Annotated in this window: 106 protein-coding genes and 1 rRNA gene (1 of these 107 only partly in view); 65 read left to right on the top strand and 42 right to left on the bottom strand. The window is 72.0% G+C overall.

Features of this window, described 5'->3' with window-relative positions; genetic code table 11:
* Both rrf and KIK05_RS32210 read left to right on the top strand, forming a co-directional pair.
* A 5S ribosomal RNA gene (gene rrf, locus KIK05_RS32215) occupies positions 1–98 on the top strand; the annotation flags it as partial.
* Between the two features lie 465 nt (positions 99–563).
* Positions 564–3,116 (top strand): hypothetical protein, encoded by a 2,553-nt coding sequence (locus KIK05_RS32210; RefSeq protein WP_214414599.1) that lies wholly within the window; start codon positions 564–566, stop codon positions 3,114–3,116.
* A 213-nt stretch (positions 3,117–3,329) separates the two neighbouring features.
* Here the strand turns inward: KIK05_RS32210 and KIK05_RS32205 are convergent, their stop codons facing one another.
* The gene (locus tag KIK05_RS32205; protein WP_308250197.1) at positions 3,330–4,274 is read right to left on the bottom strand and encodes an MBL fold metallo-hydrolase; all 945 of its coding nucleotides are present in this window, start codon (positions 4,272–4,274) and stop codon (positions 3,330–3,332) included.
* A gap of 298 nt (positions 4,275–4,572) precedes the next feature.
* Between KIK05_RS32205 and KIK05_RS32200 the strand changes: the two genes are divergently transcribed.
* A complete protein-coding gene (locus KIK05_RS32200; protein ID WP_214414598.1) occupies positions 4,573–5,043 on the top strand; it encodes a single-stranded DNA-binding protein in 471 nt (156 codons plus the stop codon).
* Positions 5,044–5,284: 241 nt separating this feature from the next.
* Here KIK05_RS32200 and KIK05_RS32195 read toward each other — a convergent pair whose 3' ends face one another.
* Entirely contained in the window at positions 5,285–6,556 is a 1,272-nt protein-coding gene (locus tag KIK05_RS32195; RefSeq protein ID WP_250563799.1) for a DUF1015 family protein, read from the bottom strand.
* 115 nt (positions 6,557–6,671) lie between these two features.
* Between KIK05_RS32195 and KIK05_RS32190 the strand changes: the two genes are divergently transcribed.
* Both KIK05_RS32190 and KIK05_RS32185 read left to right on the top strand, forming a co-directional pair.
* A complete protein-coding gene (locus tag KIK05_RS32190) occupies positions 6,672–7,103 on the top strand; it encodes a tetratricopeptide repeat protein (protein ID WP_214414596.1) in 432 nt (143 codons plus the stop codon).
* A 249-nt stretch (positions 7,104–7,352) separates the two neighbouring features.
* Complete coding sequence (locus tag KIK05_RS32185; protein ID WP_214414595.1) at positions 7,353–8,348, top strand: HAD-IIA family hydrolase; 996 nt, start codon at positions 7,353–7,355, stop codon at positions 8,346–8,348.
* Between the two features lie 631 nt (positions 8,349–8,979).
* Here KIK05_RS32185 and KIK05_RS32180 read toward each other — a convergent pair.
* Positions 8,980–9,327: an SCP2 sterol-binding domain-containing protein gene (locus KIK05_RS32180; protein WP_214414594.1), complete on the bottom strand. Its 348-nt coding sequence runs from the start codon at positions 9,325–9,327 to the stop codon at positions 8,980–8,982.
* A gap of 264 nt (positions 9,328–9,591) precedes the next feature.
* Here KIK05_RS32180 and KIK05_RS32175 point away from each other — a divergent pair, with 264 nt between their 5' ends.
* From KIK05_RS32175 to pssA, 12 genes are all read left to right on the top strand, one after another.
* The gene (locus tag KIK05_RS32175) at positions 9,592–9,765 is read left to right on the top strand and encodes a hypothetical protein (protein WP_214414593.1); all 174 of its coding nucleotides are present in this window, start codon (positions 9,592–9,594) and stop codon (positions 9,763–9,765) included.
* Between the two features lie 73 nt (positions 9,766–9,838).
* A complete protein-coding gene (locus KIK05_RS32170) occupies positions 9,839–10,657 on the top strand; it encodes a TlyA family RNA methyltransferase (RefSeq protein WP_250563798.1) in 819 nt (272 codons plus the stop codon).
* Positions 10,658–10,873: 216 nt separating this feature from the next.
* Positions 10,874–11,782: an NAD kinase gene (locus KIK05_RS32165; RefSeq protein ID WP_214414591.1), complete on the top strand. Its 909-nt coding sequence runs from the start codon at positions 10,874–10,876 to the stop codon at positions 11,780–11,782.
* A 211-nt stretch (positions 11,783–11,993) separates the two neighbouring features.
* Positions 11,994–13,712: a DNA repair protein RecN gene (gene recN, locus KIK05_RS32160; RefSeq protein ID WP_214414590.1), complete on the top strand. Its 1,719-nt coding sequence runs from the start codon at positions 11,994–11,996 to the stop codon at positions 13,710–13,712.
* A gap of 247 nt (positions 13,713–13,959) precedes the next feature.
* Positions 13,960–15,156 (top strand): putative cytokinetic ring protein SteA, encoded by a 1,197-nt coding sequence (gene steA, locus KIK05_RS32155; protein WP_214414589.1) that lies wholly within the window; start codon positions 13,960–13,962, stop codon positions 15,154–15,156.
* Complete coding sequence (locus tag KIK05_RS32150) at positions 15,153–16,133, top strand: copper transporter (RefSeq protein WP_214414588.1); 981 nt, start codon at positions 15,153–15,155, stop codon at positions 16,131–16,133. Before steA ends, KIK05_RS32150 begins: the two co-directional genes overlap by 4 nt.
* Positions 16,134–16,187: 54 nt before the next feature.
* On the top strand, positions 16,188–17,060 hold the full coding sequence (locus KIK05_RS32145) for a hypothetical protein (protein ID WP_214414587.1): 873 nt from the start codon (positions 16,188–16,190) through the stop codon (positions 17,058–17,060).
* The gene (gene murJ / locus KIK05_RS32140) at positions 17,057–18,847 is read left to right on the top strand and encodes a murein biosynthesis integral membrane protein MurJ (protein WP_214414586.1); all 1,791 of its coding nucleotides are present in this window, start codon (positions 17,057–17,059) and stop codon (positions 18,845–18,847) included. The genes KIK05_RS32145 and murJ overlap by 4 nt, the downstream gene beginning before the upstream one ends.
* A gap of 54 nt (positions 18,848–18,901) precedes the next feature.
* The gene (locus KIK05_RS32135) at positions 18,902–19,996 is read left to right on the top strand and encodes a glycosyltransferase family 4 protein (protein ID WP_214414585.1); all 1,095 of its coding nucleotides are present in this window, start codon (positions 18,902–18,904) and stop codon (positions 19,994–19,996) included.
* Positions 19,997–20,253: 257 nt separating this feature from the next.
* Entirely contained in the window at positions 20,254–21,237 is a 984-nt protein-coding gene (locus KIK05_RS32130; RefSeq protein WP_214414584.1) for a TerC family protein, read from the top strand.
* Positions 21,238–21,360: 123 nt separating this feature from the next.
* The gene (locus KIK05_RS32125; protein ID WP_214414583.1) at positions 21,361–22,008 is read left to right on the top strand and encodes a phosphatidylserine decarboxylase; all 648 of its coding nucleotides are present in this window, start codon (positions 21,361–21,363) and stop codon (positions 22,006–22,008) included.
* Positions 21,995–22,834, top strand: coding sequence for a CDP-diacylglycerol--serine O-phosphatidyltransferase (pssA, locus tag KIK05_RS32120; protein WP_250563797.1), 840 nt, complete (start codon positions 21,995–21,997; stop codon positions 22,832–22,834). The genes KIK05_RS32125 and pssA overlap by 14 nt, the downstream gene beginning before the upstream one ends.
* A 130-nt stretch (positions 22,835–22,964) precedes the next feature.
* Here pssA and KIK05_RS32115 read toward each other — a convergent pair whose 3' ends face one another.
* Both KIK05_RS32115 and KIK05_RS32110 read right to left on the bottom strand, forming a co-directional pair.
* The gene (locus tag KIK05_RS32115) at positions 22,965–23,609 is read right to left on the bottom strand and encodes an MBL fold metallo-hydrolase (protein WP_214414582.1); all 645 of its coding nucleotides are present in this window, start codon (positions 23,607–23,609) and stop codon (positions 22,965–22,967) included.
* Positions 23,610–23,756: 147 nt separating this feature from the next.
* Positions 23,757–24,197: a maleylpyruvate isomerase N-terminal domain-containing protein gene (locus tag KIK05_RS32110; RefSeq protein ID WP_214414581.1), complete on the bottom strand. Its 441-nt coding sequence runs from the start codon at positions 24,195–24,197 to the stop codon at positions 23,757–23,759.
* A 245-nt stretch (positions 24,198–24,442) separates the two neighbouring features.
* On the opposite strand from KIK05_RS32110, the gene uvrA reads away from it, so the two are divergent.
* The 6 genes from uvrA to whiA all read left to right on the top strand — a co-directional run bounded on the left by uvrA (position 24,443) and on the right by whiA (position 34,128).
* Positions 24,443–27,283, top strand: a complete 2,841-nt coding sequence (gene uvrA / locus KIK05_RS32105; protein ID WP_214414580.1) for an excinuclease ABC subunit UvrA — start codon at positions 24,443–24,445, stop codon at positions 27,281–27,283.
* A 513-nt stretch (positions 27,284–27,796) separates the two neighbouring features.
* Positions 27,797–28,246, top strand: coding sequence for a Rieske (2Fe-2S) protein (locus KIK05_RS32100; RefSeq protein WP_214414579.1), 450 nt, complete (start codon positions 27,797–27,799; stop codon positions 28,244–28,246).
* A gap of 211 nt (positions 28,247–28,457) precedes the next feature.
* Positions 28,458–30,350 (top strand): excinuclease ABC subunit UvrC, encoded by a 1,893-nt coding sequence (gene uvrC / locus KIK05_RS32095; RefSeq protein ID WP_214414609.1) that lies wholly within the window; start codon positions 28,458–28,460, stop codon positions 30,348–30,350.
* A gap of 86 nt (positions 30,351–30,436) precedes the next feature.
* A complete protein-coding gene (gene rapZ / locus KIK05_RS32090) occupies positions 30,437–31,459 on the top strand; it encodes an RNase adapter RapZ (RefSeq protein WP_284681486.1) in 1,023 nt (340 codons plus the stop codon).
* A 578-nt stretch (positions 31,460–32,037) separates the two neighbouring features.
* Positions 32,038–33,009, top strand: coding sequence for a gluconeogenesis factor YvcK family protein (locus KIK05_RS32085; RefSeq protein ID WP_214414607.1), 972 nt, complete (start codon positions 32,038–32,040; stop codon positions 33,007–33,009).
* Between the two features lie 138 nt (positions 33,010–33,147).
* Positions 33,148–34,128, top strand: coding sequence for a DNA-binding protein WhiA (whiA, locus tag KIK05_RS32080; protein ID WP_214414578.1), 981 nt, complete (start codon positions 33,148–33,150; stop codon positions 34,126–34,128).
* Between the two features lie 276 nt (positions 34,129–34,404).
* Here the strand turns inward: whiA and KIK05_RS32075 are convergent, their stop codons facing one another.
* Entirely contained in the window at positions 34,405–35,022 is a 618-nt protein-coding gene (locus KIK05_RS32075; RefSeq protein WP_214414577.1) for a TetR/AcrR family transcriptional regulator, read from the bottom strand.
* A gap of 75 nt (positions 35,023–35,097) precedes the next feature.
* On the opposite strand from KIK05_RS32075, the gene KIK05_RS32070 reads away from it, so the two are divergent.
* From KIK05_RS32070 to KIK05_RS32045, 6 genes are all read left to right on the top strand, one after another.
* Positions 35,098–35,592: an FBP domain-containing protein gene (locus KIK05_RS32070; protein WP_214414576.1), complete on the top strand. Its 495-nt coding sequence runs from the start codon at positions 35,098–35,100 to the stop codon at positions 35,590–35,592.
* A gap of 377 nt (positions 35,593–35,969) precedes the next feature.
* Positions 35,970–36,974, top strand: a complete 1,005-nt coding sequence (gene gap, locus KIK05_RS32065) for a type I glyceraldehyde-3-phosphate dehydrogenase (RefSeq protein WP_214414575.1) — start codon at positions 35,970–35,972, stop codon at positions 36,972–36,974.
* Positions 36,974–38,161, top strand: a complete 1,188-nt coding sequence (locus KIK05_RS32060; RefSeq protein ID WP_214414574.1) for a phosphoglycerate kinase — start codon at positions 36,974–36,976, stop codon at positions 38,159–38,161. Before gap ends, KIK05_RS32060 begins: the two co-directional genes overlap by 1 nt.
* Before the next feature lie 7 nt (positions 38,162–38,168).
* Entirely contained in the window at positions 38,169–38,960 is a 792-nt protein-coding gene (gene tpiA / locus KIK05_RS32055; protein WP_214414573.1) for a triose-phosphate isomerase, read from the top strand.
* Positions 38,961–39,090: 130 nt separating this feature from the next.
* Positions 39,091–39,324: a preprotein translocase subunit SecG gene (secG, locus tag KIK05_RS32050; protein WP_214414572.1), complete on the top strand. Its 234-nt coding sequence runs from the start codon at positions 39,091–39,093 to the stop codon at positions 39,322–39,324.
* Between the two features lie 77 nt (positions 39,325–39,401).
* Complete coding sequence (locus tag KIK05_RS32045) at positions 39,402–39,746, top strand: RNA polymerase-binding protein RbpA (RefSeq protein WP_214414571.1); 345 nt, start codon at positions 39,402–39,404, stop codon at positions 39,744–39,746.
* Between the two features lie 63 nt (positions 39,747–39,809).
* On the opposite strand, the gene KIK05_RS32040 is transcribed toward KIK05_RS32045, so the two are convergent.
* Positions 39,810–41,459, bottom strand: a complete 1,650-nt coding sequence (locus tag KIK05_RS32040) for an amidohydrolase (protein WP_214414570.1) — start codon at positions 41,457–41,459, stop codon at positions 39,810–39,812.
* 294 nt (positions 41,460–41,753) lie between these two features.
* On the opposite strand from KIK05_RS32040, the gene KIK05_RS32035 reads away from it, so the two are divergent.
* Positions 41,754–42,785 (top strand): GNAT family N-acetyltransferase, encoded by a 1,032-nt coding sequence (locus KIK05_RS32035; RefSeq protein ID WP_214414569.1) that lies wholly within the window; start codon positions 41,754–41,756, stop codon positions 42,783–42,785.
* Positions 42,786–42,967: 182 nt separating this feature from the next.
* Here KIK05_RS32035 and KIK05_RS32030 read toward each other — a convergent pair whose 3' ends face one another.
* The 3 genes from KIK05_RS32030 to KIK05_RS32020 all read right to left on the bottom strand — a co-directional run bounded on the left by KIK05_RS32030 (position 42,968) and on the right by KIK05_RS32020 (position 45,236).
* Positions 42,968–43,618 carry an HAD family hydrolase gene (locus KIK05_RS32030; protein ID WP_214414568.1) on the bottom strand — a complete coding sequence of 217 codons (651 nt, stop codon included), beginning with the start codon at positions 43,616–43,618 and terminating at the stop codon, positions 42,968–42,970.
* A gap of 183 nt (positions 43,619–43,801) precedes the next feature.
* The gene (locus KIK05_RS32025) at positions 43,802–44,614 is read right to left on the bottom strand and encodes a ribbon-helix-helix domain-containing protein (RefSeq protein ID WP_214414567.1); all 813 of its coding nucleotides are present in this window, start codon (positions 44,612–44,614) and stop codon (positions 43,802–43,804) included.
* A 115-nt stretch (positions 44,615–44,729) separates the two neighbouring features.
* Positions 44,730–45,236, bottom strand: coding sequence for a hypothetical protein (locus tag KIK05_RS32020; protein WP_214414566.1), 507 nt, complete (start codon positions 45,234–45,236; stop codon positions 44,730–44,732).
* Positions 45,237–45,391: 155 nt separating this feature from the next.
* On the opposite strand from KIK05_RS32020, the gene KIK05_RS32015 reads away from it, so the two are divergent.
* Entirely contained in the window at positions 45,392–48,199 is a 2,808-nt protein-coding gene (locus KIK05_RS32015) for a LuxR C-terminal-related transcriptional regulator (RefSeq protein ID WP_214414565.1), read from the top strand.
* Between the two features lie 139 nt (positions 48,200–48,338).
* The gene (locus tag KIK05_RS32010; protein WP_372455625.1) at positions 48,339–49,241 is read left to right on the top strand and encodes an alpha/beta hydrolase family protein; all 903 of its coding nucleotides are present in this window, start codon (positions 48,339–48,341) and stop codon (positions 49,239–49,241) included.
* Between the two features lie 231 nt (positions 49,242–49,472).
* Here KIK05_RS32010 and KIK05_RS32005 read toward each other — a convergent pair whose 3' ends face one another.
* Positions 49,473–49,889, bottom strand: a complete 417-nt coding sequence (locus KIK05_RS32005; protein WP_214414564.1) for an SgcJ/EcaC family oxidoreductase — start codon at positions 49,887–49,889, stop codon at positions 49,473–49,475.
* 214 nt (positions 49,890–50,103) lie between these two features.
* Here KIK05_RS32005 and KIK05_RS32000 point away from each other — a divergent pair, with 214 nt between their 5' ends.
* A complete protein-coding gene (locus KIK05_RS32000; RefSeq protein WP_214414563.1) occupies positions 50,104–51,126 on the top strand; it encodes a sigma-70 family RNA polymerase sigma factor in 1,023 nt (340 codons plus the stop codon).
* On the opposite strand, the gene KIK05_RS31995 is transcribed toward KIK05_RS32000, so the two are convergent.
* Positions 51,080–51,958 carry an NAD(P)-dependent oxidoreductase gene (locus KIK05_RS31995; protein WP_214414562.1) on the bottom strand — a complete coding sequence of 293 codons (879 nt, stop codon included), beginning with the start codon at positions 51,956–51,958 and terminating at the stop codon, positions 51,080–51,082. The two genes, KIK05_RS32000 and KIK05_RS31995, sit on opposite strands and share 47 nt — an antisense overlap.
* 86 nt (positions 51,959–52,044) lie before the next feature.
* Between KIK05_RS31995 and KIK05_RS31990 the strand changes: the two genes are divergently transcribed.
* Complete coding sequence (locus KIK05_RS31990) at positions 52,045–52,638, top strand: TetR/AcrR family transcriptional regulator (RefSeq protein ID WP_214414561.1); 594 nt, start codon at positions 52,045–52,047, stop codon at positions 52,636–52,638.
* A 70-nt stretch (positions 52,639–52,708) separates the two neighbouring features.
* Here the strand turns inward: KIK05_RS31990 and KIK05_RS31985 are convergent, their stop codons facing one another.
* Together KIK05_RS31985 and KIK05_RS31980 are read right to left on the bottom strand one after the other, a co-directional pair.
* Entirely contained in the window at positions 52,709–53,386 is a 678-nt protein-coding gene (locus KIK05_RS31985) for a hypothetical protein (protein ID WP_214414560.1), read from the bottom strand.
* Positions 53,387–53,454: 68 nt separating this feature from the next.
* Entirely contained in the window at positions 53,455–54,030 is a 576-nt protein-coding gene (locus KIK05_RS31980; RefSeq protein ID WP_214414559.1) for a CGNR zinc finger domain-containing protein, read from the bottom strand.
* A gap of 72 nt (positions 54,031–54,102) precedes the next feature.
* Between KIK05_RS31980 and KIK05_RS31975 the strand changes: the two genes are divergently transcribed.
* Both KIK05_RS31975 and add read left to right on the top strand, forming a co-directional pair.
* A complete protein-coding gene (locus KIK05_RS31975) occupies positions 54,103–54,882 on the top strand; it encodes a class I SAM-dependent methyltransferase (RefSeq protein WP_214414558.1) in 780 nt (259 codons plus the stop codon).
* 74 nt (positions 54,883–54,956) lie between these two features.
* Positions 54,957–55,985, top strand: a complete 1,029-nt coding sequence (add, locus tag KIK05_RS31970; RefSeq protein ID WP_214414557.1) for an adenosine deaminase — start codon at positions 54,957–54,959, stop codon at positions 55,983–55,985.
* Positions 55,986–56,024: 39 nt separating this feature from the next.
* On the opposite strand, the gene KIK05_RS49495 is transcribed toward add, so the two are convergent.
* The 8 genes from KIK05_RS49495 to tkt form a co-directional block, all read right to left on the bottom strand.
* Positions 56,025–56,417, bottom strand: a complete 393-nt coding sequence (locus KIK05_RS49495) for a molecular chaperone TorD family protein (protein ID WP_372455627.1) — start codon at positions 56,415–56,417, stop codon at positions 56,025–56,027.
* Positions 56,418–56,445: 28 nt separating this feature from the next.
* Positions 56,446–56,883, bottom strand: a complete 438-nt coding sequence (locus KIK05_RS31960) for a hypothetical protein (RefSeq protein ID WP_214414555.1) — start codon at positions 56,881–56,883, stop codon at positions 56,446–56,448.
* A 113-nt stretch (positions 56,884–56,996) separates the two neighbouring features.
* Entirely contained in the window at positions 56,997–57,770 is a 774-nt protein-coding gene (pgl, locus tag KIK05_RS31955; protein ID WP_214414554.1) for a 6-phosphogluconolactonase, read from the bottom strand.
* Between the two features lie 97 nt (positions 57,771–57,867).
* Entirely contained in the window at positions 57,868–58,779 is a 912-nt protein-coding gene (locus KIK05_RS31950) for a glucose-6-phosphate dehydrogenase assembly protein OpcA (protein ID WP_214414553.1), read from the bottom strand.
* A gap of 58 nt (positions 58,780–58,837) precedes the next feature.
* Positions 58,838–60,370 (bottom strand): glucose-6-phosphate dehydrogenase, encoded by a 1,533-nt coding sequence (gene zwf / locus KIK05_RS31945; RefSeq protein ID WP_214414605.1) that lies wholly within the window; start codon positions 60,368–60,370, stop codon positions 58,838–58,840.
* Between the two features lie 194 nt (positions 60,371–60,564).
* Positions 60,565–62,196 carry a phosphoglucose isomerase-related protein gene (locus KIK05_RS31940; protein WP_214414552.1) on the bottom strand — a complete coding sequence of 544 codons (1,632 nt, stop codon included), beginning with the start codon at positions 62,194–62,196 and terminating at the stop codon, positions 60,565–60,567.
* Positions 62,197–62,307: 111 nt separating this feature from the next.
* On the bottom strand, positions 62,308–63,414 hold the full coding sequence (tal, locus tag KIK05_RS31935) for a transaldolase (RefSeq protein ID WP_214414551.1): 1,107 nt from the start codon (positions 63,412–63,414) through the stop codon (positions 62,308–62,310).
* A 12-nt stretch (positions 63,415–63,426) separates the two neighbouring features.
* Complete coding sequence (gene tkt, locus KIK05_RS31930) at positions 63,427–65,538, bottom strand: transketolase (RefSeq protein WP_214414550.1); 2,112 nt, start codon at positions 65,536–65,538, stop codon at positions 63,427–63,429.
* 446 nt (positions 65,539–65,984) lie between these two features.
* Here tkt and KIK05_RS31925 point away from each other — a divergent pair, with 446 nt between their 5' ends.
* Both KIK05_RS31925 and KIK05_RS31920 read left to right on the top strand, forming a co-directional pair.
* Positions 65,985–66,911, top strand: coding sequence for a heme o synthase (locus tag KIK05_RS31925; protein WP_250563809.1), 927 nt, complete (start codon positions 65,985–65,987; stop codon positions 66,909–66,911).
* Positions 66,912–67,124: 213 nt separating this feature from the next.
* On the top strand, positions 67,125–67,586 hold the full coding sequence (locus tag KIK05_RS31920) for a hypothetical protein (RefSeq protein ID WP_214414548.1): 462 nt from the start codon (positions 67,125–67,127) through the stop codon (positions 67,584–67,586).
* Positions 67,587–67,670: 84 nt separating this feature from the next.
* On the opposite strand, the gene KIK05_RS31915 is transcribed toward KIK05_RS31920, so the two are convergent.
* The 9 genes from KIK05_RS31915 to KIK05_RS31875 form a co-directional block, all read right to left on the bottom strand.
* On the bottom strand, positions 67,671–68,036 hold the full coding sequence (locus KIK05_RS31915; protein WP_214414547.1) for a cupin domain-containing protein: 366 nt from the start codon (positions 68,034–68,036) through the stop codon (positions 67,671–67,673).
* A 28-nt stretch (positions 68,037–68,064) separates the two neighbouring features.
* Entirely contained in the window at positions 68,065–69,498 is a 1,434-nt protein-coding gene (locus tag KIK05_RS31910; RefSeq protein ID WP_308250195.1) for an NAD(P)/FAD-dependent oxidoreductase, read from the bottom strand.
* A 55-nt stretch (positions 69,499–69,553) separates the two neighbouring features.
* On the bottom strand, positions 69,554–70,714 hold the full coding sequence (locus KIK05_RS31905) for an ABC transporter ATP-binding protein (RefSeq protein ID WP_214414546.1): 1,161 nt from the start codon (positions 70,712–70,714) through the stop codon (positions 69,554–69,556).
* Positions 70,704–71,573 (bottom strand): ABC transporter permease, encoded by an 870-nt coding sequence (locus KIK05_RS31900; RefSeq protein ID WP_214414545.1) that lies wholly within the window; start codon positions 71,571–71,573, stop codon positions 70,704–70,706. The genes KIK05_RS31905 and KIK05_RS31900 overlap by 11 nt, the downstream gene beginning before the upstream one ends.
* Complete coding sequence (locus tag KIK05_RS31895) at positions 71,570–72,454, bottom strand: ABC transporter permease (RefSeq protein WP_214414544.1); 885 nt, start codon at positions 72,452–72,454, stop codon at positions 71,570–71,572. The genes KIK05_RS31900 and KIK05_RS31895 overlap by 4 nt, the downstream gene beginning before the upstream one ends.
* A gap of 10 nt (positions 72,455–72,464) precedes the next feature.
* Complete coding sequence (locus tag KIK05_RS31890) at positions 72,465–73,580, bottom strand: ABC transporter substrate-binding protein (RefSeq protein ID WP_214414543.1); 1,116 nt, start codon at positions 73,578–73,580, stop codon at positions 72,465–72,467.
* Between the two features lie 162 nt (positions 73,581–73,742).
* A complete protein-coding gene (locus tag KIK05_RS31885) occupies positions 73,743–74,357 on the bottom strand; it encodes a helix-turn-helix domain-containing protein (protein ID WP_214414542.1) in 615 nt (204 codons plus the stop codon).
* Between the two features lie 179 nt (positions 74,358–74,536).
* On the bottom strand, positions 74,537–75,739 hold the full coding sequence (locus tag KIK05_RS31880; RefSeq protein WP_214414541.1) for a cytochrome P450: 1,203 nt from the start codon (positions 75,737–75,739) through the stop codon (positions 74,537–74,539).
* A gap of 64 nt (positions 75,740–75,803) precedes the next feature.
* Positions 75,804–76,505, bottom strand: a complete 702-nt coding sequence (locus tag KIK05_RS31875; protein WP_308250194.1) for a TetR/AcrR family transcriptional regulator — start codon at positions 76,503–76,505, stop codon at positions 75,804–75,806.
* Between the two features lie 189 nt (positions 76,506–76,694).
* On the opposite strand from KIK05_RS31875, the gene KIK05_RS31870 reads away from it, so the two are divergent.
* Complete coding sequence (locus tag KIK05_RS31870) at positions 76,695–77,696, top strand: hypothetical protein (protein ID WP_214414540.1); 1,002 nt, start codon at positions 76,695–76,697, stop codon at positions 77,694–77,696.
* Positions 77,697–77,740: 44 nt separating this feature from the next.
* Here the strand turns inward: KIK05_RS31870 and KIK05_RS31865 are convergent, their stop codons facing one another.
* Together KIK05_RS31865 and KIK05_RS31860 are read right to left on the bottom strand one after the other, a co-directional pair.
* Positions 77,741–78,295 carry a GNAT family N-acetyltransferase gene (locus tag KIK05_RS31865; RefSeq protein WP_214414539.1) on the bottom strand — a complete coding sequence of 185 codons (555 nt, stop codon included), beginning with the start codon at positions 78,293–78,295 and terminating at the stop codon, positions 77,741–77,743.
* Positions 78,296–78,336: 41 nt separating this feature from the next.
* On the bottom strand, positions 78,337–78,474 hold the full coding sequence (locus KIK05_RS31860; RefSeq protein ID WP_214414538.1) for a hypothetical protein: 138 nt from the start codon (positions 78,472–78,474) through the stop codon (positions 78,337–78,339).
* Between the two features lie 201 nt (positions 78,475–78,675).
* On the opposite strand from KIK05_RS31860, the gene KIK05_RS31855 reads away from it, so the two are divergent.
* Complete coding sequence (locus KIK05_RS31855) at positions 78,676–79,947, top strand: PrsW family intramembrane metalloprotease (RefSeq protein WP_214414537.1); 1,272 nt, start codon at positions 78,676–78,678, stop codon at positions 79,945–79,947.
* Between the two features lie 7 nt (positions 79,948–79,954).
* On the top strand, positions 79,955–80,434 hold the full coding sequence (locus KIK05_RS49095) for a cellulose binding domain-containing protein (protein WP_214414536.1): 480 nt from the start codon (positions 79,955–79,957) through the stop codon (positions 80,432–80,434).
* Positions 80,435–80,444: 10 nt separating this feature from the next.
* Here KIK05_RS49095 and KIK05_RS31845 read toward each other — a convergent pair whose 3' ends face one another.
* The gene (locus KIK05_RS31845; protein WP_308250193.1) at positions 80,445–81,161 is read right to left on the bottom strand and encodes a SanA/YdcF family protein; all 717 of its coding nucleotides are present in this window, start codon (positions 81,159–81,161) and stop codon (positions 80,445–80,447) included.
* Between the two features lie 6 nt (positions 81,162–81,167).
* Complete coding sequence (locus tag KIK05_RS31840; RefSeq protein WP_308250192.1) at positions 81,168–82,214, bottom strand: COX15/CtaA family protein; 1,047 nt, start codon at positions 82,212–82,214, stop codon at positions 81,168–81,170.
* A 308-nt stretch (positions 82,215–82,522) separates the two neighbouring features.
* Here KIK05_RS31840 and KIK05_RS31835 point away from each other — a divergent pair, with 308 nt between their 5' ends.
* The 14 genes from KIK05_RS31835 (at position 82,523) to KIK05_RS31770 (ending at position 96,340) form a co-directional block, all read left to right on the top strand.
* On the top strand, positions 82,523–83,647 hold the full coding sequence (locus tag KIK05_RS31835; RefSeq protein ID WP_214414534.1) for an NAD(P)/FAD-dependent oxidoreductase: 1,125 nt from the start codon (positions 82,523–82,525) through the stop codon (positions 83,645–83,647).
* Positions 83,644–83,970: a (2Fe-2S)-binding protein gene (locus tag KIK05_RS47370; protein WP_214414533.1), complete on the top strand. Its 327-nt coding sequence runs from the start codon at positions 83,644–83,646 to the stop codon at positions 83,968–83,970. Before KIK05_RS31835 ends, KIK05_RS47370 begins: the two co-directional genes overlap by 4 nt.
* Entirely contained in the window at positions 83,967–85,427 is a 1,461-nt protein-coding gene (locus tag KIK05_RS31825) for an NAD(P)/FAD-dependent oxidoreductase (RefSeq protein WP_214414532.1), read from the top strand. Before KIK05_RS47370 ends, KIK05_RS31825 begins: the two co-directional genes overlap by 4 nt.
* Entirely contained in the window at positions 85,424–86,317 is an 894-nt protein-coding gene (locus KIK05_RS31820) for a dihydrodipicolinate synthase family protein (RefSeq protein ID WP_250563795.1), read from the top strand. The genes KIK05_RS31825 and KIK05_RS31820 overlap by 4 nt, the downstream gene beginning before the upstream one ends.
* A gap of 7 nt (positions 86,318–86,324) precedes the next feature.
* Entirely contained in the window at positions 86,325–87,326 is a 1,002-nt protein-coding gene (locus tag KIK05_RS31815) for a proline racemase family protein (protein WP_214414600.1), read from the top strand.
* Positions 87,327–87,415: 89 nt separating this feature from the next.
* Positions 87,416–88,771 (top strand): aldehyde dehydrogenase family protein, encoded by a 1,356-nt coding sequence (locus KIK05_RS31810; RefSeq protein WP_250563793.1) that lies wholly within the window; start codon positions 87,416–87,418, stop codon positions 88,769–88,771.
* 247 nt (positions 88,772–89,018) lie between these two features.
* Positions 89,019–90,191, top strand: a complete 1,173-nt coding sequence (locus KIK05_RS31805; RefSeq protein ID WP_214410775.1) for a branched-chain amino acid ABC transporter substrate-binding protein — start codon at positions 89,019–89,021, stop codon at positions 90,189–90,191.
* A 91-nt stretch (positions 90,192–90,282) separates the two neighbouring features.
* Positions 90,283–91,176 carry a branched-chain amino acid ABC transporter permease gene (locus tag KIK05_RS31800; RefSeq protein ID WP_214410776.1) on the top strand — a complete coding sequence of 298 codons (894 nt, stop codon included), beginning with the start codon at positions 90,283–90,285 and terminating at the stop codon, positions 91,174–91,176.
* Positions 91,173–92,150, top strand: a complete 978-nt coding sequence (locus KIK05_RS31795) for a branched-chain amino acid ABC transporter permease (RefSeq protein WP_214410777.1) — start codon at positions 91,173–91,175, stop codon at positions 92,148–92,150. The genes KIK05_RS31800 and KIK05_RS31795 overlap by 4 nt, the downstream gene beginning before the upstream one ends.
* Positions 92,147–92,962 (top strand): ABC transporter ATP-binding protein, encoded by an 816-nt coding sequence (locus KIK05_RS31790; RefSeq protein ID WP_214410778.1) that lies wholly within the window; start codon positions 92,147–92,149, stop codon positions 92,960–92,962. The genes KIK05_RS31795 and KIK05_RS31790 overlap by 4 nt, the downstream gene beginning before the upstream one ends.
* Positions 92,949–93,662 (top strand): ABC transporter ATP-binding protein, encoded by a 714-nt coding sequence (locus KIK05_RS31785; RefSeq protein ID WP_214410779.1) that lies wholly within the window; start codon positions 92,949–92,951, stop codon positions 93,660–93,662. Before KIK05_RS31790 ends, KIK05_RS31785 begins: the two co-directional genes overlap by 14 nt.
* Positions 93,662–94,654, top strand: a complete 993-nt coding sequence (locus KIK05_RS31780) for a proline racemase family protein (protein ID WP_214410780.1) — start codon at positions 93,662–93,664, stop codon at positions 94,652–94,654. The genes KIK05_RS31785 and KIK05_RS31780 overlap by 1 nt, the downstream gene beginning before the upstream one ends.
* Positions 94,651–95,601: an ornithine cyclodeaminase family protein gene (locus tag KIK05_RS31775; protein ID WP_214410781.1), complete on the top strand. Its 951-nt coding sequence runs from the start codon at positions 94,651–94,653 to the stop codon at positions 95,599–95,601. The genes KIK05_RS31780 and KIK05_RS31775 overlap by 4 nt, the downstream gene beginning before the upstream one ends.
* Positions 95,602–95,665: 64 nt before the next feature.
* The gene (locus KIK05_RS31770; protein ID WP_214410782.1) at positions 95,666–96,340 is read left to right on the top strand and encodes a GntR family transcriptional regulator; all 675 of its coding nucleotides are present in this window, start codon (positions 95,666–95,668) and stop codon (positions 96,338–96,340) included.
* 81 nt (positions 96,341–96,421) lie between these two features.
* On the opposite strand, the gene KIK05_RS31765 is transcribed toward KIK05_RS31770, so the two are convergent.
* Complete coding sequence (locus KIK05_RS31765; protein ID WP_214410783.1) at positions 96,422–97,846, bottom strand: sensor histidine kinase; 1,425 nt, start codon at positions 97,844–97,846, stop codon at positions 96,422–96,424.
* 2 nt (positions 97,847–97,848) lie between these two features.
* Positions 97,849–98,541 carry an ATP-binding protein gene (locus tag KIK05_RS31760; protein ID WP_214410784.1) on the bottom strand — a complete coding sequence of 231 codons (693 nt, stop codon included), beginning with the start codon at positions 98,539–98,541 and terminating at the stop codon, positions 97,849–97,851.
* A gap of 199 nt (positions 98,542–98,740) precedes the next feature.
* On the opposite strand from KIK05_RS31760, the gene KIK05_RS31755 reads away from it, so the two are divergent.
* On the top strand, positions 98,741–99,145 hold the full coding sequence (locus KIK05_RS31755; protein ID WP_214410785.1) for a response regulator: 405 nt from the start codon (positions 98,741–98,743) through the stop codon (positions 99,143–99,145).
* Between the two features lie 56 nt (positions 99,146–99,201).
* On the opposite strand, the gene KIK05_RS31750 is transcribed toward KIK05_RS31755, so the two are convergent.
* On the bottom strand, positions 99,202–100,236 hold the full coding sequence (locus KIK05_RS31750; protein WP_214410786.1) for a hypothetical protein: 1,035 nt from the start codon (positions 100,234–100,236) through the stop codon (positions 99,202–99,204).
* A gap of 189 nt (positions 100,237–100,425) precedes the next feature.
* Entirely contained in the window at positions 100,426–101,136 is a 711-nt protein-coding gene (locus tag KIK05_RS31745; protein WP_443729118.1) for a response regulator, read from the bottom strand.
* A gap of 206 nt (positions 101,137–101,342) precedes the next feature.
* On the opposite strand from KIK05_RS31745, the gene KIK05_RS31740 reads away from it, so the two are divergent.
* Positions 101,343–103,118 carry a sensor histidine kinase gene (locus KIK05_RS31740; RefSeq protein ID WP_214410788.1) on the top strand — a complete coding sequence of 592 codons (1,776 nt, stop codon included), beginning with the start codon at positions 101,343–101,345 and terminating at the stop codon, positions 103,116–103,118.
* A gap of 14 nt (positions 103,119–103,132) precedes the next feature.
* Here KIK05_RS31740 and KIK05_RS31735 read toward each other — a convergent pair whose 3' ends face one another.
* From KIK05_RS31735 to KIK05_RS31725, 3 genes are all read right to left on the bottom strand, one after another.
* Complete coding sequence (locus tag KIK05_RS31735) at positions 103,133–104,041, bottom strand: EamA family transporter (protein WP_214410789.1); 909 nt, start codon at positions 104,039–104,041, stop codon at positions 103,133–103,135.
* A 67-nt stretch (positions 104,042–104,108) separates the two neighbouring features.
* Entirely contained in the window at positions 104,109–104,882 is a 774-nt protein-coding gene (locus tag KIK05_RS31730) for an ABC transporter permease (RefSeq protein WP_372455583.1), read from the bottom strand.
* A complete protein-coding gene (locus KIK05_RS31725; RefSeq protein WP_214410790.1) occupies positions 104,879–105,793 on the bottom strand; it encodes an ABC transporter ATP-binding protein in 915 nt (304 codons plus the stop codon). The genes KIK05_RS31730 and KIK05_RS31725 overlap by 4 nt, the downstream gene beginning before the upstream one ends.
* Positions 105,794–106,027: 234 nt before the next feature.
* On the opposite strand from KIK05_RS31725, the gene KIK05_RS31720 reads away from it, so the two are divergent.
* From KIK05_RS31720 to KIK05_RS31685, 8 genes are all read left to right on the top strand, one after another.
* Entirely contained in the window at positions 106,028–106,882 is an 855-nt protein-coding gene (locus KIK05_RS31720) for a VOC family protein (protein WP_214410791.1), read from the top strand.
* Positions 106,883–107,013: 131 nt separating this feature from the next.
* Complete coding sequence (locus tag KIK05_RS31715; protein WP_250562687.1) at positions 107,014–108,264, top strand: multidrug effflux MFS transporter; 1,251 nt, start codon at positions 107,014–107,016, stop codon at positions 108,262–108,264.
* Positions 108,265–108,376: 112 nt separating this feature from the next.
* On the top strand, positions 108,377–109,174 hold the full coding sequence (locus KIK05_RS31710; RefSeq protein WP_372455584.1) for a helix-turn-helix transcriptional regulator: 798 nt from the start codon (positions 108,377–108,379) through the stop codon (positions 109,172–109,174).
* Entirely contained in the window at positions 109,171–110,583 is a 1,413-nt protein-coding gene (gene sufB, locus KIK05_RS31705; RefSeq protein WP_214410792.1) for a Fe-S cluster assembly protein SufB, read from the top strand. The genes KIK05_RS31710 and sufB overlap by 4 nt, the downstream gene beginning before the upstream one ends.
* A gap of 2 nt (positions 110,584–110,585) precedes the next feature.
* Complete coding sequence (sufD, locus tag KIK05_RS31700; RefSeq protein WP_214410793.1) at positions 110,586–111,707, top strand: Fe-S cluster assembly protein SufD; 1,122 nt, start codon at positions 110,586–110,588, stop codon at positions 111,705–111,707.
* Positions 111,704–112,042, top strand: a complete 339-nt coding sequence (locus KIK05_RS31695) for a non-heme iron oxygenase ferredoxin subunit (RefSeq protein ID WP_214410794.1) — start codon at positions 111,704–111,706, stop codon at positions 112,040–112,042. The genes sufD and KIK05_RS31695 overlap by 4 nt, the downstream gene beginning before the upstream one ends.
* A 1-nt stretch (position 112,043) precedes the next feature.
* Positions 112,044–112,790 (top strand): Fe-S cluster assembly ATPase SufC, encoded by a 747-nt coding sequence (gene sufC / locus KIK05_RS31690; protein WP_308249878.1) that lies wholly within the window; start codon positions 112,044–112,046, stop codon positions 112,788–112,790.
* Positions 112,787–113,459: the 5' portion of a cysteine desulfurase gene (locus KIK05_RS31685; RefSeq protein WP_214410796.1), read on the top strand. 590 nt of this gene lie beyond the right edge of the window; the window shows 673 of its 1,263 coding nt (coding positions 1–673); the start codon lies at positions 112,787–112,789; its stop codon lies beyond the right edge, outside the window. The genes sufC and KIK05_RS31685 overlap by 4 nt, the downstream gene beginning before the upstream one ends.

Here is a 113,459-nt window from a genome sequence, read left to right as displayed (position 1 = left end):
GGGAAACACCCGGTTACATTCCGAACCCGGAAGTTAAGCTTTCCAGCGCCGATGGTACTGCACCGGGGACGGTGTGGGAGAGTAGGACGCCGCCGGACAAATTTTTCATACGGTAAGGGCCACCCGCTTGGCGGGTGGCCCTTACCGCTGTGTGGGGGGAAGACATTCGCGGCTGCGGGTGTTGATGCGGGTTCATTGTGAGGGCCGTCCACGCCGTGGGCGGCCCTTTTCTGTTTCTGCGCGGCAAGTGCGCGATCTCGGCATGAATGTCATCGCGCTGAGTGATTCGCCGAGCCGGTGAGGGCAGGGCCGTGAAGACAGAGGGCGTGCCGGCAGTCCGTCCCGCGCAGGCTCTCGTCCTTGCTAGGCTGGGTCTGCCGGGCCACCCCACCACGGGTGGCCTTCGTCACGTAAGGGGCAAAGGCGCCGAGGGCGGTAGCGACACAGGAAAGGGATCTGTGTCCCGCGGCCCCGATAGATCGTCTCCTCCCGCCGCACAGGGTCGGCGCGGTGAGTGAACGCAGATCGCACTGGACGCGATCAGCGAGCAACTAAGGACAGAAGTGAACAGAGATAACGGACGTGAGGACTCGGGCCGCCAGGACGAAGGTGGCTACCGCCCGGGCAGAGGCTCCGGTGGATACAACCGCGGCGACCGCTCCGAGGGCGGCAGAGGCGGCAGGCCGGGCGGTGGATTCGACCGCTCGGGTGGCGGCCGTCGAGAGGGACGTCCTGGGGACGGGCCCCGCTATGGCGAGCGTCGTGAAGGCCGTCCCGCCGGCCCGTACGGGTCCCGCGACCGTGACTCCCGCGGCGGACGTCCGTACCAGCGCGACAACCGCGACGAGCGACCCTACGGCCGGGACGGCGGAGGGGATAGGGGCCGGGGGCGCGGTGACGACCGCGACCAGCGCGACCGCGGTGACCGCCCCGCCCGGCACTTCGACCGTGACGACCGCGGCGGCCGTCAGGGACGGTCGTTCGACCGCGGTGACAGGGGCGGTTTCGGCGGCGAGCGTTCCTACGGCCGAGGCGACCGCGACCGCACGGGCGGCGACCGGGGCTCGTACGGGTCTCGGGGTGAGGGTTCCCCTCGTGGCGGCGACCGCGGCGGCCGTCCCGGTCCTCGCTACGGCGATCGCCGTGAGGGCGGTTTCGCCGGGTCCTCGGGTTACCGCGATCGTGACGATCGCAGCGGGCGTTCCTTCGAGGGCGGTGACCGCGCCGGCCGTTCGTTCCAGCGGGACGACCGCCGGGCCCCGGGCCCGCGTCCGTACAACCGTGAGGGCCGCGACGACCGCGGCGGCGCTCGTCCGTACAACCGTGAGGGCCGCGACGACCGCGGCGGCGCTCGTCCGTACAACCGGGATGACCGGTACGGACGTGGCGGGGGCCGTTCATTCGACCGCGACGACCGCGGCCGTGGGTTCGACCGTGACGACCGTAGCCGTTCCTACGATCGAGATGACCGCGGCCGTTCCTCCTATCAGCGGGACGACCGCAGGGGAAGCGGTCCGCGTCCCTTCAGCCGGGAAGGTCGCGAAGGCCGTGAGGTACGCGACGACCGGGGGCCTCGCGGGGAGCGCGGTGGCTTCACCGAGCGTCCCTCCTACCGCGAGGGTCGCGAAGATCGCCCCTACCGCCGGGACGACCGCGGTGAGCGCGAGCGCCGTCCCTTCCAGCGCGACGACCGAGCGGGGGCCGGTCCGCGTCCCTTCAGCCGTGAGGGGCGTGACGACCGCGGCCCGCGCGAGGGGCGTGACGACCGTGGTCGCCGCGAGGGGCGTCCGTACGAGCACCGTGAGCGGGACGGATACGTACCGCGTGAGGGCCGCGGCGGCGGGGCGCCGCACTCCGACAGGGGTGGCACGCGTGCTCGGTACGGCCGCGAGCAGGACCGTCCGTTCGAGCGTGACTCCGAGCGTGCTCCCCGCGAGGAGCGTGCGCCGCTGCCGCCGCTGGCGGCCGACATCACCCCCGATGAGCTCGACAAGGAGGTCAGGGACGAGCTGCGTTCCCTCCCGAACGACCTCGCGGATCTGATCGCCTCCCACCTGGTCGCGGCCGAGCGGGCCCTCGGGGACGAGGACGCCGCCCTGGCCTACGAGCACGCGAAGGTCGCCCGGCGGTTCGCCGCGCGCATCGGCGTCGTACGGGAGGCCGTAGGCCTCGCGGCGTACCGGGCGGGGCACTACGCCGAGGCGCTCAGCGACCTGCGGGCCGCGCGCAGGATGACCGGATCGGACGAGTTCCTGCCCATCATGGCCGACTGTGAGCGCGGCCTCGGGCGTCCGGAGCGCGCGATCGACCTGGTCCGTTCCCCCGAGGCAGAGCGTCTCGACCGGGCCGGCCGCATCGAGCTCGCGATCGTGGAGTCCGGTGCCCGCCGCGACCTCGGCCAGCACGACGCCGCGGTGATCACCCTGCAGCGGGTCCCCGAGCTGCGCAGCCAGGAGCCTCGCCCCTGGTCGGCGCGCCTGGCCTTCGCTTACGCCGACGCCCTGGCCGAGGCCGGCCATGAGGAGGCGGCGACCGACTGGTTCGAGCGGGCCATGGCGTTCGACGAGGACGGCGAGACGGACGCGGCGGAGCGGTACGCCGAGCTGACGGGCGCCGTCATCGAGGACATCGAGGAGGAGGACGAAGAGGACGTCCTTCCCCTGGATGACAGCGGCGACGTCGTGCCCGCCGAGGCGGAGGAGAGCGAGGACGAGCCGTCGGACGACGCCGGCGAGACGGCCCCCTCGGACGTCGAGGAGACGGACGTGGTGGGCGTCGACGTGCTCGAGACGGAGCCGGAGACCGGTACGGCCGAGGCGGAGCCGCAGGAGGTCGAGCCGGGTGCAGGCGACCGTGACGGGGCCGGCGAGCACTCCGCGTCGTCCGTCGCTGAAGAGCCGAGCGGCGAGGCGGCCACGACCGAAGGTTCCGGGGACGCGGCCGACGGCTCCGGGGACATCGCTGATGACAAGCCGGGGACGGCCGTCAAGACCGTTCTGGAGCCCGGGATGGCCCCGGCGTTCATCGAGCCCGACTTCGGTGTTTCGGAGGGGGCACTTCCGGGGGATTTTGACGATGACAGCGATGCCGCCCCGGAGAAGCACGACCGGCGGTGAAGTCTGAGACGTCGTGAAAGACCGACGAAGGGTGGTGGGCGCCGTTGAGCGTGAAGTCGCGCGGCGCCCGCCAGCCTTCGTTCCCACGCCGGACGGATCCTATGCATGCCGAAACGGATTCGAATCGGCGTGGGTTTGCGCCTTCCATGAATTAGCTGGATAGCGGACTTTTCGGGGCATTTACCGCAACGGTCGCCGAAAACGGCGCAAACGCTACCGCTGGTCTGGCTGAACGCGGTTCAACCAGTGCAGGATGCCGGCCACGTTCGAGGGCGCGCCGCTGAGCATTTCGAACTGCTCCGCCATGTCCGCATCGTCGCCCTCGGACGCCAGCGCCGCGTACCGCTCCCGGGTCCTGTCGCGCACCATGGCCACGGCGTGGTCGAGATCCATCCCCTGCGCATGGGCCTGGCGCGTCAGGTCGACCCACACCCGTAGTTCCTCGGCCGACCGCTCAAGTGTTCCGGCCACGTCCGCGACGGGGCCGTAGTGGCTGAAGAGCAGCCGCTGGGGGCCGAGAGCGCCGAACAGGGCCACAGAGTCGAGGGCGGTCTGCAGGTCGAAGTCCGGGGGCGGCGTCGCCGGGCGAAGGTCACCGGTCTCCGGAAGGTACACCCCGGCGGCGTCGCCGACGTACAGGTCGCCGGTGAACGAGTCGAGCAGGCCGACATGGTGTTTGGCGTGGCCGGGGGAGTAGTGGCTGGAGAGCACGCGTCCGCCGCCGAGGTCGATCGCTCCGGTGTCCCCGAGCGCCCGGATACGGGCCGCCTCCGTCGCCGCCAGGGTGCCGAAGAGGGTGTCCAGCTTGTCACCCCAGACCATGCGGGCGCTGGCCATCAACCGTGAGGGGTCGACGAGGTGCCTCGCCCCCTTCTCGTGGACGACGATCTCGGCGGATGGGTAGTAGCCGGCGATGTCGCCCACGCCTCCGGCGTGGTCGAGATGGATGTGCGTGACGACGACGGTGGCGAGGTCGTCGGGGCCGACGCCGAGAGAGGTGAGGGCGTCGCGGACGATGGGGGCGGAGGTGGAGGTACCGGTCTCCACCAGGCAGGGCCGGTCGCCGAGGATCAGGTAGCCGGCGGTAATGCCGGAGTACCCGGCCATCCGCGTGTCGATCTCATAGACGTCGCCGCCGAGCGGCGTCACGTTGTCCACAGGCGCTCCCTTGGTCCCTGTCGCCGAACCGGTCCCCCACGTTCGAAGACGAGCGTAGGGCACATGGCGCATCGGGGCACGAGTGACTCGTTTCACCTCGTCGGCCTCCCTGAGAAGATCCACGGGCGCGGGACGGCAGATCGTGCTGTGGCCTGAACCGGGACGGTCGAGGTTCTCCGGGCGCCCCCGATCGCCTCGCGGCTCATGTGCCGGTTATCCACAGAACCGCGCTCGGGTCATTTCGGCCCCGCCCTCGCCTCGCAGAATGATCCCCGATCGATGGGATCCGAGGAGAGGCATGATGATGCACCGCAACGAGGTCAGGCTGGTCGGGCGCGTGTCCCGGCCGCCGAGAGACAGACGCCTGCCCAGCGGCGATCAGATGATGATGTGGGGCCTCGCGGTCCGGCGGCCGCCCGGCCATCCGAGCAGCAAGAAGTCCGACGGTATCGCCTGCGTGGCCTTCGACCCGGAGGTGGCCGCGCTGGTGGCCCGGTGGCGGGTCGACGACGTGGTCAGCGTCGAAGGAGCGCTCCACCACCGGTTCTGGAGCGGGCCCGGCGGGGGGGCGAGCACCTACGAGGTGGAGGTCCACCGGGTCAGCACCGTCGAGCCGGCCGGGCCGCCGCGCAACCGGCCGTCCGCCAGGACCGCGGCCGCTCCAGAGGGGCGATACGGCGGGCACCCCGAGTGCCCGCCCGATGCTTCCCCTGCGGGGGCCGGCGGGCCCGCCGCCTCCGCCGGGCTTCGCACCGCTGGCGAGGCGTGAAAGGGAGGCGCGTTTCGAGGACGGCTCCGCCAGAGGCATTCGCCCCTGGAAAAGCGGCAGGCGTGAAGGCGGTGGCAGGCATGAATGATGCGGCAGCTGTGAACACCGTGGCAGCTGTGAAGAGGGTGGCTGGCGCAAGGGGAAGAGCCGGTGCAAGGGGAGGAGTCGGCTCAAGGGGGAGAGCCGGTGCAAGCGGAGGAGCCGGTTCAGGGGCAGCCGCCGGGTGGTCAGGACCGGCGGTTCAGGAGGAGTCGGTGGCGAACGTGCGAAGGACGAGGCCGGTGCGGGGTTTCGGGCCGAACGACGTGGACTTGCGGGGCACTCGCTCACCCTCGGCGGCCACGGCGAGCACGTCCTCGACCCGCAGCGGCGGGACGATCACAGCGGTGCCGGAGCCCTCCCGGGCCATGCGGATGGCGATGTGCGGATCGTGGTGCACGATCCGCACCGCCTGCTCGTCGTCGCGCATGCCCCACACCTTCGGCAGGAGGAACTCCGAGAGGATCGAGGTGACGAGCGACTTCCAGCGAGCGGATCGCGACGCGGGCATGGCATGGTCCACCTGCACGGGGTCCGGATCGGTGAGCAGATGGCTGGGGCCGTTCCCGGCGAGGACGAAAGCCGGCCCCACGGCTCTGCCGAGCGCCGCGAGGGCTTCGTCGACGTGGGCGAACTCATGCACCTGCCAGGCGCCCTTGGCGCGCGCCGCCGCCTTCCCCAGGGGCAGCCCGGGGATCACCCTATGGATGGGTTTGAGATCGGGAGGGTAGGCCGTGGAGTCGACCAGGAGGGCCAGTCCGAAGTCCCAGGGCCCGGGGCCTCGGCCTTCGGCGTGGTATTCACGCTGGAGGGCCAGATAGGTGGCGTACCGGTGGTGGCCGTCGGCGATCAGCGCCTGGCGGTCGCGGAGGTCCGCGGCCACGGCCGCGTGCTCGCCGGGGTCGGTGAGCGCCCAGAGGCGGTGCGAGATGTCGTCGTCGGTGCGCACGTCGACCACGGGTGGGCGTGTCGCGGCCACTTCGTCGATCAGGCGCGCCGCGTCGCCGCCGTCGCCCGCGTAGAGCAGGAAGATGGGCTCCAGGTTGCTCTCGGTCGTCCTCATCAGGGCGAGGCGGTCGGCGACCGTCTTGGGCATGACGTCCTCGTGAGGCAACACGATGTGCTTCTCGGGCCCCGACAAACCCAGATCCCCGATCAGCCCGCGCAGCAGGAAGCCTGGTCCGCTCTGCTCGTACACGTAGAGGGCCGGCGTCTCGTCCACGGCGAGCACGCCCGATCGCAGCCATGACGACAGCGACTCTCGCGCCTCCCCATAGCAGTGCTGGTCGGCGCCGGGAAGGATCAGACGGACCACGTTGTTTGGGTGGGCGTCCAGAAGAGTCTGGATGTCTTCCCGAGAGACGAGATCGTACGGCGGGGAGGTGACTGCGGCCAGATCGTCGACTGCGAATCGCACGCCACGGAAGGGGCGCAGCACCAGCCCATCGGGCGACGGCAGTTCAGGATTCGCCATACCGGGCATGGTGCCATAAAGGCCCAAGTCGCTCAGAGACAGCCCCGACGTCGCAGCGCTGCCCGGCTCGTCAGGAAGCCGGGATGACATGTCGTCTGAAGGAGGCCTCGGAAAGATGACGCAGGGACGAAGCGGCCAGCCCGGCTCCCCCGACTACGAGCCCGCTGCCCCGGCGGGCGGTGTCTATGAGTGGTTCCAGAGAGGTGTGAAGCTGCTCAAGGACGGCAGTCCCGCGGCGGCGGCGGCGATCCTGGCCCGAGCGGCCGATGCCGAGCCTGATTCCCGGAGCATCAGGGAGGCACTCGCCCGAGCGCAGTTCAACTCCCGGCAATATGAGGACGCGGCCGACAGCTTCCGCTGGATCGTCTCGGCGAACCCCACCGAGGACTACGCCTATTTCGGCTTGGGCATGTCGCTGTGGCGCACGGGTGACATGGAAGCGGCCCAGGAACCCTTGGCCATCGCGGTGGCGATGCGCCCTGACCTCCGTGACTACGTGTCGGCACTGAAGCAGGTCCGAGCCACGTTGCGCGCCAGAGAGGTGTAGTTCCACCGCGCCACGATCGCCGCCCGGCCCACCTTGGGGGGCAGTGTCCCGTGGCGCCCCCGGCGGGGGAGTCCGACGTCGTCGAATGTCGGTTCGGGGCTGAGTGATGTCGGTTCGGGGCTGAGTGATGTCGGTTCGGCGCTAAGCGATGTCGGTTCGGGCTGAGCGATGGCTGTTCGAGGTGGGGGAGGGAATGGGGGAAGGAGGGGCGGGTCGGTGTTCGGGGGTGGCATCGGAAATAGTGGGGGCATGGAGCCCCCACTGATCGATCGTTACGACACCCTGCTGCTCGATCTCGACGGGGTCGTCTATCTCGGCCGTGAGGCGGTGAAGGGCGCCCCTGAGGCCCTCACACGCGCCCACGGGACGGGAGTACGGCTCGCGTACGTCACCAACAACGCTTCGCGGACACCGGCGGCGATCGCCGACCATCTGGTCGCCCTCGGCGTGCCGGCCACGGCCGAGGACGTCGTGACCTCCGCCCAGGCCGCAGCGAGATTGATCGCCGAGCGCGTTCCTGCCGGCTCGGCCGTGCTGGTCGTCGGCGGTATGGGCCTGCGACACGCCGTACGAGCCCAGGGGCTGCGCCCCGTGACGGCCGCGGCGGAGGCACCGGCGGCCGTTGTCCAGGGCATCTCGCCCGACCTGTCGTACGGCCTGCTCACCGAGGGTGCGCTCGCCGTGAGGCAGGGCGCCTGGTTCGTGGCCGCCAACGGAGACACCACGATGCCGACCAGCCGTGGTGTGGTCCCCGGGAACGGCGCCATGTCCCGGGTGATCGCCACGGCGACCGGAGTCGAGCCCGTGGTCGCGGGCAAGCCCGAACCTCCGCTCCACAGGGAGTCCATGCTTCGCACCGGAGCCGAGCGGCCCCTCATCGTCGGGGACCGGCTGGACACCGACGTGGAGGCCGCCACCCGGGCAGGCGTCGACAGCCTGCTGGTGCTGAGCGGGGTCACCAGAGCGCTCCACCTGCTCACCGCCGCGCCCGAACATCGGCCCACGCACATCGCCGAGGACGTGTCCGGCCTGCTCGAGCCGGCCGCGCCGGTAGCGCGGGAGGGGGACCGGTGGCGGCGGGGCGCGTGGGTGGCGCGGTGGGAATCGGGCTCTCTGCGTCTTTCCGGCGACGGCGACCCGATCGACGGACTGCGGGCCGCGTGCGCTGCCGCCTGGGCCCACGCCGGTGAGGGCCGAGCCGACGAAGACGACCTGAAGCAGGCCCTGGAGTCCCTCGACCTCTGAAGCACCCAGCAGACCCCACAGGAGGAACCGCCTGATGCGGGCGGCTATAGGGGGCGGGTTCCCAAGCGGAGCGTTGTCGACGGCCGGAGCGTCGGTGGGAGGAGTCTGCCTGAGGTGTGGTGGTTTGAGGGGGTGGGAGGAGTCTGCCTGGGGTGTAGTGGTTTGAGGGGGTGGGACGGTCTGCGGGGCGTCGTTGGGGCCCAGGGCGGGCGCGACTGGCGCGGGGGGTGACCAGGACGGCGGGAGTGCGGGTGAGCTTGGTGTGATGGGCGATCTTGCCGTGGTGGGCGGGAGTCTTGGCCTCGGTGGCCTCGGTGGCCTCGGTGGCCTCGATCGGGCCTGCCGTTCACGGATCGGGGTTCGACGGAGGCTGCCGGGATCTTGGCCGTCGTGTTGGGCGGGTCCCGGCGCGGCTTTCGCGACTCCGGGGGCACAGGCGCGGCTCGGCGTCATGGCGCCCGCTCGATTCAGCGAGCGCGGCTCAGCGGGCGCAGTTCGAGACGGCGCGGTTCAGTGAGCGCGGTTCACCGGGCGCAGTTCGAGACGGCGCGGTTCAGTGAGCGCGGCTCAGCGGGCGCGGCCGGGTGCGTTTCTGGGGACGCGGGGGTGGGGCGGCGGGCGAGACAGGTGGTCACAGCAGTTTGCGCAGGCGAAGGAGGTCCCCGAGGCTGGCGTCGATCTTCACGCGGCCTCCCAGCAGGGCCCTGGCCATGTCGAGCTCGCCGTTCACCATCGACAGCAGGTCGTCGCTGGAGATGCGGATCCGCACCTCCGCCGGGCGCCCGTCCACGGGGGGCGTCTGCGTGAACGGCTCCAGGCCCTCCTGGTGGATCCGCCCGTGGAAGGTGACGCCCAGGTCGCTGATCAGGCAGCTCAACGTCCTGTTCACCACGTGCTTCGTACGGGTCTCCTGATCAAGCTCGCCGAACTGCTCGGCTAGCTTGTCCAGCGCCGCCCGGCACTCGTCGACGGTCGCCATGCGTCGTACCTCTTCTCATCCGCCGAAGCTGTCTGACCTACGGAAGGTAGCGTTTCACTGGAGTACTACGCGAAATCCGGCGCGCGGGCGCGGCCGGCGGGAGAAGAGCATCGCAGTCGCCGCCGCTTCCGATACGGTCAGGTCTACGGCCATGGGGTGTGCGGAAGGTCACCCGGCGCGACACCGGCATCGTGGCCCGGGGGCGCGCCGTGACGGCGAGCGGCGCCTCGGCCCCGATGATGACGCAGGTGGGTGAGAAGGCGGATGACGGAGAGCGGCGAGGTTCGCGTGGGGGCGGCCCTGGCGCGGCTGGACGGCCTCGGCGAGGTCCCGGTGCGGGAGCACGTCGCGGTGTTCGAGGAGGTGCTGAGCGGCCTCGAGGCGACGCTCGCCTCGGTGGAGGACGTCTCGGCCGCAGGGGGGGACGAGCGCCCGTGAGCGTCCGTCCTGGAGCCCTGTGCGGCCTGTTCCCGCGGCGCCGCCCCCTGCCTCGTGCCGGGGGGTGGGCGCGTTGAGCCGGCGCATCCGTCTGGACAGCGAGCTGGTGCGGCGGGGCCTGGCACGTTCCCGTGAGCAGGCTGCGGACCTGATCGCCGGCGGCCGGGTCAGCGTGGGCGGCCGTACCGCGGCCAAACCGGCGACCCAGGTCGACACCGCGTCGGCGATCGTGGTGGCGGAGGCCCCGGAGGGGCCCGACTACGTGTCGCGGGGCGCCCACAAGCTGCTGGGCGCACTGGAGGCGTTCGGACCGCACGGCCTCACCGTCCGGGGGCGCCGCTGCCTCGACGCGGGCGCCTCCACGGGCGGGTTCACCGACGTGCTGCTGCGTCACGGCGCCGCTCACGTGCTCGCCGTGGACGTCGGGTACGGCCAGCTCGCCTGGTCGCTGCGCACCGACGAGCGGGTGACCGTCATGGAACGCGTCAACGTCCGCGACCTCACCCCTGAGATGGTGGGCGAGCCGCCGACGCTGGTGGTGGGCGACCTGTCGTTCATCTCGCTGCGCCTGGTGCTGCCCGCCCTGACGGCCTGCGCCGCCCCCGAGGCCGACTTCGTGATGCTGGTGAAGCCGCAGTTCGAGGTGGGCAAGGAGCGCGTCGGCGCCGGCGGCGTCGTACGCGATCCGGAGCTTCGGGCGGGGGCGGTACGCGACGTGGCGGAGGCGGCGTCGGCGCTGTCGCTGTCGGTGCGCGGCGTGACCGCGAGCCCGCTCCCCGGGCCGTCCGGGAACGTCGAGTACCTCATCTGGCTCGGCAAGGGTCCCGGCGGGGCCTCGCTGCCCGATCTCGACGCCGAGATCCTGCGGGCCGTCGCGGAAGGCCCCCAGTAGTGCGGGCCGGTCGCAGGCCTCCGGGAGGGGCCGCACCGGTACCCGGTGAACCATCGCCGTGCCGGTCCCCGTACTCGTGGGGGCCTGGGCGCGGGGACGCACAGATGACGCGACCGGGCGCGGGCGTCTCTCGCCGAGAGACGGGACGTGCGGTGACGGGCGTACGGGCCCGTCGGGCGACGTCCGCGAGTGCCCGCCGGACGAGCGGAGTGGACCATGACTGATGTCAAGCGCACGGTTCTGATCACCGCCCACACCGGGCGCGGTCCGGCGGTCGAGAGCGCGCGGCTGGTGGTCGAGCGGTTCCTCGACGCGGGCTTCACGGTCCGCGTCGTGGAGGCCGAGGCCGAGGAGATGGGCGTGCCGGGGGTGGACGTCGTCCCGGCCACGGCCTCCGCGGCCGAGGACGCCGAGCTGCTGATGGTGCTGGGCGGCGACGGCACCCTGCTGCGCGCGGCCGAGCTGGCCCGCCCCGCCCGCACGCCCCTGCTCGGGGTGAACCTCGGCCACGTCGGCTTCCTGGCGGAGGCGGAGATGGCCGACCTCGCCGAGGCCGTCGACCGGGTCGTGGCGGGCCGGTACAGCGTCGAGGAGCGCATGACCATCGACGTGAAGGTCCGCGCCAACGGTGAGGTGCTGGCGTCGACCTGGGCGTTGAACGAGGCGAGCGTCGAGAAGCGCGACCGCATGCTGGAGGTCGTCGCCGAGATCGACGGCCGCCCGCTGTCCCGGTGGGGCTGCGACGGCGTGATCTGCGCCACCCCCACCGGCTCGACGGCCTACGCGTTCTCGGCGGGCGGGCCGGTGGTGTGGCCGGAGGTGGAGGCGCTGCTGCTCGTGCCGAACAGCGCGCACGCGCTGTTCGCGCGCCCGCTGGTGGTCTCGCCGCGGTCGGCCATCGCCGTGGAGGTCCTTCCCGGGACGCCCGGCGGGGTGCTGTGGTGCGACGGCCGGCGCCGCTTCGATTTGCCTCCGGGGGTGCGTGTCGAGGTACGGCGCGCCGATCTCCCGGTACGGCTGGCGCGGCTGCACGACCTCGACAAGACCGGAGCGCCGTTCACCGACCGGCTGGTCGCCAAGTTCGACCTTCCCGTGCAGGGCTGGCGCGGCCGCGTCCGCCACTGAGCGGCCACGGGCCGTCGCGAACGCGCCCGTACGGACCGCCTGAGTCAGGCGCGTAGTGGCTGGTGAGAGGCGTGTACGGGTCTAGTCATCGAAAACCTTGGCGATTTCCGCGTAGGATCGACCCGCACGGAGAGGTGACCGAGCCAAGCCCCAGACGGTCCGGCGAGGTGCCCGATCGGAGGCAGCGCGGCGAAACGGCGGGAGGGACCCAGTGCGGCCACGGGTCGATGAGGTCCGGATCAAAGGGCTCGGGGTGATCGATGAGGCGGTCCTCAAGCTCTCATCGGGTCTGACCGTCGTCACCGGCGAGACGGGCGCGGGCAAGACCATGGTGGTGACCGGTCTCGGGCTGCTGTTCGGCGGACGGGCCGACCCTGCGCGTGTCCGGCCCGGAACCGACAAGGCCACGGTCGAGGGCACGCTGGTCGTGAAGCCCGAGGGCCGGGTCGCCCAGCAGGTGGAGGACATCGGCGGCGAGATCGAGGACGGCGAGCTCATCATCGCCCGCACCGTCTCTACCGAGGGGCGTTCGCGGGCGTGGCTCGGCGGGCGTTCGGTGCCGGTCGGCACGCTCACCTACCTCGCAGAGGACCTCGTCGCGGTCCACGGCCAGATGGACCAGCAGCGGCTCCTCCAGCCCGGCCGCCAGCGCGCCGCCCTCGACCGCTACGCCGGCGAGGAGCTGGTCAAGCCGCTGCGCGCCTACACCCAGGCCTACAAACGGCACAAGGACGTCGGCGAGACGCTGCAGGAGCTCACCACCAAGGCGCGGGAGCGGGCCCAGGAGGCCGACCATCTGCGCTTCGGCCTGGAAGAGATCGAGAAGGTCGATCCGCGGCCGGGTGAGGAGATCGAGCTCAAACAGGAGGAGGAGCGCCTCGCGCACGCCGACTCCCTGAAGAATGCCGCGGTCGACGCCCACACCGCCCTGCTCGGCGACCCCATGGCGAGCGCCCAGGGCCTGCAGGACGCCGTGTCGCTGCTCGGGCGGGCGCGGGGGGCGGTGGAGGCCGTCCGATCGTACGACCAGGCCCTGGCGGGCATCGGCGACCGGCTGGCCGAGGCGGGGTACCTCGTCTCCGACGTCGCCACCGAGCTCGCCGCCTACGCCGAGTCGGTCGACGCCGACCCGGCCCGGCTCGCCGCCGTCCAGGAGCGCCGCGCCCTGCTCAACGGCCTGCTGCGCAAGTACGGCGAGGACACCGAGGCCGTCCTCGCCTGGGCCAGGGCCGCGGCGGCCCGGGTCGCCGAGCTCGAGGGCGACGACGACCGCATCTCCGAGCTCACCCGTGAGCACGAGGAGCTCACCGCCCGGCTCACCGAGATGGCGGCCGAGCTGACGGCGATCCGCACCGCCGCCGCCGAGCGCTTCGGCGAGGCGGTGACCGCCGAGCTGGCCGCGCTGGCGATGCCCCACGCGCGGGTGGTGGTGGCCGTCACTCCGAGCGGCCAGTTCGGCCCGGAGGGCGCCGACGAGATCGAGCTGCGCATGATGTCGCATCCGGGGGCTCCTGCGCTGCCGCTCAACAAGGGCGCCTCCGGCGGTGAGCTCAGCCGGGTGATGCTCGCCATCGAGGTGGTGTTCGCCGGCGCCGACCCGGTGCCGACGTTCGTGTTCGACGAGGTCGACGCGGGGGTGGGTGGCAAGGCGGCGGTCGAGATCGGCAGGCGGCTGGCCCGGCTGGCCCGTACGGCGCAGGTGATCGTCGTGACCCACCTTCCGCAGGTCGCGGCGTTCGCCGACCAGCATCTCGTCGTGGAGAAGGCGAGCGACGGCAGCGTCGTGCGCAGCGGCGTCACCGCCCTCGACCGCGAGGCGCGCACGAGGGAGCTGTCGCGCATGCTGGCCGGCCTGGAGGACTCCGAGCTGGGCCGCGCCCACGCCGAGGAGCTGCTGTCGATCGCCGACGCCGACAAGGCGGCCGGCTGACCGTGGGGGTGACGACCCGTCGGCGGTCCTGCCGCGCGCGGACTCCCGGGTTCGGCGGCGCGGCACCGTCGCCTGAGGCCATGATGGGGGAGGATTTCCGTCCCCTTGGGGGGCGTGCGAAGGGCTAATCAGGGTAATCGGGATCCGCGGTGCGGGGGACAGCGTCCGCGGCCCACTGTCAGTGAGATGTCAAACACGCCGTGATGCGGGCCCATCTTGGTCGCACGCTCTGGCAGGATGGTTCGTGATGAAGGTGCCGACCTTTAGGGTTCAGGGCCTCCGCCGCAGGAAGGTTTCAGACCTTCCCGGGGTGACGGCAGTGGCGAGGATCGATCGGCGGACCAAGACGCTGACCAAGCGCCTCAGGCCCGGGGAAATCGCGATCATCGATCATGTGGACGTCGACCGGGTGAGCGCGGAGGCTCTTGTCGCGTGCGGAGCCTCCGTCGTGGTGAACGTCGCCTCCAGCATCAGCGGCCGCTACCCCAACCTCGGCCCGCAGATCCTCCTCAACGCCGGGGTCACGCTGATCGACAACGCCACGCCCGAGCTGTTCGACCGCATCCGCGACGGCGAGGTGGTGCGCGTCCACGAGGGGGCGGTCCACCTCGACGACGAGCTCGTCGGCAAGGGCGAGATCGCGACGTCCGAGAGCGTCGAGGCGGCGATGTCGGAGGCGCGGGCGGGGCTGTCGATCCAGATCGAGGACTTCGCCATGAACACCATGGAGTACATCCGGCGCGAGCGCGACCTGCTGATCGACGGTGTGGGCGTGCCCGACATCCGCACCTCCATGGAGGGCAGGCACGTCCTGGTCGTGGTGCGCGGCTACCACTACAAGGAAGACCTCGCCACCCTGCGCCCCTACATCCGCGAGTACCGCCCGGTGCTGATCGGCGTCGACGGCGGCGCCGACGCGCTGATGGAGGCCGGGTACCTGCCCGACATGATCGTGGGCGACTTCGACTCGGTGTCGGAGCGCGCGCTGTGCTGCGGCGCCGAGCTCATCGTGCACGCCTACCGCGACGGCCGGGCGCCGGGCCTGGAGCGCGTCCAGCAGCTCGGCCAGCAGGCCGTGGTGTTCCCCGCCACCGGCACCAGCGAGGACATCGCGATGCTGCTCGCCGACGACAAGGGCGCGAGCCTCATCGTGGCGGTCGGCACCCACGCGACGCTGGTGGAGTTCCTCGACAAGGGACGCTCCGGCATGGCCAGCACCTTCCTCACCAGGCTGCGGGTCGGAGGCAAGCTGGTCGACGCCAAGGGCGTCAACCGGCTCTACCGCAGCCGCATCTCGGTCGGCTCACTGCTGCTGCTGGTGGCCACCGCTCTGATCACCGTCGGGGTGGTCCTGTGGTTCTCTCCGATGGGCAAGGTCTGGCTGAACGGACTTCGTGACGCCTGGAACGGTTTCGTCTTCTGGTTGGTCGGACTCTTCTCGTGATCGATTTCCGCTATCACATCGTCTCCATCGTCGCGATCTTCCTCGCGCTGGCCATCGGCATCGTGCTCGGCAGCACGGTCCTGAACGCCCCGCTGGTCGCCTCCACCGAGAAGGTCGCCGCGGGGCTGCGCCAGAGCAACGCCAAGCTGCTCAACGAGCTCAGCGTCGCGCAGACCCGGGGGGACGCCGGCGACACCTTCATCGCCGACCGTCTCCCGCAGCTCGTGCAGGGGGCGCTGACGGGCGAGCGCGTGGTCGTGGTGGAGGCGCCGGGCGCCGACACCAAGCTGCGCGAGCCGCTCCAGCAGGTGCTCGCCGCCGCGGGGGCGGTGGTGTCCGGGCGCGTCACGCTCACCGAGAAGTTCATCGGCGCCGAGCAGGCCGCCACCCTCGACCAGCTGGCCACCACCGCCAAGCCGGCCTCGATGACCTTCCCGGCCGCCGCCACGGCGTACGACAAGGCCGCCGCGGTGCTGGCCGCCGCCGTCCTGACGCCCGACAAGGCGCAGGCGGGCAAGGCCGACCCGGCCGCGCCCGACGCGCTCGCGGCGTTCGAGAAGGACGGCCTGCTGAGCGTCGAGGGCGACCCCGGCAAACGCGCCACGCTCGCCCTCCTGATGGCCCCCGCCGCCGCGTACGAGGGCAAGGACGCCGACTCGCAGACCGCCGCCATCGTCTCGCTGGCCTCGGGGCTGGACGGCGGCGGCGAGGGCGCCGTCGTCGCCGGGGTCGTCCCCACCTCGGCCACCGCGGGCCTGATCGCGGCCGTGCGCGCCGACAGCGACGTCGCGCTGAAGGTCTCCAGCGTCGACAACGCCGATATGGCGTCCGGCAAGGCCGTGGTGGTCTACGCTCTGCGGGAGCAGGTCGCCGGGGACGCCGGGCAGTACGGCCTCGGCTCCGACGCCACGGCCCTCGAGCCGACCCCCACCGCCGTCACCCCCTCGCCCACTCCCGACGGGAGCTCGGGCGGCTGACCTGCCCCTGACGACCACGCCCCCTGATGGGTGCCTGACGAAGAGGGATCTGCTGTGGCCCACCGCTCCTGGCTCGGCGCCCTGGCCGGCGCGGCCCTCGGCGCCGTCGCCGCCCGCGCCGCCTACACCGCGTTCAACCGGCGTCCCCCGATCGGCGACGAGAAGACCTGGATCCGTCACAACCACCGTGGCGAGACGCTCACCCTCCTCGAGGGGCCGGCGTTCGCGGCCGGCGCCGGGGCGGCGGCCGCGCTCGCCCCGGGCCTTTCCCCGCGGGTCCGCGCCGCGGCGGTCCTGGCGGGTGTGGGCAGCGGCGCGCTCGGCGCGTACGACGACCTGCGGGGCGCCACCTCCTCCAAGGGCTTCAAGGGCCACCTGACGGCGCTCGCGCGCGGCGAGGTGACCAGCGGCGCGGTGAAGATCCTCGGCATCGGGGCGACCGGCCTGGCCGCCGCCGCCCTCGTGCCGGGCGGTCCCGCTCCCCGCTCGGGTGCCGCCCGCGCCGCCGGCACGCTGCTCGACGGCGCGCTGATCGCCGGCGGCGCCAACCTGGCCAACCTCTTCGACCTGCGTCCCGGGCGCGCGATCAAGGTCGGGCTGCTGACCGGCGGGCCGCTGCTCGCCGCCGCGCTCACCAAGGACGACCCGGCCGGCGCGGCCCTCGCCGCCGTGCCGCTCGGCGCCGCCGCCGCCCTGCTGCCCGACGACCTGGGCGAGCGGGCCATGCTCGGCGACGCCGGCGCCAACGCGCTCGGCGCGCTGCTCGGCGTGGCGGCGGTGGCCGGTCTGCGGCCGCGCGCCCGCCTGGCCGTCCTCGCCGGGGTGGTGGCGCTCACCGCCGCCTCCGAGAAGGTCAGCTTCACCAAGGTCATCGCGGGGAACCGCGTGCTGAACCGCCTCGACATGCTGGGCCGCCGTCCCGCATGACCAGACGGGTGGGCCAGGGCCTGGCGGCCGCGGCGGTCCTGATCGGGGTCGTCACGATCCTGGCGCGGGTCGTCGGGTTCGCCAAGCAGGTGGTCCTGGCCCGCACCGTCGGCACGAACTGCCTGGCCACGGCGTACGTCACGGCCAACCAGGTGCCGAATATCGTCTTCGAGGTCGTCGTCGGCGGCGCCCTCGCGGGCATGGTGGTCCCCGTCCTGGCGGGTGCCGCCTCCCGTGCCCAGGCCGGCGACGACGAGGAGGCCCGCCGGCGGGTCGGACGGATCACCTCCGCGCTGCTGACGTGGGTGCTCGCCCTGCTCGTCCCGCTCAGTGTCGTCACCGCGCTCGCCGCCGGGCCGGTGATCCGGCTGCTGGCCGGCGACGTCGGCGGGTGCGACGGCGCCGACCTGACGGCCGTCGCCACCCGCATGCTGATCGTCTTCGCGCCGCAGATCCCGCTGTACGGCCTGGCGGTCGTGCTGTACGGCGTCCTGCAGGCCCATCGCCGGTTCACCGGTCCCGCCGTGGCGCCGCTGGTGTCCAGTCTCGTGGTGATCGTCGGGTATCTGGCGTTCGTTCCGCTCGGCGGGCGGGCGGTGGACGGCCTGTCGGTGCCGCGTCCCGCGGAGCTCGCCCTGTCGGTCGGCACGTCCCTGGGCGTCCTGGCGCTCGTGGTGGCGGTGGCCGGCCCGTACTCCCGGCTCCGCCTGCCGCTGCGGCCGACGTTCCGCTTCCCCGACGGGGTCGCCGGTCAGGTGCGCCGCCTCGCCGTGGCCGGGCTGAGCGCCCTGATCGCCCAGCAGGCGGCGATGGCGCTGGTGGTGTGGCTCGCCAACCGGCGGGTCGGCGGGGGCGCGCTCGCGGGTTACAGCTTCGCCTGGGCGGTCTACCAGGTGCCGTACGCCGTGCTGGCGGTGCCCATCGCCACCAGCGCGTTCCCGGCGCTGTCGGCGCGGGCCGAGAGCGGCGACCGGCAGGGTTTCGCCGCCCTGTCCGCGCAGACGACGCGGGCCGTGGTGCTGGTCTCCGGCCTGGCCGCGGGCTGGCTCGCCGCCGTCGCGGCGCCCGTGGCGGGGGTCTTCGTCGACGGCATGCCGACCAGCGTGTCCGCGGCGGAGCTCGCCAGGTCCATCGCGCTGTTCGCGCCGGGCCTGGTCGGGTACGGCCTGGTCGCCCATCTCGGCCGCGTCCTGTACGCCTCGGCCAGGGGCCGCGCGGCCGCCTCGGGCACCGTGGCCGGGTGGGTGGTGGTCATGGTCGCGCAGACGGCGTTCGCCCTGACCTTCCCCGGCCCGTGGAAGCTCGGCGGTCTCGCCCTCGGCAGTGCGGCCGGGATGACGGCGGGAGCGGCGCTGCTGCTGGCCGCGGTGGCCCGGGCGCACGGCGCGGCGGCGCTGGCCGGGGTCGTACGCGCCCTGCTGACCGCCGTGGCGGCGGGCGGCGCCGCGTTCCTCGCCGGGCAGGCGATCACCTCGCGGGTGACCGTGCACGGGCCGGTCGCCCACGCGGGCATGGCCGCGCTGGCCGGCCTGGCGGCCGTGGCGGTGTCCCTGGCCGTCGCGGCGGCGGTCGACAGGCGCGACCTGGCGCCGCTGCTGGCCCGCGTCCGCGGCGCGGTCACGCGGAGGCGCCCGCAGGATCCGGGGAGGGTCACGCCGGGCCGTGCGGACGAGGCCGGGACGGGCACGCCCGGCCCCGCGGAGGAGACCGAGACGGGCGCGCCCGGCCGTACCGAGGGAGCGGAGGCTGGCGCCGCCGCCGAGCGTCCCGGGGCGCGAGGGGTGTGAAGGGGCCGGCCGCGCGAGGGCGGGCCGGTGGGAGATGTGAGGGGAGCGACGGCGATGGCCGAGACGGTGAGGCGGGTCGTCCTGGTGCTCGGCACCAGCACCGGCGGAGTGGGCCGGCACGTGCGGATGCTGGCCGGCGGCCTCACCCGCCTCGGCCACCAGGTGGTCGTCGCGGGGCCCGCGGTCACCGACGAGGCCTTCGGCTTCTCCGAGAAGGCCCGTTTCGCGGAAGTCGCCGTTTCCGACCGGCCGCGGCCCCTCGGCGACCTGCGCGCCGTGGCACGGCTCAGGACGCTCCTGCGCGGGGCCGACGTCGTCCACGCTCACGGGCTGCGCGCGGGGGCCCTGGCCGCCCTGGCCCTCACCGGGCGCCGTACGCCGCTGGTGGTCACCTTGCACAACGCGCTCACCGCCGGCGGCGCCGTCGGGGCGATCTACGGGCTGCTGGAGCGCATCGTCGCCAGGAGGGCCGACCAGGTGCTGGTGGTCGCCCCCGACCTGGGCGAGAGGATGGCCGTGCGGGGCGCGCGTCGCGTGGCCGCCGCCGTCGTCCCGGCGCCACCGCTGCGTCCGCCCGCGAGAACGGCCGCGCAGGTGCGCGAGGAGCTCGGGACGGGCGAGCGCCCGATCCTCCTCACGATCGCCCGCCTGGCCCAGCAGAAGGGCCTGGAGACGCTGCTGGAGGCCGCGCGGGGGCCGTACGAGGGCGCGGTCCCGCTGTTCGCGGTGGCGGGGGAGGGGCCGCTGCGCGAGGCCCTGCAGGCGCGTGTCGACGCCGAGGCGCTGCCCGTACGGCTGCTGGGGCAGCGCGCCGACATCGCCGACCTGCTCCAGGCGGCGCACGCCGTGGTGTCGCCGAGCCGGTGGGAGGGGCAGCCGCTGAACATCCACGAGGCGCTGCGGGCGGGCAAGCCGATCATCGCGACCGCCGTCGGAGGGGTTCCCGGCATGGTGGGGGACGCCGCGCTGCTCGTGCCGGCCGGCGACGCGGCCGCCCTGCGCGGCGAGATCGCCCGGCTGCTCGCCGACCCGGCTCTCGCTGGCCGCCTGTCCTCGGCCGCCCTGGCACGGCCCCTGCCTGACGAGCAGGCCGCCGTCGAGGCGGTGCGGAGCGCGTACGAGACGGTGACGGGCACGCCGGGCAGGTAGCCCCCCAGTGTCCCGGAGGCATCGGGTCCGGTACGCGAGGACAGGGCGTGGGGCGGGTGATCGCGCCCGGCGCGCAAAGGCTGATTAGGTAAGGCTTATGTGCTCGCCTATACTCCTCGATTAAGGGGGGGAGTATCCCTTCGCGACAGCCTCGTCATCACGGTGCGTCCCGCTGACGTGCCCGGGGCTGCCGGTCCGAGCCGACGCGCACGGGCGGGAGAGACCTCCGGCACTTTGTCGTGGGCCGGAGGTGTGTCTTGGATGTTTCCGTGTGGGCATGGGCAGCCGTCATCGCTGGGTTGCTACTGGTTTTGGCCGTAGACCTCTGGATCGTCGACAGAGGTGAGCCGCGCGAGTTCTCGATGCGGCAGGCGGGGTTCTGGGTCACCTTCTACGTGGGCCTGGCGGTGCTGTTCGGCGTCGGCGTGATGGCCGTGAGCGGCCTCGACAAGGCGGGTGAGTTCTTCGCCGGCTATCTGACCGAATACAGCTTGAGCGTTGACAATCTATTCGTCTTCTACATAATCATGGGCCGCTTCGCGGTTCCCAAGATCTATCAGCACAAAGTCCTGCTTGTGGGCGTGTTGCTGGCCCTGGTCATGCGGGGAGCCTTCATCCTCGTCGGCGCGGCCGCGCTCCAGCGTTTCAGCTGGCTGTTCTACGTCTTCGGCGCCTTCCTGATCTACACCGCGGTGAACCTCCTGCGCGGTCACGACGAGGAGGAGTTCAAGGAGAACCTCCTGCTGCGGTGGGTGCGGCGCGTCTTCCCCACCACCAAGGGTTTCGTCGGATCGAAGATCACCGCGCGGATCGACGGCCGCCGTATGGTCACCCCGATGCTGATCGTGATGGTGGCGATCGGCACCACCGACCTGCTGTTCGCGCTCGACTCGATTCCGGCGATCTTCGGCCTCACCACCGACGCGTTCATCGTCTTCACGGCCAACGCGTTCGCCCTGATGGGCCTGCGCCAGCTGTACTTCCTGCTCGGTGGCCTGCTGCAGCGGTTGGTCTACATCAGCTATGGTCTGTCGTTCATTTTGGGCTTCATCGGGGTTAAGCTCATCCTGGAGGCCTTGCACACCAGTGGTGTCTCCTGGGCGCCGGAAGTGCCGATATGGGTCTCCCTCTCGGTCATCGGCGCCACGATGGTGGTCACCACCGTGGCCAGCCTGATCAAGGCCAGGCGCGACAAGCGGGCCGGCGAAGCCACCGCTCCGGCAAAGGTGTCCCAGGGGTAGCGAATTGGTGCATGAGGCCGCCCGCTTGTGTCATATTGCTCTGCGAGGCCTGCGAGATAGGTAGCATTCGGCGATAAGTCACAAACCGGTCTCCTCTAGCCGCAAACATCACAAAGGTTCCCTGTGTCCAACGATTCGCCAAGCCACAGTCGCCGCCGCGTCCGGCTGGCACGTGGCGTCTCCCCCTGGCTGGCGCCAACCGTGGCCGCCGCCGCCGTCTCGGCGGCGCTGACCCGGAGGTCCCGGCTGTGGATGGTCGCGGCGGCTCCGCTGACCGCCCTGACGGGCGCCATGCTGTGGTTCTTCCGCGACCCCGACCGTGAGCTCGGCAGCGGGCTCGTGCTCAGCCCCGCCGACGGCGTGGTGCAGAGCATCGACCCGCAGCCCGACGGGCGCACCCGGGTAGCGATTTTCATGAGCCCGCTGAACGTCCACGTCAACCGTGCGCCGCTGGACGGCACCGTCACCTCGGTACGGCACGTGGCGGGCGGGTTCCGGCCCGCGTTCAACAAGGACAGCGACCAGAACGAGCGCGTGGTCTGGCACTTCGAGACGGCGCTGGGCGACATCGAGATGGTACAGATCGCCGGAGCGGTCGCTCGTCGCATCGTGCCGTACGTCGGCATGGGTGCCAAGGTCTCGCGAGGGGAACGAATCGGGCTGATTCGTTTCGGATCGCGGGTGGACATCTACCTTCCAGAAGGGATCGCCCCGGCGGTGAGCGTGGGGCAGCGGACGACGGCAGGAGTGACTCGCATTGACCACGGCTGACGCAGGCTGGTCCATGGAGGGCGTGGACGAGGAGGAAGAACCCCGAGGACCGGTCGGGAAGGCGTTCCGGCTCTCCGCCGCCGACTCGCTCTCCCTGGGCAACGCGATGTGCGGGTTCCTGGCCGTCTGCGTGCTGGCGTGGTCGGCGCTGACCCAGCTCCAGGCCGACCGGGCGTTCCACCCCGACCCGCGCTACTTCGCCACGGCCGTGGTGCTGCTCCTCATCGGCGCCACCTGTGACCTGTTCGACGGCCTGGTCGCGCGGAAGTTCCGGGCCTCGGCCATGGGCGCCGAGCTCGACAACCTCGCCGACGTCATCAGCTTCGGCTTCGCCCCCGCCTTCATGGTGGTGGCCTGGGCGGGATTCTCCCACAGGCTCCCGCTCTGGCTGGTGCTGTGCGCGGCGGTCTCGGTCCTGGTCGCCGGTGTCGTACGGCTGGCGCGTTTCGCCTGCGTGAAGACCAAGAGCGGCGACTTCATGGGGCTGCCCATCCCGATGGGGGCCATGACCGTGGTCTCGATCATCCTGCTCTTCCAGCCGTCGTACCTCGCCCTGCTCGGTATCTTCGCCGTCGCCTGGCTGATGGTCAGCCGCATCGAGTACCCCAAGCCCAAGGGCAACCTGGCGGCCGTGGTGCTGGCCTGGATCATGGTGAACGTGGCGTGCCTGACGATCTGGGCGGCCGACCTGTCCGGTGGCGACCTGCTCATCCAGATCGGCGCCTCCATGCAGATCGCCCTGGTCTCGGCGATCCCGTTGCGGGTGCTGATGTTCAAGCGCGAGCAGCGCAAGGAGCGCAAGGAGAGCGAGAAGGCCGTGCTGTAGTCCGAGCGGCGGCCCTGCGATCTCGCGAGCGGCCCGGCACCTCCTGCGAGGGAGGCGCCGGGCCGTTTCTCATGCGTGTCGTGCTTCCGTGCGGGCCTTCACCGGCGGCGTGCCCGCCGATCCGGGCCCGTCACCAGCCGCGGGCCCGCCACTCCGGGAGGGAGGGACGCTCGGCTCCGAGGGTGGTGTCCTTGCCGTGGCCGGGATACACCCAGGTCTCGTCGGGCAGCCGGTCGAAGATCCGCTCCACCACGTCGGTGTAGAGCCGCTCGAACCGGGCGGGGTCGCGCTGGGTGTTGCCCACCCCGCCCGGGAACAGCGAGTCGCCGGTGAACAGGTGGGAGTCCTGGTAGAGCAGGGCGATCGAGCCCGGGGTGTGCCCCCGCAGATGGATCACGTCGAGCGTCACCACTCCTACGGTCACCTTGTCGCCGTGCTCGACCACCTGGGTGACCGGCACCGGCAGCTCGGGGGCGTCGAGCGGGTGGGCCACGACGGCCGCGCCCGTGGCCTTGGCCACCTCCTCCAGCGCCATCCAGTGGTCCCGGTGGCGATGGGTCGTGACGATCTTGCTGATCGGCCGGTCGCCGATCAGGTCGAGCAGCCGCGGGGCGTCGGCGGCGGCGTCGACGAGCAGCCCGTCGCCGGTCTCGCGGCAGCGCAGCAGATAGGCGTTGTTACCGAAGTCGCCGACCTCGACCTTGCTGATCGTCAGGTCGGGCAGTTCGCGCACGTCGGCGGGGCCGCCGGCGGTCACGTCACCGGTGTAGCTCATGAGTACTCCTCGGGTGGTGTCGCCGGGAGGCGGGGCGGCGCCGGCATGGTCGGCCACGGCGGTGCCGCCGGAGGCTTCCGGGCCAGCCTAAGCCTCGCGGCCTCCCCGGGACCTCCGCGGCGGCCCGTCACGCGGAGATCCGGGTGCTCACCCTCGGGAAGGGATCTCCACCTCACGGATCCGCCGCGCCGGCAGGTACCAGGCGGGGTGCTCCGGCGGCCGCATGCCCTCCACGATGGCGCTCCACGCCGACGGAGGCACCGCGGCGAAGGCGGCGTCCAGGCGGGCGGCGCTGTCGGCGAGATCGGCCCGCTGTTCGGCGAGCGGCCTTCCGGCGCCTTCGGCCATCTCGGCCTCCCTGGCCCCCGGCGTTGGGTACTGTGGTGGGTACACACCCGTTTCGGCCCAGGTCACCAGGTTGATGTGGCTGTCCGCGTCGCGCGCGACGTGGGTGAGCACGTGGCCGCGGGTCCATCCCGGAAGCAGGGAGGGGGCCCTGACGTCCGAGGCGGACAGCGCGGCCGTGGTGGCGAGCAACCGTTTCGTGGCCGCGGTGAGTTCGGCCTGAAGGTCGTCGAGAACGGTCATGAACTTCATCTTTTCGCCTGCGAACACCGTCCGCGAGCGCGCTCCCCGCGCCCGCAGGCCGGACATCCCCGGCGTGGCCCGCCTCCCCTCGGAGGGCCCGGGCCGCACCCCCGGCCGGGAGCCCTCCGCCGTCCCTCCGGCGGCCGGCAGAAAACTGTCGGACCCCGTCGTTAGAGTGGCGGCGACTAGTCAATGGTGGCCTCTTTCGGCTGCCGTGGATCGCAACCGGACATGAGAGATCTGCTGTGGCCGACCGCTTGATCGTTCGTGGCGCCCGCGAACACAACCTCAAGGACGTCTCGCTTGACCTGCCGCGAGACGCTCTGATCGTCTTTACCGGGCTTTCGGGCTCGGGCAAGTCCAGCCTGGCCTTCGACACCATCTTCGCCGAGGGCCAGCGGCGCTACGTCGAGTCGCTCTCGGCGTACGCCAGGCAGTTCCTCGGGCAGATGGACAAGCCCGACGTCGACTTCATCGAGGGCCTGTCGCCGGCCGTCTCGATCGACCAGAAGTCCACCTCGCGCAACCCCCGTTCCACGGTCGGCACCATCACCGAGGTCTACGACTACCTCCGCCTGCTGTGGGCGCGCATCGGCAAGCCCCACTGCCCGGCCTGCGGCCGTCCGATCGCCCGCCAGACCCCGCAGCAGATCGTCGACCGCGTGCTCGAGCTGCCCGAGGGCACCCGCTTCCAGGTGATGGCGCCCGTCGTGCGCGGCCGCAAGGGGGAGTACGCCGAGCTGTTCCGCGAGCTGCAGACCAAGGGCTTCGCCCGCGCCCGCGTCGACGGCACGGTGATCAGGCTCGAGGAGCCTCCCACGCTGAAGAAGTACGAGAAGCACGACATCGAGGTCATCGTCGACCGGCTCTCGGTGAAGGACAGCGCCCGGCGCCGCCTGACCGACTCGGTCGAGACGGCGCTGCAGCTGTCGGGCGGCACGATCACCCTCGACTTCGTCGACCTTCCCGACGACGACCCGGGCCGCGAGCGGTTCTACTCCGAGCACCTCTACTGCCCTTACGACGACCTGTCGTTCGAGGAGCTCGAGCCGCGGTCGTTCTCGTTCAACTCCCCCTTCGGGGCCTGCCCCGACTGCACCGGGCTCGGCACCCGCATGGAGGTCGACCCCGAGCTGGTCGTCCCCGACCCCGAGAAGTCCCTCGGCGACGGCGCGATCGCCCCGTGGGCGGGCGGCCACACCAGCGACTACTTCATCCGGCTGGTCGAGGCGCTCGGCCACGCGCTGGGCTTCGACCTCGACACCCCGTGGGAGCGGCTGCCCAAGCAGGCGCAGAAGGCCCTGCTGCGCGGCCATGACGAGCAGGTCCACGTCCGTTACAGCAACCGCTACGGCCGCCAGCGGTCCTACTACACCACCTTCGAGGGCGTCGTCCCCTGGGTGCAGCGGCGGCACGCCGAGGCCGAGAGCGACTCCAGTCGCGAGCGGTTCGAAGGCTTCATGCGCGAGATCCCCTGCCCGACCTGCAAGGGCGCCCGCCTCAAGCCGGTCTCGCTCGCGGTGACGGTCAGCGACTCCTCGATCGCCGAGGTGTCGGCCATGTCGATCGGCGAGTGCTCCAAGTTCCTCAGCGCGCTCACCCTTTCCGAGCGTGACATGCACATCGCCGAACGGGTCGTCAAGGAGATCAACGCGCGGCTGGGCTTCCTGCTCGACGTGGGCCTCGACTACCTCACCCTCGACCGCGCGGCCGGCACGCTCGCCGGCGGCGAGGCCCAGCGCATCCGCCTGGCCACCCAGATCGGGTCCGGCCTCGTCGGCGTGCTCTACGTGCTCGACGAGCCGTCCATCGGCCTCCACCAGCGCGACAACCAGCGGCTGCTCGACACCCTCATCCGGCTGCGCGACATGGGCAACACCCTGATCGTCGTCGAGCACGACGAGGACACCATCGCCGCCGCCGACTGGGTGGTCGACATCGGCCCGGGTGCGGGCGAGCACGGCGGTCAGGTCGTCGTGTCGGGCACCGTCGAGGAGCTGCTGGCCAGCGACGACTCGCTCACCGGCGCCTACCTCGCCGGCCGCAGGCGCATCGAGGTGCCCGAGTCGCGGCGCAAGCGCGACCCCAAGCGCAAGCTCGTGGTCAAGGGCGCCCGCGAGCACAACCTCAAGGGCGTCGACGTCGAGTTCCCGCTCGGCGTGTTCACCGCCGTCACCGGCGTGTCGGGCTCCGGCAAGTCCACGCTGGTCAACGACATCCTCTACAGCGCGCTGGCCAAGGAGCTCAACGGCGCCAAGACCGTCCCCGGCCGGCACTCCCGGGTCACCGGCACCGACCTGGTCGACAAGGTCGTCCACGTCGACCAGAGCCCCATCGGCCGCACCCCGAGGTCCAACCCCGCCACCTACACCGGGGTCTTCGACCACGTGCGCAAGCTGTTCGCCCAGACCACCGAGGCCAAGATCCGCGGCTACCAGCCGGGGCGGTTCAGCTTCAACGTCAAGGGCGGCCGCTGCGAGGCGTGCTCCGGCGACGGCACGATCAAGATCGAGATGAACTTCCTGCCGGACGTCTACGTCCCCTGTGAGGTCTGCCACGGCGCCCGCTACAACCGGGAGACCCTGGAGGTCCACTACAAGGGCAAGACGATCTCCGAGGTCCTCGACATGCCCATCGAGGAGGCCCTGGAGTTCTTCGACGCCATTCCGGCGATCAAGCGGCACCTGAAGACCCTCAACGACGTCGGCCTGGGGTACGTCCGGCTGGGCCAGCCGGCCACCACCCTGTCCGGCGGCGAGGCGCAGCGCGTCAAGCTGGCCTCCGAGCTGCAGCGCCGTTCCACGGGCCGCACGGTCTACGTCCTCGACGAGCCGACCACGGGTCTGCACTTCGAGGACATCCGCAAGCTGCTCGGCGTGCTCGGCCGCCTCGTCGACGGCGGTAACACCGTCATCGTCATCGAGCACAACCTCGACGTCATCAAGACCGCCGACTGGATCATCGACATGGGTCCCGAGGGGGGTTCCAGGGGCGGCACCGTTCTGGCCGTCGGCACCCCGGAGCAGGTCGCCCGCGTCGAGGACAGCCACACCGGCCGTTTCCTCAGCAAGATCCTCGGCGGCTGAGCGGGGAGCGCCGTCCACGGGCGCCTCGCCCCACCGTCCGTACGGCCCGCGACGACCCGCCCGCCGTACGGACGGACGTACGGGTGCCGTACGGACGGACGTGTGGTGATGCGTGCTCGTGCCGGCCGTGCGGCGTGTGGTGATGCGTGCGCTCGCCGTCCGTAGGGCGTGCGGCAATGCGTAGGGGCGCCGTACGGATCGGATGGACGCGTGGCCTTGCGTGCGCGCGTCCTATACAGCGGTGCGGCGTCTGCATGCCGGATGCACTCCGCGGCTTCGTGGGGGCGGGGGCGGGGCGCCCAGTGTGGGCGGGGGCGGCGGGTGTGCGCGATGTTTCCGCAGCTTGTGCCGCTTCTCGGTACGGTGAAGAGCGTGCACCGGAGAGATGGTTCAATTTTTAACGACCGCGTTATGTGTCCTTCTTCATACTGCCCGGTGACGGGCGTCGCACATGATGAACCACCTCGCGGCGCGGGCCGTACCAGTGACTACGAATCCTCTAGGAAGGCGAAGATGACGGAGACGGATACGACACGCCGTGCGGCGATGCTCGGGGCCGGCGGTGCCGGTCTGGCCGTGGCGCTCACCGCATGCGGCGGGTACGGAAGCTCCACCTCTGCGAGCGTCGACTCTGGTAGCGGGAACTCGGGTTCCGGCGACACAGGATCCGGCGGCGGGGACGCGCTAGCCAAGACCAGCGACATCCCCAAGGGCGGCGGCAAGGTCTTCAAGGACCAGAAGATCGTCGTCACCCAGCCCAAGGACGGTGAGTTCAAGGCGTTCAGTGCCGTCTGCACCCACCAGGGCTGCCCGGTCGGCTCGGTCTCCGGCGGGACGATCAACTGTCCCTGTCACGGAAGCAAGTTCAACATCGCCGACGGCTCGGTGGCCAACGGGCCGGCCGCCAAGCCGCTGGAGGAGAAGCAGATCAAGGTCGAGAACGGCTCCATCACGCTCGCCTGAGATCGAACCCGCACGACCCCGCGCACGGGCGGGCTGGAAGGGCCGGTGCCTCCCAGCCCGCCCGTCCGGCGTATGAGGACAAGACACACCACCACGATGCTGTCCGGGGATCTTCAGCACCCCGGAGCGGCCCCTGTGGGATGCTGGATCGCCCTATTCTGTCGGCCGGTCCGGATAGGCTTTCAGTGTGGCCAGACCCGCTAACAGCCCCCTGAGTTTCAGGCCAGAGCCCGGCTCCATCCCCGAGTCCCCTGGCGTCTATCGCTTCAGGGATGACCATGGCCGGGTCATCTATGTCGGCAAGGCGAAGAGCCTGCGGCAGCGGCTCAACTCCTACTTCGCCGACTTCGCGAGTCTGCACCCGCGCACCCAGACGATGCTCACCACCGCGCAGAGCGTCGACTGGACCGTCGTCGGCACCGAGGTCGAGGCGCTCCAGCTCGAATATTCGTGGATCAAGGAGTTCGACCCCCGGTTCAACGTCAAGTACCGGGACGACAAGTCCTATCCGTTCCTCGCGGTGACCATGAGCGAGGAGTTCCCGCGGGTCCAGGTCCTGCGCGGCGCCAAGCGCAAGGGCACCCGCTATTTCGGGCCCTACTCCCACGCGTGGGCCATCCGTGAGACCGTCGACCTGCTGCTGCGCGTGTTCCCCGTGCGCACCTGCTCGGCGGGCGTGTTCAAGCGGGCCGGCCAGATCGGCAGGCCGTGCCTGCTCGGCTACATCGACAAGTGCTCCGCCCCCTGCGTCGGCAAGATCAGCGAGGAGGATCACCAGCGCCTCGCCGAGGACTTCTGCGACTTCATGGCCGGCAACACCGGCCGGTTCATCAAGCGGCTGGAGCGCGAGATGCGCGAGGCCGCCGCCGCCGAGGAGTTCGAGCGGGCCGCGCGCCTGCGCGACGACATCCAGGCCTTGCAACGCGCTCTCGAGAAGCAGGCCGTGGTGCTCGGCGAGGGCATCGACTGTGACGTGATCGCGCTCGCCGAAGACCCGCTGGAGGCGGCCGTCCAGGTGTTCTACGTCCGCGGCGGACGCATCCGCGGCCAGCGCGGATGGGTGGTCGACAAGGTCGAGGAGGCCTCACCGGGCGAGCTGGTGGAGCATTTCCTGCTCCAGATGTACGGCGATGTCGCGCCCGAGGCGGTGCCCCGGGAGGTCCTGGTGCCCGCCCTCCCGCCCGAGCTCGAGGCCGTCAACGAGCTGCTCAGCGAGCAACGCGGCGGCAGGGTCGAGGTGCGGGTGCCACAGCGCGGCGACAAGAAGACGCTGATGGAGACCGTCGAGCGCAACGCCAAGGAGTCGCTCGCCCAGCACAAGCTTCGCCGGGCGAGCGATCTGACCACGCGCAGCCGCGCCCTGCAGGAGATCGCCGACGCCCTCGACCTCGACCAGGCGCCGCTGCGCATCGAGTGCTACGACGTCTCCCACCTGCAGGGTGACGACGTGGTGGCCTCGATGGTGGTGTTCGAGGACGGCCTGGCACGCAAGAGCGAATACCGTCGCTTCGCGATCCGGGGCACGGCCGGTCAGGGCGACGTCGCCTCGATCTACGAGGTGATCCACCGGCGCTTCAAGCGGCACCTGGAGGAGCGCGCCAAGAGCGGCGAGCTCGATCCCGAGCCGATCGATCCCGAGACCGGCAAGCCGCGCAGGTTCGCCTACCCTCCCAACCTCGTCGTGGTCGACGGCGGCCCGGCCCAGGTGGCGGCGGCGCAGCGGGCGCTCGACGAGCTGGGTGTCGACGACGTCTCGGTGAGCGGGCTGGCCAAGCGTCTGGAGGAGGTCTGGCTGCCGGGCGACGACCAGCCGGTGATCCTGCCGCGAAGCAGCGAAGGGCTTTATCTTCTGCAAAGGGTGCGCGATGAGGCTCACCGATTCGCCATCACCTACCATCGATCAAAACGTGCGAAGTCTGTCACCGAGAGCGCGCTGGACGACATTCGGGGGCTCGGTTCGGCTCGTAAGCAGGCTTTGCTCAAGCGCTTCGGATCCGTCAAACGGCTGCGAGGGGCGACCGTCGACGAAATCCGTGAGGTTCCCGGCATCGGGCTTTCCACGGCCGAGGCGATCGTTGCGGCGCTGAAGGGGGAGAGCACGTGACCGATCACATCAGCGGAAACGGCAATGAACATATGGCTTCGGGACCGTTGCCCAGGCAGCCGGCAGGCCCGAGCGGCGGCGATCCCATGAGTGGTGACATCCCGGGGACGCCGCTCGGCGGAACCGAGGGTGCCGGTGGTGCGCGGCCCTTGCCTGAGGAGTCGCCGGGCCGCGACGCCGGTGGTGCTCACGATCAGGAGGCCGTCAGGCAGGTGCCCGGCGAGCCGGTGGGGCGCAAAGGCGAGGTGAGCGAGACCGCCTTCGTCATCGTCACGGGCATGTCCGGGGCCGGGCGCAGCACGGCGGCCAAGGCCCTGGAAGACCTCGGCTGGTTCGTCATCGACAACCTGCCGCCGGGCATGCTGTTCGCGATGGCGCAGGAGGCCGGGCGGGTCAACCTCGACACCGACAAGGTCGCCGCCGTGGTCGACGTGCGCAGTCTCGCCTTCACCACCGACCTCAACACCGCCATCGAGGGGCTCGACGCGCGCGGCGTCGGCGTGCGGGTGGTGTTCCTGGAGGCGAGTGACGAGGAGCTGGTCCGCCGTTTCGAGAACGTCCGGCGCCCGCATCCCTTGCAGGGCGAGGGGCGGCTGGTCGACGGCATCGCCAGGGAGCGCGGCATCCTGCGCGAGGTACGGGCCAACGCCGACCTGGTCATCGACACCTCCTCCCTCAACGTGCACGAGCTGCGCGGCAAGATCGTCTCGTTCTTCGGGGGAGAGGACCGCCCGGGGCTGCGGGTCAACGTCGTCTCCTTCGGGTTCAAGTACGGCCTGCCCGTCGACGCCGACCTGGTGGTCGACTGCAGGTTCCTGCCGAACCCGCACTGGGTGCCCGAGCTGCGCCCGATGAACGGCCTCGACGCGCCGGTGCGCGACTACGTCCTGAACCAGCCCGGTGCCAAGGAGTTCCTCGACGCCTACGAGGAGGTCCTGCGGGTGGTGGCGGGCGGTTACGTCCGCGAGGGCAAGGGTTACGCCACCCTGGCGGTCGGCTGCACCGGCGGCAAGCACCGCAGCGTGGCCATGGCCGAGCAGATCGGCGGCCGGCTGCGCGACCGGGGCATGGAGGTGCAGGTGAGCCATCGGGATGTGGGCCGCGAGTGAGCGAGGCGAACGGGACCCTCACCACCGCCGCCGCGCCTGGTGAGGGTCCGCTGTACAGTCGTTCCGGCGAACGGATCGAGGAGGACGACGCTCCGGGCGCATCCGGCGAAACCGATCGCTCGCCCGGCGACGAAACCGGCGGATCAGCGCGTACTGTAGGCACTACGCAGCGTGAGGTGAAGGCTCTGGACGGTGAGCGGAGCTCGCCCGCGCGAGAGGTGCGAGGCGACGTGCCCGTTGACGCGGTGAGGGCGCCGGCGGCGCCCACCACCGGTGAGCCGGCCGCCGTCGCCGGACAGTCCGCCGCGTCCCTGCGGCATTCAGCGCCTGGGCCGGAAGGCGCCCCTTCGGCACGCCCTGTCGCGGAGGCGGTCGCCGTTGTGGGGGATGGTGGGTCTTCGGTAGGGCCTGGCGTGGAGTTGTTCGGCGGTGTGCGGGAGGGGCGTCCTTTGACGGGGCCTGTCTTGGAGGCGGTCGCCGTCGTGGGGGATGGTGGGTCTTCGGCAGGGCCTGACAGGGAGTTGATGGCCGGGGCCGTGCAGGAGGGGGCGGCCGGCGGGAGGGCGGCGTCGCCGGCGATGTTGGAGGAGGCCTTGGGCGTGGGCGTGCCGGCGGAGGGTGATCCGCGGGTGGTGGCGCTCGGCGGCGGGCACGGCCTGTACGCCTCGCTGTCGGCTCTGCGGAGGGTGACCAGCCGGCTGACGGCCGTGGTCACCGTGGCCGACGACGGAGGCTCCAGCGGGCGGCTCAGGCGCGAGCTCGGAGTGCTGCCCCCCGGCGACCTGCGCATGGCGCTGGCGGCCCTGTGCGGCGACGACGACTGGGGGAAGACCTGGAGCAGGGTCGTGCAGCACCGCTTCCGCAGCGAGGGCGAGTTGCACGGGCACGCCGTCGGAAATCTCCTGATCGTGGCTCTGTGGGAACTCCTGGACGACCCCGTGGCGGGGCTCGACTGGGTGGGCCGCCTGCTCGGCGCGCACGGCCGGGTGCTTCCCATGGCGTCGGTCCCGCTCGACATCGAGGCGGAGGTCGAGCTCGACGGGCGGGTCACGGTCGTCCGGGGCCAGGTGGCGTGCGCCCTGACCCCCGGCAACGTGCAGGCGATCTCCCTGGTGCCCGCCGATCCGCCCGCCTGCCCGCAGGCCGTGTCCGCGGTGGGCGAGGCCGACTGGGTGGTCTTCGGCCCCGGGTCGTGGTTCACCAGCGTGCTGCCCCATCTGAAGGTGCCGAGGCTCGCCGAGGCCCTCCACACCACCGGCGCCCGCCGACTGGTGACGTTGAATCTCGCGGCGCAACCCGGGGAGACCGACGGCTTCTCGGCGGGCAAGCATCTGCAGGTGCTGCGCGAGCACGCCCCTGACCTGGCGATCGACGTGGTGCTCGCCGATCATCGCGTCGTGGTGGGGGAGCGCGACGAGCTCGAGAAGGCGGCCGACGCCCTCGGGGCCCGCCTCGTGCTCGCCGATGTCGCGGCCTCCGACGGCTCGCCGAGGCACGATGCACGACGCCTTGCCTCGGTCCTGGACGAGATTTTCCATGGGAAGCGTTGATCCTGGTCAGCGCGCCCACGGGGTGCGAGAGACTTGCCGGGGGCCGATGGAGCCGCGCCGGGTGCGACCCGCGCTCGCGCGGTGGGCCGAGACGGCTTCGACCATGAGACGGGTCTGTATGGGGGAGGACACAGCGACATGGCCATGACCGGTGTGGTGAAGGACGAGCTGAGCCGGCTCGCGGTGCTCAAGCCTTGCTGCCGCAAGGCGGAGGTGTCGACGTTGCTCCGGTTCGCGAGCGGGCTTCACCTCGTGGGCGGGCGCATCGTCATCGAGGCCGAGCTTGACACCAACGCCACCGCCCGGCGGCTGATCAAGGACATCGGCGAGGTGTTCGGGCACAAGGCCGAGGTGCTGGTCCTCGCGCCCGCCGGTCTGCGCAAGGGATCACGGTACGTGGTGCGCGTGTATCGCGACGGCGAGGCCCTCGCCCGCCAGACCGGCCTGATCGACAACCACGGCCGCCCGGTGCGAGGCCTGCCGCGCCAGGTCGTGTCGGGCGCGACGTGCGACGCCGAGGCCGCGTGGCGGGGGGCGTTCCTCGCCCACGGCTCGCTCACCGAGCCGGGCCGTTCGATGTCGCTCGAGGTGACCTGCCCCGGCCCTGAGGCGGCGCTCGCGCTGGTCGGCGCGGCCCGGCGGCTCAAGATCCACGCCAAGGCGCGCGAGGTGCGCGGGGTCGACCGCGTGGTGGTCCGCGACGGTGACGCGATCAGCGCGCTGCTCACCCGGCTCGGCGCCCACGACAGCGTGCTGGCCTGGGAGGAGCGGCGGATGCGCCGCGAGGTGCGGGCCACCGCCCACCGCCTGGCCAACTTCGACGACGCCAACCTGCGCAGGTCGGCCCGTGCCGCCGTGGCGGCGGGGGCGCGGGTGCAGCGCGCGCTGGAGATCCTCGGGGACGACGCCCCCGAGCACCTGGTGATCGCCGGACGGCTGCGCGTCGAGCACAAGCAGGCGTCGCTGGAGGAGCTCGGCCAGATCGCCGACCCGCCGCTCACCAAGGACGCCATCGCGGGCCGCATCCGGCGGCTGCTCGCCATGGCCGACAAGCGTGCCTCCGACCTCGGCATCGCCGCCACCGACGCCAATCTCACCGCCGACATGCTCGCCCCGTAGCCGCACCTCGCCGGCCCGGCCGTCGTACCGCGGCGGCCGGCTTCGCCGTACCCCCGCCGGTTCGGCGCCGATGATGAGACAAGCGCCACGGTGCGTGGGGGGCCGGGTGGTCGTGCTCCGGCCCGCCGGGTCGGGGCCGTTCAGGGAAGCGTCGTAGCGCGGTGGGGTGGAGGCGCCGGGCAGGTGTCGACCGCCCGGCGGGCCGTGGGGCCGCCCCGAACGTCGGGCGCCGGCGCCGCGGCGGGCGGTCAGGGACGCGCAGGGAGGCGCGGTCGCTCAGGCGCCGGTCGTCTTCTCGTCCGCGGAGGGTGACGTTGGTCCGCCCGACGCGGACGGCCAGTTCTGCAGGACCAGGTGGAGGGCGTCCAGGGAGCGTTCCCAGGACGCCTGCACGGGGCGGGGGGCGTTGAAGCCGGCGTTGGCCTCCAGGGTGACGTAGCCGTGGAACGTGCTGCGCAGCAGGCGGCCGGCGTCGGTGAGGTCGGGTTCCTTCAGGCCGTACGCGCGCAGCATCGCGTGCGTGACCTCGACGTTGCGCGCCAGGGCGTCCGAACCGGCGAAGACGGCCGGGTCCACCGGCATCTGGGTCGCCGCGTACCGGCCGGGGTGCTCCAGGGCGAACGACCGGTAGGCGTTGGCGAACGCCACCATGGCGTCCTTGCCGGCCCGGCCCGCCACTTCGGCCGAGATGCGGTCGGCCAGCTCGGTCGCGGCGAGCAGCGCGACCCGTATCCGCAGGTCGTGGAGGTTCTTGACGTGCGAGTACAGGCTGGCGTCCTTCACCCCGAAACTCCGTGCCAGGGCCGACACTGTGACGTTCTCGAATCCGACGGAGTCCGCCAGGTCCGCCGCCGCCCTCACCACCCGATCCGTCGTCAGACCGGCACGCGCCACGCGTCACCTCCACGCAGTAAACCTAGAGCCATTAATCAGTTGCCGAATAGGTCTAGGAATTGTAGCTTCCAGACCATGCAGTCTCTGTCCGAGAAAGATATCCGCGCGTCGTTCGTCAACTGCTCCAAAGGAGAGGCCAAGCGCCTGGCGGTGCCGCGCGACCTGGCGACGAGGCCGTGGGACGACCTGGACTTCCTGGGGTGGCGGGACCCCGCGGCGCTCGACCGCAGCTATCTCGTCGCCGAGCGCGGCGGCGAACTGATCGGCGTGGCGCTGCGGTTCCCCGCCCAGCAGCGCACCCAGCTCCACCGGGGCATGTGCTCGCTGTGCCTGACCACCCACCCGGGGAACGGCGTCTCCCTGATGACCGCCCGCAGGACGGGTGAGGCGGGGCGGCAGGGCAACTCGGTGGGGGTGTACATGTGCACCGACCTGGCGTGCTCCCTGTATGTGCGGGGCAAGAAGACCCCCGAGCCCGGCGGGCGCTTCGAGGAGTCCCTCACCGTGGAGGAGCAGATAGAGCGCACCCGCGCCAACCTCTTCGCGTTCCTGGACAAGGTCGCCGCCTGAGCCAGCCTGAGCCCGCCTGACTCCACGCCGGCCGGGCACGGGGCCGTCGCCGGAGCGGCGGAGAACGGCCCCGGGGGAGGCCGGCGCCGGCGCGGCGCGACCGGAAGGCCCAGCGGGCGGGACGGCGTCACCCGGGGGGCGGCGGCGGGGAGCCCGAGGGGGCGCCGGACGGGGCGTTGCGGGGCGCCGGACCAGGGACGCGCGGGCGGCCGGGAGACGGCGTGACCAGCGCCGATGCCATCCCCCTGTCCAGGGCGTGAGAAACGGCATGGCCACGTGGTCTACACCAATTGCCGCCCGGTAAGGTTGTCTGAGGTTTCAGCCCGCCACGGCGCCGGCACGAGCCGGCGCTCGACGTTCGAGGGAGATCCGTTTCCGTGAGCATCCGCGTAGGCATCAACGGCTTCGGTCGTATCGGCCGCAACTTCTGGCGAGCCGTGGCGGCCAGCGGTAAGGACATCGAGGTCGTCGCCGTCAACGATCTGACCGACAACGCGACCCTCGCCCACCTGCTGAAGTACGACAGCATCCTCGGCCGTCTGCCGTACGAGGTGAAGAGCACCGCCGAGGAGATCACCGTCGACGGCAAGGCGATCAAGGTCTTCGCCGAGCGCGACCCCGCCAAGCTCCCCTGGGGCGACCTCGGGGTCGACGTCGTGGTCGAGTCCACCGGCCTGTTCACCGACGCCTCCAAGGCGAAGGTCCACGCCGACAACGGCGCCAAGAAGGTCATCATCTCCGCCCCCGCCAAGGGTGAGGACATCACGATCGTCATGGGCGTCAACGACGACAAGTACGACCCGGCGGCGCACACGATCATCTCCAACGCCTCCTGCACCACCAACTGCCTGGCCCCCATGGCGAAGGTCATCAACGACACCTTCGGCATCGAGAAGGGCCTGATGACCACGATCCACGCCTACACCCAGGACCAGAACCTCCAGGACGGCCCGCACAAGGACCTCCGCCGCGCCCGTGCCGCCGCGCTGAACGTCGTCCCGACCTCCACCGGCGCCGCCAAGGCGATCGGCCTGGTGCTTCCGGAGCTGAAGGGCAAGCTCGACGGGTTCGCCATGCGCGTGCCGATCCCCACCGGCTCGGCCACCGACCTCACCGTCGAACTCAAGCGCGAGGCCTCCGTCGAGGAGGTCAACGCCGCCCTCAAGGCCGCCGCCGAGGGCCCGCTGCGCGGCATCCTCAGCTACACCGAGGACGAGATCGTGTCGGCCGACATCGTCACCGACCCCCACTCCTGCATCTTCGACGCCGGCCTGACCAAGGTCATCGGCAACCAGCTGAAGGTCGTCGGCTGGTACGACAACGAGTGGGGCTACTCCAACCGCCTCGGCGACCTCATCGAGCTGGTGGGCTCGCAGCTCTGATGCGGACCATCGACTCTCTCGACGTGAAGGGTCGGCGCGTCCTGGTGCGCGCCGACCTGAACGTCCCCCTCGACGGGGACACCATCACCGATGACGGCCGCATCCGCGCCTCCGTGCCGACGATCTCCGACCTCGCCGGCCGAGGCGCGCGTGTGATCGTCTGCGCCCATCTCGGCCGCCCGAAGGGCAAGGTCGCTCCGGAGTTCTCGCTGGCCCCCGTGGCGGCGAGGCTCGGCGAGCTGCTCGGCCGCCCGGTGGCGTTCGCCTCCGACGTCGTCGGCGACTCGGCCAGGGCCGTCGCCGAGGGCCTGGCCGACGGCGAGGTCGCGCTCCTGGAGAACCTCCGCTTCGAGCCGGGCGAGGAGTCCAAGGACGACGAGACGCGCGGCGCGTTCGCCGACAAGCTGGCCTCGCTCGCCGAGCTGTACGTCGGCGACGGGTTCGGCGCGGTGCACCGCAAGCACGCCAGCGTGTACGACGTGCCCAAGCGCCTCCCGCACGCGGCGGGCGGCCTGACCGTGGCCGAGGTCGAGGTCCTCAAGAAGCTCACCGAGGAGCCCGCCCGGCCGTACGTCGTCGTGCTCGGCGGCGCGAAGGTCTCCGACAAGCTCGGCGTCATCGCCAACCTCCTCGGCAAGGTCGACCGCCTGCTCATCGGCGGCGGCATGGCCTACACCTTCCTGAAGGCGCAGGGCAACGAGGTCGGCAGGTCGCTGCTGCAGGAGGACCAGCTCGACCAGGTGCGCGGCTTCATCGCCGAGGCCGACAAGCGCGGCGTCGAGCTGGTGCTGCCGGTCGACGTGCTGGCCGCCACCGAGTTCGCCGAGGACGCCGAGCACGAGGTGGTCGAGGCCACGGCCATCCCGGCCGACCGCGAGGGCCTCGACATCGGGCCGAGGACGCGCGAGTTGTTCGCCGGCAAGCTGGCCGACGCGGCCACCGTCTTCTGGAACGGCCCGATGGGCGTGTTCGAGTTCGACGCGTTCTCCGGCGGCACCCGCGCCGTCGCGCAGGCGCTCATCGACTCGGACGCCTTCACCGTCGTGGGTGGTGGCGATTCGGCCGCCGCGGTGCGTAAGCTCGGCCTCCCGGAGGACGGCTTCTCCCACATCTCCACCGGTGGAGGGGCCAGCCTCGAATACCTGGAGGGCAAGACCCTGCCCGGACTCGCCGCCCTGGAGGACTGAGCGACCCATGAGCACCGCCGCCGCCCGCAAGCCGCTCATGGCCGGCAACTGGAAGATGAACCTCAATCACCTCGAGGCCATCGCACACGTCCAGAAGCTGGCGTTCACGCTGACCGACAAGGACTTCGACCGCACCGAGGTAGCGGTGCTGCCGCCGTTCACCGATCTGCGCAGCGTGCAGACCCTGGTCGACGGCGACAAGCTGCGCATCGAGTACGGCGCGCAGGACCTGTCGATGCACGACAGCGGGCCCTACACCGGTGAGGTGTCGGGGTCGATGCTGGCGAAGCTGGGCTGCACCTTCGTGCTGGCGGGGCACTCCGAGCGCCGCCAGCACCACGGCGAGGACGACCAGGTCGTCAACGCCAAGGTGCAGGCGGCCTACCGGCACTCGCTCACGCCGATCCTGTGCGTGGGCGAGGGCCTTCCGGTGCGCCAGGCCGGTGGCCACGTCGCCTACACCGTCTCGCAGCTCGACGCGGCGCTGAACGACGTGAAGACCGACCAGGCGAAGTCGCTGGTCGTCGCCTACGAGCCGGTCTGGGCGATCGGCACCGGCGAGGTGGCCACACCCGAGGACGCCCAGGAGGTGTGCGAGGCCCTGCGGGCACGACTCGCCGAGCTGTACGACGCCGAGGTGGCCACCACCGTGCGTATCCTTTACGGTGGGTCGGTCAAGTCCGACAACGTCGCGGGTATCATGGCCCAGCCTGATGTCGACGGAGCCCTGGTCGGTGGCGCGAGCCTTGAGCCGGCCGAGTTCGTTAAGATCTGTCGTTTTAGCGAAATGTCGGGCTAGCTGTGTTGTTTGGGAGGTACGAGTTGACATCACGACGTACCCTCAAAGAGAAACTTTGAATCGTCACCCCGGCGATTGCCGGGCACGTCAGGTCGCGCTCCGGCGCGCGTAACCAGGGAACAGGTCCACGGTGATTATCGGCATCTCCATCGCCCTCATCCTGTCGAGCATGCTCATGGTGCTGCTCGTGCTGCTTCACAAGGGCAAGGGTGGCGGCCTCTCCGATCTCTTCGGTGGCGGCTTCACGTCGTCGTTCGGCGGGTCCTCGGTGGTGGAGCGCAACCTCGACCGGCTCACGATCATCACCGGCTCGGTCTGGTTCATCTGCATCATCGCGCTCGGCCTGCTGCTGAAGCCGGCGTAGCCGCCCTTTACGGGCAGGGCCTGACAGAGATTCTTTTCCCCGCCGCGCTGCGGGGCGATCAAGCGAGGAGTTCATCCGTGGGTAGTGGCAACGCGATCCGTGGTAGCCGTGTCGGTGCCGGTCCGATGGGAGAGGCCGAGCGTGGCGAGGCGGCCCCTCGGGTACGGGTCTCGTTCTGGTGCGCCAACATGCACGAGACGCGTCCGAGTTTCGCCAGTGACGCCGCCGTCCCGGAATACTGGGACTGCCCCCGTTGCGGTCTGCCCGCCGGTCAGGACGAGTCGGCCCCGCCCGCGCCTCCGCGCAACGAGCCGTACAAGACCCACCTCGCCTACGTCAAGGAACGGCGCAGCGACTCCGACGGCGCCGCGATCCTCGCCGAGGCGCTGGAGCGGCTGCGCAACAACCGCTCGCCCTGGTAGGTCTCCCGCACCAGGTTCCCGCTGAGAAGGCTCCCGCGGATCGCCGCGGGGGCCTTCGCCCGTTCAGGCGCGCCGGGCGTACACCACCTCGCCGCCGAGGAAGGTCATGTCCACCCGGGTGGTCCAGATCTCCCCGGGCGGCAGGGCGAAGGGGTCGCGGTCGAGGACGACCAGGTCGGCCCGGTTGCCCTCGGCGATGACGCCGGCCTCGTCGTCGTGGTTGATCCACGCCGATCCGGCGGTGTACGCGGCCATGATCGTGGCCAGGTCGATGCTCTGCCCGGGCAGGAACGGCGTCTGGGCCGTCGGGTAGCCCGCGTGCACCGACCCGCCGGGTTCGGTGCGGTTCACGGCCACGTGCATGGCCTGCAGCGGGTCGGCCGAGGACACCGGCCAGTCGCTGCCCGCGCACAGGTGGGCCCCGGTGCGCACCAGGTCGGCGAAGGGGTACTGCCAGGAGGACCGCTCCTCGCCCAGGTAGGGGATGCACAGCTCGTCCATCTGCAGGTGGTGGGTCGCCCACAGCGCCTGGAGGTTGGCGGTGACGCCCAGGCGGGCGAACCTCGGCACGTCCGAGGGCTCGACGATCTGCAGGTGCGCGATGTGGTGCCGGTTGGCCGGCCGGGTGCCCTCCAGCGCGTCCAGGGCCTCGCGTACGGCCCGCTCGCCGATGGCGTGGAAGTGCACCTGGAAGCCCAGCCGGTCGAGCTCGGCGACGTAGCCCTTCAGCAGGGCCGGGTCGACGTACGACAGGCCGCGCTGGTCGGGGCCGCAGTTGCAGTAGGGCTCGATGACGGCGGCGGTGAAGTTCTCGGCGATGCCGTCCTGCATGATCTTCACCGACCCGGCGGTGAACAGGCCCTGCGCCCTGGCGCGGCGCTCGACCATCTCCTCGATCTGGTCGGCGCCCCTGGTGCGGTCCCACCACAGGGCCCCGACGACGCGGGCGCGCAGCCGCCCGGAGGCCGCGGCCGACACGTACGCCGGGAAGTGGTCGTCGGAGCCCGCGTACGAGCCGACGATGGCGTCCTGCCAGCCGGTGACGCCGAGGCCGAACAGGTAGTCCTGGGCGTCCAGGAGCGCGGCTTCGACGTCGCCGGCGGTCGGCCGGGGCGGGAGCAGGCCCACCAGGTCCATGGCCCCCTCGTGCAGGACGCCGCTCGGCGTGCCGTCGGCGTCGCGCTCGATGCGGCCGTCGGCGGGGTCGGGGGTGTCCTTGCCGATCCCGGCCAGCTCCAGCGCGCGGGTGTTCACCCAGGCCGCGTGGTGGTCGCGCTGGATGAGGTACACCGGGCGGTCGACGAAGTCGATCTGCGTGCGGTGGGGGAGCCCGCCGGGGAAGGCGGCCATGTCCCAGCCGCCGCCCTCGATCCACTTCCGGTCGGGGTGGGCCTCGGCGTACCGCGCGATCGTGTCGACGTACGCCGCGAGCCCGAACACCTCCGAAAGCTCGCATTTCTGCCGTTCGAGCCCGGCCTGGACGGGGTGGATGTGGGCGTCGGTGAACCCGGGCGTCAGCAGCCTGCCGCCGAGGTCGATGGTCTCGTGTCCGGGACGTGCGAGCCGTACGACGTCGGCCTCGGCGCCGACGGCGGCGATCCGGCCGTCGCGGACCAGCACCGCCTCGGCGAAGACGGGTCCGGGGTGTGAAGCGGCGCCGGCGCGTGCCGAGGCGGTGAACACGCGCCCGCCGCGGAAGAGCAGATCGGTCATCGAGAACGCGGGCCCGCCGGGCGCTCGGCCGGTCCGGGCCCTCTCCTCCTGCCTGTGAATCGTTGCGGTGGTGGCGCCGTACGGTCGGTGTCGTCCGGCTGCCAGGTGCAACATCCTGCTATATCCGTCACGTTCCCGCAGCCCGGCGACGGAAAGCATCGCTGATCGATGACACCTCGCATGGAAAGCGGCGTTCAACCGCGAACGGTGTAAACGAAACCCCGGGCTCATGGCGGTGTAGCAGTGCCGTAACACTCCGGCTGCATCCTGATGTCCCGACACCAGGGGGTTTTGATGGCATTTTTGCGGATTCGTACCACTGTCGACGAGCGCCCGGGCCGGCTGGCCTCCCTCGCCGCCGCGCTCGCGGCCAAGGGCGGCAACATCCTCGGGCTGAGCGTCCAGCCCGACACCGACGGCACCGTGGACGAGTTCGTCGCGGACATCCCGGCGTCGGCCGAGACCGTGCGGGAGGCCCTGGAGGCCGCGGGCGGCCGGCGCGTCCAGGTCGTACCCGCCACCGCCCACGAGCTCACCGACGAGCCGACCCGCGCGCTGCTGCTCGCCGCCCGGCTGCGGGCCACCCCCTGGCGGCTGCCGGAGGTGCTCGCCGACCTGATGCGCGCCGACGACGCCCGCTGGGTGTACGGCGTCGACCTCTCCTCGGAACTGCCCGACCCCACGTTGCTGACCGTGCCCGTGGCCCCGCGCCGGGCGATCCGGCTGCGCAGGATCGGCCTGCCGTTCACGCTGACCGAGGCCGCGCGGGCCGCGGCCCTCGTGCGGCTCGCCCAGCCCCCGGCCGAGGCTGCCCCCACGGAACGGCCGGTGGTGCTGAACGACGGCGCCGAGGTGCAGGTGCGGCCCCTCACGCCTCTGTACCGGGAGGCCGTGCGGGACCTGCACGACCGCTGCTCCCCGGACTCGCGCAGGTTCCGCTACTTCACCTCCATGCCGGCGCTGCCGCCGCGCATGTTCGACCGGCTGTGCGACCGCGACCGGGGGCACTCGATCGTCGCGGGCCACGACGGCCAGGTGGTCGCGATGGCGAACCTCATCTTCACGCAGGACCCGGGCATCGCCGAGATGGCGTTCCTGGTCGAGGACCGCTGGCAGGGGCGCGGCCTCGGCGGCGCGCTGGCGCGCATGCTGCTGCGGCAGGCCTGCGACCTGGGCTTCGCCGAGGTGAGGGCGTCCCTGCTGTCGGACAACGTGCGCATGCGGCGCCTGCTGACCTCGCTCGGCGCCACGCTGTCGTACACCGACGACCCGGGTGTGCTCGAGGCGCGCATCGCCGCCGGCGCCGCGCTGCCCGCCCTCCACTGACCTCCGGCGACCGGCCCGCGGTGATCCGCGATCGCTCGGGGACCGCGGATCACCACGGCCGGTCAGCCGGGACTGATGATCGTTCGCCCTATGAATGCCTTGGAAAGACGCCGCGATTCCCGAGGAGGAGCGGCTTCGGAAATCAGGTGGGATCGATTCGGAGCGCACGTCGCATGGGCCCGTCACCGGGTGAGGAGGAACGCGACGGCCTCCGCGGCACCGGGAACCGTACGGTCGGGCTTCGGGGTCCTGCCGGGCCAGGAGCGGCCGCGGTCGATCCACACCGTGCTGAGGCCCGCCGCGCGGCCGCCGGCGATGTCGGCCGCCGGGTCGTCGCCGACCATCCACCCGCCGCTCGCCAGGCTCACCCCGCAGCGCTCGGCGGCGATCTCGAACAGCCGCCTGTCCGGCTTGCGGGCGCCCTCGGCTCCGGAGATCGCCCAGGCGTCGACGTACCCGGCCACACCGCTTCGGGTGATGGTGGTGAGCTGGACGTCGGCGAAGCCGTTGGTCACCACGCCGATCGTCCAGCCCGCCTGCCGTAACGCGGCCAGGCCCTCCAGGGCGCCCTGGCAGGCGGGGACGAGGGTGGGCTGGCGCCTGCGGTATCGCGCCCACAGCTCCTCCGCCGGCTCGCGCAGGCCGAAACGCTCCCGGAGGCGCGTGAAGAGCGCCTGCTTCGGCACGTGACCGTCGCCGTCGGCCTCGACGATCCAGTCGACGTGACCGGCGTCGATGCCGTGGTCCGCGCAGAACTCCTCGGCCCAGCGGCGAAGGCCCGCCGTACGGTCGACCAGGGTGTTGTCCAGGTCGAAAAGCGCCAGTCTCCGCACAGCCGCCCCCCGTCGACCGGGCCCCGGCCGCCCGCCGGGCCCACTCGGGGAGGAGCCGGCTGATCAGCGGGCCGGCGGCCCGGGCCTCCATGTCCGTGGGGTCCAGCCTGACCCCTGGGGCGGCCGGTTGTACACCTCCGGGAGCGGGTCGATGGGGTCGCGGACCCTCGTCCCGCCGGGCGTTCAGGCGCTGAGGGGGAAGTCCCTGCGCTTGATCTTGGCGCGGCGGCCGTCGGGGTGGTGGAAGACGATGCCCTCGGCCGGGCGTCCGGGGGAGAACCGGCTCTCCAGCTCCATCAGGAAGTCTCGCAGCCCGGCATAGGTGCGCGGCACGTCCTGGTAGGCCGGGACGTGCAGGTTGAAGGGCACGCACAGGTGCTCCTCGAGCCCGAGGGGGTTGCCCTGGATGCGGGGACCGAGGGCCTCGCAGGGGTGCTCGCCGTCGGGCCAGCCGGTCACGTCGGTGTTGCGGGCCGCGGCGAGGATCCACTTGTCCTCCGCCGAGGAGTCGTCGGTGTCGACGTACCACCCGTCGACGATGCCCTGCCCCTTCTGGGCCTTGGTGGGGTTGCGGCGCTTCTCCACCCGCACCAGCAGGCCGGAGCGGGTGGTGAGCCGGATGTTGGTGCCGTCGAGCTTCTCCGTCGGGGTCCCCTCGCCGTCGAACACCCACGCGCACTCGGCCCGGGGGCGGTCGACCACGTGGAAGCGGTCGTCCCGCTCGAACAGCGTGGGGATCTTCTCCATGATCTGCGTTCCCTTCCTGACGTGTCCGATCAGCTCCTCGGGCGCGATCACCCCGCCGGCGAGGCCTCCGGCCAGGGCGCGGACCAGGTCGGCGACGGAGACGCCGGCCTCCACGGCGACGCGTTTGAGCGCCTTCTTCTCCTCCTCGGAGATCCAGGCGACCAGCCGCGACCAGCCCTCGGGGGGAGTCCATCGGGCGAGGGCCTCGGGATTCTTGCGGGGACGCCCTCTTCCCGGTCTCTCAGGCATGCCAGGACCGTAGATCCGATTTTCTGTTGTGTCAATTGGCATAACAGAAAATGGCGCCGGCCGTCCTTGAAGCGGGGTGGCTTCGGGGCGGCCGGTCGCCGGTGTGGTCAGCCGGTCACGGCCAGGGGTTGGGGACGACGGCGACGGAGAAGCGGTACTCGTAGTCACCGGACTTGGCCCAGGTCAGGTCCCATCTCCTTCCCTCGAAGGCGGTGATGTCGACCGAGCCCAGCTTGTCGTCGCCGATGGTGTCCTCCTCCCACAGTTCCAGCCTGAGCTGCTGCCCCGCAGAGGCGGTGAGATTGGCCCAGTTGATGTTCTGGTCTCCCGCGGCACGGATGTTGCTGCCGGGCGGGCACTCGGCCCTGCTGGAGTCGAAGACGATGCAGTCGTTGCGCGCGGTACTGATGCCGGGGTACTGGCTCGGCCAGACGAGATTGTTCGACCGGAGCAGGTAGAGCTCGTCGTGGCCGGACTCCGAGATGTCGGCGGCGAACAGGCTGACGATGCGGACGAGCAGTTCACCGGAGCGACGGTGGGCGCTCGCCGGCGCGGCCTGGGCCAGCGGCAGTACGGCGAGGACAGCGGTGACAAGGGCGATGCGACGCCATAAGTTCCTCATGTCGCAGAGCGTGGCCTGCACGACTTGTGGATCACTTGGGACGCGGTTGTCGTTCTTCGACTGGTGTATCGGGGAAATCACCGGTTTTCCGTGATTTATCGGGAAGTATCGGTTGGGTGCGGTACGTCGGTTCGTCCGCGCGTAACACTGGCGTCATGGTCTCGACCCCCGGGGGCGGCCCCGCCCCGCTGCGCGGCCGGGACGAGGAGACGGCCGCCCTGCGCCGGTTGATCGACGGAGCCCGGCGCGGCGCAGGTGGTTCGGTTCTCGTCGTCGGCGGCCTGGGAACGGGCAAGACGGCGCTGCTCGACACCGCCGCCTCCCACGCCGCGCGGCCGGCCGCCCCCGAGCCGGAAGCGGCCCCCCGCGAGGCCATGACGGTCGCGACGGGTGTGCCGGAGCCCGCGCCCGTCGTGCTCGGGGTTCGCGGGGCCCGCAGCGAGACGCACCTGGACTGCGCCGGGCTCCACGCGCTGCTGCGGCCGCTGGCGGACCTGGCGCCGTCCCTGCCCGCCGCCCACGCCCGCGTGCTCGGCGAGGCACTGGAGGTGGGCACGTCCGGCGGCGGGCTGGCGCTGCCGGCGGCCGTGATGGGGCTTCTGCTGGCCGTCGGAGGCCCGGTCGTGGTCCGCGCGGACGACGTGCAATGGCTCGACACGCCGAGCAGGGAGGCGCTGTTCTTCGTGGCCCGCCGCGCGCAGGGCACACCGATCGCGCTCCTCCTCGCGGCGGACGCCGACGGCGTCGCGCCCCCCGACATCCCTCGCCTGCCGCTGCGTCCCCTCGGCGAGGCGGCGTCCCGCCAGGTCGTCGACGACCTCGCCCCCGCCGGGCTGCCCGAGGACGTCCGGGCCGCGCTGGCCCGGGTGTCGCGGGGGAATCCGCTCGCTCTGGCCGAGCTGACCGGCTCGCTCACCCCGGAGCAGGTGAACGGCCGGGACGAGCCGCCCGAGATCCCGCCGCGCGACGGACGGTTGTGGCGGGCCCACACCGACCGGCTCTCCCGGCTTCCCCGCGCGACCGCCGACCTGGTCCTGCTGATCGCCGCCGATCCGGCCCTGGACGTGACCACGCTGGTCAAGGCCGTCTCGGAAGGCGCGCTCACCGTGCTGGAACCGGCCGAGCGGGAGGGGATCGTCGTCCAGCGCGACGACGGCCGCTACGACTTCCCCGAGCCGATGATGCGGCAGGTGATCTACGCCGCCGCGTCCCCGGCCCGCAGGCGCTCGGCGCACCGCCTGCTCGCCGTCGTCCTGGACGAGGAGCACCGGCGCCTGCGCCGGGCCTGGCACCGGGCGGCGGCCCTCGACGGCCCTCCCGAGTCGCTGGCGGACGACCTGGTCCGTCTGCTGCCCCCGGCCGCCGGCGGCGGGGGCTTCCCCGAGCCCCACCGCGCGCTGGAACGGGCCGCCGAGCTGACCGCGTACCCGGACGCGAAGGCGGCGCGTCTGTCCGCGGCGGCCTGGCACGCCTGGCGGGCCGGGCTCGCGCCACGCGCCCGCCGGCTGCTCGCCCGGGTGGACGCCCCCGCGCTCGGCCTGGAGGCGCGGGGACGGGCGGAACTGGTCCGCGGCAGCCTGGAGCTGCGCAGCGGGCAGACCGGCAGCGCCTGCGACCGCCTGCTCGCGGCGGCCGAGTGGCTGCTCGACCGGGACCGCGAGCAGGCCGTGCGGGCGCTGGCCCGTGCGGGGGAGGCGAGCTACCTGGCCGGGGACAACCGGCGCTTCCTCGCCATCGCCCGGCGGGCGGCGTCGCTCGGGCGGGCGGACGACTCCGCCCCGACGCGGATCGCGCTGGAGTACCTCGCGGGCATGGCGGCGACGTTCCGCGGGCGGCACCGGGAGGCGGCCGGCTCGCTCAGGCGCGTGGTGGATCTGGCGTCCTCGGTGGACAGCGCGACGATGCTCGTCTGGGCCGGGGTGGCCAGCCTGCTGCTCGGGGACGGCGCCGGCGCGCTGCGGCTGTCGTCCCGGGGCGTGGAGTACGCGCGGGCCCGCGGCGCGGTGGCGAGCATGCCGCAGATGCTGGAGGTCCCGATCCAGGCCGAGCTGTGGATGGGGCGCTACGGCGCGGTCGCCGCCGGCGCCCTGGAAGGACTCAGACTGGCCCGGGAGACCGGCGCGATGACCGGCGTCGCCCAGCACCTCGGGTGGCTCGCCCTCACCTCGGCCGTGGAGGGCGACGAGGAGAGCTGCAGGATCAGGGCGGCGAGCGCCGTCGAACTCGCCGGAGCCCACGGCCTGGCCGTGGCGGAGGCGCTGGGCACCCTGGCCCTGGCCCACCTCGACGTCGCCGCCAACCGGCACGCCGACGCCGTGAACCGGCTGCGGGCGGTCGCCAGGACCGGCGACCCCCTCGTCGTCCGCGTCATGGCGACCCCGCTGCTCGTCGAGAGCGCCGCGCGCACCGGAGACGTCGAACGGGCGCGGGCCGCGCTGGTGATGCTGGACCGGTGGGCGGAGAGCACCGGCGACCCCGACCGCCTCGCTCTCGCTGCCCGCTGCCACGCGCTGCTCGCCGAGCCCCGGGACGCCGAGGAGCGCTTCCGGGAGGCGTTCGAGCTGCACCGGAAGGGAAGCTGCGCGTTCGAGGCGGCCCGCACCCAGCTGCTCCTCGGCGGCGTCCTGCGCCGCAGCCGGCGGCCGGGCGCCGCCCGCGAACACCTGCACGGGGCGCTGGAGACGTTCGAGCGGTACGGCGCGCGCCTGTGGGTGGAGCACGCCCGCCGCGAGCTGCGCGCGGCCGGCGAGGCGGTCCCGCCGTCCGTGACCCGCTCCGGGGCGGCCGGGCTGCTCACCGCGCAGCAGCTCCAGATCGCCCGGCTCGTCGCGGACGGCGCGACCAACCGGGAGGTGGCGGCCCGGCTGTTCCTCAGCCCCCGGACGGTCGAGCACCACCTCAGGAACATCTTCACCAGGCTCGGTGTCCGCTCACGCGTCGAGCTGGTGCGCGTGCTCTCGTGAGCGCGGCAGGTGATTCCACCGATGCGCCCAGGGTCCTGACGCCGGACAGTGACGGCTGTCAACCTCTCGCCGGGAACCCTCCGGCCGTGCCGGACCGCCGGCCCGTGTGGTTCCCGCTCACCCCCAGGGAGCGTGTCACTTGCCTTCACACCCCCCTTCCTCTCCCCGGCGCGTGCTCCTCGGCACGCTCGCGAAACTGTGGCTCGCGCTGGCGGTCGTCCTGGCGGGCGTCGCCGCCGCGCCCGCCGCGCATGCCGCCGCCAACCCCTACGAGCGCGGCCCCGACCCGACCGACGCGATCCTGGAGGCGGCCCGCGGCCCGTTCGAGACCTCCCGGACGGAGGTGCCCGCGCTCTCGGTGACCGGGTTCGGCGGCGGCACCATCTACTACCCGGCCACGACGAGCGCCGGCACCTTCGGCGGCGTCGCCGTCGCCCCCGGCTACACCGCCGACAGGACCAGCCTGGCGTGGCTCGCCGAGCGGCTGGCCTCCCACGGGTTCGTCGTCTTCAACATCGACACCCTCACCCGGCTCGACCAGCCGGACAGCCGGGGCCGCCAGTTGCTGGCCGCGCTCGACTACCTCACCCAGCGCAGCTCGGTCCGCGGGCGGCTCGACGCGGGCAGGCTCGGTGTGATGGGGCACTCGATGGGCGGCGGCGGCACCCTTGAGGCCGCCAGGGACCGCCCGTCGCTGCAGGCGGCCGTGCCGCTGACCCCGTGGGACCTCACCAAGATCTGGTCGGGCGTGCGGGTGCCCACCATGATCGTCGGCGCGGAGGCGGACACCATCGCCCCGGTCGCCTCACACGCCGAGCCGTTCTACCAGAGCCTGCCCTCCTCGCCGGGCAAGGCGTACCTGGAGCTCAACAACGCCACCCACTTCGCGCCGAACGTGCCGGACACCACCATCGGCAAGTACGTCGTGGCCTGGATGAAGCGGTTCGTCGACGACGACACCCGCTACACCAGGTTCCTGTGCCCCGGGCCGAGCGGCGGCCTGACCGTCGAGGAGTACCGGAGCACCTGCCCGTTCTCCTGACCGGCCTCGCCGCCAGATGACGACGGCGGCCGCCCGCGGGCGGCCGCCGTTCCGGGCTACTCGGAGGAGGGGTTCCACTGGACCGGCCGCGACCGGCTGGAGTTCGCGCGGCTGCTGCTGAAGTACGTGGACGCCGTCGAAGGGCTGCGCGACCGCGGCCGCTGACCCGGGCCTCCCGCCCGCGACCATGCCGGCCGGCGGGCAGGCGGATCCCAGGGTGACCCTGCCGGCTCAGGCGGTCTCCGCCGGGCAGTTGTGGTAGGCGGCGAGGAGCCAGCGTCCCTCCCGCCTGGTGAGAACCCAGGTCGCGATCACCCAGCGGGCGGCCGGGACCTCGGTCTCGCCGGCCATGAGCACGCCGCTCCTGCTGACCACCACGGCCGCGTCCTCGCCGGGGAACCTGACGCCGCGCACCTCGTCCAGGACCCTCGACCCTTTGAGCGGGCCGGCGAAGGCCGCCGCCATACGGGCCCTGATCTCCTCCTTGCCCGCCCGGTAGGAGCCGGGGAGGATCGAGGTCGCGTCGTCGGTGAAGTGCGCGACGAAGGCGTCGGCGTCGTTGTCCGCCCAGGCGGTGTACACGCCGTGCAGGACCTCTCGCACGGCCCTGTCGTCGGTGCCGGTCAGGGTGGTGGTGTCACCGTTCATGATGGTGCCTCTCGCTCTCGGGTACGGCCGGCGGCGCCGGCCGCTCGTCGTTCGCCGGTACATACCGGCCCGCCCGGCCGCACTCATCGCCCGGTCGTAGGTGAATCCTGAAGTCGCCGGCCGGAATTCCGCGCGGCCGATGACTTCCGGCGCCGCGTACGGTATGTACGACCGCGGCCGTTGCGGCCGCGCTCGGGGTGGACGAAGGGGAACGATGGCCGTCAGGAGCGACGAGGAGTTCACGCGGCGGACCGGCCCCTTCCGGGGCGAGCTGCTGGCCCACTGCTACCGGATGCTCGGCTCGGTGCACGACGCCGAAGACCTGCTCCAGGAGACTCTGCTGCGGGCGTGGCGCGCCTACGACCGGTTCGACGAGAGCCGTGCCTCCCTGCGCACGTGGCTGTACCGCATCGCCACCAACGCCTGCCTGAACGCCCTGGAGAGCCGCGGCCGCAGGCCCCTGCCGTCGGCGATCGTCCCCGCGGGCGACGACCCGAGGGAACCCCTGGTGCACGGAGGGGAGGTGGCGTGGCTGCAGCCGTTCCCCGACGCGATGCTCGGCTCCGCGGGGGATCCGGCGGCCGTGCTCGCCGCACGGGGCAGCATGCGGCTGGCGTTCATCGCCGCCGTACAGCTGCTGCCGCCCCGGCAGCGCGCCGTGCTGATCCTGCGGGACGTGCTCGAATGGCCGGCGGCCGACGTCGCCGCGGCTCTGGGGACGACGCCCGCCGCCGTGAACAGCGCCCTGCAGCGGGCGCGGGGGCGCCTGGGGGAGGCGGCCCCGGCCGAGGACCGCATCGGGGAGCCCTCCGATCGGCAGGCCCGTGAGCTGGTCGAGCGCTACGTGACGGCGTTCCAGAACGCCGACCTCGCCGCGCTCGAACGGCTGCTGACCGAGGACGCGGTCCTGGAGATGCCGCCGTTCCTGAACTGGTACGCCGGCCGGACGGCGTACCTGGGGTTCATCGCCCGCGTCTTCGCCCTGCGCGGCACCCGCTGGCGCATGCTGCCCGTCGCGGCGAACGGCCAGCCCGCCGTGGCCGCGTACGCGCTGGGGGAGGACGGGGCATACCACCTGCACACCCTCCAGGTGTTCACCGTCACCGGCCGGGGCGTCAGCCGCAACACCGTCTTCCAGGACACGCCGGTGTTCACGGCCTTCGCCCTCCCCGAGACCCTGTCCGCCGCCGTCAGGCCCGAGGCGACGGCTTCCGGAAGACCTCGATCAGGCTGGTGAAGCTGTCGGCGGCGTGCCCCTCGGCCATGCCCCGGCGGAAGACGTCCAGGACCGCCGCCGGCAGCGCGGGGTCGACCCCGGCGTCCTCGGTGGTGTGCAGGACGTGCTCCACGCTCGCCACCCCCATGGCCAGCCGGTCGACGTCGCCGTCGTGCCGTCCGGCGTCGATGCGCGGGGCGTAGAACCGCAGGAATCCCGGGATGGACTCCATGGCGGCGGCGGCGTAGGGCAAGTGCTCCTCGGCCGGGATCCCGTGGGCGTCGGCCAGCGCGAGGGCGTGCAGGTAGCTGAGCATGGTCGTCCAGAACATGTCCATCTGGATCTGGTAGTACAGCGGCGCGAGCCCCGGGTCGGCCCCCCGGTAGTCGGTGCCGGTCAGCACGCTCAGCGTGGCCTGATGGGCCTCGAACACCTCCTTCGGGCCGCTGTAGAAGGTGGACGACTCCGCCGTGCCGATTCCCGACGGCGGCACCTGCACCCCGCCGCTGAGGAACCGCGCGCCGCGCTCGGCCGCCCACGCCGCCGCCTCGCGCGCCTTCCGGGGGGTGTCGGAGCTGAGGTTCACCAGCACCCGCCCGCCGAGGGCCTGCTCGGCCGGTTCGAGGATCGCGTACATGGCGTCGTAGTCGGTCAGGCTCAGCACGACCAGCTCGTTGACGGCCAGCGCCTCGGCGACCGTGGCCGCCCGTACGGCCCCCCGGGCCACCAGCGCGTCCGCCCTGGCAGGGGTCCGGTTCCAGACCGTGACCGGGTGGCCGGCGTCGAGGAAGGCCTGTGTCATCGCCTGTCCCATGGGGCCGAGGCCGATGACGGTTACGGACTGCTTGCTCATCGAGATCTCCTCTAAAACGAACGTTCTACTCAGGACGAGGACAGTAGCACGACTAAAGCGAACGTTCTATTCGGTAGGCTGTCGCCATGAAGACCGACGCCGGGCCGGAAAGCGTCCTCGGCACCCGAGAGCGGATCGTCCGGGCGACGTCACGGCTGATCCAGCGGCAGGGCTACGAGGGGACGGGGCTCAAGCAGATCTCGCGGGAGGCCGGGGCCACGCTGGGCTCGGTCTACCACTTCTTCCCAGGGGGCAAGCAGGAGCTCGCCGTCGCCGCGATCCGGCACGGCGACGAGGAGTTCGCCGGCATCCTGCGGGCCGCGCTCGCCGGAGAGGACGACCCGGCGAAGGCCATGGTGGCCTGCGCCCGCGTCCTCGCCGAGGAGCTGCGGGCCTCGGAGTGGATGGACGGCTGCCCGGTCTCCGCCGCCGCCCTGGAGACCGCGGGGCGCATCCCCGAGATCCAGCAGGCCTGCGTGCGGGCGTTCGAGCACTGGCGGGGCCTGGTGTCGGAGAAGCTGATCCGGGCCGGCATCCCGGAGGGCGACGCCCGCGACCTCGCCTGCACCGTGGTCAACACCTTCGAGGGCGCCGAGATGACCGCCCAGGTGACGCGGAGCCAGGAGCCGCTCCTGGTGGCGGGCGGGCACCTGGCCCGCCTGGTCGCCTCCTACCGCTGAGCGGCGCGTCCCACCGGCGGCGGGTCTGGCCGCGCGCCCGGTGAGGGGGGCGGGACGGCCAGCGGGGTGATCAGCTCGCGCCGGGGATGGTGACGTTCTGCTCCTTGAAGTCGTAGCCGGTCTTGGTGGCGTCGTGCTGCAGGGCGTCCATGGAGTTCTTGCTCGAGTCGAGGTCGGCCTCGGTGGCGCTGCCGCCCTTGAGCCTGTCGGTGAGTCCGGTGAAGCTGCCGGTGACACCCTCGACGGCCTTGCAGAGCGTCGGGTTGGCGGCGGCGAAGCGCTTGGCGACCTTCAGCTCGTGCAGGGCGAACGCGCCCGCCACGGCGGCCTTGGCGAACGTGCGCTTGCGCTTCTCGGCCCCCTCCTTGAACCCGCCGCTGCGCAGGGGCTTGTAGATGTACCGATGGAACGCCCCGAGCGCGAGGCCCGCGTGCAGGGCGAAGCGGGTCTTGGCGAACTTCTTGGTGTTGCCTTCCGTCGGGCAGGCGGCGTTGTACTCACCCTCGTCGGTGGGCACCGCCGCCGCGCCGGTGGCGACCGCGCGCTCGGGGGTCACGGTGGCGGTATGGTTGCCGCCGCAGCCGCCGAGCAGCGCGACCGCCACCAAGGCGGCCGCCGGTACGGCGACGGATCGTGGACGACGTACAGCCACTTCTTCCCCCCGTGCAAGGTCGCGGCGCGACGGCTCCCGCATCCTGCCGGGTCCCGGGCCGCTCCAGGTGAACGGCTCCTCGCCGTTCACGGTCACCTTCCTTCCTCTTCCCGCGGTCGCGGCGCGAACACACTCCGTGATCGGAGCTTTACCGGTGGAGCGGATCAGGCCCGGCCGGCACGGGCGCGGAAGGCCGCGGTCTTGACGCGGTTCTGGCAGGCGGTGGAGCAGAAGCGGCGGGTGCCGTTGCGCGAGACGTCGACGTAGACGCGGTCGCAGTGCGGCGCGGTGCAGACGCCCAGCCGGTCGTGCAGCTCGCCGCCGAGCACGATCGCGAGACCGGTCGCGCACGGCGCCGCCCATCTGTCGGCCCACGACTCGCCCCTCCCGTGGAAGTGCAGGTGCCACGGTTCGCCGTCGTGCCGCTCCAGGTGGGGCCGGGCGTCGGTGCGTTCGAGCAGGTCGTTCACCCGGGCGGCCGCCCCGTCGACGTCGCCGCGGTCGACGGCCTGGAAGACCGCGCGCAGCTCGGCGGCGACCGCGGCCGCTTCCTCGGCCTCGTCGTCGGTCACCTCGCGGGCGAGGGGTCTCGACAGGCGCAGGGCCTCGGTGACGAGCGCGCGCCGCCGCGGCCCCTCCGGCACCGCGTACGGCCTGCCGTGCGCCTCGCCCGCCGTCAGCGCGTTCACCAGGGCCGCCGCGACCGCCACGACGGTATCGGAGTGACTGTTGAAGTTCACTTGACCGGTTACATCCTCACGTTCTAGGGTGTCACTACCGAAAGTCTAGACGACAGTTACCCGGAGGTCGTTGTGTCCGTTCTTCCTCGTCAGGTCGCCCTCGACTGGATCGAGCGGTGGGACCGCCAGCAGGAGGGGTACCTGCCCGACCGCGAGGAGCGTTTCGCCGCGCTGATCGACGCCGTCGAGGCGGGGGCCGGACGGCCCGATCCGCTGGTGCTCGACCTCGGCTGCGGGCCCGGATCGCTCGCCGCCCGCCTGCTCGACCGGCTCCCGGAGGCGACCGTCGTGGCGATCGACGCCGACCCGCTGCTGCTGGAGCTCGGCCGGGCGTCCAACGAGGGCAGGCGCGGGCTGCGCTTCGAGGACCTCGACCTCGGCGCCGCCGGGTGGGCCTCGGCGCTCCGCCTCGACCGTCCCGTCGACGCGGCGGTGAGCACCACGGCGCTCCACTGGCTGCCGGAGGCGGGCCTGCGCACGATGCTCTCCGAGCTCTGCAGGGTGCTGCGCCCCGGCGGGCTGTTCCTCAACGGCGACCACCTCGACGTGGCCGACGTCACCCCTGGCCTCGCCAAGCTCGAACACGCCATCCACGACCGCGCCACGCGGCGGCGCTTCGCCGGGGGCATGCCGGAGGACTGGCGCCAGTGGTGGGACGCGGTGGACGCCGACCCGGGGCTGGCGGTCCTGCGCGAGGAGCGCGAGCGGCGCAGGGAGACGGCCGCGCACCACGGTTCGGAGTCCGGTGACCTCTCCACTCACGTCCGGGTCCTGCGCGAGGCGGGTTTCGCCGAGATCGGGACGCTCTGGCAGAACGGCCACAACCGCCTTCTCTGTGCCATCCGCCCGTGAAACTGACATGATTGTGTGAGGTTTACGGGGAACGTCTTCTCCCGAGGTCATCGGGCTGTTTAGGGTCTGGCGCTATGACGGAGAGCACCTCTATCGAAGCGTTCATCGCCAACCTGCCCAAGGTCGAGCTTCACGTGCACCTGGTCGGGTCGGCCTCCGTGCCCACGGTCCTGGAGCTCAGGCGGCGGCACCCGGGCAGCCCGGTCCCCTCCACGGAGGAGGAACTGCGAGCCTTCTACGACTTCACCGATTTCAACCACTTCGCCACGGTCTACGAGGGGGTCAACGGGCTCGTCCGCCACCCGGAGGACATCGCGACGCTCGTGACCGGCGCCGCCCGCGACCTCGCCCTCCAGAACGTCCGCTACATCGAGCTGACCGTCACGCCGTACTCCCACCAGCGGATGGGCATGCCGATGCGCGCGATCACCGAGGCGCTCGACCTCGCGGCCCGGCAGGCGGCCGAGCACGGCGTGCGGGTGGCCTACATCTTCGACATCCCCGGGGAGTACGGGCACGAGGGGGCGCGGGCGACGCTCGACCACGCCCTCGCCGAGCCGCCCGAGACCCTGGTCGGCTTCGGCCTGGCCGGCATCGAGCAGCACCGCCCGCCGTACCGCGACGCCTTCAGGGACGCCTTCCGCGCCGCGACGGCGGCGGGCCTGCACAGCGTGCCCCACGGCGGCGAGATGACCGGGCCCGAGACGATCTGGGAGGTCATCGAAGGGCTCGGCGCCGAGCGGATCGGCCACGGCATCAGCTGCGTGCGCGACCCCCGGCTCGTCGCCCACCTGCGGGAGAGCCGGACCCCGATCGAGGTCTGCCCGACCTCCAACGTCTGCACCCGCCAGGTGCCCGACCTCGCCTCCCACCCGCTGCCCCGCATGCTGGAGGAGGGCCTCTACGTCACCATCAACAGCGACGACCCGCCCATGTTCGGCACCACGCTCCAGCGTGAGTACCTCACGGTGGCCCAGACCTTCGGCCTCGGCCACGCCGAACTCGCCGACCTCGCCCGCAACGCCGTTCGCGCGTCCTTCCTGGACGCCCAGGGCAAGGACGCGATCCTCGACGAGATCGACAAGGTGGCCGCGCAGCACTGACGGCGTCCATCGCCGGCGGCCGGGCACGTGCCCCGGCGGTCAGTGCCACGCTCCCGGCATCCCGTAGGACTCCAGGCCGGCCCCTCCCGCCGGTGGCGCGATACGGGCGCGCTCGCGTTCGGTGAGCGGGGGCAGCGTCGCCAGCACGGCGGCGACCACATGGGCGTACGGCGACGACTCGGCCTCCAGGGCGAGCAGCAGGGTCTCCAGGCCGGGGCGGTGCTCGCGCAGCAGCCGGACGGCCTGGTCGGTGGCGCCGCGCCCCGACAGCTCGCACACCACGGCGAGGTGATCGGGCGGCTGGGCCCCGCCGGCCTCGAAACCGGCGGCCCGGTAGGCCTCCTCGAAACGCCGGCGCGCCAGGGCCCGCCGCCGGGTGTCGCCGTAGGGACGGCCGTCCGGGACGACACCGGCCGGTCCGGTGTAGGGCAGGGCCGCGCGGCGGGAAGAGCCGGTCGGGTCAGGTGTAGGGCAGGGCCGTGGCGAGCAGGACGACGCCGACCGAGCCGACCAGGGACGCCAGCGCCATCGCGCGGGCGAACCCGGGACGTCCCGCGCCGGTGGCCCACCCGTGCACCCCCGCCGCCAGCATGACGGCGCAGAACAGCAGCAGCTTGACGGCGAGGATGCGGCCGTACCCCGGCTCGCCGAGGGAGGCCCAGGTGACGCCCTTGTGCCAGGCCATGGCGACCCCGCTGCCGATCTGGACGGGCAGGAACGCGGCGACGGTGAGCACCCCGAACCGGCGGCCCACCGCGTTCAGCAACCGGGCGCGATGGCCGGCCGAAAGCGCCCGCCGGGCCGGCGGGAGCAGCACCAGCGTCACCGTCAGCTGCCCGCCGACCCACAGCGCCGCCGACATCACGTGCAGGAAGCGGACGACCGACCACCAGGTCATGACGCTCCGATCTCACGCAGGGGATTCACGAGGGGAGTCCATGCTCCCGCGCCCTCTCCCCGCCCCCGGAACAGGCCCCTCGCCCGTCGCGGGCGAGGGGCCGGGGAGCGCGGTCAGGGGGAGGCGGGGCGGACCAGGCTCGGGGGGATCTTGGAGGCGGCGGCGCGGTCGAGCAGGAACAGCGTGCGCAGCCGTCCCCGCGCCCCGGCGGCGGGCACCTGGAGCGGGCCGGACTCCTGCAGCGCCAGGTGCACCGCCCCCGCCTTCTCCTCGCCGGCGGCGATGACCCACACCTCGCGGGCGGCCTGGAGGGCGGGGAACGTCAGGGAGATGCGCGTGGGCGGCGGCTTGGGGGAGCCGTGCACCGCGACGACGGGACGCTCCTCGTGCAGGGCCGGCATCCCGGGGAACAGCGAGGCCACGTGGCCGTCCGGCCCCATGCCGAGCATCAGGACGTCGAACGACGGCACAGGCCCGTGATCCTCGGGCCGGGCCGCCTCGCGCAGCTCGGCGGCGTAGCGCTCGGCCGACTCCTCGGGGGTGACCCCGGCGTCGGGGCCGCGCATCACGTGCACGCGGGCCGGGTCCACGTCGACCTGGTCGAGCAGAGCCCGGCGCGCGCCGGTCTCGTTCCGCTCGGGATCGCCGGTGGGCAGGAAGCGCTCGTCGCCCCACCAGATGTCGAGGTTGCGCCAGTCGACCGCGTCGCGGGCCGGGGTGGCGGCCACCGCGGCGAGCGAGGAGATCCCCATGCCGCCGCCGGTCAGCGCGACGTGCGCCGACCCCTTGGCGGCCTGGGCGTCGACCAGCCCGGTGATCAGCCGCGCGGCCACCGCCTGGGCCAGCACGTCGGCGTCCCGGTGCACGAGAACCGAGGGAACACTCACGAGTAGAACCGTCCTTCGATCATGGATGTGCCCGGCACCCCCCGATGTCCCGAAATGTCGGGCGCGAGTGGGGGTGCCGGGCGGATAGGACAGAGAATCAGGAGCCGTCGTACCGGGCGATGCCGTTGAGCGTCTCGGCGTACACCTCGTCGGGATCGAGGCGCCGCAGCTCCTCGGCCAGCAGGTCGGACGTCGGCCGCCGGGCCAGGGCGACCTGGCGGTTCGGCTGGCCGGGCCGCAGCAGGGTCGCCGTGCGGGAGTCCTGCCGCTCCACCGCCACCTCGCCGTCGTCGACCCGCAGCCGCACCGCCGTCAGGCCGGGCCCGCTGGACTCGGCGACCTTCACCGGGGCGTCGAGCTTCTGCGAGAGCCACTCGGCGAGCAGCGCCGCGCTGGGGTGGTTCGGCTCCCCCTCGACGACGCCGTCACGGACCTTCCCGATGGGCTGGTCGAACGCGGCGGCGAGCAGGCTGCGCCACGGCGTGATGCGCGTCCACGCGAGGTCGGTGTCGCCGGGCGTGTAACCGCGCAGGCGGTCCTTGATCGCGGCGACCGGGTCGCGGGACGAGCGGGCGTCGGTGATGCGGCGGTGGCCGAACGCCCCGACCGGGTCGTTGCCGGGCGAGGTGGGAGCGTCACCGGGCCACCAGACCACCACCGGGATGTCGGTCAGCAGCAGCGGCGACAGCACCGAGTCGGCGTGATCCCTCAGCTCGCCGTACAGGCGCAGCAGGACGACCTCGCCGGTCGTCAGCTCGCCCACGCGGATCTCCGCGTCGAGACGCGTCGGCTCCTCCCGCTCCCGCGGGATGACCGCGAGGATACGGGAGGGGTGCTCGCGGGACGCCTCGGAGGCCGCGCGCACCGCGTCGTACTGGTGACTCTCGTCGCACACCACCACCAGCGTGATCACCATGCCGACGGCGGGCGCGCCGACCTGGTGCCGCAGCCGGGTGAGCTGAGCGGCGATGTCGGAGGCCGTCGTGGACCCCATGAGGAAACTGGTCACAGTGCCTCCCGCGTTCGATCGAAAAGCCCGTCGGAAACCGTGGCGTCGCGCGCGTCGATCACAGCCGCCTCCAGGCGCGTCCGTCGCGGGCCATGAGCTCGTCGGCGGACTTCGGGCCACCGGTCCCCGCCGGGTAGCCCTCGGGCTGCTGCTCGCTCCTGGCCCAGAACTCCTCGATGGGGTCCATCACCTTCCAGGACAGCTCCACCTCCCGCTGGTGCGGGAACAGCGGCGGGTCGCCGATGAGCACGTCGAGCAGCAGTCGCTCGTAGGCCTCGGGGGAGGACTCCAGGAACGCCTCGCCGTAGGCGAAGTCCATGTTGACGTCCCTGACCTCCATGGCCGTGCCCGGCACCTTGGAGCCGAACCGGACGGTGATGCCCTCGTCCGGCTGGATCCGGATGACCAGGGCGTTCTGCCCGAGGATCTCGGTGTCGGTCTTGCTGAACGGCAGGTGCGGCGCCCGCTGGAACACCACCGCCACCTCGGTCATCCGCCGTCCGAGCCGCTTGCCGGTGCGCAGGTAGAACGGCACGCCCGCCCAGCGGCGGTTGGCGATCTCCAGCTTGATCGCGGCGTAGGTCTCGGTCCTGGAGTCCTGCGGGATGCCCTCCTCCTCCAGGAAGCCCTTGACCGGGACGCCGCCCTGCCAGCCGGCGGTGTACTGACCCCGCGCGGTGGCCAGGCTGAGGTCCTCCGGCAGCGTGATCGCCTCCAGGACCTTCTCCTTCTCCCTGCGCAGCGGGGCCGCGCCGAAGGCCGTCGGGTCCTCCATGGCGACCAGTGCCATCAGCTGGAGCAGGTGGTTCTGGATGACGTCGCGGGCCGCGCCGATGCCGTCGTAGTAGCCGGCCCGGCCGCCCACGCCGATGTCCTCGGCCATGGTGATCTGCACGTGGTCGACATAACCGCGGTTCCAGATCGGCTCGAACAGCGTGTTGGCGAACCGCAGCGCCAGGATGTTCTGGACGGTCTCCTTGCCCAGGTAATGGTCGATGCGGAAGACCGAGTCGGGGCTGAAGGCCGAGTGGACGATCGTGTTGAGCTCGCGGGCGGTCTCGAGGTTGTGCCCGAACGGCTTCTCGATCACGACGCGCCGCCAGGAGCCCTCCGGCGGCTTGTGCAGGCCGGTGCGCTTCAGCTGCTCGATGATCGTGGTGAAGGCCTTGGGCGGCGTCGAAAGATAGAAGGCGTAGTTGCCGCCGGTGCCGCGGGTCTCGTCGATCTCCTTGAGCGCCATGACGAGCGCGTCGAAGGCGCCGTCGTCGTCGAACGACCCCGGGACGAAGTGCAGGCCCTCACTGATCTGCTTCCAGACCTCCTCCCGGAAGGGAGTGCGGGCGTGCTCCTTGACGGCGTCGTGGGTGATCTGGGCGAAGTCCTGGTTGGCCCAGTCGCGCCGGGCGAAGCCGACCAGGGAGAAACCGGGGGGCAGCAGCCCGCGGTTGCCCAGGTCGTAGATCGCCGGCAGCAGCTTGCGCCGGGCCAGGTCGCCCGTCACGCCGAAGATCACAAGGACGCACGGCCCCGCCACCCTCGGCAGGCGCTTGTCCCGCGGATCCCGCAGGGGGTTCGCCTCCACCACCTCCATCGTCGTCGCGGTGCTCGCGACCGCCTGCGCGGCTGCCACGGCTTCGTCGTGAGAAACCGTCGAAAGCTCCCCACTGTGCCGCATGGCGAGCTCGATCTCGTGTACGGAGGGCGCGGGCGCGCCCTGGTCTACCGGATCAGCGGAACGCGCCGCACCGTTCTGCGGTGCCGTGTCCGGCTGTTCGCTGTCGTTCATCAAACCTCCCGTGCGGCGGCGAGCAGGTGCCTGACACCGGCCTCGCGATCGGTCAGGTGCAGGCGTACCGCCGGACGCCCGCGCCTGCGGAGGGCGTCGAGGTCGCCGAGGGCCTGGGCGAGCTCGAGCCTGCCCAGGGTGTACGGCCTGCCCGGCACCTCGAGGTCCTGGTCGACGGCTCCCGTGATCTGCAGGAAGACGCCGTTCTGCGGGCCGCCCTTGTGGTACTGCCCGGTGGAGTGCAGGTAGCGGGGCCCCCACCCGAAGGTGACGGGCCGGTCGGTGCGGATCGCGAGCAGCCCCTGCAGGCTCGCCGGATCGTGCGCCGCCCAGATGTCGGTCATCTCCTCGAACGACGCGTCCGGCGGCACCGGCGCGTCGAACGCGGCCTCGCGGTCGAGGAAGGCCAGGATCGCGAGGTAGCCCCGCTCGGGGATGTCCTTGAGCAGGGCGGTCAGGACTCCCGGAAGGTCCTTGACGTGTTCGGGCAGGTCGCCGTACACCTCGACCGGGCCGTCGACCAGCGCCGGCGTGCCCGTGGGCAGCGGCCCGTCGCCGGCCTCGTCCAGGATGCGGGTGGTGTTCTCCTTCGACTCGGCGACGTTCGGCTGGTCGAAGGGGTCGATGCCGAGCGCGCGCCCGGCGACCGCGGTGGCGTACTCCCACATCATGAACTGCTCGCCGAGCCGTCCGTCGACCTGGACGTCCGCCTCGGTGTCGATGCCGGCGACGATCTCGTCGGGGGCCTCGGTGGGGTCGGCGCCGACGACGGGCAGGATGCCCTTGCCCTCCTTGCCGGTGGACTCGGCGATGAGCTGCTCGATCCAATCGGGCAGCTGGTTGATGGGGGAGAGGCCGTCCTCCAGCACGAGCTTGTCGCGCCCGGCCAGGGCGGCGGCGCCGAGCGCGGCGCCGAGTGCCAGGCCGGGATTGTCCTCGGTCTCGCCCAGCCGCCGCCGCGCGTCGGCCGCGTCGTCGAGCAGGGGCCCGACCTCGGCGCCCGCGAGCGCGCTCGGCACCAGGCCGAACGCGGTGAGGGCGCTGTAGCGGCCCCCGACGTTCGGTTCGGCCAGGATGAGGCTGTACCCGGACTCGATCGCCAGTTGCTCCAGAGGCGTGCCGGGGTCGGTCACCACGATGATGCGGTCGGCGGGGTCGATGCCGGCCTCGCGGAAGGCCTTCTCGTAGACGCGGCGGATGCCGTCGGTCTCGGCGGTGGTGCCGCTCTTGCTGGACACCACCAGCACCGTCCGCTCCAGCCGGTCGGCCAGCGCGCGCCGTACCTGTCCGGGGTCGGTGGTGTCGAGGACGGTCAGCGGCACGTCGTAGGTCGCGCAGATGACCTCGGGGGCCAGCGACGAGCCGCCCATGCCGGCGAGGACGACGTGCTCCAGGCCCTCGGCGCGGACCCGTTCGACGAGCTTGGTGATCTCCGGCAGCAGCTCGCGGGAGGTCGTGGGAAGGTTGAGCCAGCCGAGCCGGATCTTGGCCTCCTCCTCGGCCCCGGGCCCCCAGAGCGTCGGATCGCCCTCGGCCAGGGCCTGGGGCACGCCCTCGCCGACGAGCTCCCGCACGGTCTCGGCGGCCGTCTCGGCTACCGCGTCGTCACCGAACGTTACGGACATATTCATCCTTAAAGGTCTCTCGTCACAGGGACAGACCCCGGCGGACGCCGGGCCGGGCCGCGTCGAGCGCCCCGGCCGGCCTGCCCCTGGCGGTCAGGAAGCGATGTCCGTCGGCCGTCAGCGGGCCTTCTCGAGCTCGGACGTCACCGTGCCGAGGAGCTCGTCCCAGGAGGTGACGAACTTCTCGACGCCTTCGTCCTCGAGGACCTTCACCACGTCGTCGTAGTCGATGCCGGCCTGCTTGAGGGCGGCCATCGTGTTCCACGCCTCCTCGTAGGAGGGGCGGACGGTGTCGCCGGTGATGCCGGCGTGGTCGGCCACGGCGTCCAGGGTCTTCTCGGGCATGGTGTTGACCGTGCCCGCCGTGACGAGCTGGTCGACGTACATGGTGTCGGCGTAGTCGGGGTTCTTCACGCCCGTGGAGGCCCACAGCGGACGCTGGGGACGCGCACCGGCGTCCTGCAGCGCCTGCCAGCGCGGGGTGTTGATGAAGTCCTCGTAGGCGGCGAACGCCAGGCGGGCGTTGGCGATGGCGGCCTTGCCCCGCAGCTCCAGGGCCTCCGGCGTGCCGATCTTCTCCAGCCGCTTGTCGATCTCGGTGTCGAACCGGCTGACGAAGAACGACGCCACCGACTCGATCTTGCTGAGGTCGAGACCGTTGGCCTTCGCGCGCTCCAGGCCTTCCAGCCAGGCCTCCATGACCGCGCGGTAGCGCTCCAGCGAGAAGATCAGCGTGACGTTGACGCTGATGCCCTCCGACAGCGCCTGCGTGATCGCCGGGAGTCCCTCGACGGTCGCCGGGATCTTGATCATCGTGTTGGGCCGGTCGACGAGCCACCACAGCGCCCGCGCCTCGGCGATCGTCTTGTCGGTGTCCAGCGCGAGACGCGGGTCCACCTCGATCGACACGCGGCCGTCCTGACCGCCGGTGCGCTCGAACACCGGACGCAGCACGTCGGCGGCCCAGCGGATGTCGTAGGTCGTGATCGCGCGCACCGCCTCCCCGACGTCCACACCACGCGTCGCAAGGTCGTGCAGCTGGGTGTCGTAGGCGTCGCCCTTGCTCAGCGCAGAGGCGAAGATCGTCGGGTTGGAGGTGACGCCGGTCACCTGCTTGTCGCGGATCAGCGCCTCGAGGTTCCCGGTGCGCAGGCGCTCACGGCTGATGTCGTCGAGCCAGATGGACACGCCCTGCTCGGTGAGGCGCTTCAGGTTTTCGCTCATGTCTAAAGTCCCCTAGTTTCCGGTGGTCTGGCCCTTGTCGGCCCCGGTCTTCGCGAGGCTGCCCTTGGCCGCGGCCGCCACACGTTCGGCGGTCAGGCCGAACTGCTCGTACAGCGTCTTGTACGGCGCCGAGGCACCGAAGTGTTCAAGGCTCACGACCTCACCCTCCTCACCTACGAACTGCAGCCAGCCGAGGGCGATTCCCGCCTCGACGGCCACCCGGGCGCGGACCGCGGGGGGCAGCACCGTCTGCTTGTAGGCGTCGTCCTGGGCGTTGAACCACTCCACGCACGGCATCGACACCACGCGGGTGGGGATGCCCTCGTCCTCCAGCAGCTTGCGCGCCCCGACGGCGAGCTCGACCTCGCTGCCGGTGCCGATGAGGATCACCCGGGGCTGCCCGTCGGAGGCCTCCTCCAGGACGTAGCCGCCCTTGGCGACCTTGTCGAAGTCGGCCGTGCCCTCGTACACCGGGAGGTTCTGCCTGGTCAGGGCCAGCGCCGCCGGGCGGTCGGTGTGCTCCAGGACGGCCTTCCACGCGCCCGCGGTCTCGTTGGCGTCGGCGGGACGCACGACGTCGAGGCCCGGGATCGCGCGCAGCGCCCACAGGTGCTCCACCGGCTGGTGGGTCGGGCCGTCCTCGCCGAGCCCGATGGAGTCGTGCGTCCAGACGTAGGTCACCGGCAGCCCCATGAGGGCGGCCAGGCGCACCGACGGGCGCATGTAGTCGGAGAAGACCAGGAACGTGCCGCCGTACGGGCGGGTGCCGTCGTGCAGTGCGATGCCGTTGAGGATCGAGCCCATGCCGTGCTCGCGGATGCCGAAGTGCAGCGTGCGGCCGTACCGGTTCCCCGGGAACGCCTTGGTCTGGTACTCCTCCGGGATGAAGGACGGCTCGCCCTCCATGGTGGTGTTGTTGGACTCGGCGAGGTCGGCCGAGCCGCCCCACAGCTCGGGCAGCACCGGGGCCAGGGCGTTCAGCACCTCGCCCGAGGCCTTGCGGGTGGCCATCGACTTGCCCGCCTCGAAGGCCGGCAGGGCCTCGTCCCAGCCCGCGGGGAGCTTGCGGGCGCTGATGCGGTCGAACAGCGCCGCCCGGTCGGGCTCGGCCGCGCGCCAGCTCTCGTACCGCTCGTTCCACTCGGCGCGCAGCGCACGGCCGCGGCCGACGACCTCACGCGCGTGCTCCAGCACGTCGGCGGGCACGTCGAAGTCCTTGGCCGGGTCGAGGCCGAGGATCTCCTTGGTGGCGGCCACCTCGGCGGCGCCCAGCGCGGAGCCGTGGATCTTGCCGGTGTTCTTCTTGTTCGGGGCGGGCCAGCCGATGATCGTGCGGAGCTTGATAAGGGTCGGGCGCTCGGTCTCCTCGACCGCGGCGCGGTAGGCGTCGTACAGCTTCTGGACGTTCTCGACGTACTCGCCGGTCTCGGTCCAGTCGACGCTGATCACGTGCCAGCCGTACGCCTCGTAGCGCTTGGCGACGTCCTCCGACAGGGCGATCGAGGTGTCGTCCTCGATCGAGATGTGGTTGTCGTCGTAGATGACGTTGAGGTTGCCCAGCTTCTGGTGGCCCGCGATCGCGCTGACCTCGTGGCTGATGCCCTCTTCGATGTCGCCGTCGGACACGATGCACCAGATGCGGTGGTCGAACGGGCTCGCCCCCTGCTCGGCGTCGGGGTCGAACAGGCCCCGCTCCCGCCGCTGCGCCATCGCCATGCCGACCGCGTTGCCGATGCCCTGGCCGAGCGGGCCGGTGGTGGTCTCCACACCGAGGGTGTGGCCGTGCTCCGGGTGGCCCGGCGTGAGGCTGCCCCACTGGCGCAGCCCGGCGATGTCCTCGATCGTCAGGCCGTAGCCCGACAGGAAGAGCTGGATGTAAAGGGTGAGACTGGAGTGCCCGGCGGACAGGACGAAGCGGTCGCGTCCCGTCCAGGCCGGGTCGGAGGGGTCGTGGCGCAGGACGCGCTGGAACAGCAGGTACGCGGCGGGCGCCAGGCTCATGGCGGTGCCCGGGTGCCCCGAACCCGCCTTCTCCACCGCGTCCATCGCGAGGGCGCGTATGACGTCGACCGTGCGCCGATCGAGGTCGCTCCACTCAAGGTCTGGCACGAGTTCGCTGCTCAACTGCTCGATCTCCTATTTTCTTCGGCGCCGGTTCGGCTGGCGGCCCGTCCGGCCAGGTCTTTCTCTCCCCACACCGGACCTTAACGGGTCGATCCCCTCACCGTAGTTGCCTGGTGCGTCCAATATGTGACCGGGGAATGCGGTGTTGCCGTCGGGTAGGGACCTGCCCCTCCACGGCGAGTCGGAACGCGATCCTCGTCACCCGCCGCGACCCATGGCGCGGCGTACGGAGGGAGCCGGCCGCCGGACCTGCGGGCCTGCTCACCAGCGCGGATAATGTCCTGGTCAGAGGCACCCGCTCAGGCGGCATTCGCCCCCGATGCCGGGACCGACGACTCCTCGCACTACAGTGAGTCTTCAGCGTTGGCTCATGCCCGCAATCACGGATCCGCTCTAATCAGAGGTTACGCGTTGACCCCGCAACACTTGGAAGCGCCTTGACGGTGCTGACGACCAAGCCGCCGACGGCCGCCCTCGAAGGCACGCGCCGCACGACGCTCGCCACCGTGCGGGCGTACGTCGCGCTGACCAAGCCGCGGATCATCGAGCTGCTGCTGATCACGACGCTCCCCGTCATGTTCCTGGCCGCGCACGGCTTCCCGCCGTTGTGGACGGCCGTCGCCACCCTCGTCTTCGGCACCCTGTCGGCGGGCAGCGCGAACGCGCTGAACTGCTACATCGACCGTGACATCGACGCCACGATGCGGCGCACCCGCCGCCGCCCGCTGGCCCGGCACGAGGTCTCGCCGAGGAACGCGCTGATCTTCGGCGTCGTGCTGGGCGCCCTGTCGACCCTCGGGCTCGGCCTGAGCGTGAACTGGGTCGCCGCGGGGCTCGCGCTGGCCGCGATCCTCTTCTACGTCTTCGTCTACTCGATGATGCTCAAGCGCCGCACCGCGCAGAACGTCGTGTGGGGCGGCATCGCGGGCTGCATGCCGGTGCTCATCGGGTGGGCCGGCATCACCGGGCGGCTCGACTGGGCTCCGGTGGTGCTGTTCGGGGTGGTCTTCTTCTGGACGCCCCCGCACACCTGGACCCTCGCGATGCGCTACCGCGAGGACTACGCCGCCGCCAAGGTGCCGATGCTGCCGGTGGTCGCCACCGAGCGTCGGGTCGTGCTGGAGTGCATCGCCTACACCTGGGCCACCGTGATCTGCTCGCTGCTGCTGTGGCCGATCGCCGGCACCACGCCGCTGTACGGCGTCACGGCCGCCGTCCTCGGGGCCGTCTGCCTGTGGGAGGTCTACCGCCTCAACGCCCGCGTCAAGGCCGGCAAGACCGGCGTGGCGCTGCGGCCGATGCGCTTCTTCCACTGGTCCAACGCCTACCTGGCCCTGCTGTTCCTGGCCGTGGCGGTCGACTCGCTGCTCTGACCTTCGCGGTCCCTTTCGGCTCACGACGCCGGGGACCTCGGGAGCCCTCATCGACGGAGGGTTTCCCCGAGGTGCCCGGCGTTTTGCCATCCGTCGTGATCGTCCGCACGTATTTGACCGTTTCGGTCATCCGTTGTCGAGGGGTGCGGCACAATGATCAATCGATCGCCGCCCGGCAGGCGGGCGGCGACGTGACGAACAAGGGGGCAATGAATGCACCGGTCTCTCAAGACCGTGTTCCTCGCCGCGGCGCTGTCGCTCGGAGGCGTGGTCGCCAACCCGGCCCACGCGATCGCCGCCTCCTACTCGCCCGAGGGCGTGTGCGGATCCGGCTTCTCGGTGGTGAAGCACGACGGCAAGCGTGCGGTGAAGACCCCTTCGGGCACGGTCTTCGGTTACATCTACCTGCTGTACAACGCCCGTACGGGCCAGAACTGCGTGACCACGATCAAGACGCAGTACGTCGGCACCAAGACCATCACCAGCGCCCAGCTGGAGGTCCAGGGCGGCGGCAAGAAGAGCGACATCCGGTCCTACAAGTACTACGCCGGCCCGGTGAAGCTCTACGGCAAGGGCAAGTGCGTCAAGTACTACGGCACCGTGGCCGACACCCGGGCGCAGGGCGAGATCGCCCAGGGCGGCCGTAGCTCGTGGGGCAACTGCGGCAAGGGCTGATCCCGGGCCCTTCCCGTACGACGCCGCCTCCCGTCCCAGCCGGGAGGCGGCACCAGGCCCTGACACCGCCAGGCGAGGGACGGGTCAGCGCGTGACGACCGTGACGTAGGTCTTGCGCATCGTCTCGTGGACCTCCCAGGTGCCCCGCCAGCCGTCCGGCAGGACCACCGTGGAGCCGGGCGCGAGCTCCACCACCTGCCCGTCCTCGCCGCGCAGCGTCGCGCGCCCCGCGAGGATCTGGCAGATCTCGTGGAAGCCGTCCCGCACGGCCGTGAACGTGCCCGGCCCGCACTCCCAGATCCCCGCCTCGGCGCCGTCGCGGGCGGCGCCCCACAGCACCAGGGTGCTCTCCTTCTGGCCGGTCAGGCTGGTCGGCTTCGGCCCGGCGGCGGGCAGCGCGGCGCCGCCCGCGTCCGCCAGGTGCGTCAGCGCGCTGGACGTCTCGCTCACTGTCGTCCCTTCTCGGATGAACCGGTCCTCAGCGGCCGGATATGAGATTGGCCACACGGGCGTAGGCGGACGTGCGGCCCATCTGGGCGTTCTCGTGCCGGTCGGCGGCACGGAACAGCGCGTAGATCATCTGCACGCCGATCCACCGCAGCGGCTCCGGCTCCCACTGGCGGACCTGGCGCCCGACCCACGGCAGGCCGGTCAGCTCGGTCTCCCGCCGCAGCACGAGGTCGCGCAGCGTGCGGCCGGCCAGGTTCGTCGTGGTCACGCCGCTTCCCACGTACCCGCCGGCCCAGCCGAGCCCGGTCCGGTGGTCCACGTGGACCGTCGAGCACCAGTCGCGGGGCACTCCCAGCACCCCGCACCAGGAATGCTGGATCTTCGCCCCCGCGGTGGCGGGGAAGAGCGTCGTGAGGATCTTGTGCAGCGCCGCCACGGTCTGCGGCTGGGTCGCGCCCCGCACGTCGGTGCGGGAACCGAAGCGGTACGGCACGCCGCGCCCGCCGATGGCGATGCGGCCGTCCGCGGTGCGCTGGGCGTAGCAGTAGGCGTGCGCCTCGTCGCCGAGCAGCTCGAACCCGCCCCAGCCGATGCGCTCCCACACCTCCTCGCCCAGCGGCTCGGTGACGATCATCGAGCTGTTCATGGGCAGCCACTGGCGGTGCTGGCCGCGGATGCCGGCGGTGAAGCCCTCGGTCGCCCTGATGACGTACTCGGCGGTGACCGTCCCGCGGTCGGTCACCGCGGTGGCCCTGCCGTCCGCGCCGCGGGGGCGGATCTCGCTGACCGTGGTGCCCTCGAAGATGTCGACGCCCAGGCCCTCCACGACACGGGCCAGGCCGACGGCGAGCTTGGCGGGCTGGATGCGCGCGCAGTGCGGGCTGTAGGTGGCCGACAGCGCTCCCGCCACGCTGATGCGCGACTCCTGCTCCTCCTTGGTGAGCAGCCGCATGTCCTCCTCGGCGAAGCCCCACGTCCGCAGCTCGGCGAGCTCCTGGTGCAGGCGGCGGTTCTGGGCGGCGTTGGTCGCCACGTGGATCAGGCCGCCCTTGTGGATGTCGGCGTCGATGCCCTCCGCCTTCGTGACCTCGATCACCTCGTCCACCGACGTGAACATCGCGTGCTGCAGGTCGATCATGGCCTGCCGCCCGCGGGCCCTGGCGTGCCGCTCCCGCGAGCCGGCGAACTCGGCCGACAGCCACCCTCCGTTGCGCCCGGAGGCGCCGAACCCGGCGAACTCCTTCTCCAGGATCGCGATCCGCAGGTCCGGCTGCGACTTCTTCAGGTAGTACGCCGTCCACATGCCGGTGTAGCCGCCGCCCACGATGGCCACGTCGTAGTCACGTGCCCCCGGCAGCGCGTCCCGGCGCGCGGGCAGCCCGATCTGGCGGTACCAGAACGAGACGCCGCCGTTGGCGAAGTCACGCGTCAGGGGGGTGCCGTTCAGTCCTTTGCCGCTCACGCGACCTCCTCGATGCTCTTGATGCCGTGCCCGCCGGCGGCCTGACCCGGGACGCTCATGTGAAGACCGCCTCCACCTCGGGGTCGTCCGCGAGGATCACCGAATCCCGCACGCGCCAGGTCAGGGTGACCTCGTCGCCCCGCCGGGCGTCGCTCAGCGCACCCGCCTGCTCGCGCACCAGCGCCGGGGAGCCGTCGGGGAGCGTGAGCTCCAGCTTGCGGCTGGATCCCAGGTAGATCTCCCCGGCGACGGTGGCCGGAAGCGCGTTCCAGCCGGCGCCGGGCTCGTGGCCCGCCGGGCGCACCTCGAGGCGCTCGGGCCGTACGACGATCGCGGCGCGGGTGCCGTCCAGGCGGCCCGGGGCGCGCAGGTGGCGGGCGCAGACGCCGACCACCGAACCGTCGCCCTCCGGCGTCGCCTCGCCGCGCAGCACGGTCGACTCGCCGAGGAACTTGGCCACGAACAGGGTGCCGGGCCGCTCGTACAGCTCGCTCGCCGGGCCGACCTGCTCGATGCGGCCGTGGTTGAAGACGGCGATCCGGTCGGACAGGACCAGCGCCTCCTCCTGGTCGTGGGTGACGTAGACGAACGTCGTGCCGAGCTCGGCGTGGATGCGCTTGATCTCCAGTTGCAGCCAGTCGCGCAGCTTCTTGTCCAGCGCGCCGAGCGGCTCGTCCATCAGCAGCACGCGGGGGCTGTAGACGATGGCGCGGGCCACGGCCACGCGCTGCTGCTGGCCTCCCGACAGCTCCCGGGGGTAGCGGTGCCCGTAGTCGCCCAGGTGGACGGTCGCGAGCGCGGCGTCGATGAGCTCGGCGCGCCGCGCCTTCGGCACCCCGCGCCGCTTCAGCGGGTAGGCGATGTTCTCCGCCACCGTGAGGTGCGGGAACAGCGCGTAGTGCTGGAAGACCACGCCCATGTCGCGCTTGTGCGCCGGCGTCGACTCGATCGCCGTGCCGTCGACCTTCAACGATCCCGAGGACGGGCCGGCGAACCCGGCGATGATGTTGAGGGTGGTGGTCTTGCCGGAGCCGCTCGGCCCCAGCAAAGTCATGAACTCCCCGGGCTCGATGACCAGCGAGACGTCGTCCACGGCGGTGAAGTCGCCGTAGTGCTTCGACAGGCCGGTCAGCTCGATCCGGGCGCCGCGGCCGGCGAGGTCGTTGCCGGGCCGCGTCGCGCCGGAGACCGGCGCCGGGGTGGTGCTAGATGGCACGAGTGCTCACCTTGCCTTTCGAACCGGGCTTCGTGCGGGTCCTCGCCGGGGCGCTTCTTCGGGCGACGAAGAACGTGGCCGCGAGGACGAGCGTCGTCGTCAGCACGATGATCATCGTCGCGGCCGCCGCGATGGTCGGGTCGGTCTCGCGGGTCACGCTGGCGTACATCTTCACCGGCAGGGTCTGCAGGTACGGACTCTGGATGAACAGGGAGACGACGACCTCGTCGAAGCTGGTGACGAACGCGAACAGCGCTCCGGAGGCCACGCCGGGCGCCACCAGCGGCAGCGTGACCGTCCGGAAGGCCGTCCACATCCCCGCGCCGAGGCTCGCGGCGGCGTTCTCCAGGCGCCGGTCGAAGCCGCGCAGGCTCGCGGTGACCGGGATGATCACGAACGGCAGCGCGAGCACGGTGTGCGCCATGACGAACCCGGCGAGCGTCCCGACCAGCTGGAACTTCAGGAACACCGCGTAGGTGCCGATCGCCAGCACCACCCCGGGCACGATCATCGGCGCGAGCATCATCCCCTGCGCGGCGCCGAGGCCGGGCACGCGCGCCCGGGTGAGGCCGAGCGCCGCGGCCGTGCCGAGCGCCGTGGCCACCACGGTCACCAGCAGCGCCACCTGCAGCGAGGTCCACAGGGCCGAGGTCCAGGCGGTGTCGCCGAAGAAGTTGGCGTACCACCGGGTGGACCAGCCGTCCGGCGGGAACTTCAGCGACGGCTTGGAGGTGAAGCTGAGCGGGATGACCACGAGCACCGGCACCACCAGCCACAGCCCGACGACCGCGCACAGCGTCCACAGCAGCCCCCGCCCGAGGCGGGGCCCGGCGGAGGTACGGGAACCGGCGGCGCTCATCCGCTCACCCTCTTTCCGGCGCGGCGCAGCGAGACCGCGAGCAGGGCGATCATCGCCAGCGTCAGGCCGAGCAGCACGACGCCCATCGCGCCGCCGCGCCCCCACTTCAACAGGCCGCTGACCTGGGTGAAGATCTGCTGGGAGATCAGCGCGTCCGTCGGCGAGCCGAGCAGCGCCGGGGTGATGTAGAACCCGAGCGCGCTGATGAACACCGTCAGGCAGCCCGCCGAGACGCCGGGCAGCGACAGCGGCATGTACACCGTGACGAACGCCGTCGCCGGCCGGGCGCCGAGGCTGCGGGCGGCCGGGAGCAGCCGCCGGTCGATGCCCGACATCACGGCGTACAGCGGAAGCACCATGAACGGCATGAGCAGCTGCACCATGCCGATGATCACGCCGGTCTGCGTGCGGATCAGCCCGAACGGGCCGAGGCCGAACACCCCGAGGATCTGGTTGATCACGCCGGTGTCCTGCAGGAGGATCACCCAGGCGAAGGTGCGCACCATCAGGCTGGTCCAGAACGGCAGCAGCACCAGCATCGTCAGCACGCCCCGCAGGCGGGGGCCGGCCACCGTCATCGCGTACGCGTAGGGGTAGGACAGCAGCAGCGACACCAGGGTCACCCACAGGGCGGTGGTGAACGTCCGGGTCAGCGTGTCGAGGTTGGCCCGCTCGCCGAAGAACCACGTGAAGTTGCCGAGCCCGGGGGCGGGGTCGGTGAAGGCGTCCCACGCGACCACGGCCAGCGGGTACAGGAAGAAGACGGCGAGGGCGACCAGGGCGGGAAGCAGCAGCAGAGCCGGGCGTCGCGCGCCGGGCTCGCGGGCCGCCGCCCGCCCCTTGGCGGTGGGACGGGCGGCGGTGGTCAGTTCCAGGACCATGTCGTCAGCCTCAGCCGCCCAGCCAGGCGGACCACTTCTCGATCAGCGCCTGCTGGTTGTCGGCCCACCACTTGGCGTCGACCGGCAGAGCCTTGGCGGCGACGTCCGGCCGTGTGGTCAGGAACGAGGTGCCGAGCGCGTCCAGGTTCGGCTTGGCGTCGGTGTTGATCGGGGAGTAGGAGGTCAGCTCGGTGAGCTTCGCCTGCTGCCGTGCGCCCAGGTAGTAGTTGATCAGCGCCATGGCCGCCTTGGGGTTCTTGGCCCCCTTGGGCACGCCGATCGTGTCCATGATCGGCATCCACTGGTCCCACTGGATCTGGAACGGGGCGCCGTTCTTGACCGCCGCGTAGGCCCGGCCGCTCCAGAGCATGGCCATGTCGACCTCGCCGGACTCCAGCAACTGCTGCGACTCGGCCCCGGTCTTCCAGAAGACCAGGTCGGAGCGGACGGCGCTCAGCTTCTTGCCGGCCCGGTCGACGTCGAGGGGGTACAGCTTGTCCGGCGCGACGCCGTCGGCGACCAGTGCCGCCTCCCACGGTCCGGGCGCCGCGTCGCCGGGCACACCCGGGATGCCGCGCTTGCCGGGGTACTTCGCGGTGTCGAAGAAGTCCTTCCAGTCCTTGGGCGGGTTGGCCCCGAACTTCTTGGCGTTGTAGGCGAACACCATGCCGTACTGCATCGCCGGGACGCCGCACTCGGTGGCCAGGCCCTGCGGCACCTTCGACTTGTCGATGATGGAGTAGTCGAGCGGCTGGAGCAGCTTGCCGCACTGCGCCTGCGCCCAGATCGCGTCGCTGTCGACGACGTCCCAGGTCACGTTGTTGGAGTCGACCTGAGCCTTGATCTTGGCGTAGTCGGTGGGGCCGTCCTGAAGGACCTGGGCGCCCGACTCCTTGGCGAAGTCGTCCACGGCCGCCTGCTGCTGGCCCTTCTGGTAGACGCCGCCGTAGGAGACGAAGGTCAGGTTGACGCCTTTCAGCGCGTCCTTCTTCACGGTGCCGGCCTGGGGGGGGCCGGAGCCGAGGTCGACGGTGGCGGGACCGGCGGCGCCGCCACCACAGGCGGCGGCCAGCAGCAGGGACGCGGAGGCGGCGGCGAGTGAGAGGGAGCGGGTGACTTTGGACATGGTTCCCCTTTGGTAGCGGGTGTACGCGGGGCGTGTGGGGCGTCCCGGAAGGCGCACCGGTGGGGGCGCGGTCGGTGCGTGGGGTCGTGGAGGCCGTTCCCCGGCGTGGGCCGCGATGCGGGCCGTTCGGGAGGCGGTGAGTACGGAGAAGGGGACGGGTGGTCAGGAGGGGGTGGGCGGGCTGATCACCCACAGCACCTCGAGCGGCTCGGCGCCCTCGTTGACGACGCGGTGCGGGGTCGAGGTCCGGTACTCGATGCTGTCCCCGGCCTCCAGCTCGTAGCGCGTCGCCGACTCCGGCGGGCCGATCCATAACGTGGCCCGGCCGCGCAGTACCAGGAGGATCTCCTGGGACTCGCCGTGGCTGTAGGGCTCGTCCCCGGTGGAGGCCCCGGGATCGAACTCGCCGCCGTACATCTCCAGGTTCTGGAGGGGACGCTGCGAGATGAGGTACTTGCGGGTGCCCGGCCTGGTGGGTAACTCGGGCCGGTCGGACCGCCGGACGATCCGGTGTTCGACCACGTCGCCCTCGCTGAACAGGTCGGCCACGGTGAGCCCGAGCACTCCGGCGATCCGCCGGAGCATCCCGATGCTCGCGCTGGTGCGCCCGCGTTCGAGCTGGCTGATGAACCCGGGGCTGGCTCCCGCCTTGCCGGCCAGGTCGCGCAACGTCATCTGGCGCATGGCCCGGTACGCCCTGATACGCGCACCGAGCCGGACGGTGTCCGCCTCGGCCGCCGTCTCGGCGGGGTCCTGAGCTCCGGGTCCAAGCGCCATCAAACAATCCGATCTTTTTTACTAAACATTTTGTTTGCTAGCGATGAAGGGACTGTATAGACGTGTGAAGTGCATCTCAAGGCCCCCGTGCGTAACGAACCGGTCACATCCCCCTAAAACGCCTGATGGCGCCCGCCGCGGGAGTCATCCCGCCGCGAGCGCCACCTCGGGTGTCCTCGTTACGCCCGGTCCCACGTCACCGGCAGCCGGTGAACGCCGTAGATCAGCATGTCGGTGCGCAGCGGCACGTCCTCGGGGGCGACGGCCAGGCGGAGGGTGGGGAAGCGGCCGAACAGCGCCGGGTACCCGACCCGCATCTCGACCCGCGCCAGCTGCTGGCCCAGGCACTGGTGGATGCCGTGCCCGAAGGCCACGTGGCCGCCGGTCGGACGCAGCAGATCGAGGGTGTCGGGGTCGGCGAAGTGCCGCGGGTCGCGGTTGGCCGCCGGGATCGAGACCGTCACGGTCTCACCCGCCCTGATCACGTGTCCGTCCAGCTCGACGTCCTCCAGAGCCGTGCGGTTGCTGGCGGGGATGACGCTGAGGTAGCGCAGCAGCTCCTCCACCGCCTGGTCGGCCCTGCCCGGATCCTCGCGCAGGACGGCGAGCGCGCCCGGGTGGGTGAGCAGGGCGAAGGTGCCGAGCGCGAGCATGTTCCCGGTGGTCTCGAAGCCGGCGCCCAGCAGCACGAAGCCGATGTTCGTGAGCTCCTCGTCGGTCAGGTCGGCGGAGGTCAGGCCGCTGAGCATGTCGTCGCCCGGCCTGGCCCGCTTGGCCGCCACGAGCCCGCGCATGAACTCGTGCATCGCCGTGTAGGCGGCGACCATCTCCTCGGGGGAGACGTCCAGGCGCATCATCGCCGCCGACTGACGCTGGAAGCTCTCCCGGTCGCCGGCCGGCACGCCGAGCAGCTCGCAGATCACCAGCGCGGGGATCGGCATCGCGAACGCCTCCACCAGGTCGACCGGCGGCCCCTGCCGCTCCATGGCGTCCAGGTGCTCGGCGGTGATCTCCTCGATGCGCGAGGTGAGCGCTCGCATGCGCCGCACGGTGAACTGCCCGGTGAGCAGGTGGCGGTAGCGGGTGTGGTCGGGCGGGTCCATGCGGGTGAAGATCCCGGGAGGCGCCGGGCGGAGCTGCGCGGCGAGGCCCGACTGCAGGACGGGGGAGTGGTTGAGGTCGGCCCGCGCGCTGAAGCGCGGGTCGGCGAGGACGGCGCGGACGAGGGCGTGGCTGGTCACCAGCCACCCGATGTGGCCGTCGGGGTACGCCAGCCGGCTGACGGGGGAGTTCTCACGCAGCTCCGCGAGATCTTCCGGCGGATCGAACGGATTGGGGCGGACGGCCGGTAACGGTGCCGCCTCGGGGTCGGTGCTGGTCATCTCTGATCTCCTTCGACTGTTCCGGCCGGTCACGGACCGCCGGCCGTGCCGCGCGGGCGCGCGGTCACGTGGACGTCCGCTGGTGGCCGTAGACCCATTCGCGGTAGGGCGGGAGCAGCTCCTCCATGACCTCCACGGCCTCGGCGGCCGCGGCGGCCAGGACCCGCTGATCAGGCGGGGCGGCCGGCTCGAAGGCGTTCCGCACGACGTGGGCGAGCGCGTCGGCCCGCGCCCGTACGTCCATCTCGGCCGCCGCCGGGTCCAGGCTGTCCAGCAGCAGGAACCCGCCCTGCGTCGCGGTCAGCGCGTACACCAGGTCCGGCACGTCCTCCCGGAACAGGCCGTGCCGCGTCAGCAGGCCGACGAGCCTGGTGGTGGTGAGCAGCTCCTGGCCGCGGGCCGGGCTCTGGTTCATCCGCGCCTGCAACGGCTCGATCTCCCCGGTCATCATCGCCCGGAGCACGGCCCGGTCGTGGACGATCAGGAACGACGCCGCCAGCAGGCGGTGCGGCCGCACGGTGGCGGGGTCGCGGCGCAGTTCGTCCACGAGCTTCTCGACGTAGGTGATGGCCTCGCGCAGCAGCAGGGCCTCGAAAAGCTGCTGCTTGGTGCGCCAGTGCAGGTAGACCGTGCCCTTGCCGATGCCGGCCTGCCGGGCGATGTCCTCGATCGTCACCTTGCGGAAGCCGAGCCGCATGAGCAGCTCGGCCCCCGCGTCCAGGATCCGATCGGCCCGATCCGCGTCCTGCCTCGGTCGCCCCACCACGCCGCGCCCTCCTTTTTGACTTGTTGACTGATTTAGCTGATCTGGTCAACAAGTCACACCGTACTCCTGTCCGGGATGCCGTACAACGGGCGGTCCCCCGTGAGAGGGAGGGGTTTCCCCCGCCGAGGGGAGTCGGGGGCGGCCCTCCTTCGCGACGATCCTCACGACGACGAGAGGTCAGGGGGCGGCGTGACGCGAGGATCGGCGAGTGGGAGTGCCATCGGCGCGCGGTGGGTCGCCGTACGCAAGACGGCGGGGTACGGCGCGGCGCTGACGATGTCCTTCTACCTGGTCGTCAAGCTGATCTGGATCGCCGCCCTGCTCCGCGGGGGCGGGCAGGCCGGGATGGTGGTGCTCAACGCGGTCACCGTGGGGATGTCCGCCACCGGCGTCACCCTGGGGCTGGCGCTGGCGCGGCCGTGGGGACGCCGCCTCCCGGCCCCACCGGTGATCCTCATCGCCTGGGTGGCAGCGGGCTTCCTGGTCCCCATGCTCCCGTACATGCTGATCGGCGCCGGCATGCAGACGGCCGGGGCCGGCGCGGAGGAAGCGTCGGCCGCCGCGCCCGACTGGGACATGATCCTCATCACCGTCGGGTTCATCGGGATGGGCGTGGGGCTCGCCGTCGCCCTCCCGATCTACATGCGCGAGAGATGGCCGCACGCCTTCCTCGGCCGCGTCGGTGACGTCCTCTCCCGGAGCCAGGACGCTCCACGGTCCCCCGTCCGCACCGGGGAGTCCCGGCGCCGCCCGCCGCGGTTCGCCGCGCCGGCCACGGCGGCGGCCGTCGTCCTGGGGCTGCTGTGGCTCTACTGGGCCGCCGGCGGGACGCTCGGCCTCGACCCCGCCCACCGCGACCACTGGGACCTCAACGGCCGGCTGCTGAACGCCAGCGCGGGGATCTGGGCGCTGATCAGCGCCTGGAGCCTCCGGACGCTCACCCGCCACCGTCCGGCCCGGCTGCCGCTGTGGCTGCCGACGACCCTGGCCTTCGCGGGCTCGGGATCATTGTTCGCCTGGAGTTGCTGGAAGCTCCCCATGGCGATCCTCCGGCCCACCGGCTACGCGATGGCCGAGTACCTCCCCGTGGCCGTCCTCCAGCACCTCACGGGCATCGCCACGGGCGCGGCCGCCCTGGCCACCGTCCTACGGCTGACACGGCCCGGGAAAGGCGACGTCGCGGGGATGTGAAGATCTGCCGGTCCGCGGCGCGGCCGTGCAGGGCGGTCGCTGGGTCATCCGTCGTGATGAGGCCCCTGGTGAGAGGCCGGGTGCCGTACGAGGGGGCGGTGGTAGCGGAGTTCGGGGACGGGGGTGCCTTCGACCTCCCACGGCTTTCCGGTGCCGTCGGGGGTGAAGCCGGCGGAGGCGTAGAAGCGGCGGGCTCGATGGTTGGCCTCCAGGACCCACAGGACGAGCCGATGGAAGCGCCGTTCCGACGCCGCCTCCAGGGCCGCCTCCACCAGGGCCCGGCCGATTCCGGTGCCGATGAGCTCGGGCCGGACGTACAGGGCGTAGATCTCGCCGGTGCCCGGTTCGGCGTCGTCGTCGCGGTTCGGGCCCATGGCCAGCCAGCCCCGCACGGTGCCGTCCACCTCGGCGACGAGGTTCAGGACGGTGCCGTCGTTCCGCCTGAACCACTCCCGCCGGGCCCGGGCGTCGTCCTCGACGGACAGACCGTCGAGGTAGGTCTGGGGGACCATGCCGCGGTAGGCGGTCTTCCAGCCGGCTATTCGTACGGCCGACACCGGCTCGATGTCCGGTTCCTGCATCTCGCGGATGAGCAGCATGGGGCGAAGGGCCTCTTTCCGGTGAGGACGGGGCATTCACGCTAGTGCCTCCGCCCCGGGCGGGACGAGGAGGTTTCCACCTTGTTCTCGAGCTCCCGGATCTCGGTGGCGCCGGCCGAGTCGTCGACGCCGTGGTCGGCGGGCAGGCCGGGATCGACGTCGTCGTCGAGGATGAACATCCCGGCCCGGCCGCGGCCGCCAGGTCATACGCCGCCCGTATAGGGGCCCGGGAGGTGTGGAGGCGGCCGTGCGGGGGAAATCCTCACGGGGCCGGGAGACGGTCGTCAGGTGGGGTGATGCGGTGTGACGGGTCACGGGCCGGGCCGATGCGGTGGGGGGCGGGGCGGACACCTCGTGCCCGGTCGATTACGCTCGCGAACATGACGAACCTTGATCCCCGCTGGGTGCTTAAGGAACGCCCCTCCGTCGGACTGATCATCGGGCTCGTCGTGGCCGGGATCTGCGCGCTGGTGTCGTTCTCGTTCGACGTCTTCAACGGCGACCCGGTCCAGTTCTTCATCGCGCTCATCCTCGCGCTCGCGCCCGTGCCGCTGCTGCTGGCCGGGGTGCTCGCGCTCGACCGCATGGAGCCCGAGCCCCGCAAGGACCTGGCCTTCGCGTTCATGTGGGGCGCGGGCATCGCCGTGCTGGTCGCCGGCGTGCTCAACAGCCTCAACCTGAGGTACGTCACCATCGCCACCCAGGACCCGACCGGAGCCCGCAACCTGGTGGCGACCTTCGTGGCGCCCGTGGTCGAGGAGACCATGAAGGGCCTGGTGCTGCTCGGCCTGCTGCGCTGGCGCCGCCACGAGCTCGACGGGCCGACCGACGGCATCATCTACGCCAGCATGGTCGGGCTCGGCTTCGCCATGAGCGAGAACGTCAGCTACTACATCATGGCCCAGGACATGAACGGCGTGCAGGGGCTGGCGGTGACGGTGGTGCTCCGCGGCGTGCTGTCCCCGTTCGCCCATCCGCTGTTCACCTCGCTGATCGGCATCTCGGTGGTGTACGCCGCGCAGAGCCGCAGCCCGATGCGCGGCGGGGTCATCTTCCTCGGCTGGCTCGGCGCGATCACCCTGCACGGCACCTGGAACGGCTTCACCTCCTACGCGGGCATCCTCGGCCTGGCGCTGGCGTACCTGCTGCTGATGATCCTCTTCTTCGTCGAGCTCGGGGTGATCGTCAGGGACCGCAAGCGCATCGTCGGCCTCATCCAGCGCTACCTGCCGCCGTACGGAGGGCTCGGCCTGGTCACCGACGTCGACGTGTTCATGCTTTCGTCGCTGCAGGGACGCAGGCAGGCGCGGCAGTGGGCCAAGGCGTACGGCGGCCGTGCGGGGCTGCGGGCCATGCGCGACTACCAGCTCGCCTCCACCGAGCTCGGCCTGCTCCACGAGAGGGGAGTGCGCGGCGTCATCGACAGGGACTCCTTCGAGGCGCAGCGCGAGGCCCTGCTGGCCTGCATGAGCGCCGCCAAGGCGGCCTTCCCCGTGCCCGAACGTCACCGCGACGGGATCTCCAGGGGCGTGGCCCCGCCCGGCTACGCGCCGGGCCACGACCCCCGCCATCCGGCCTCGCCCTACCCGCCACCGGACGTCTTCCCTCAGGAGCCGTACCCGCCGGCCGGAGAGCCGGGCGGCAGGTGGTGAGGGTGTCGTGAGGACCACCGCGAAGGTCGCCTCAGCCGCGGCCGTGATCGCCGTCGCCGGGCTGACCACGTTCGCCCTGACGCGGCCCGGCACCACCTCGGCGGCGGGCCCGCCGTCCCGCCCGTCCCCGGCGCCCGCCGCGTCGTCGCAGGCGGTGAGCGCGTCCCCGACCCTGCCGCCGCCGATCTCCTGCACCGCGGCGGTGAAGCTGGTGAAGTCGTGGCGGGGCGGGTTCCAGGCCTCGGCGTCGATCAGGAACACCGGCGTCGGGCCGATCAACGAGTGGTACGTCCGGTGGATGATGCCGATGGGGATCACCGTCACCAAGGCGTGGAACGGCAGGCCGATGGCGAACGGACCGGTCGGCATGATCCACGCGCCCGAGTCGAACCCTCGCCTGGATCCCGGCGAATCGGCGACCGCCGGGTTCCTCGCGGTCATGAAGGGCGCCACACCCCCGAGGTTCTCCGATGTCGGCTGCGGGTGAGCGCGCCGCGTCAGGGGCGGGAGGCGAGGATCCGGTCGAGAGAGGTCTCCCGGGGCCCCGGGAAGACCGGGGAGGACCTCAGCACCACCGAGTCGAGGAAGCCCTTGGCCGTCGCGGCGAACTCCCGCACCGCGTAGACCGTGGTCTGGGCGGGCCAGGTGGCCGAGGAGTCGTCGCCGACGCCGAAGGCGTCCATGCCGGCGGTCCGGCACAGGGCGACGGCGCGCGGCAGGTGGAAGTTCTGCGTCACCACCGTGACCCGCCGCACCCCGAACACGTCGCGGGCGCGGACGCAGGAGTCCCACGTGTCGAACCCCGCGTAGTCGAGCACCAGCACCTTCCGCGGCACGCCGTGGGCGATCAGGTAGTCGCGCATGACGGACGGCTCGTCGTACCCCACGCGGCTGTTGTCACCGGACAGCAGCAGGGCGCGCACCCTGCCTGAGCGGTACAGTTCGGCGGCGATGTCGAGCCGCGTGGCGAGCATCGGACTCGGCCCGCCGTGGAACAGCCCGGCGCCGAGCACGAGGGCGACCGGGGCCGCCGGGACGTCGCGCGTCCACGCGGCGCCGGCGCCGGCCGTGGTCCGGTGGGGCATGGAGGACAGCCACGCCCAGGTCATCGGGGCCAGGGCCAGCACGCTGAGCGCGACGGTCCCCTGGTACAGGCGGCGGCCCGCCCGGCGCGAGAGGCGGATCCGGGCCGCCCAGGACGGTAAGGAGATCACGAACCCTTAGACGCGGGCCGTGTCCGTTCGGTTGGGGGTGAGGGCGGCGAGAGGGCCGCGCGAGCGCATGAGGTAGACCACCCGCAGCGCCGCGATCCACACCAGGGTGGAGCCGAGCACGTGCAGGGCGACCAGGAAGGCGGGCACGGCCAGGAAGTACTGGACGTATCCGATGAAGCCCTGGGCGAGCTCGACGCCGAGCAGCACCAGCGCCCCGCGCCGCGCCCGGCCGGGGGAGTCGCTGACGTGCAGGGCGAACAGCAGCGCGAACGTCAGCCCGATCACGATCCACACCACGTCGGCGTGCAACTGGGCCATCATCTGGATGTCGAAGTCGAACCGTGAGGCCGCCTCGTCGCCGGAGTGCGGGCCGGTGCCGCTGACCATGACGCCGACGACCAGCAGTACGAAGACGGCGAAGGCCAGCACGAAGCCGAGGGTGCGGATGTCGCGGTGCACCAGCCGCCGCGGCGGGGCGTCGCCCTCGCCGGAGCGGGCGTAGAGCGCGAACGCCGCCAGGATCATGCCGGTGGACAGCAGGTAGTGGACCCCGACGGTGACGGGGTTGAGCAGCGACCGCACCACCAGGCCGCCCCACAGGCCCTGGACCGCTACGCCCACCGGCTGGATCATGGCCAGCTTGACCAGCGCGGGACGGCGGGGGGTCGCGCGCCACACCGCGACCACGCAGGCCACGCCGACGGCGAGGACGAGGAACGACAGCAGCCGGTTGCCGAACTCGATCGCCATGTTCATGGGCGCGTGGGCGTCGTGCGGCGCGGGCACGAAGCTGTCGGGGGTGCAGCGGGGCCAGGTGGGGCAGCCGAGCCCCGAGCCGCTGACCCGGACGGCCGCTCCGGTGACCGCGATTCCGGCGTTCACGACCACGCTCGCCAGCGCCCACCGCCTGATGGTGACGGTCGTGGGCGTCCAGGCGGTGTGGAAGAAGGCCAGGGCGAGGCCGCGCACCCGGTCGAGGAGAGCGCGCTGCGGCGGGGTGCCGGTACGGCCCTGCGTCTCGGGAGCTGTCACGGGATGGTCTGCTGCGGTCACGCCACACATGGTAGGTGCCCATACCGCCGCCCTCTAAAGCGGCGCCTCCCGCCCACCGCGTCCGCGAGAACGGCCGTCCACTCCCGGCGGCCGCCGTGGCCGCGTCCGGGGTGCCGTACCGGAGAGACCGGGGAGTTCACCCTCTTCGCCTCGGCCGCCTCTCCCGGAGCCGGTTGGGGCAACGGTAGGGATGGGCAGCGATTTCGTACCAGAGAGGTGTGGAACGGGTGGCCTTGCGAGGGGGTATTGATGGGACCTTTCGCTATGTGACATATTACTGAGTCGTCAAGCATTGCGTTGGAGGTGGGATGGCCGACGTCGTCGTGATCGGCGCGGGTGTCGTCGGGGCGGCATGCGCGTATTTCGCCGCCCGGGCGGGCCTGTCGGTCACCGTGGTCGACCGGGGCCCGGTGGCATCCGGTACGACCGGGGCGGGCGAGGGCAACATCCTCGTCTCGGACAAGGAACCCGGCCCGGAGCTGGAGCTGGCGCTGCTGTCGAACCGGCTGTGGCGTGAGCTCGCCGGCCTGGGCGGCTTCGAGTTCGAGCCCAAGGGCGGCCTCGTCGTGGCCGAGACCGACGAGGTGCTGCGGACGCTCACCACGCTCGCCGAGGCCCAGAGCGCCCGTGGCGTCGAGTACGCCCCGGTCGACCACGGGCGGCTGCCCGACTACGAGCCGCACCTGACGCGGGACCTCGCGGGCGGGGTGTTCTATCCGCAGGACTCCCAGGTGCAGCCCATGCTCGCCGCCGCCCGGCTCCTGGAGCAGGCCCCCGGCGTGCGCCTGCGCACCGGGGTGACGGTCACCGGCTTCCTCCGCGAGGGCGACCGGGTCACCGGCGTGCGCACCGACCGGGGGGACATCCCGGCGGGCGCCGTGGTGAACGCCTCGGGCACCTGGGGCGGCGAGGTCGCCGCGCTGGCGGGCCTGGACCTGCCGATCCTGCCGCGCCGCGGCTTCATCCTGGTCACCGAACCCCTCGCCGCGCCGCTGGTCAGGCACAAGGTCTACACGGCCGCCTACGTCACCGACGTGGCGAGCGACAACGAGGGCCTGGAGACCAGCGCGGTCGTCGAGGGCACGCCCTCCGGCACGGTGCTCATCGGCGCCAGCCGCGAGCGGGTCGGCTTCGACCGCACCGTCTCGATCCCCGTGCTGGAGGCGCTGGCCCGCCAGGCGGTCACGCTGTTCCCCGTGCTGGCCGACCGCCGCGTGATCAGGACGTACTGCGGCTTCCGCCCCTACTGTCCCGACCACCTTCCGGTGATCGGCGGCGACCCCCGCGCGCCCGGCCTGTACCACGCGTGCGGCCACGAGGGCGCCGGCATCGGCCTCGCCCCCGCCACCGGCCACCTCATCGCGGGCCTGCTGACCGGCAAGGCCCCCGAGCTCGACCTGAGTCCGTTCCGCCCGGAAAGGTTCGCGGCGTGACCACTTCGCACCACCAGGACCGCCCCGCCGGGGAGACGGGGCCGCGTCACGCCGGCCACGTCGTCGGCGCGCGGCCCGAGCCCGGCTTCGAGATCACCGTGGACGGCCGCCCCCTCACCGCGGTGCCCGGCCAGACGATCGGCGCCGTCCTGTACGCCGCCGGGGTCCGGTCGTGGCGCACCACCCGCTTCGACAAGCGTCCGCGCGGGCTGTTCTGCGGCATCGGGGTGTGCTTCGACTGCCTGATCACCGTCAACGGCGAGCCGTCATTGCGCGCCTGCCAGACCGAGGCGCGCCCGGGAGACGAGGTGACCACCGGATGAACGGCCACGACCAGGAGCGGCCGGGCGGGCTCACGCGGCCCGCGGGCGAAACGGCGGAGGACGGCCGGGAGGGCGGGACGTTCGACGTCGCGGTCGTCGGGGCCGGGCCGGCCGGGATGGCGGCCGCCGTCGCGGCGTCCGGCGCGGGACTGCGCGTCGTGCTGGTCGACTCGGCGGCGCGGCTCGGCGGGCAGTACTTCAGGCACGCGCCCCCCGGCTTCCACGCCGGCAGGCCCGGCGCCCTGCACCACGGCTTCGGGCGGTTCACGCGGCTCGCGGACGCCCTCGCCGCGCGTGACCTCGTCGAGGTCCGCCTCGGGCACCGCGTCTGGCACGTCCAGAAGGACCCCATCGGGGACGACGCCGTGGTCGTGCACTGCCTGGCGGGCGGCCGGGACGAGCGGCGGACGAGCGTCCGCGCCCGGCGGCTGGTGATCGCCACCGGCGCCCACGACCGCCCGCTGCCGTTCCCCGGCTGGGACCTGCCCGGCGTGTTCACGGCCGGGGGCGCGCAGGCGCTGCTCAAGGGCGACCTGGTGGTGGCGGGCAGCCGGGTCGTGGTCGCCGGCACCGGGCCGTTCCTGCTGCCCGTCGCCACCGGCCTCGCCGCCGCGGGCGCCCGCGTGGCGGGGGTGTTCGAGGCGAACGGCCTGTTCGGGCTGGGGCCGACGATCGCCGCCCATCCGCGCAAGCTCGCCGAGGGCGCCGAGTACGGCTACCACCTGGCGCGGCACCGCATCCCGTACCTCGGCGGCCACGCCGTGATCGCGGCCCACGGCGACACCGAGCTCACCCATGTCACCGTCGCCAAGCTCGACCGCGACTGGAACCCCGGGCAGACGCGCACGATCGAGTGCGACGCGCTGGCGGTCGGCTACGGCTTCGTCCCGCAGCTCGAACTGGCGACCCAGCTCGGCTGCGCCACCCGGGCCGACCGCGACGGCACCCCGGTCGTCGCCGTGGACTCGGGGATGCGCACCAGCGTGCCCGGCGTCTACGCCGCGGGCGAGCCGACGGGCGTCGGCGGCGCCGAGCTGGCCGAGGTGGAGGGCTGGATCGCCGGACGCGCCGTCGCCGCCGACCTCGGCCGCCCGGTGCGCGCGGTGCCCGCCCTGGCGAGAAGGCAGGCCCGGCTGGCGGCCTTCGCCGGGGCGCTGCTGGACGCCTATCCCGTCCGCGACGGCTGGAAGAGCTGGCTGCGCGACGACACGCTGATCTGCCGCTGCGAGGAAGTGCCCTACGCGCGGATCGAACAGGCCCGGGCCCTCGGGGCCACGGACGCCCGATCGATGAAGCTGCTGGCCCGCCCCGGGATGGGCTGGTGCCAGGGCCGCGTCTGCGGCCACGCCGTGGCGTGCCTGACGGGCGAGGACCCGCAGGCGCCGCGCCGGCCGGTCGCCCAGCCCGTACGGCTGGGGGACCTTGCAGGAGACCGAACAGGAGAGGACCCCCGTTGACCACTCGAGAGAAGCCCTGGCGCGGAGTGATGGTCGCGACGGCGCTGCCGCTGCGCGACGACCTGACCGTGGACGAGGAGCGCTACGCCGAGCACTGCCGCTGGCTGGTGGAGCAGGGCTGCGACGGCGTCGTGCCGAACGGCTCCCTCGGGGAGTACCAGACGCTGACGCCCGAGGACCGCGCCCGCGTCGTCGAGACGGCCGTCGCGGCCATCGGGGGCGACCGCGTGATGCCCGGCGTCGCGGCGTACGGCGCGGCCGAGGCGCGGCGCTGGGCCGAGCAGGCCCGTGACGCCGGCTGCGGGGCCGTCATGCTGCTGCCCCCGAACGCCTACCGGGCCGACAAGCGGGCCGTCCTCGCCCACTACCGCGAGGTCGCCAAGGCCGGCGTGCCGGTCGTCGCCTACAACAACCCGATCGACACCAAGGTCGACCTGGTGCCGTCGCTGCTGGCCGAGCTGTACGCCGAGGGCCTGATCGTCGCGGTGAAGGAGTTCACCGGCGACGTGCGGCGGGCGTACGAGATCGCCGAGCTCGCCCCCGGGCTCGACGTGCTGGTCGGTTCCGACGACGTGGTGGTGGAGCTGGCCCTCGCCGGCGCCGTCGGCTGGGTCGCCGGCTACCCCAACGCGCTGCCGGCCTCCTGCGTGGCCCTCTACCGGGCCGCCGTCGAGGGGGACATGGCCACGGCGCTGCCGCTGTACCGTACGCTGCACCCGCTGCTGCGCTGGGACGCCAAGGTCGAGTTCGTGCAGGCCATCAAGCTGTCGATGGACCTCGCCGGCCGATACGGCGGCCCGTGCCGCCAGCCGCGCGTGCCGCTGACCCCCGAGCACGAGGCCGTCGTGCGCGCGGCGACCGAGAAGGCGCTGGCCGAAGGGCTCAGGTGAGGTGATGGTGCGAACCAGGAAGATCTACCACGTCGTCGACTCCCACACCGAGGGGATGCCGACGCGGGTGGTGACCGGAGGCGTCGGGGTCATCCCCGGCGCCACCATGGCCGAGCGCAGGGAGTACTTCCTCGCCAACCTCGACCACATCCGTAAGCTGCTGATGTTCGAGCCGCACGGCCACTCGGCGATGAGCGGCGCGATCCTGCAGCCCCCGACCCGCCCGGACGCCGACTACGGCGTGCTGTACATCGAGGTGTCCGGCTGCCTGCCGATGTGCGGCCACGGCACCATCGGGGTGGCGACGGTTCTGGTGGAGACCGGGATGGTCGAGGTCGTCGAGCCCGTCACCACCGTGCGGCTCGACACCCCGGCGGGTCTGGTCGTGGCGTCGGTCCAGGTGGAGGACGGCGCGGCCAGGGCGGTCACGATCCAGAACGTCCCGGCGTTCAGCGTGGGGCTCGACCGGACCGTGAAGGTGCCGGGCATCGGCGAGGTGACCTACGACCTGGCGTACGGCGGGAACTTCTACGCGATCCTGCCGATCGAGTCGGTCGGCCTGCCCTTCGACCGCTCGCAGGGGCAGCGCATCCTGGAGGCCGGGCTCGCCATCTCGGCGGCGATCAACGAGGCCGACGAGCCGGTCCACCCGCTCGACCCGGGGATCCGCGGCTGTCACCACGTGCAGTTCGTCGCGCCCGGCTCCGACGCCCGGCTGTCGCGCCACGCGATGGCGATCTATCCGGGCTGGTTCGACCGCTCTCCCTGCGGCACGGGGACCAGCGCCCGCATGGCGCAGCTCCACGCCAGGGGCGAGCTGGCGCTCGGCGAGGACTTCGTCAACGAGTCGTTCATCGGCACCCGGTTCACCGGCCGGCTGATCGAGACGGCCGAGGTGGCGGGCCGTACGGCCGTCGTCCCGACGATCACCGGACGGGCCTGGGTCACCGGCACGGCCCAGCACTTCCTGGACCCGACGGACCCCTTCCCCGAGGGCTTCCTGCTGTAGTCCGTGCCGTCTGTCTTCCGCTGCACGGGACGGTGTTCCATGTCATGGACTACCGTTCCGTGCAGCGCCGATTTGGAGAGGGTTTGACGATGAGTGTTGTCGAAAGCCGGTCGCCGCAGAACCCGGCCGACGTCGTCGCGAGCGCGCCCGCGGCGGGCGCCGGGGGTGTCGCCGAGGCGGTGCGCCGGGCACGGGCCGCGCAGGCCGGCTGGGCCGGGGCCAACGCCGCCGAACGCGCCGCCGCGCTCACCGCGGCGGCCGCGGCCGTCGCCGGAGCGGCGGACGAGCTCGCCGCGCTGGTCGTCCGCGAGGTCGGCAAGCCGGTGACCGAGGCCAAGGGCGAGGTCGCCCGGTCCGTCGCGATCCTGCGCTACTACTCCCAGCAGGTCTTCGACCCGGTCGGCGCCGTGCACGAGCCGTCCGGCACCGGGCTCGCCTACACGCGCAGGCGCCCGCGGGGGGTCGCCGGGCTGATCACCCCGTGGAACTTCCCGCTGGCCATCCCGCTGTGGAAGGCCGCTCCCGCCCTGGCGTTCGGGAATGCGGTCGTGCTGAAGCCGGCCCCGCAGGCGCTCGGCAGCGCGCTGCGCCTGGCCGAGCTGCTCGGCCTGCCCGAGGACCTGTTCCAGGTCGTGCCGGGCGACGCCGAGGAGGGCTCGGCGCTGGTGGAGGCCGCCGACGTCGTCTCCTTCACCGGATCGGCCGCCGTCGGCCGCAAGGTGAGCGTCGCCGCCGTCGGCCGCGGCACCCCCGTGCAGGCCGAGATGGGCGGGCAGAACGCCAGCATCGTGCTCGACGACGCCAACGTCGAGGCCGCCGCCGCGCAGATCGCCGCCGCCGCGTTCGGGTACGCCGGGCAGAAGTGCACCGCCACCAAGCGCGTCATCGCCGTGGGCAACGGCGAGCAGGTCCGCGAGGCGCTGGTCGCCGCGGTCGCCAAGCTCGGTGTGGGCGACCCGTCCGACCCGGGCACCGCCGTGGGTCCGGTGATCGAGGAGACGGCCCGCGACCGGGTGGTGGCGGCGACCGTCGGGGGACGTGTGCTCACCGGCGGCGACGCCCTCGACCGGGCCGGCTGGTTCGCCGCCCCCACGCTCGTCGACGGCGTCCCGGACGGGCACGTCCTGGCCTGCGACGAGGTGTTCGGGCCGATCTGCCTGGTGCAGGACGCCGGCTCGGTGGACGAGGCGGTCGCCCTGGCCAACGGGGTGCGGTACGGCCTGGCCTCCGCGGTGTACACCCGCGACCTCGACCGCGCGCTGTCGGTGTCGGCGCGTCTGGAGTCGGGCCTGGTCAAGGTCAACACCCCGACCACGGGCGTCGACTTCTACATGCCGTTCGGCGGCGAGAAGGACTCCAGCTACGGCCCCCGCGAGCAGGGCAAGGCCGCCCAGGAGTTCTACACCTCCACCCACACCGTCGCCCTCGGCCTGTCCGGCAACTGACCCGTCCACGCGGCCACATCGACCCGGCGCCGTCATCGGCGCCGGGTCCCGCCGTGGGCGGGTTTTCCGTTTCGCCGTTCTGCGCGGCTTTCCGGTCGTGACGGCAGGGACGGCTGAGGAGCGTGGTGCATTACGGGTTCTACCAGCGGGTTAACGGTCTGGTCTCGAAGCTTGACGCCCGCTTTTCGCGCGGTGTGCAATGTCACACACCATGCGGAGCCGGTGTTTTCGGTAGGAGAGATACAAGATGGGCAAATCGCGCATAGCGGCGATCTGGTCAGCGGCCGCGGCCGTGACCATGCTGACGGCCGGCTGCGGCCAAGGCCTCCTCGGCGGTGGCGGCGGCTCGGACGCCTCGCAGGACAAGGGGCCCATCAGCCTCGGCATGCTCGTCCCCCAGTCGGGCAGCGAGGCGGCCATCGGACCTTACATGAAGAACGCCGCCCAGCTGGCGGTGGACGAGATCAACGCCAAGGGGGGCGTGCTGGGCCGCAAGCTCGAGCTCAAGGTCGCCGACGACGCGTGTGACGCGCAGACGGCCGTCGCCGGCGCCAACAAGCTCGTCACCGAGGGCGTCAAGATCTCGGTGGGCGGCTACTGCTCGGGCGCGACGCTGCCCACCCTGCCGGTCTTCGGCAAGGCGAACATCCCCATGATCATCCCTGCGGCCAACTCGCAGGAACTCGTCGACCAGCACCTCAAGCACGTCTTCCTGATCAACGGCACCGGCACGCAGCAGGCGTCGGCCGCCATGGCCTGGATGACCAAGCAGGGCGCCAAGAGCGTCGCGCTGGTGCACGACAACACCAGTTACTCCAAGGACATCGCCGTCCGCACCCAGCAGCTCCTCGACCAGGCCGGCGGCCCGGACACCGCGATCCTCGAGGCGGTCACGCCCAAGGAGAGCGACTACAGCGCGAACATCCACAACATCTTGGCCAAGAAGCCCGACTTCGTCTACTGGACGGGTTACTTCCAGGAGGGCGGCCTCATCATCCGCCAGCTCCGCCAGGCCGGGTACAAGGGCGCGATCATGGTGGGCGACGGCGCGGTCTCGGAGAAGCTCGCCCAGATCGCCGGCGGCGACACCGCCGAAGGCGTGTACGCCACGATGACCCAGACCCCCGACACCCTCGAGGGCGCCCAGGGCTGGATCGACAGCTACAAGAAGAAGTTCAACGCCGACCCCGGCCCGTACTCCAACCAGGCCTACGACGCCGTCCGGCTCGCCGCCGAGGCCGTCAAGAACGCCGGGTCGACCGACGGCGCGAAGGTCATCTCCGCGCTGGAGGGCATCAACGGCTTCCAGATGTTCTCCGGCCCGCTGAAGTTCACCCCCGACCACACGCTCTCCAGCGGTGGCTTCCAGATCCTGGTCGTCAAGGGCGGGAAGTTCGTCCTGCAGGACTCGCTCAAGTGACCTTGGGCACCGATCTTCCCCGGGCGGCCGGCGCCCGCGTCCCCCTCCGGCGGGTGGGCGCCGGCCCCTCCGGTTCCAAAGGAAACGTGAAATGTCACAGCTGATCTGGAACGGCCTGTTCGTCGGCTCGTTCTACGCGCTGGTGGCGCTGGGCTACAGCATGGTCTACGGGATCATGAAGCTGCTCAACTTCGCCCACGGCGACATATACATGCTCGGCGCCTTCACCGGGTTCGCGGTCCTCGGTGCCGTCGGCGGCATCTCCCCGGGCATGGCGCTGCCCGTGCTCCTCGGGGTCCTCGTCGTGACGATGGCCGTCACCGGCATGTCCGGCGTCGTGCTCGAGCGCATCGCCTACCGCCCGCTGCGCCGGGCGCCGAGGCTCTCCCTGCTGATCACCGCGGTCGGCGCGTCCTTCGCACTGGAGTACGGCATGCGGGCGGTCGCCGGGCCGGACCCGCAGGTCTACCCGGTGCGGCTCGGCGGCACCTCGGTCCAGGTGCTGGGCGCCACGATCACGCTCCAGCAGGTCGCGCTCATCATCATCGCCGTCGCGCTCATGGTGGGCCTCAACCTGCTGGTCACCCGCACCCGCGAGGGCCGCGCGATGCGCGCCATCGCCCTCGACCCGCGCACCAGCGCGCTGATGGGCATCGACGTCAACGCCGTGATCTCCCGGACGTTCTTCCTCGGCTCGGCCCTCGCCGGCGCCGCCGGCGTCATGGCGGGCGCCTACTACGGGAAGATCGACTTCCTGATGGGCTTCCTCATCGGCCTCAAGGCGTTCACCTCGGCGGTCATCGGCGGCATCGGCAACATCCCCGGCACCATGCTCGGCGGTCTGCTGCTCGGCCTGCTGGAGTCGTTCGGCACCTACTTCCTCGGCGGCGAGTGGCGTGACGTCTTCGCCTTCGGCGTGCTGATCCTGTTCCTGTCCGTGCGGCCGACCGGCCTGCTCGGCGAGCGCGTGACGGAGCGCGTATGACGACGGCCAAGACCCGCGGGCGGGTCACGCCGCTCGGCCGCGCCACATCCCGGCTCCTCGAGAGCAAGTGGGCCCTCATCGGCCTGACCGTCGCGCTGCTCGCGCCGTTCGTGATCGCCACGCCGTACGCGCTGTCGGTCATGACCATCGCCGCGATCTTCGTGATGCAGGCGTCCGGGCTGAACATGGTGGTCGGCTTCTGCGGCCTGCTCGACCTCGGGTACGTCGCCTTCGTGGCCATCGGCGCCTACACCAGCGGCGTGCTGTCCACCCGGCTCGGGCTCCCGCTGATCGCCACCGTCCCCGCGGTCATCGTGGTCACCGTCATCGCGGGCATCGTGATCGGCGCCCCCACCCTGCGGCTGCGCAGCGACTACCTGGCCATCGTCACCCTGGGCTTCGGCGAGATCATCCGCATCACCGCCAACAACCTGGACGTCACCGGCGGCCCGTCGGGCATCTACGGCATCCCGAGCCTGATCAACGCGCAGAACTCCCAGCAGGGCGCCGTCCTGTTCTACTACGCGACCGTGATCATCGTCGCGCTGGCCGTGATCGGGTCCTCCCGGCTCGGGCGCTCCCGCCTCGGCCGGGCCTGGCGGTTCATCCGCGAGGACGAGGACGCCGCCGAGGCCATGGGCGTGCACACCTACAAGGTCAAGCTCGCCGCCTACATCGCCGGCGCGGTCTGGGGCGGGCTCGCCGGGGTGCTGTTCGCCTCGCAGCTGACCGCCATATCGCCGGGCAGCTTCTCGTTCCTGCAGTCGGCGCTGGTGCTGATGGCCGTCGTGCTCGGCGGCATGGGCTCCACCCCCGGCGTCGTCATCGGCGCCATCGTGATCAGCCTCCTGCCGGAGGTGCTGCGCGACTTCGCCGACTACCGCTTCTTCGCCTTCGGCGTGCTGCTGATCATCGTCATGCTGGTCCGCCCGCAGGGCCTGTGGCCGCACCGATCCAGGGAGGCGAGCTCATGACGCTGCTGTCCGTCGAGGGCCTGCGGCTCTCCTTCGGCGGCCTGCTCGCCATCGACGGCCTGTCGTTCTCGGTCGGCGAGGCCGAGATCGTCTCGGTCATCGGGCCGAACGGCGCCGGGAAGACCTCCGCGTTCAACTGCGTGACCGGGTTCTACAAGCCCACCGCCGGGCGGATCTCGTTCAAGGGGCAGCCGATCAGCGGCATGCGCCCCTCGCGCATCGCCGGCCTCGGCGTCGCCCGGACCTTCCAGAACCTGCGGCTGTTCGGCGAGATGTCCGTGCTCGACAACGTCCGCGCCGGATCCCACCTGTGGCTCAGGCAGAGCTTCGTCGACGCGCTGCTGCACACCCCCCGCTACCGCCGCACCGAGCGCGAGTGCACCGAGCAGGCCCACCACTGGCTCGACTTCGTCGGGCTGCGCGGCGACCGGTACGGCGAGGCGCGGGCCCTGCCGTACGGCGAGCAGCGCCGGGTGGAGATCGCCCGCGCCCTGGCCCGCAAGCCCGACCTGCTGCTGCTGGACGAGCCGGCGGCCGGTCTCAACCACGGCGAGAAGGCCGAGATGCTCGACCTGATCCGCCGGATCCGCGACCTCGGCGTCGCCACCGTGCTGATCGAGCACGACATGGGCCTGGTCATGGAGGTGTCCGAGCGCGTGGTCGTGCTGAACTTCGGCAGGGAGATCGCCGACGGCCGTCCCGAGGACGTACGCCGCGACCCCGCCGTCATCGAGGCCTACCTCGGCCGGGACGACGACGAGGACGGGGATCCCACGGAGGAGACGAAGGGAGCCCGCGATGGCGGCGCTTGAGGTCGACGGGCTCGACGTCCACTACGGCGGCGTGCACGCCCTGCGGGGGCTCTCCCTGACCGTCGAGCCGGGGGAGATCGTCGCGCTGCTCGGCAACAACGGCGCCGGCAAGACCACCACCCTGTCGGCCGTCTCCGGACTGGTGCGGCCGAGCGCGGGGAAGGTCGTCTTCGACGGCACCGACGTCACCAAGGCCAAACCGGAGGCCATCGTCAAGGCCGGGCTGGTCCACGTCCCCGAGGGACGCCGGGTGTTCAGCACGCTCACCGTGCACGAGAACCTCCAGATCGGCGGGTACCTCGTGCGCGACCAGGCGGAGATCCGCAAGCGCATCGACCGGGTGTACTCCCTGATGCCGCGCCTGGCCGAGCGGCGCACCCAGCACGGCGGCACGCTGTCGGGCGGTGAGCAGCAGATGCTGGCCATCGGCCGCGCCCTGGTCACCGGGCCGCGCCTGCTGCTGCTGGACGAGCCGTCGATGGGCCTGGCGCCGCTGGTAGTGGCCTCGGTGATGGAACTGGTGCGCGAGGTGAACGCCGAGGGCGTCGCGGTGCTGCTGGTGGAGCAGAACGCCAAGGCCGCCCTGAAGATCGCGCACCGGGGCTACGTGATCGAGAACGGCGAGTGCGTGCTCGGCGGCACCGCCGCGGAGCTGCGCGGCGACTCGCGCGTGGTCGAGGCCTACCTCGGAGGGGTCTGATGACCGTCCACGCGCAGGCGGAGATCAGCACCGTCGACTACCACACCGGCGGGGAGCCGTTCCGGATCGTCACGGCGGGTGTCCCGGAGATCCCCGGCGACACCGTCCTGGCGCGCCGTGAGCACGCCTCGGCGCCGGAGGTCGACCGGGTGCGCCGCCTGCTGTGCCACGAGCCGCGTGGGCACGCCGACATGTACGGCTGCTTCCTGGTGCCGCCGGACGACGACGGCGCCCACCTGGGCGTGCTGTTCTGGCACAAGGACGGTTACTCCACCGCCTGCGGCCACGGCACCATCGCCCTCGGCGTCCACGCCGTGGAGTCGGGGCTGGTCGAGGCCGATCCCGACGGCGACACCGACGTCGTGGTGGACGTGCCCTCCGGCCGGGTGACCGCGCGCGTGCGCCGCCGCGCCGGGCTGATCGAGGCGGTGACGTTCAGGAACGTTCCCAGCTACGTGGTCGCCCGCGACGTCCCGGTCACCCTCGCCGGCCACGGCGAGGTCGCGGTGGACGTGGCGTACGGGGGCGCCTTGTACGCCTCGGTCCCGGCGGCGGCCTTCGGGCTCACGGTGGAGCCCGGGCATCTGACCGAGCTCATCGCCCTCGGCCGCTCCGTCAAGGCGTCGCTGGCCGGGCACCCGGCCGCCCGGCACCCCGAGGACGACCGGCTGTCGGGGATCTACGGCGTGATCTTCCACGACGAGCTCGGCCCCGCCCGGCAGCGCAACGTCACCGTCTTCGCCGACGGCGAGGTGGACCGCTCACCGTGCGGCTCGGGGACGGCCGCGCGGCTCGCCCTGCTGCACGCCGGCGGCTTCACCGGCGAGCTCACCCACGAGAGCATCGTCGGCAGCGTCTTCACCGCGCGGGTCGCCGGGACGCGCGGCGAGGCGATCATCCCGGAGATCACCGGGATGGCGTACCGCACGGGCGCGCACCGGTTCGTCCTGGACCCCCGCGATCCGCTGGGTACGGGGTTCACCCTGCGATGAGCGATCTGCCCTACATCGACGGGGACACCCTGCGGCGGCTGGTCCCGGTGGAGGACGCCGTGCGCGCGCTCGCCGGGGCGCTGCGGGGCGGCCTGGACCCCGAGGGCGGCACGCCGCGCCAGGTGGCCGGCGTGCCCGCCGGGCAACTGCTGCTCATGCCGGCCGCCCACGGCCGGTACGCCGGGGTCAAGGTCGTCAGCGTCGCCCCTGGCAATCCCGCCAGGGGCCTGCCGCGCATCCAGGGCACCTACCTGCTGTTCGACGGTGGGACCCTCACGCCGGTGGCCGCCATGGACGGCGTCGCGCTGACCGCGCTGCGCACCCCGGCGGTCTCCGCGCTCGCCGCGGCGCACCTGGCGGGCCCGGACGCGCGCTCGCTGGCCGTGTTCGGCACCGGGCCGCAGGCGTGGGGCCATGTGGAGGCGCTGCGCGCCGTACGCCCCGTGGAGCGGGTGACGGTCGTCGGCCGGGACCTCGGCCGCGCCCGGGGCCTCGCGGCCCGCAGCGCGGGCCTGGGCCTCACGGCGGAGGCGGTCTCGATGGGGGACGGGCGGGCGGTGGCCCGCGCCGTCGCGTCCGCCGACCTGATCGCGTGCTGCACCAGCGCCCGTGAGCCGCTGTTCCCCGGCGATCTGGTGGCCGATGGCGCTACCGTCGTCGTGGTCGGCTCGCACGAGCCCGACGCCCGCGAGATCGACGGCGACCTCGTGACCCGCGCCACCGTGGTCGTCGAGTCGCGCGCGGCCGCGCTGGCCGAGGCCGGCGATGTGATCATGCCCGTCCGGGCGGGCCTGATCGGCCCGGAGCACCTGGCCGGCGATCTCGCCGACCTGGTGAACGGCGAGGTGAAGCCGGGCCCCGCACCCCGTGTGTTCAAGAGCGTGGGCATGGCCTGGGAGGATCTGATCGTTGCGGCCGCCGTCCACGAGGCGTGGGCGGGGCGATGAACCCGGGGAGGGGATGCCTGCATGGGCAGCGGGTCCAAAGGGGTCCGGCGATGAAGGACGTGACATGAGCGAAGAGGGCAGGCTCGACCTGCCGGTCATGGCCGGGCGCCAAAGCCTGCGCGAGCAGGTGGCGCAGGCGCTGCGCGACGCCCTCGTCGCCGCCGAGATGCGCCCCGGCGTGGTCTACTCGGCCCCGGTGCTCGCCGCGCAGTTCGGCGTCTCCGCCACCCCGGTGCGCGAGGCGATGCTCGACCTCGCCAAGGAGGGCCTGGTCGAGGCCGTCCGCAACAAGGGGTTCCGGGTCACCGAGCTGTCGGAGCGCGACCTGGACGAGCTGACCGAGATACGGGCCCTGCTGGAGGTGCCGACCGTCGCCCGCCTGGCCGACTCCTCGCGGGCCGCCGACTTCGAGGCGCTGCGGCCGGTGGCCCAGGAGATCGTGACGGCCGCCGAACGCGGCGACCTGCTCGCCTACGTCAACGCCGACCTGCGCTTCCACGTGGAGCTGCTCGCGCTGTCCGGCAACGCCCACCTGGTCGAGATCGCCAGAGACCTGCGGTACCGCGCGCGGCTGTACGGGCTGAAGTCCATGTCGGAGCGGGGCACCCTCGGCGACTCCGCCCGGGAGCACCTCGCCATCCTCGACGCGCTCATCGGGGGCGACGCGGAGGCCGCTCGCACGATCATGGAACACCACATCCGGCACGTGCGCGGCATCTGGGCCGACCGGCCCGAATGACACCCGGAGCGCCTCCGGCCGACCGGCCGGAGGCGGCTGCTGGAGCGCGCCCGGCCGGCCGACGCGGGTGACGCCGGGAGGTCACCGCGTCCGGGACGCCGGGCGGCCGTTGTGCGCGCAGACGGCGAGGGGCAGGCGCAGGACGAATCGCGCGCCGCCGAGCGGGGAGGCGCACGCCTCGATCGTCCCGCCGTGGGCGATCGCCACGTCGCGCGCGATCGCCAGGCCGAGCCCGGTGCCCCCGGTGTCCCGGCTGCGGGCGGAGTCCAGCCGCGTGAAGCGCTCGAAGATGCGTTCGCGGTCGGACTCGGCGACACCGTCGCCGTCGTCGTCCACGATGAGCTCGGCGCAGCGGCCGTCACCGCGCACCTCGACGAGCACGTCCTTGTGGGCGTGGCGCTCGGCGTTGTCGAGCAGGTTGGTGACGACCCTCTCGATCTGCGTCGGTATGACGTCCACGGCGATGCCCGGCGTGAGCCGCAGTCGTATCGGGAGCCCGGCGATCCGCCGGGTCACCAGCTGCTCGGCGGTCGCCGCCAGGTCGATCGTCTGCCGCGTCTCGGGGGAGCTCACCCCGATGCGCGCCAGCAGCAGCAGGTCGGTGATGATGGCCTCGAGCCGGTCGACGTCCCGCAGCGTGTGCTGGAGCAGCGACTCCAGGTCGGTGCTCTCGGGGTGGAGCTCGGCCTCCTCGAGCTGCGCGCGGATCCCGGCGATCGGGGTGCGCAGCTCGTGCGAGGCGTCGGCGGCGAACTGCCGCTGCTTGTCCATGACGGCCTCCATGCCCTGCTTCGCCTCTTCCAGGCGATCGAGGGTGGCGTTGATGGTCCGGGTCAGCCGGGCGACCTCGTCGTCGCCGGCTCTGTCGGGGACGCGGGCGCCCGGCTCGCTGAGGTTCATCGTCGTCAGATCCGATTTGATGACGCGCAGCGGCCGCAGCATCCAGCCGGTGATCATCCAGGACGCCACGACGGCGAGGATGATGATCACGATGTTGCGGATCGTGATGTACAGGTCCTGAGCGGACGTCGAGATCTCCCGCGGAGCGGGCCGGCCGGCGTACACGATCCTCGCCCCCGGCGAGGAGCCGGTCCTGAGCGCGGAGACCCGGACGCACCCCACCCGGGGCAGGCCGCAGGTCCGCACATCTTTCCCGGCCTGGTCGGCGGGCCAGGCCGAGGAGAGCGGTGGCAGCCCCTTCGCCGCCGCCGAGGCGGCGACGAGCCGGTGGTCGCGGGAGAAGACCTGCACCAGATCGATTCCCGGCACGCCCGAGTCGACCGGATCGGTGAGCATCCCCAGCCGGTCGGCCTCGGCGACGCGGGCCGCCGCCTCCCGGTTCTCCCGCCACAGGTTGTCGACGACGGTCTGCCGGGTCAGCCTGACGGTCAGCGCCGCCGTCGGGACGAGCAGGAGCACCGCGAGGACGGCCACCAGGGCCGTGATGCGTCCCCGGATGGTTCGCGGGCGGCGTCCCTTCCGGAACACCCGTGCTGACGGACCCATGATCACACCTCGCCCATGGGCCACGGACGCCTCGCGTACACCGGCAGCTCGAACCAGACGGTCTTGCCGCGGTCCCTGCCCTCCACGCCCCAGCGGCGGGACAGCAGGTCGACCAGGTGCATCCCCCGGCCGGTCTCGTCGTAGGCGTCCACCTTCACGGCCAAGGTCGGCGGCTCGGGATTGCCGTCCTCCACCTCGCAGCGCAGCGTGCCCGCCGCCGAGCGGAGCCTGAGCACCGGCGCTCCCCATGCGTGCCGCAGCGCGTTGGCGAGCAGCTCGCCGGCGAGCAGTTCGGCGATCTCACTCTGGTCGTGGTGACCCCAGTCGGCCAGCTGCGACCGGATGAGGGACCGCCCCACCGGTATGGACCGGAAATCCTCACTGAGCACCCAGGACGCCCGCCGGGGACGCCGGGTGGACAGCCGCCGCACCGGCCCCGGGAGGCGGTGCAGCATGGTCCCGAGCCTCCGCAACAGCTTCGGAGGGTGCTTCGTGGGCCGGCACAGCAAGGTCGGTGCGGGCGTGTGGATCCGCAGAAACCGGTCGGCCACCGAGGTGAGGCACGTGAGCGCGAGACACGCCGGCAGGGCCGACTCCGCGAGGACGCGGGCGGCGGGAGAGCGCGGCAGGGGCGACGCCAACGGCGCCGTGGCCGTCATGGGTGCGGTGTACGTGCTGGTGAGCCGGGTATACATGGCGTTTCCCCTCTCCGCTCGCTTGCTGCTCCAGGTGCGTCGCGGTGGCCTGGCCTCCCGCGTTTCCCTGTCCACGATCCCGGCTCCGGCGCCCGCCGTCTTCGATGGCAGCCCCCATCTTGGGCTTCGCGCCAGCGGGGGCACCGACATTCCTGCTAGCTGCAATGCGCTCGGGGGACGGTGTTGAAATCCTGGTGATGTGCCGCTCAGCTGTCTCATCGTCGACGACAACGATCACTTCCTCCAGGTAGCCCGCCAGGTGCTCGAACGAGGGGGGATCGCCGTTGTAGGCGTGTCGTCGACCACCTCCGACGCGATGCGGCGGTTCGAGGAGTCCCGGCCCGACGTCGCGCTGGTCGACATCGATCTGGGTGACGAGAACGGCTTCGATCTGGCACGCCGCTTCTCCGAGGCCGCCGGGCGATCGGCCGGCGGCACGTGTTCGAGGGTGATCCTCATGTCGGCGCACCTCGGCGACGACTTCGCCGAACTGATCGCCGACAGCCCCGCCGTCGCGTTCCTTCCGAAGACGGACCTGTCCGCGAGGATCATCCACGACATCCTGGGCGAGAACGACTTCGGGAGCCCCGCGGGCCTCAGCTGACGCGGCTCCCGGACCTGTACTCGGGACGCCGGCCCCGGTGGTTCACACCCGGCCCGTCAGTGGAAGTCGGTGATGCGGAACACCGCCATCATGTCCGCCGCCCGGGAGCCGGTGGTGGAGAAGGAGGCCTCCACGCCGACCCAGCCACGGAAGGCTCCCCTGTCGTCGATGATCTGCATGAGCGGCTTGACGTGAGAGTTGCCGGTGTAGCAGAACTCACCGCGCTCCATCGCCAGGCAGGTGCACCAGTGCCACAGCGTGTCGCGGCGGTCGGAGTTGGAGATCTTCGTGAGGTAGTACTGGATGGAGCTGATGTCGGCGCGCGTTCCGCCGCCGTACTTGGGGCAGCCGCCGGACTTCTGGCACGCGCCGCGCGAGGAGGGCTGCAGGTAGGTCAGGCACGAGGTGGTGGTGGCGCAGGCCCGGAAGGCGGAGTTGCCGAAGGGCTGGTCGCCGGAGGTGACGAGCTTGCCGCCCGCCCAGCTCGTCAGGTCCTGCCTCAGCGAGCCGGGGAACGCCCTCACCGAGCTCATCGCGCGCCGGACGCCGGGCGCCGCGTTGCTGCCGTAGCCGTACCCGTGAGTGGCCAGCGTGCTGTACTTGAGGTCCAGACGGGCCAGCTTCCCGTCGGGGGAGGGCCGCACGTACCACTGCTCCGTCCACGTCTGGGCGATCTTCCAGCGGATGGTCAGCACGTTCCCCGACACGGTGTACGTCCCGGTGCGGCTCTCGCCGGGAGCGCCGGTGAAGCCTCCGGCGGTGAGCACTTCGCAGGTACGGGGGCGCGACCGGGAACCGCCGGCCTTGGTGCTGCAGCCGGCGTCGGGGACGAGGCCGGTGCGCTGCCTGGCGACGGGGTGACGCTGCCACCACAGGTACAGCGCGGCGGTCACGGTGCCGTCCGGGGCGAAGCGGTAGCTGCCCAAACGGACCCAGTTCTGTCTGGAGGCGGCTTCGAGATGCCCCTGGGAGACGACATAGGCGGCCCTGCCACCCGGCAGCGGAGAGGCGGAGACGCCGGCGGAGGCCGGCTGGGGAGGCGCCATGACGATGCCGAGAACGAAGGAGAGGACTGCCGCTGCAGCACGCATGGAGAGACTCCCGAAGGCTTGCGGACGTGGCCGTTGTCCACGGGCCACCGTATTCGCCCCGGACCCGTTGCGTCCCCCGAACGGCCGAACGGCCGCGCGACGGCAGGGGGAACCATGGAGGCTTCACGATCACCGCACCGGAACGAAGGTCGACCGCCGGACCCCACCGATCTCGACTTGGTACAGGCCCTACCGCGACTCCAGGAACGCCAGGACGGCGAGGACGCGGCGGTGGTCCTCCTGCGTCTCGGGCAGCTGCATCCTGGTCAGGATGCTGCGCACGTGCTTCTCCACCGTGCCCTCGGTGATCCACAGCCGGTGGGCGATGCCGGCGTTCGACCGGCCTTCCGCCATCAGCGAGAGCACCTCGCGCTCACGCTGCGTGAGCAGCTCCAGCGGGTCGTTCTTCCGGTGGGCGGCGACCAGCTCCTGGACGACGCAGGGGTCGACGACCGACGCGCCGAGGTCGATGCGCCGGATCGTCTCGATGAAGTCGGCGACGTCCATCACCCGGCTCTTCAGCAGGTAGCCGACCCTGCTGCCCGCGGCGAGCAGCTCCATCGCCTGCTCGACCTCGACGTGCGCAGACAGCAGCAGGATGCCCGTGCCGGGGAACTCGCGGCGTATCAGGCGGGCCGCCTCCAGCCCCTCGGTGGTGTTGCTGGGCGGCATGCGGATGTCCACGATCGCCAGATCGGGGACGTGCTCGCGGACCAGGGCGACCAGCTCGGAGGCGTCCTTGGCCTGGCCGACCACCACGAAGCCGTACCGCTCCAGCAGGCTGGCGAGCCCTTCGCGCAGCAGGACGTCGTCGTCGGCCAGCACCACCGTCCTCGGACGCTCGGTGCGCTCCGCGCCGCGCCCCGTGGCGCCCGCCGACGGGGCGCCCGCACTGGTCACGGAGAGTGGGACATCGCCGGCAGAGGCGCCGGGACGGGACGGGGAATCCCAGGTGGAACGGGGTGGGCGGGCGCCGGCACGCGAGCACGGACGGTCAGGGGCCCGCCTCGACACGGGGGTATGCTTGAGAGTTATGTGAGCGGTTTTCATCACTGCTGCTCCGCCCGGAACGTCCGCGACTTGCGATCGGAGTCGCGGTCGGCGCCGTGTGTGTCGCCCTGGAAACCCTCATCGCGCATCATCTGGATGCGATCGCGCCCGTCCAATCTCTGGCGATAGTCTATCTTCCCGCCGTCCTGCTGTTCTCCCTCGCCTGGGGCCTGCCGGCCGGCATCCTGCTCGCGCTCGTCAGCGTCCTGGCCTACAACTACGTCTTCATCGCACCCTACGGGTCCATCGCCGTCGCCGACAGCGAGGACATCGTCACGATCCCGATCTTCCTCGTCGTCGCCGCTGTGACGAGCTGGCTGGCGGCCCGGGTCCGACGCATGGCGGCCGAGACCACGCGGCGCCGTCAGGAGGCCGACCTGTCCGCCCGGCTCGGCCAGATCCTGCTCGGTACGATCGACCTGGAGGCGGGCCTGGAGGCGGCGGCGTCCCAGCTGGCCGTCGATCTGGGCCTGCCGGAGGCGAAGATCGAGGTCTCCGCGGTGACCGGTGACGAGGCGCACCGGGCCGTACCGCTCGTGGACGGTCGTGCCCCGGTCGGCACGCTCCTGCTGCCCGCCGGCACGCCCTCCGAGACCGTCGAGTCCCTGCGCGCCAGGATCGTGCCGTCACTGGCCGCGCTGGTCCGGGCGGCCCGCGACCGCGCCGTCATCCGCGGTTCGCTGGCGGCCAGCCGCGACGAGTACCGCCGCGTCGCGGAGGAGCAGGCCGCCCTGCGGCGGGTCGCGACGCTCGTGGCGCGAGGCGTCTCGCCGACCGAGCTGTTCAGCGCCGTCGCCTGCGAGATGGGACGCCTCCTGCACGCCGACCACGCCGGGATCACCCAGTTCGACCGGGCCGCCGGTCAGATCGTCTCGGTCGGCTCCTGGAGCGTCTTCGGCCCCGAGTTCATGCTGCCCGTCGGTTTCACCTGGCCGGCCGACCACCCGAGCGCCTCGGCGAAGGTGTGGCGCACCGGGCGCCCGGCGCGGATGACCGACTACGCGACCGCCGGCGGCCACATCTCCGAATGGGCGCGTACCCGCGGCATCCGCTCCTCGGTGGCCTGCCCGATCACCGTGGACGGCCGGCTGTGGGGCGCGATGGTGGCCCTGGCGGCAACGCCGTTCCAGCGGGAGGACGCCGAGCGGCGCATGGTCGGCTTCACCGAGCTCCTCGGCACGGCGATCGCCAACGCGCAGGCGCACGCGCAGCTCGCGGCCTCCCGGGCGCGGGTCATGGCCGCGGCCGACGAGTCCCGCCGCCGCGTCGAGCGCGATCTGCACGACGGCGCCCAGCAGCGCCTTGTGTCCCTCGGCCTGGAGCTACGGGCCGTGGAGGCCGCCATGCCGCCCGAGCTGGAGCAGCTGCGTGAGCAGCTGTCGCTCACCGTCGAGGGCCTCGGGGGGGTGCTCCAGGAACTGCAGGAGATCTCCCGGGGCCTGCACCCCGCGATCCTGTCCAAGGGCGGCCTGGCCCCGGCCCTGAAGGTGCTGGCGCGCCGTTCCTCGGTCCCGGTGAAGCTGGAGGTGGACCTGGAAGGCCCGCTCGCCGAGCGGGTCGAGGTGACCGTCTACTACGTGGTGTCCGAGGCGCTGACCAACATCGCCAAGCACGCGCAGGCCTGCGAGGCCTCCGTCCGGGTGACGGGGCGCGACGGCGCCGTCGAACTGGTGGTGCACGACGACGGGGTGGGCGGGGCGCGGCTCGACCAGGGGTCCGGGCTGATCGGCCTGATGGACCGCGTTGAGGCGCTCTCGGGCAGGATGGAGGTCTTCAGCCCCAAGGGGAACGGCACCCGCATCGAGGTGCGCATCCCCGCCCAGCGGCGGTAGCCGCCGCCGGGCCGTCAGGACGTCCGGGTGGCGCCGACCGAGGCGATGACCACGCAGCCGATCGCCGCCCACTCGCGCACCTGCAGGAACTCTCCCAGCACGAACAGGCCGACCAGGGCGGCGGCGGCCGGCTCGAGGCTCATCAGGATGCCGAAGACGCGCTTGGGCATCGTCCGCAGCGCCTGCAGCTCGAGGCTGTAGGGGATCACCGAGGACAGCAGCCCGACACCGGCGCCCAGCAGCAGCAGATCCGGGCGGAGCAAACCGGTGCCGCCCGTGGTCACCCCGATCGGCGCGATCACGACGACCGCGATGATCATGGCGAAGGACAGCCCCGTGGTGCCCGGGTAACGCTTGCCGACCGCCGCCGACAGCAGGATGTACCCCGCCCAGCACAGTCCCGCCAGGGCCGCGAAGCCCATGCCCACCAGGTCCAGCCCGCCGCCCTGCCACGGGGCGAGCAGGACGATGCCCGTGGCGGCCAGCACCACCCACAGCAGGTCGAGGCGGCGCCGCGAACCGGCCACCGCCACCCCGAGCGGGCCGAGGAACTCGATGGCCACGGTGACGCCCATCGGCAGGCGCGCCAGCCCCTCGTAGTACGAGAGGTTCATCAGGCCGAGCGTGACCCCGAAGGCGGCGCCGACGGCGAGGTCGCGCCGGGTGAGGCCGCGCAGCCGGGGGCGGGCGACCAGGGCGAGGATCACGGCGCCGGCGGCGATCCGCACGAAGACCACCGCGCTCGGCGGCAGCTGCGTGAAGAGGTTCTTGGCCAGCCCGGCCCCGATCTGCACCGAGAGGATCCCCAGCATGACCAGGCTGGAGGGGGGAAGCGCGCCGGCGGCGCTGCGCAGGAGGGCGCCGGGGCGGAGGCGGTCCGGCTCGTACGGCCCGGAGGACGCGGACAGGGAGGGCACGGTCATCAGGCGTTCTCACGTTCCTCGCACGCGGCGGTGCGATCGGGGGGAGGGGGATGCGGAGGAGCCGGGCTCACTCCCAGCGGAAGGTACGGGAGGCCACGAACAGCGTCACCGCGGCCCAGGCGAGCAGCACCAGCAGCTCGCGGGCCGGCAGCCCGCCGCCGTGCGCGAGCACCGAGCGCAGGCCCCCGGTGAGCGCCGTGATCGGCAGCAGCTCGACGACGGCCCGCACCGCGTGCGGGAACGCCGTGACCGGCAGGACCACGCCGCCGAGGCCGAGAAGCACCAGGTAGACGAGGTTCGCCGCGGCCAGGGTGGCCTCGGCGCGCAACGTGCCCGCCATCAGCAGCGCCAGCCCGCTGAAGGCCGCCGTGCCGGCGATCACCAGCAGGACCGCCCAGACGGGATCGCCCTGGGGGTGCCACCCCATCGCGAGCGCCACGGCGGCGATCACCACGATCTGGAGCACCTCGACGGTGACCACCGCGAGGGTCTTGGCCAGCATCAGCCCCGGCCTGGACAGGGGAGTGGCGCCGAGGCGTTTCAGCACGCCGTACCGCCGCTCGAACCCGGTGCCGATCGCCTGCCCCGTGAAGGCCGTGGACATGATCGCCAGCGCGAGCACGCCGGGGGCCACGAAGTCGATGCGCCTTCCGGGCAGCTCCAGCAGCGGCGCCGCGGAGAACCCGACGAGCACCAGGATCGGGATGATCAGCGTGAGCAGCAGCTGCTCGCCGTTGCGCAGCACCGCCCGCACCTCGGCGGCGGCCTGCGCGAGCACCATGCGGGGCAGCGGCGCCGCGCCCGGGGCCGGGGTGAAGTCGAGGGCCGGGCGCGAGGTCAACGCAGTTCCCTTCCGGTGAGCTCGAGGAAGACGTCTTCGAGGGTGCGGCGCTCGACGCTGAGGTCGTCGGTGGTGACGCCCTCGGCGGCGCACCAGGCGGTGACGGTGCCGAGGAGCTCGGGGCCGACGTGGCCCTCGATGACGTAATGGCCGCTCGGCGACTCCTTGGCGGTGCTGCCCGTGGGCAGCGCGGTCAGCAGCTCGTCGAGGTCGAGGCCGGGCCTGGCGCGGAAGCGCAGCTGCCGCTCGGCGCCGGTGAGCCCCTGCGGGCTGCCCTGGGCGACGACGGTGCCGCGGTCGATGATCACGACCTTGTCGGCGAGCTTCTCCGCCTCGTCCATGTGGTGGGTGGTCAGGACGACCGACACGCCCCGGGCGCGCAGCTCGCCGACGACGTCCCAGCAGGCGTGGCGGGCCTGCGGGTCGAGGCCGGCCGTCGGCTCGTCGAGGAAGACGAGCTCGGGGCGGCCGACGACGGCGGCGGCGAGCGACAGGCGCTGCTGCTGGCCTCCCGACAGGCGGCGATAGGGGGTGCGGGCGTGGTCGGCGAGGCCCAGCCGTTCGAGCAGGGCGCCGGGGTCGAGGGGAGAGGCGTGGAAGCGGGAGACCAGCCGCAGCCACTCACCCGCGCGGATCGCCGGCGGCACCCCGCCGGACTGCAGCATCACGCCCACCCGCGGCTTGAGCTCGGCCGCCTGGCGGACGGGGTCGAGGCCGAGGACGGACACCTCGCCGCCGTCGGCCTTCCGGAACCCCTCGCAGATCTCGATGGTGGAGGTCTTCCCCGCGCCGTTGGGGCCGAGGATCGCGGTGACGGCACCGCGATCGGCGGTCAACGTCAGGCCGTTGATCGCGACGGTGCGGCCGTATCGCTTGACCAGGTCGGTGACCGCGACGGCGGGGGCTTCCATGCTGACGAGTTTAGGGACCGCCGTGTGTGGTTCCTTCGCCGGACCTCGGGCTCGGCGTCGGGGGCCGGTAAAGGTTGGGAGCGTCTCCTCCCAAGTGGGGCGTCCGGCCCGGGTCCGGACGCCCGCCGCGTGTGAGGCTGGCCCCGTCCCCACCGCCCGAGGCGGCCGCGGCGCGAGCCCTCCGGCGCGTCCCGGCGAGCGGGACAGCGCGACGACGCCGTCGAGGAGGCCCGCATGCCCGCCCGTACCGGTTACAAGCCCGGCATGCCCTGCTGGGCCGACCTGTCCAGTGCCGACCTCGCCGTCTCCGTGGCCTTCTACGAGGGCCTGTTCGGCTGGCGCGCCGAGTTCGATCCGCGCCCGGAGGCCGGGGGGTACGGGTACTTCCGGCAGCGGGACAAGCTGGTGGCCGGGATCGCCCTGGCGTTCGACCGGGCCAGGCCCTCGGCGTGGAACGCCTACATCGCGGCCGACGACGCCGAGCCGGTCGCCCTGAAGGTCAAGGAGGCGGGCGGGCACGTGGTCACCGGCCCCGTCCAGGTCTTCGACGAGGGCACCATGGCGGTCTTCCGCGACCCGTCCGGGGCGGCCTTCATGGTGTGGCAGGCGGGCAGGCACCACGGCGCGCAGCTGGTCGACGAGCCGGTCGCGCTCTGTCGGCTCCACCTCGACACCCGCGACCCGATGGCGGCCAGGTCGTTCTACCCCGCCGTCTTCGGCTGGGGCTCCCGCACCTCGCCGGACGGCCGGTACACCGAGTGGCTGGCCGACGGCCGCCCCGTGGCCGGCATGCCGACCCAGCCCGGCCCGCCGGCGTCGGCCCCGGAGGCCCACGCCGGTGCGATCGCCCCAGAGGCCCGTACCGGGTCCGCCGTCCCGGAGGCCGGCACCGGGGCGGTCGCCGCCCCGGACGCGCGGTGGCTGGTCTGCTTCGCCGTCGCCGACTGCGACGCGACCTCCGCCCTCGCCGAGCCGTGGGGCGGCGGTGTGCTGCGCCCCCCGTCGGACCTCCCCATAGGGCGCCTCGCCGTCCTCGCCGACCCGCACGACGCCTCCTTCGCCGTGGTCACCCCGAGATCCCCCAGGTGACCGCCCGCGCGCTCTGAGAGCAGGAGCGGGAAGAAAGTTCTTTATCTGGGAATTGGATGACCTTTACCCCTGTTGGTGTCCTCTTGGGCCCCTGAGGGCCGCTTGGCGTCGGGCGCTTGGGAGGGGACCGCATGACCGTCGGCATGCCGCGAGACGAGACCGTGGCGGAGGCCGGAACGGCCGTGGCGGGACCCCGGCGCAGAGGGCTCCTGCTGCTCGTCCTCGGCGCGCTGTCGGCGATCGGCCCGCTCTCGATCGACATGTACCTCCCGGCGCTGCCCGCCATCAGCGGCGAGATGCTCACCGGGGCCGCCCAGATCCAGCTGACCCTGACCGCCTGCCTGGTCGGGGTGTCGGTGGGCCAGTTGGTGGCCGGGCCGGTGAGCGACGTGCGGGGACGGCGGGGCCCGCTCATCGCGGGCGTCGGCGCCTACGCGCTGACCTCGCTGCTGTGCGCCTTCGCCCCCTCGGTCGAGGCCCTGGTCGCGCTGCGCCTGCTCCAGGGACTCGCGGGCGGCGCCGCGCTGGTGATCGTCCGCGCCGTGGTGCGCGATCTGTACGACGGGCCCGCGATCACCCGGATCTTCGCCACGCTGATGCTGGTCAGCGGCCTGGCGCCCATCATCGCCCCCATCGCGGGGGCGCAACTGCTCGCCGTGACCTCCTGGCGGGGGATCTTCGTGACGCTCAGCGTCGCCGGCCTCCTCCTGCTCCTCGCCGTGCTCGCCGTGGTGCGCGAGACCCTTCCTCCCGGGGACCGGGACGGCGGAGGGCTGCGGCACACCCTCGCGACGTTCGCGCTGCTGCTGCGTGACCGGTCGTTCATGGCGGCCGCGATGGCGGGCGGCCTCGGTTTCGCCGCCATGTTCGGCTACATCTCCGGCTCGCCGTTCGTCCTGCAGCAGATCTACGGGGTGAGCCCCGCGGGCTTCTCACTGATCTTCGCCGCCAACGCGCTCGGCCTCACGCTGATGGCCCAGGTCGGCGGCCGGCTGGCCGGCCGGGTGTCCGCCGGACGGCTCGTGCTCAGCGGGCTGCTGGTCAGCTTCGCGTCGGCGGCCGTGCTGACGGCCGCGGTCGTCGCCCACCTCGGGGTGGCCACCGTGGTGGCCTCGCTGTTCGCGATGATGTGCGGGATGGGCCTGTCGATCCCGGGCTCGGGCGCGCTCGCGCTGGCCGGGCAGCCGCCCCAGGTCGCGGGCAGCGCCTCGGCGCTGCTCGGCCTGCTGCAGTTCCTGCTCGGCGGTGTCGCCGCGCCGCTCGCCGGGCTCGGCGGCTCGGGCACGGCGCTGCCGATGGCCGTGGTGATGACGGGGCTCTCGGTCGTGGCCCTGGTGGCGTTCCTGGCGCTGAGCCGGGGACGGGTGGCGGAGGCGGCTTGATCGGCGTCGACGTTTCTCCTGCTTAGGTAAGCCTTTCCTACGTGACCAAGGCCATGTGGGGTGCCCCCACATCAGGTTGTGTCTCGGGAAGGAATTACGGCACACTGATGTTGTGAAAAACGTGGCTGGGATTACGCAGGCCGAGAAGGGCGCGGAGCGCGGCACACGCGCACGCGTCGCTCGGCTGATCCTGGAGCACGGCCCGATCAACGCCGCCGCCCTCGGCGAACGGCTCGGGTTGACACCGGCGGCGGTGCGTCGCCACCTCGACGCGTTGCTCGCCGAGGGCATGATAGAGCCTCGAACGGGACGGCCACGCGGCCAGCGGGGGCGCGGACGGCCGGCGAAGCTGTTCGTGATCACCGACGCCGGGCGCAGCGCCTTCGTGCACGCCTACGACGGCCTCGCCGGGAGCGCCCTGCGCTTCCTGGCCGAGCGCGCCGGGGCGGAGGCGGTCGCCGACTTCGCCCGATCCCAGGTGAGCGGCCTGGTGAAGCGCCTCGCGCCCCTCATGCGCGAGGTGCCCGCCGACCAGCGGGTGCGCGTGCTGGCCGAGGCCCTGACGGCCGACGGCTACGCCGCCTCGGCCAGCCAGGCCAAGTCGGGCGGAGAGCAGCTCTGCCAGCACCACTGCCCGGTCGCGCACGTCGCCGCGGAGTTCCCGCAGCTGTGCGAGGCCGAGACCGAGGCGTTCGGGCAGCTGCTCGGCACGCCGGTGCAGCGCCTGGCGACGATCGCCCACGGCGACGGGGTGTGCACGACTCATGTGAGTCCGCGCGCCCTCACATCACAGAGGAACGCGCCGCCGCACTCCAGGCGGAGCGCGAACCAAGCCACGTCAGACAGCTCCGACGTGACGATAAGCACTTCGCGGCAAGCGATTGAGACGAGCAAGGAGACCGGAAGGTGACTGTCACCGACCGCCCGGAGCTTGAAGGCCTCGGGAGTTACAAGTTCGGCTGGGCCGACCCCGACGTGGCCGGCGCCACGGCGCGCCGAGGCCTCTCCGAGGAGGTCGTGCGCAACATCTCCGCGCTGAAGGACGAGCCGGAGTGGATGCTCGACCTGCGCCTGAAGGGACTTCGGCTCTTCGGTAAGAAGCCCCTGCCGACCTGGGGGTCCGACCTCACCGGCATCGACTTCGACAACATCAAGTACTTCGTGCGCTCCACCGAGAAGCAGGCCGCCTCCTGGGACGAGCTCCCGGCCGACATCAAGTCGACCTACGACAAGCTCGGCATCCCCGAGGCCGAGAAGCAGCGCCTGATCGCGGGCGTCGCCGCCCAGTACGAGTCCGAGGTCGTCTACCACAAGATCCGTGAGGACCTCGAGGAGAAGGGCGTCATCTTCCTCGACACCGACACGGGCCTGAAGGAGCACCCCGAGCTCTTCAAGGAGTACTTCGGGTCGGTCATCCCCGTGGGCGACAACAAGTTCGCCTCGCTCAACACCGCCGTGTGGTCGGGCGGGTCGTTCATCTACGTGCCGCCGAACGTCCACGTCGAGATCCCGCTGCAGGCCTACTTCCGGATCAACACCGAGAACATGGGCCAGTTCGAGCGCACCCTGATCATCGTCGACGAGGGCTCCTACGTCCACTACGTCGAGGGCTGCACCGCGCCGATCTACTCCTCCGACTCGCTGCACAGCGCGGTCGTGGAGATCATCGTGAAGAAGAACGCCCGCTGCCGTTACACGACCATCCAGAACTGGTCGAACAACGTCTACAACCTGGTCACCAAGCGCGCCGTCGCCTACGAGGGCGCCACCATGGAGTGGATCGACGGCAACATCGGCTCTAAGGTCACGATGAAGTACCCGGCCGTCTACCTCATGGGCGAGCACGCCAAGGGCGAGACCCTGAGCGTCGCCTTCGCCGGTGAGGGCCAGCACCAGGACGCCGGCGCCAAGATGGTGCACCTCGCGCCGAAGACCTCCTCGACGATCGTCTCCAAGTCGGTCGCCCGGGGCGGCGGCCGCACGTCCTACCGCGGCCTGGTCCAGATCGAGGAGGGCGCGGCCGGCTCGGCGTCGACCGTCAAGTGCGACGCCCTGCTCATCGACCAGATCAGCCGCTCCGACACCTACCCCTACGTCGACGTCCGCGAGGACGACGTCTCCATGGGCCACGAGGCCACGGTCTCCAAGGTGTCGGAGGACCAGCTGTTCTACCTCATGAGCCGCGGCCTCAACGAGGACGAGGCCATGGCGATGATCGTGCGCGGCTTCGTGGAGCCCATCGCCCGCGAGCTGCCGATGGAGTACGCCCTGGAGCTCAACCGCCTGATCGAGCTGCAGATGGAAGGAGCGGTGGGCTGACCATGGGCCTCGACACCAAGCCCCTCTCCACCCTGCACGGCAGGTCGTCCTACAAGCTGGAGGACTTCCCCGTCCCCAGCGGGCGCGAGGAGATGTGGCGCTTCACGCCCCTCTCGCGCCTTCGGGGGCTGCACGACGGCACGGCCAAGCCGTCCGGCGAGATCCTCGTCGAGGTGCACCCCGCGCCCGAGGTCTCGGTCGAGACCGTCGGCCGTGACGACTCCCGCCTCGGCAAGGCGTACGTTCCGACCGACCGCGTGAGCGTGCAGGCCTTCACCTCCTTCGAGAAGGCCACCGTGATCACGGTGCCGAAGGAGGCCGTCGCCTCCAAGCCCACCGTGGTCAACCTCCGCGGCACGGGCACCGGCACGGCGTACGGCCACATCGTGGTCGCCGTCGAGCCGCTCGCCGAGGCCGTCGTGGTCCTCGACCACCAGGGCAGCGCGGTCTACGCCGACAACATCGAGTTCGTCGTCGGCGACGGCGCCACGCTCAAGGTCGTCAGCCTGCAGGACTGGGACGACGACGCCGTGCACGTCTCCCACCACCACGCCCAGCTCGGCAAGGACGCCACGTTCAAGAGCTTCGTGGTGACCCTCGGCGGCGACCTCGTGCGCCTGTCGCCGTCGGTGGCCTACACCGGGCGCGGCGGCGACGCCGACCTGAGCGGCATCTACTTCGTCGACGCCGGCCAGCACCTCGAGCACCGCCTGCTGGTCGACCACAACGTGCCCGACTGCCGCAGCAACGTCGACTACCGCGGCGCGCTGCAGGGCGACGACGCGCACGCCGTGTGGATCGGCGACGTGATCATCCGGGTCGAGGCCACCGGCACCGACACCTACGAGCTCAACCGCAACCTGATCCTCACCGACGGCGCCCGCGCCGACTCGGTGCCGAACCTCGAGATCCTCACCGGTGAGGTCGCGGGGGCGGGTCATGCCTCGGCGTCGGGCCGGCTCGACGACGAGCACACGTTCTATCTGCAGGCCCGCGGCATCCCGTACGACGAGGCGCGCCGCCTGGTCGTGCGCGGCTTCTTCGCCCAGCTGATCCAGAAGATCGAGGTCGAGGAGATCCGCGACCGGGTGCTCACCGCGGTGGAGGCGGAGCTCGCCCGATGACGTTCGAGAAAGTCTGCTCTCTGACCGACATCCCCGACGGCGGCGTCGTCGGGGTCGAGGTCGAGGGCAAGCCGGTCGCGCTGGTGCGCGAGGACGGCGAGGTGTACGCCCTGCACGACGTCTGCTCGCACGCCGAGGTCAGGCTGAGCGAGGGCGAGGTGTACGACGGCACCCTTGAGTGCTGGCTGCACGGCTCGTGCTTCGACGTCCGCACGGGCAAGCCCACCGGGCCTCCGGCCACCAGGCCCGTCCCTGTCTACCGAGTGAAGCTCGAAGGCGACGACGTGCTCGTCTCGCTCGACAGCGCCGAGAATGCCGAAAACCAGGAGTCTTGAAGTGTCCACCCTCGAAATTCGTGACCTGCATGTCGCCGTGGAGGACAAGGAGATCCTGCGCGGCGTCAACCTGACCGTCCGGGCGGGCGAGACCCATGCGCTCATGGGCCCGAACGGCTCGGGCAAGTCGACGCTCGCGTACGCGATCGCCGGCCACCCGAAGTACACCGTCACCTCCGGCACGGTCACCCTCGACGGCGAGGACGTCCTGTCCATGTCGGTCGACGAGCGCGCCCGCGCCGGCCTGTTCCTCGCCATGCAGTACCCCGTCGAGGTGCCCGGCGTCTCGGTGTCGAACTTCCTGCGCAGCGCCGTCACCGCCGTCCGCGGCGAGGCCCCCAAGCTGCGGGTGTTCACCAAGGAGCTGAAGGAGGGCATGGACGCCCTGGCCATCGACTCCGCCTTCGCCCAGCGCAACCTCAACGAGGGCTTCTCCGGCGGTGAGAAGAAGCGCCACGAGATCCTCCAGCTGGAGCTGCTCAAGCCGAAGGTCGCCATCCTCGACGAGACCGACTCCGGTCTCGACGTCGACGCCCTGCGCGTCGTCTCCGAGGGCGTCAACCGCTTCAGCGCCAGTGGGGAGACCGGCATCCTGCTGATCACCCACTACACCCGCATCCTGCGCTACGTGAAGCCCGACTTCGTCCACGTCTTCGCGGGCGGCCGGATCGTCGAAGAGGGCGGGCCGGAGCTCGCCGACAAGCTCGAGGCCGAGGGCTACGAGCGCTACACCAAGGCGAATGCATGACCTACAGCACGTTCGACGTGGAGAGGATCCGGAAGGACTTCCCGATCCTCTCCCGTGAGCTGCCCGGCGGCAGGCCGCTGGTCTACCTCGACTCGGGCAACTCCTCGCAGAAGCCCGCGCAGGTGATCAACACCATGCGCGACCACCTCGAGCAGCACTACAGCAACGTCGGGCGGGCCCTGCACGCGCTGGGCAGCGAGTCGACCGAGGCCTACGAGGGGGCGCGCGACAAGGTCGCGGCCTTCATCGGCGCGCCCAGCCGCGACGAGGTGGTCTTCACCAAGAACGCCTCCGAGGCGCTCAACCTCGTGGCCTACTCCTTCGGCAACCCGGCCTGCGACGACGAGCGGTTCAGGCTGGGCCCCGGCGACGAGATCGTGATCTCCGAGATGGAGCACCACTCCAACATCGTGCCCTGGCAGCTGCTCGTGCAGCGCACCGGCGCGACGCTGCGGTGGTTCCCGGTCACCGACGAGGGCCGTCTGGACCTGTCCGGCCTGGACGAGCTGGTGAACGAGCGCACCAAGATCGTCTCGATCGCGCACCAGTCGAACGTCCTCGGCACGGTCAACCCGGTCGCCGACGTCCTCGCCCGGGCCCGCCAGGTCGGCGCGCTGATGATGCTCGACGCCTCCCAGTCGGTGCCGCACCGCCCGGTCGACGTGACCG

Source organism: Sphaerisporangium fuscum (assembly GCF_018531465.1).
In the GTDB taxonomy this organism is placed as follows: Bacteria; Actinomycetota; Actinomycetes; order Streptosporangiales; family Streptosporangiaceae; genus Sphaerisporangium; species Sphaerisporangium fuscum.
Note: the sequence above shows the minus strand (reverse complement) of the source record. Positions and strands in the feature narration are given on the sequence as shown.

Excerpts from the sequence above, each read along its gene's own strand:
- KIK05_RS32200 (WP_214414598.1), top strand. The coding sequence starts at position 4,573 with ATGATGATGCACCGCAACGAGGTCAGGCTGGTCGGGCGCGTGTCCCGG.
- KIK05_RS32195 (WP_250563799.1), bottom strand. The coding sequence starts at position 6,556 with ATGGCGAATCCTGAACTGCCGTCGCCCGATGGGCTGGTGCTGCGCCCC.
- KIK05_RS32190 (WP_214414596.1), top strand. The coding sequence starts at position 6,672 with ATGACGCAGGGACGAAGCGGCCAGCCCGGCTCCCCCGACTACGAGCCC.
- KIK05_RS32185 (WP_214414595.1), top strand. The coding sequence starts at position 7,353 with ATGGAGCCCCCACTGATCGATCGTTACGACACCCTGCTGCTCGATCTC.
- KIK05_RS32180 (WP_214414594.1), bottom strand. The coding sequence starts at position 9,327 with ATGGCGACCGTCGACGAGTGCCGGGCGGCGCTGGACAAGCTAGCCGAG.
- KIK05_RS32175 (WP_214414593.1), top strand. The coding sequence starts at position 9,592 with ATGACGGAGAGCGGCGAGGTTCGCGTGGGGGCGGCCCTGGCGCGGCTG.
- KIK05_RS32165 (WP_214414591.1), top strand. The coding sequence starts at position 10,874 with ATGACTGATGTCAAGCGCACGGTTCTGATCACCGCCCACACCGGGCGC.
- steA (WP_214414589.1), top strand. The coding sequence starts at position 13,960 with ATGAAGGTGCCGACCTTTAGGGTTCAGGGCCTCCGCCGCAGGAAGGTT.
- murJ (WP_214414586.1), top strand. The coding sequence starts at position 17,057 with ATGACCAGACGGGTGGGCCAGGGCCTGGCGGCCGCGGCGGTCCTGATC.
- KIK05_RS32135 (WP_214414585.1), top strand. The coding sequence starts at position 18,902 with ATGGCCGAGACGGTGAGGCGGGTCGTCCTGGTGCTCGGCACCAGCACC.
- KIK05_RS32115 (WP_214414582.1), bottom strand. The coding sequence starts at position 23,609 with ATGAGCTACACCGGTGACGTGACCGCCGGCGGCCCCGCCGACGTGCGC.
- KIK05_RS32110 (WP_214414581.1), bottom strand. The coding sequence starts at position 24,197 with ATGACCGTTCTCGACGACCTTCAGGCCGAACTCACCGCGGCCACGAAA.
- KIK05_RS32100 (WP_214414579.1), top strand. The coding sequence starts at position 27,797 with ATGACGGAGACGGATACGACACGCCGTGCGGCGATGCTCGGGGCCGGC.
- rapZ (WP_284681486.1), top strand. The coding sequence starts at position 30,437 with ATGAGTGGTGACATCCCGGGGACGCCGCTCGGCGGAACCGAGGGTGCC.
- KIK05_RS32085 (WP_214414607.1), top strand. The coding sequence starts at position 32,038 with ATGTTGGAGGAGGCCTTGGGCGTGGGCGTGCCGGCGGAGGGTGATCCG.
- whiA (WP_214414578.1), top strand. The coding sequence starts at position 33,148 with ATGGCCATGACCGGTGTGGTGAAGGACGAGCTGAGCCGGCTCGCGGTG.
- KIK05_RS32070 (WP_214414576.1), top strand. The coding sequence starts at position 35,098 with ATGCAGTCTCTGTCCGAGAAAGATATCCGCGCGTCGTTCGTCAACTGC.
- KIK05_RS32060 (WP_214414574.1), top strand. The coding sequence starts at position 36,974 with ATGCGGACCATCGACTCTCTCGACGTGAAGGGTCGGCGCGTCCTGGTG.
- tpiA (WP_214414573.1), top strand. The coding sequence starts at position 38,169 with ATGAGCACCGCCGCCGCCCGCAAGCCGCTCATGGCCGGCAACTGGAAG.
- KIK05_RS32040 (WP_214414570.1), bottom strand. The coding sequence starts at position 41,459 with ATGACCGATCTGCTCTTCCGCGGCGGGCGCGTGTTCACCGCCTCGGCA.
- KIK05_RS32035 (WP_214414569.1), top strand. The coding sequence starts at position 41,754 with ATGGCATTTTTGCGGATTCGTACCACTGTCGACGAGCGCCCGGGCCGG.
- KIK05_RS32025 (WP_214414567.1), bottom strand. The coding sequence starts at position 44,614 with ATGCCTGAGAGACCGGGAAGAGGGCGTCCCCGCAAGAATCCCGAGGCC.
- KIK05_RS32020 (WP_214414566.1), bottom strand. The coding sequence starts at position 45,236 with ATGAGGAACTTATGGCGTCGCATCGCCCTTGTCACCGCTGTCCTCGCC.
- KIK05_RS32015 (WP_214414565.1), top strand. The coding sequence starts at position 45,392 with ATGGTCTCGACCCCCGGGGGCGGCCCCGCCCCGCTGCGCGGCCGGGAC.
- KIK05_RS32005 (WP_214414564.1), bottom strand. The coding sequence starts at position 49,889 with ATGAACGGTGACACCACCACCCTGACCGGCACCGACGACAGGGCCGTG.
- KIK05_RS32000 (WP_214414563.1), top strand. The coding sequence starts at position 50,104 with ATGGCCGTCAGGAGCGACGAGGAGTTCACGCGGCGGACCGGCCCCTTC.
- KIK05_RS31995 (WP_214414562.1), bottom strand. The coding sequence starts at position 51,958 with ATGAGCAAGCAGTCCGTAACCGTCATCGGCCTCGGCCCCATGGGACAG.
- KIK05_RS31990 (WP_214414561.1), top strand. The coding sequence starts at position 52,045 with ATGAAGACCGACGCCGGGCCGGAAAGCGTCCTCGGCACCCGAGAGCGG.
- add (WP_214414557.1), top strand. The coding sequence starts at position 54,957 with ATGACGGAGAGCACCTCTATCGAAGCGTTCATCGCCAACCTGCCCAAG.
- KIK05_RS31960 (WP_214414555.1), bottom strand. The coding sequence starts at position 56,883 with ATGACCTGGTGGTCGGTCGTCCGCTTCCTGCACGTGATGTCGGCGGCG.
- zwf (WP_214414605.1), bottom strand. The coding sequence starts at position 60,370 with ATGGAGGTGGTGGAGGCGAACCCCCTGCGGGATCCGCGGGACAAGCGC.
- KIK05_RS31940 (WP_214414552.1), bottom strand. The coding sequence starts at position 62,196 with ATGAATATGTCCGTAACGTTCGGTGACGACGCGGTAGCCGAGACGGCC.
- tal (WP_214414551.1), bottom strand. The coding sequence starts at position 63,414 with ATGAGCGAAAACCTGAAGCGCCTCACCGAGCAGGGCGTGTCCATCTGG.
- KIK05_RS31920 (WP_214414548.1), top strand. The coding sequence starts at position 67,125 with ATGCACCGGTCTCTCAAGACCGTGTTCCTCGCCGCGGCGCTGTCGCTC.
- KIK05_RS31900 (WP_214414545.1), bottom strand. The coding sequence starts at position 71,573 with ATGAGCGCCGCCGGTTCCCGTACCTCCGCCGGGCCCCGCCTCGGGCGG.
- KIK05_RS31895 (WP_214414544.1), bottom strand. The coding sequence starts at position 72,454 with ATGGTCCTGGAACTGACCACCGCCGCCCGTCCCACCGCCAAGGGGCGG.
- KIK05_RS31890 (WP_214414543.1), bottom strand. The coding sequence starts at position 73,580 with ATGTCCAAAGTCACCCGCTCCCTCTCACTCGCCGCCGCCTCCGCGTCC.
- KIK05_RS31885 (WP_214414542.1), bottom strand. The coding sequence starts at position 74,357 with ATGGCGCTTGGACCCGGAGCTCAGGACCCCGCCGAGACGGCGGCCGAG.
- KIK05_RS31880 (WP_214414541.1), bottom strand. The coding sequence starts at position 75,739 with ATGACCAGCACCGACCCCGAGGCGGCACCGTTACCGGCCGTCCGCCCC.
- KIK05_RS31865 (WP_214414539.1), bottom strand. The coding sequence starts at position 78,295 with ATGCTGCTCATCCGCGAGATGCAGGAACCGGACATCGAGCCGGTGTCG.
- KIK05_RS31860 (WP_214414538.1), bottom strand. The coding sequence starts at position 78,474 with ATGTTCATCCTCGACGACGACGTCGATCCCGGCCTGCCCGCCGACCAC.
- KIK05_RS31855 (WP_214414537.1), top strand. The coding sequence starts at position 78,676 with ATGACGAACCTTGATCCCCGCTGGGTGCTTAAGGAACGCCCCTCCGTC.
- KIK05_RS31835 (WP_214414534.1), top strand. The coding sequence starts at position 82,523 with ATGGCCGACGTCGTCGTGATCGGCGCGGGTGTCGTCGGGGCGGCATGC.
- KIK05_RS31825 (WP_214414532.1), top strand. The coding sequence starts at position 83,967 with ATGAACGGCCACGACCAGGAGCGGCCGGGCGGGCTCACGCGGCCCGCG.
- KIK05_RS31810 (WP_250563793.1), top strand. The coding sequence starts at position 87,416 with ATGAGTGTTGTCGAAAGCCGGTCGCCGCAGAACCCGGCCGACGTCGTC.
- KIK05_RS31805 (WP_214410775.1), top strand. The coding sequence starts at position 89,019 with ATGGGCAAATCGCGCATAGCGGCGATCTGGTCAGCGGCCGCGGCCGTG.
- KIK05_RS31800 (WP_214410776.1), top strand. The coding sequence starts at position 90,283 with ATGTCACAGCTGATCTGGAACGGCCTGTTCGTCGGCTCGTTCTACGCG.
- KIK05_RS31795 (WP_214410777.1), top strand. The coding sequence starts at position 91,173 with ATGACGACGGCCAAGACCCGCGGGCGGGTCACGCCGCTCGGCCGCGCC.
- KIK05_RS31790 (WP_214410778.1), top strand. The coding sequence starts at position 92,147 with ATGACGCTGCTGTCCGTCGAGGGCCTGCGGCTCTCCTTCGGCGGCCTG.
- KIK05_RS31785 (WP_214410779.1), top strand. The coding sequence starts at position 92,949 with ATGGCGGCGCTTGAGGTCGACGGGCTCGACGTCCACTACGGCGGCGTG.
- KIK05_RS31780 (WP_214410780.1), top strand. The coding sequence starts at position 93,662 with ATGACCGTCCACGCGCAGGCGGAGATCAGCACCGTCGACTACCACACC.
- KIK05_RS31775 (WP_214410781.1), top strand. The coding sequence starts at position 94,651 with ATGAGCGATCTGCCCTACATCGACGGGGACACCCTGCGGCGGCTGGTC.
- KIK05_RS31770 (WP_214410782.1), top strand. The coding sequence starts at position 95,666 with ATGAGCGAAGAGGGCAGGCTCGACCTGCCGGTCATGGCCGGGCGCCAA.
- KIK05_RS31765 (WP_214410783.1), bottom strand. The coding sequence starts at position 97,846 with ATGGGTCCGTCAGCACGGGTGTTCCGGAAGGGACGCCGCCCGCGAACC.
- KIK05_RS31760 (WP_214410784.1), bottom strand. The coding sequence starts at position 98,541 with ATGTATACCCGGCTCACCAGCACGTACACCGCACCCATGACGGCCACG.
- KIK05_RS31750 (WP_214410786.1), bottom strand. The coding sequence starts at position 100,236 with ATGCGTGCTGCAGCGGCAGTCCTCTCCTTCGTTCTCGGCATCGTCATG.
- KIK05_RS31735 (WP_214410789.1), bottom strand. The coding sequence starts at position 104,041 with ATGACCGTGCCCTCCCTGTCCGCGTCCTCCGGGCCGTACGAGCCGGAC.
- KIK05_RS31725 (WP_214410790.1), bottom strand. The coding sequence starts at position 105,793 with ATGGAAGCCCCCGCCGTCGCGGTCACCGACCTGGTCAAGCGATACGGC.
- KIK05_RS31720 (WP_214410791.1), top strand. The coding sequence starts at position 106,028 with ATGCCCGCCCGTACCGGTTACAAGCCCGGCATGCCCTGCTGGGCCGAC.
- KIK05_RS31715 (WP_250562687.1), top strand. The coding sequence starts at position 107,014 with ATGACCGTCGGCATGCCGCGAGACGAGACCGTGGCGGAGGCCGGAACG.
- sufD (WP_214410793.1), top strand. The coding sequence starts at position 110,586 with ATGGGCCTCGACACCAAGCCCCTCTCCACCCTGCACGGCAGGTCGTCC.
- KIK05_RS31695 (WP_214410794.1), top strand. The coding sequence starts at position 111,704 with ATGACGTTCGAGAAAGTCTGCTCTCTGACCGACATCCCCGACGGCGGC.